This is a genomic window from Isoptericola sp. NPDC056618 (assembly GCF_042792715.1).
GTDB classification, from domain to species: domain Bacteria; phylum Actinomycetota; class Actinomycetes; order Actinomycetales; family Cellulomonadaceae; genus Isoptericola; species Isoptericola nanjingensis.
This window is the reverse complement of sequence record NZ_JBHTVZ010000016.1, coordinates 1-106573: the sequence shown is the minus strand read 5'-3', so window position 1 is coordinate 106573 and position 106573 is coordinate 1. Positions and strand designations below refer to the sequence as shown.

Below are 106573 nucleotides of genomic sequence, written 5' to 3'. Positions count from 1 at the left end.
TACAACGACGCCACCATCGGGAACGCCGTCAGCACCACAAAACCCACCAACCACGGCGACAAGAACGCGAACCCCGCACCCGCCTCACGGCGACGGGATCGGGCGCTTCGTGGGTTGCTGGCACGGGTGGGTGCGGCGGAGGGGGCCGCCGGAGCCGTCTCACCGGTCACTGTCACGTGGTCCGTCTTTCTGAGTCGTCGTCGACACAGCGTCTGCTGACACGTCATGGTCGAGCATTGGTGCAACGTTGCGATCTAACGTTGGATCACGATGAACTACCGCGGCACCTCTCGTCAAGGGGTGGCGCGCCGTTTGCGTCGGACCCGGTCCGGGACCGACGGCGAGGAGGACGAGTGGACGACGACGGCACGACGAGCACGGGGAGCCCGGCCGTCACGACGACGAAGCCGCCGGGGGTCAAGGACGTCGCGGCGGCCGCCGGGGTGTCGTGGAAGACGGTCTCGAACGTCGTGAACGGCACGGGCCGGGTCGGCGCGGCGACCCGCGGACGGGTCGAACGGGTCATCGCCGACCTCGGCTACAGGCCCAACCTCGCCGGCCGTCAGCTGCGCCAGGGGCGCACCGGGATCCTCGCGCTGGCGGTGCCGCAGATCGACTCGCCCTACTTCTCGACCCTCGCTCACGAGACGATCGAGGTGGCGGCGGCGCGGGGCTACCGGGTGCTGATCGACGAGACCCGCGGGGTCCCGGAGGCCGAGCGCCTCGTGGCGCGCGGCTTCGACGTGCGTCTCATCGACGGCATCGTGTTCAGCCCGCTCGACCTCAGCCTCGACGACGTCGACGAGCTGCGCGGCAGTACGCCGATGGTGCTGCTCGGCGAGCGGCCCTGGCACCCCGGCGGGGCGCTGACCACCGACCACGTGAGCATCGACAACGTCGCCGCCGCGCGGGAGGCCACGCGCCACCTGCTCGGGACCGGGCGTCGCCGGCTCGCCTTCCTGGGCGCGGAACCCGAGGTGCCGGAGCGGTCGGGAGCCCCCCGCCAGCGCGGGTTCGTCGAGGAGCTGCGCGCGGCCGGGCTCGAGGTGCGGCCTCCCTGGCTGCTCCCGGTGGCGGACTACAGCCGACGGTCCGGAGCGCGCGCCGTCGAGGACGTGCTGCCCCGTGCGGGCGAGATCGACGGCCTCGTGTGCGGCAACGACCTGCTCGCGCTCGGGGCGATGCACGCGCTTCGCACGAACGGCGTCCGGGTGCCGGAGGACGTCGGCGTGGTGGGCTGGGACAACACCGAGGACGGCCGCTACGCCAACCCGGGTCTCACGACGATCGCGCCGGACGTGCGAGGGGTCGCGGAGGCCGCCGTCGGCCGCCTGGTGGCGCAGGTGGAGCGCACCGGAGGGGCGCCCGAGGACGTCGTCGTGCCCCACCGGTTGCTCGTCCGTGAGAGCTCCCGTCGACAGGGCTGACGGCGCCATGTCGCAGACGCCGGTTGGTACAACGTTGCGTTTTTCGGATCACGGAGGTTGAATCAGCCCGGACCATCGACCACGCCGACCGCGACGGAGCAGCCGCCATGGCAGACCACCTCACCCACCTCGACCCGCCCTCCGCCCACCCGGGCACCGCCGTGCCGCGACCGGAGTACCCGCGCCCGCAGGTGGTGCGCGAGCGCTGGCTCAACCTCAACGGCACGTGGCAGTTCGAGCTGGACCGCGGCGACTCGGGACTGGAACGCGGTCTGCGCGACCGCGGGCTCGCCGGCACCATCACCGTGCCGTTCGCGCCCGAGTCGGAGCTGTCCGGGATCGGGGACACCGACTTTCTCGAGGCGGTCTGGTACCGCCGCGAGGTGACCGTCCCGGCCGAGTGGGCCGCCGTCGCCGGCGACGACACGCACGTGCTGCTGCACTTCGGCGCCGTCGACCACGACACCACCGTGTGGGTGGACGGCACCGAGGTGGTGCGTCACCGCGGCGGGTTCTCGCCCTTCACGGCCGACCTGCACGGCGTGGCGGCGCCCGGCGACACCGTGACCGTCGTCGTGCGGGCCCGCGACCCGCGCGAGGCCCGGCAGGCCCGCGGCAAGCAGGCCACCTGGTACGCGAACACGCACTGCCAGTACACGCGCACCACCGGCATCTGGCAGACGGTGTGGCTGGAGCCCGTGCCGGGCGCCCACCTGCGCCGTCCGCGCGTCACGCCGCACGTGGCGAGCAGCGCGTTCGACGTCGTGCTGCCGCTCACCGCGAACCGCCCCGGCCACACCGTCACCGCGACGCTCACCGACGCCGACGGTGTCGTGGCGTCCGAGACCGCGCGCGCCGACGTCGACCTCGCGCCCGCGCTGCGCGTCGTCGTCCCCGAGGGCCGCGTGCGCCTGTGGGGCCCGGGGGATCCGCACCTGTACGGCCTGCGCGTGGAGCTGCGCGACGGCGACGGCGCGCTCGTCGACGCCGTGGACTCCTACGCGGGCCTGCGGTCCGTCGCGATCGACGGCCAGGCCGTGAAGATCAACGGCCGCGCCGTCTTCCAGCGGCTGGTGCTCGACCAGGGGTACTGGCCCGAGTCGCTGATGACGGCGCCGTCGGACGCCGCGCTCGTGCGCGACATCGAGCTCGGGATGCAGGCCGGCTTCAACGGCGCGCGCCTGCACCAGAAGGTCTTCGAGGAGCGGTTCCTGTTCCACGCGGACCGGCTCGGCTACCTCGTGTGGGGCGAGTTCGGCGACTGGGGCGTGAGCGGGCAGGGCACCGTCGGTCACAACCAGCAGCCCACCGCGTCGTTCACCACCCAGTGGCTCGAGGTGCTGGAGCGGGACCACTCGCACCCGTCGATCATCGGCTGGTGCCCGCTCAACGAGACGCACCAGGACCTGCACGACCGGATGACCGTGCTCGACGACGTCACCCGCGGCATGTTCCTCGCCACCAAGCTCGCCGACCCGTCGCGCCCGGTGATCGACGCCAGCGGGTACGCGCACCGCGTGCTCGAGACCGACGTGTGGGACTCGCACAGCTACGAGCAGGACCCGGCGGCGTTCGCCCGTCAGATGGCGGGGTTGGCCGACGGCGCGCCGTACGAGAACCGGCGCGACGACGTGGCGATGTCGCTCCCGTACCGGGGCCAGCCGTACTTCGTCTCCGAGTACGGCGGCATCTGGTGGAACCCGGAGGCGGCGGCCGCCGCGGCGGGGAACGACACCGCCGAGTCGTGGGGCTACGGCCAGCGCGTCCCCGACGAGGAGGGGTTCCACGCCCGGTTCCGCGGCCTGACCGACGTGCTGCTCGGCGACCCGCTGATGTTCGGCTACTGCTACACCCAGCTCACCGACGTGTTCCAGGAGCAGAACGGCGTGTACCGCTTCGACCGCTCCGAGAAGCTCGACGTCGCCCGTGTCCGGGAGGTGCAGCAGCAGGTCGCCGCCGTCGAGGAGGCGGACCGGGCCGCGGTCTGACGCACGGGCGGACCTCCGGCGGCGGCCGGGCCTACTTGTCCCAGGCCGTCGTCGGCGGCAGCCCGCGGGCCGCGCGCTCGGCGTTGAGCAGCTCCTCGACGAGCGCGCGCTGGCCGGCGGTGTACTCCCGGCCGTCGGTGAGCTCCGCCGCCACCTAGCCCAGCGCCGACAGGCCGAAGGCGGTGGCGAAGCCGAGCACCGTGACGAGCCCGGTGACCGGGCCGCCGAACTCGGTGGCCTCGGGGATCATCGTGTCCACCAGCATGGTCAGCAGGGCGCCGGCGGCGAAGGCCTGCACGACGGCGATGGTCACCGGGTCCGCGCTGCCCAGCGCGGCGTACCCCACCCCGGCCGCGACGGCGGACACCAGGGTGGTGCCGCCCCAGAGCAGCGCCAGCCGCGCGGTGGAGGCGCCCGCCTGCCGCAGCCCGACGGTGGCGGACATCGCCTCGGGCAGGTTGGAGATGAACACGGCGGCGAGCACCGCGACGCTCACCCCGCCACCCCCGACCAGGGTCGAGCCCAGCACCACGGACTCGGGGATGCCGTCCAGCACCGTGCCCAGTGCGATCGCGCCGCCCGACCCCGCCGACTGCGCGCCCGTGGACCGCTTGCGGTCCTGGCCGCCGCGCCGGTCGATGAGCAGGTCGCCGACGAAGAACGTCAGCGCCCCGGCGGCCAGGCCCGCGAGCAGCACCCAGCCGCTCGCCGCGCGCGAGGCGTCCTCGACCAGGTCGTACGCCACCGCGCTGATGAGCACCCCCGCGCCGAACGCCATCATGAGGCCCGTGAGCCGACGGCTCGGCGTCCGCCACAGGACGAGGGCCGCACCGATCAGCAGCGACGAGCTGCCCAGCAGACCCCACCAGAACCCGGTCATGCGGACAGTGGACCAGGTGGCGCGGCCGGCCGCCCGTCGACGGCGGCCCGGCCGGGCGCGCGGGTGCGTCGTTCCCGCGCTGCTGCGAGCATCGCCGGATGGACCTGCAGGAGCTCGTGCGACCGGAGCCGACGTCGATACCTCGCCGGATCGGGAGGGTCACGCTCGGTGTGGCGCTCGCCGGTGCCGGGATCACCCACCTCACGGTCGCCCGCGAGGAGTTCCGTGCCCAGGTCCCCGCCTGGTTCCCGGTCGACGAGGACGTCACCGTCCTCGCGTCCGGGGTCGTGGAGATCGTGCTGGGCGGGTCGCTCGTCGCGCTCTCCCGGTGGAAGGTCGCGGTCGGGCTGGTCGTCGCGGCGTTCTTCGTCGTGATCTTTCCCGGGAACGTCGGCCAGTGGCTCGAACGGAAGGACGGGTTCGGCCTCGACACCGACGCCAAGCGGTTCGTCCGGCTGTTCTTCCAGCCGGCTCTCGTCGCGCTCGCGCTGTGGTCGACGGGGGCCTTCGCCGCCCTACGCCGCGCCGCCCGCCGCTGACCGGCGGCCGGTGACCACCGGGCACGTCGCGAGGTGGTCGTCCACGAGCCCGCAGGCCTGCATGGCCGCGTACGCCGTCGTCGGGCCGAAGAAGCGGAAGCCTTCCTTCTTCAGCGCCTTGGCGAGGGCCACCGACTCGGGAGTGCTGGCCGGCACGGTGTCCCAGGCGCCGAGCCGGCGCTCGCGGGGCGGGGGAGCGAACGACCAGAACAGCTCGTCGAGCGTGCGGCCGGCGTCGTGCAGGGCGAGCACGGCGCGCGCGTTGCCGATCGTGGCCTCGATCTTCTGCCGGTTGCGGATGATCCGGGCGTCGCCGAGGAGCCGCTCGACGTCGTCCTCGCCGAGGGTGGCGACGCGCTCGGGCTCGAAGTCGAGGAACACCTCCCGGAACGCGGGGCGCTTGCGCAGCACGGTGATCCACGACAGGCCGGACTGGAACCCCTCCAGCGCGATGCGCTCCAGCAGCGCGGCCTCGCCGTGCACGGGCACCGCCCACTCCGTGTCGTGGTACGCCTCGTACAGCGGGTCGCCGTCGCCGAAGCAGCGGGCGGCGACGGGCGGGGCGTCGGGCTCCTGGCCGGTGGTCGTCGTCATGCCCCCAGCCTGCCCGGTGCTCCCGACACCCGACCGCGTTTGTCCACAGGCCCCCGCGGTCCGCTCAGCCCTTGACCGACCCGGACATCAGGCCGCCCATGAAGTACCGGCCCAGCAGCACGTACACGAGCAGCGTGGGCAGCGACGCGAACAGCGCGCCCGCCATCGAGACGCCGTAGTCCTGCAGCAGCGCGCCGTTCGCCAGGTTGTTCAGCGCGAGGGTGACCGGCCCGTTCTGGCTGGAGGAGAAGAACACGGCGAACAGGAAGTCGTTCCACGCCGAGGTGAACTGCCAGATGAGCACGACGACGAAGCTCGGCACGGAGATCGGCAGCACGATCCAGGCGTACGTGCGCAGCATCCCCGCGCCGTCGACGCGCGCCGCCTCGACCAGCTCTTGCGGCACGGTCATGTAGTAGTTGCGGAAGATCAGCGTCGTGATGGGGATGCCGTAGACGACGTGCAGCAGGATCAGCGAGGGGACGCCGCTCGGCACGCCCAGCCCGAGCACCAGCTGGTTCAGCGGGATCATCACCGCCTGGTACGGGATGAACATGCCGAACAGGATCAGCGTGAACACGAGGTCCGCCCCGGGGAACCGCCACCGCGACAGCACGAACCCGTTGAGCGACCCGAGGAACGCCGAGATCAGCGCGGCCGGCACCACCATCTGCACGGTGCGCGCGATGGCGGGCGAGAGGGTGGACCACGCCGTCTCCCAGTTGGCGGTCGTCCACACCTGCGGCAGGTTCCACGCGCGGGTGGGGGCGGCGTCGCCCGGCCCCTTGAAGCTGGTCACGAGCAGCACGTACACCGGCACCAGCACCACGAGCACGAAGAGGAGCAGCACCAGGTAGCGCAGCGTGCGCCCCACGGTGAACCGGCCGCGCGGCGCGGCGCGGCGCCCGAGGTCGATGGGGCGCCCGGCCTCCTCGACGACGGCGGTCATCGCTTGTCCTGCCGATGCGTGTGGACCAGGTACGGCACGATGACGATCGCCACGATGACCAGCAGGATCGTGCCGACGGCGGCCGCGTTCGCGTAGTCGAAGGCCGACTTGAACACGTACATGTCCACGGCGGGCACCTTGGTCTGGTAGTTCGCCGGCTTGGAGATCGACATGATGAGGTCGAACGCCTTGAGCGACATGTGGCCGATGATGATGAGCGCGGACAGCGCGATCGGCGACAGCTGCGGGAACAGCACGTGCCGGTACAGCTTCCACTCGCTCGCGCCGTCCACCCGGGCGGCCTCGCGCAGCTCCACGGGGATGCCGCGGAAGCCGGCGAGGAACAGCGCCATCACGTAGCCGGAGAGCTGCCAGATCGCGGGGATCGCGATGGCGACGATCCCCACGGACACGTTGTTCCACCAGTTGTTCTGCAGCGCGTCCAGGCCGATCATCTGGAACAGCCGGTTGAGGCCGGACGCCTGCTCGTCCTGGTTGGAGTTGAGCAGCCACCGCCACACCACGCCCGACGCGATGAACGAGACCGCCATCGGGAACAGGTAGATCGACCGGAAGAACCCCTCGCCCCGCAGCGGCTTGTCGAGCAGCCAGGCCCACAGGAAGCCGATGACCATCGTGCCCACGAGGAACACCACGGTGTACAGCACGAGGTTGGTGAGCGAGTGCTGGAACTCCTCGCTGCCCAGCAGGTCGAGGTAGTTGCGCAGCCCCACGCCCGTCGTCGGTGCCTGGCCCGTCGCCTGCGCGGCCGTGTGGTTGTCGGTGGTCGACTGCCGGGCGTTCGCCACGATGAGGCCGTAGACGAACACCCCGACCAGGATCAGCGAGGGCAGCAGCAGGAGCAGGGGAGCGCCGGCGCGGCGGACCGCCCGGCGCACCCCCGCCCGCCTGCGCGTGGCGGTGGCCATCGGCGCCTCAGCCGGCGTTCGCGGCGGCCAGCTCCGACTGGAACGCCGCCAGGTCGGACGCCCCCGAGGTGAACTTGCTCGTGGCGTCCGTGATGGCCGTGAGCGTCGCCACCGGGACCGCGGCCCCGTGCGCCAGCGAGGACACGATCGTGTCGCTCTTGAAGGCCTCGGCCGCGGACTGCTGGTACTCGCCGAAGGTCGACATGTCGACGTCCGTGCGGGCCGGGATGGAGCCCTTGGCCTTGTTGAACGCCTCCTGGCCCTCGGCCGACCCGACCGTCTCGAGCCACGCCTTGGCCCCGTCGGGGTGCGGGGCGCCCACGGGCAGCGTGAACGAGTCGGCGAGGAAGTCGAAGACGCCGTCCGTGCCCGGGACGGCGAAGGCCGAGTAGTCGGTGCCGAGCTCCTGGTCCTGCTCCTCGTACGACGCCTCCGCCCAGTCGCCCATCACGGTGAACGCGGCCTTGCCGTCGATGACGAGCTGCTGCGACTCCGGCCAGTCCAGGCCGTCACGGTCGGTGTTCGTGTAGCCCATGAGGGTCTCGAAGTCCTCCAGCGCCGCCGTGACCTCCGGGCCCTTCCAGTCGGTCGACCCGTCCCACAGCCCGGAGTAGCCTTCCGCACCCAGGTCGGCCAGCAGCACCGTCTCGAGCAGCTGCACCTGCGTCCACGCCTGCGCGACGGCGAGCGGCGTGACGCCCGCCTTCTTCAGCGTGGCCAGGTCGTCCATCCACGACGAGAGGTCGGAGTACGTGGCGTCCGGGTCGAGACCGGCGTCGGTGAGCACCTGCCGGTTGGACCACACCACGTTGGCGCGGTGGATGTTCGACGGGATCGAGTAGATCTCGCCGTCGTCCGCGGTGAGCCGGTCCATGAGGTCGGGCGGGAAGACGTCGGTGAGCCCGAACTCGTCGTAGAGGTCGGAGACGGGCTCGATCTGCGCGGCGTCGATGTAGTCCTGCAGCTCCGCGCCCGCATGGGCCTGGAACGTGTCCGGCGGGTCCTGCGCCTGCAGGCGGGTCTGCAGCAGGTCCTTCGCCTGCGACCCTGCTCCGCCGGCCACGGCCCCGTTGACGAACGTCACGTCCGGGTGCTGCTCGTCGAAGACCTTGACCAGCGCGTCCAGACCGGCCTTCTCCGACCCGGCCGCCCACCAGGTGAAGACCTCCACCTCGTCCGCGCCGCCGCTGCCGCTGCTCTCCGGTTCACCGCCGTTGCCGCCGCACGCGGCCAGCGCCAACGCCGCCACCGCCGCGACCGCGGCGACAGCCGACGTCCTGGGAGCTCCTCGCATCTGCCTCACCCCTACGCCCTCGGGCCGGTGGGGGGTCGGTGCGCGCGGCGCGCGTCACCGGCCTGGCGCGTCCTTGCGCCCCGGTCTCGCTCTCATCGCACGACCGGCGCGGTCACGGTGTCAAGGCGCCCGGGGAACCTTCGCCCGAATCGTGACCGGATGTCACCCTCGTGCGACGCCGGCAACGCCGTCACGCAGGAGGTCGTGAAGGCGTTCGGTCTGCGCTGACCTGACCTGCCGACGTAGTACCCGATGATGCTTCCTGGGAAGGAAGCATCATCGGGTACTACGTCGGTGGCGTGGTCTTCATTCGCACCCGGTCCCGTCGCCGTCCCGGTCCAGGTGACCGCCGTAGCCGGGGTCGCCGGCGTGGACCGGTGCCGCGCCGGCCGCTCGCGCGGCGTCGCAGTTCTCGTAGTAGGCGGACTGCGGCTCCGGCTCGGAGGGCTGCTGCTCCTGCTCGGAACCCGGTGCAGTGTCGGACGCCTCACCCGGGGGGCCCTGCTCGCCTTCGGGTCCGGCCTTGCCGCGCGGCCCGGCCGGTCCTCGAGGGCCCGTGTCGCCCTGCGGGCCGGGCTCGCCCTGCGGCCCAGGGGGACCGGCGGGACCTGCCGGTCCCTGCTGCGTCCCGCCAGCTTCCAGCGCGGCGATCCGCGCGTCCTGTGACGCGAGGGCGGAGCCCTCGACAAGGACCAGCAGCGACAGCAGCGCGATGAGCACGATCGCGGGCCAGCTGGTCTTCCGGCGGGGCGGGGGAGGCGTCACGGGTGCCTCGATCGATGGTGCGGCCATGTCACCCTCCGCATATGAACGTGGGCGCCGCCCGGTCGTCCGGGCAGTGCCGCCGACATCGTCGTCGACGTACCGAAGAAGAGGAAGGAGATTGCAGGTCCGGAACGCCGGGGTCGGGTGCACTCCGTGACGCTAGGCTCCCGGTCCGTGACCTCAGCGCTGACGATCCACACCGCGGGCGACGCGGTCTCTCCCACGGTCGTGCTGCTGCACGGCCTGTCCGACGCGGGCGACAACTTCCCCGACCTGGTGGACCGCTGGCAGCCGGAGTGGCGCATCGTCGCGCCGAGCATGCGCGGCCACGGCACCTCGCCCCGGTTCCGCGACGACGAGCTGGGCGGCACGGCCGAGCTGATGCTCGCCGACATGCTCGCCGTCCTCGACGACCAGCCGGACCCCGTCGTGCTGCTGGGGCACTCGATGGGCGGGGCGCTCGCGCTGCGCGCGGCCGTCGCCCGCCCGTCGGCCGTGCGGGCGCTCGTCCTCGAGGACCCGCCGCGTGCCGACGGCGGTCCCAGCCCGGCGGAGCACGCCGCCGGGTTCCTCGCGTTCGTCGAGGGCACGAGCGCCCGCGTCGCACGCGGCGAGCTCGAGGCGCTCGTCACCGAGAGCGGGTGGAGCCGGTCCGAGGTCGAGGCCTGGGCCCGGTGCAAGCCGCAGGTGCAGCGGGACTACCTGCGCCACGGGCTGCACCTGGGCCCCGACAGCTGGGCCGACCTCGTGCCCCGGCTGACGGTACCGACCCTGCTGGTCCTGCCCGACCGGGACAGCGTCGGCCCGGCACCCACCGAGCCCGGACCGGAGAACCCCCTGCTGCGGACCGTCGTCGTCGCCGACGCCGGCCACTGCGTGCGTCGCGACCAGCCCGAGGCGTACGTCGAGGCCGTCGAGGACTTCCTGGCCTCCGTGCTGGTCTGACCCCCGCGCGGGCTCCGGCGCTCATCCCCGTGACAGCACCAGCGCGGCGCTGTGGCCGCCGAAGCCGAACGCGTTCACGAGCGCGTGCCGCGCCGTCGTCGTCCGGGGGGTGGTGACGACGTCGAGGTCGACCTCCGGGTCCGGGTCGTCGAGGTTGATGGTGGGCGGCACGACGCCGTCGCGCAGGGCCAGCAGCCCGACCAGCGCGCCCAGGGCGCCGGACGCGCCGAGCAGGTGCCCCGTGGACGCCTTCGTGGCGGTCACGGGGGGCGGGCTGCCGAGCGCGGCGCGCAGGGCCGCGGCCTCGTTGACGTCGCCCATCGGCGTGGACGTCGCGTGCGCGTGCACCAGCCCGACGTCGCCCGGTGCCAGGCCGGCGTCGTGCAGCGCGAGCGTGATGGTCCGGGCCTGGTTGGCCGGGTCGCCGCCGACGATGTCGAACGCGTCGGAGGTGAGGGACGTCCCGTCGACGGCGCCCAGGACCGTCGCGCCGCGGGCGCGGGCGTGCTCCTCGGCCTCGAGCACCACGAGCACGGCGCCCTCGCCCATGACGAAGCCGTCGCGGTGGACGTCGAACGGGCGCGAGGCGCGCAGCGGCTCGTCGTTGCGGGTCGACAGCGCGCGGACCCGGCCGAACCCGGTGAGGGACAGCGGCACGATGCTGGCCTCCGCCCCGCCGCACACCACGACGTCCGCGGCCCCCGAGCGGATCAGGTCGCGGCCCTGACCGATCGCCTCCACCCCCGCGGCGCAGGCGCTGACCGGGGCGCGGGCACCGGCCTTGGCACCCAGGTCGAGGGACAGGTACGCCGCCGGTCCGTTCGCCATCGCCATCGTGATGGTGTGCGGGGACACGCGACGGTAGCCGGCCGTCCCCAGGGTGTCCTGCATGGCGACCGTCGTCCCGATGCCGCCGTGCGCCGTGCCCACCGCCACCGCGAGCCGGGTGGGGTCCACGTCCGGCGATCCCGCCGACGCCCAGGCCTCCCGGCCCGCGACCAGGGTCAGCTGCTCCACCCGGTCGCGTGCGCGGCGCTCGGGCACGCTCAGCCCGTCGGCGAAGGCGTCGTCCGCCCGCGCGGCGATGCGCACCGGCAGGGTGCCGGCCCAGTCGTCCGTGATCGCGCCGGCCCCGTTCGCGCCGGCCCGGAGGGCCGCCCACGTCTCCTCGACCGTGCCCCCGACGGGCGTGACCGCCCCCGCACCCGTGACCACCGTTCGTCGCACCCGCATGCTCCTCGTCAGTCCGGTTGCCCCCTGCACCCGCACCGTGCGAGACCTTGTTGCGCGCAACTCTGCCCTGCCCTCCCGCGCGTCGCCCATGCAGGTCAGGCCTCGGCGCGGTTCCATGAGGGGACGGAGAGAACCGCCGGGCCCGCGCGACGAGGCGAGGGGCACGGACGAACCGTGCGGGAGCACGATCCGCGCGAGAGCACGATCCACGGCAGGATCCAGGAGGTCGCGATGAGCCAGACGATCGACGAGACCGGCGGCGGGACGGGCGGCGCCGCCCCCGAACCGGGCCTCAAGCGGGTGATGGGGCGCAAGCTCCTGCTGCTCTTCATCGTCGGGGACATCCTCGGCACCGGCGTCTACGCCCTCACCGGACAGGTCGCCGGCGAGGTCGGCGGCGCCGCCTGGGCGCCGTTCCTCATCGCGTTCGTGGTGGCGACGCTGACCGCGTTCTCCTACCTGGAGCTGGTCACCAAGTACCCGCAGGCCGCGGGCGCCGCGCTGTACACGCACAAGGCGTTCGGCATCCACTTCGTCACGTTCATCATCGCGTTCATGGTGATGTGCTCCGGCATCACGTCGGCGTCGACGGCGTCGAACGCGTTCGCGGGCTTCCTCAACGACGGCTTCGGCCTGGGCCTCGAGCCGGGTGGGGCGGGGCTGCTGCTGATCGCGCTGGGGTTCATGACCCTGGTGGCGCTGGTGAACTTCCGCGGCGTCGGCGAGAGCGTCAAGGCGAACGTCGTGCTCACGATCGTCGAGCTGTCCGGCCTGCTCATGGTGATCTTCGTCGGCATGTGGGGCATGACCCAGGGCCGGGCGGACTTCTCCCGCGTGGTGGTCTTCGAGAGCGCCGACGACAAGAGCGTCTTCCTGGCCGTGACGGCGGCGACGACGCTCGCCTTCTTCGCCATGGTGGGCTTCGAGGACTCCGTGAACATGGCCGAGGAGTGCCGCGACCCCGTGAAGGACTTCCCGCGCACCATGCTCACGGGCCTGTCGATCACGGGGCTCATCTACGTGCTGGTCGCGATCACGGCCGTCGCGCTGGTCCCGGTAGGCGACCTGGCCGACGACTCGAAGGGGTCCGCGCTCACCCAGGTGGTCGCCGCCGGGGCGCCGGGCCTCCCGTTCGACACGATCTTCCCGTTCATCGGCATGTTCGCCGTCGCGAACTCCGCGCTGATCAACATGCTCATGGCGTCGCGGCTGCTGTACGGCCTGGCCCACCAGGGCGTGCTGCCGCGCAGCTTCGGCAAGGTGCACCGCACCCGCAAGACGCCGTGGGTGTCGATCATCGTCACCACGCTCATCTCGTTCGGGCTCATCATCTACGTGGTCCGGGCCAGCGCCACCGAGGCGGGCTCGGACGCGATCAGCCTGCTGGGCGGGACGACGTCGCTGCTACTGCTCACCGTGTTCGCGGTGGTGAACGTGGCGCTGCTGGTGCTGCGCCGCAAGCCCGTGCACCACGAGCACTTCCGCACCAAGACGTGGATCGCGGCGCTCGGCGCCGTCACCTGCGCCTTCCTCGCGGGTCCGTGGGCGCGCAGCGAGGCGCAGCAGGAGCAGTACGTCATCGCCGGCGGGCTGCTCGCCGTCGGCCTCGTGCTGTCCTTCATCACCTGGCTGTACAACCGCACCGTGAAGCACCAGCAGATCCACTTCGAGCACGTCGAGGAGCTCGAGGAGGACAAGCCGCAGGCGGGCTACCCGAAGCGGTGACGCGACCGTCGACGCCGGACCACCCCGAACCCGCGCACGCACCGACCCCGGTCTGCCTCACCGTCAGGGGTCCCGAACCCCGGCGTCAGGCGGAGCGGTCCCAGGGCGTCCGGGTGCTGGCTCGTCGGGTGCCGGACGTTCGGGTGCCGGATGTTCGGGTGGTGCCGGATGACCGAGCGTGCCCGGGCCGGTGGGGTCTGCCGGAGGGTCGCGGTGGGTCCGCCCGGTCGGTGACGTCCAGGTGACGGCGCCGTCCGGTGCGAGCCGGCTGCGCCAGGCGGTCCCGTGCTTCATCCCGTGATGGTGGCGGCAGAGGTGGGTCAGATTGTCCGCGACGGTGCGCCCGCCGTCGGACCACGCGACCACGTGGTCGACGTCGCACCGGGCCGCCGCCCGCGTGCAGCCCGGGAACCGGCACACGCCGTCGCGCTGCTGGAGGAACGCCCGCAGCGCCGCGGGGACGGTGTAGGTGCCGGGGTCGGTGGTGAGCACCCGACCGTCGACCGGGTCGACCAGCAACCGCCGCAGCGACGGGGCCGCCGCGGTGAGCGTGGATGCCGTCATCGCGTCCATCGGCCCGTGCCCGTCGAGGTCGGCAGCTGCGTCGGAGCCGCCCACCAGCGACAGCACCGGCACCGTCACCCGGACCGTCGGCGTGATCCGTCGCGCGATCCCGGCCAGGCCGGAGACGTTCCCACCGGCAGGGTCTCGGTCGGCGGTGCCGACGTCGCAGGCCGGGTTCGTGCCCGCGAGCAGCAGGTCGGCGGCCGCGTCCGCGCGGAGCTGGGCGAGGGTCCGGTCGTCACCGGCTTCCCGGGCGTGCATCCCGGCACGGGTGAGGCGGTCGTAGGCCGCGTGGGCGACGTGCGCGGGCAGGTGGGCGGTGAGCCAGGCCATGCCGTCGGCACCGGGATCGACGTAGACGGCCCGGGCCTCCGCGGCCCGGCGATGCCGCTCGACGAACGGCTCCGGGTGGGCCACGTCCCGGGCGCGACGCAGGTGCCGGCGCAGCTGCGGCACGGTGCTGGTCGCGGCGCGGGGGAGCACGTCGGACTCGACACGGCTGCGCGACTCGGTGTCCGGGAGTGCCGCCAGCGTGTCCGCGATCGCGGTGGCGTGCGCCAGCGAGACGTCGCCGTGCCGCAGAGCGTCGAGGGTGGCGTGCCCCGCCTCCCCGACGCCGACCGCCAGCGTGCGCGCCGTGTCGAGGAGGTGGGAGGCGGCCTGCTCGGTGAGGCGCAGCGCCGTCGCGAGGTCGGCCGTGAAGGCTCGTCGGGCGAGGTCGCGGCGGCGCGCGGCGCCCGCGCGGCTCAGCGCGACGTCGTCGTGCGCCAGCAGCGCCGCCTCCGCGCGCAGCGCCGTGACCCGGGCGCGTTCCGTGGCGACCAGCTTGCGCGCCTCGAGCGCGTGGACCTGGCGTTGGAGCTCCACGACCTCGTCGATCGCCGCCGACACGTGCGCGAGCGACGGCGTCGCCGGGGGCGGGTCGGCGAGGCGGGACGTCGGCACGGTGTCGAACATGTGTTCGACCCTAGCGGTGGGTCGGAGGTGCCACAAGGGTGTGGACAACCACCTGTGGACAACTGTTCCCGCAGTTCAGGCGGCGGCGAGAGCCTGCTCGAAGGCCGCCAGCACGGGGGCGTTGAAGAGCACGAAGCGGACCTCGTCGACGGCCGCCGGGTTGGCGTCGTCCCACGACCGGACGGCCTCCAGGGCGGCACGTGCGACGTCGTCGGGCGACCAGCCGTAGACGCCCGCGCCCACGGCGGGGAACGCGACGGTCCGGGCGCGGAGGTCGGCCGCGACGTCCAGCGACCGCGAGAAGCAGGAGGCGAGCAGCGCGGGGTCGGTCTGGCCGGCGTGCCGGTTCGGCCCGACCGTGTGGATCACCCACGCGGCGGGCAGGTCGAAGCCGGGGGTCGCGACGGCGTCGCCCACCGGCAGGCCGTCGGGCAGGGTGCTGCGGCGCAGCTCGCGGCAGGCCTCCAGCAGGCGCGGACCCGCGGCGGCGTGGATGGCGCCGTCGACCCCGCCGCCGCCCAGCAGCGACGAGTTCGCGGCGTTGACGATGGCGTCCGTGGCGACGGTCGTGAGGTCGCCGCGTTCGAGGACGAGCTCCACGGTTCCTCCTGGGGGTTCGCGAGCGGGTCGAGGGCAGGGGCCCCGGGACGTCAGGCCGTCCGCAGGGCCTTGTCCTCGTCGGGCATGAGGATCCACAGCACGATGTAGGCGAGCACCTGCGGGCCGGGGATGAGGATCGACGCGACGGAGAGCACGCGGACGAGGCCACGGCTCCAGCCGAGGTAGTCGGCGAGGCCGGCGCAGACGCCGCCGAGCACGCGGCCGTGCTTCGGGCGGAACAGCTTGCGCTTCGGCGCGGGGGAGGGCTGGACGTACGGGGTCGAGGTCGGTGTGGTCATGCTTCGACGGTACGAGCGACGGGTTGCGCTCGGTATCGGGTGGTCCCCCGGTTCGACCCTGACCAGCTCGACCCTGAGGGACCCTGACCGCCCTCAGCCGGCGACGGCGGCCGCGACGCGCCGCTGGGAGGCCCGGGCGAACTCGGGCCAGCGGTCCCAGTAGTACGGCAGGGCGATGATGCCCTGCACCAGCACCCACCCGCGCCCGCGCTCCCAGGCGCCGTCGTCGAGGTCGCCGCCGGGGCCGGCGCCGGCCGCCTCGCGGAACGCGTCGCGGTCGCGGCCGGAGAAGAGCCACCACGCGGGCGGGAGGTCGGCCGCCGGGTCGCCGACGCCGAGCGCGCCCCAGTCGATGACGGCGGTGAGTCGGCCGCCGTCGGCGAGCAGGTTGCCCGGCATGAGGTCGCCGTGCAGCCAGGTGCCGGGCACCGGGTCGGTAGCGGCCTCCAGGGCACGGTCCCACGCCTTGAGGACGGCGGGGCCGTCGACGCGGTCGCCGGACTCGGCGGTGGCGCGGCGGACGTCGTCGTCCAGGCGGGCGAGCGGGACGCCGCGGCCGGTGCCGTCCTTGACCGGGCCGCCCGTCGGGTCGACGGCCCGCAGCGCGGTGACGAACGCGCCGAGGTCGGCGGCCGCGGCGACGGGGTCCAGGTTCGGGGCGGCGGCAGGGTCGAGCGGGTCCGCCGTCGCCGCGCCCGGCACCCACGGCACGACCGACCAGTGGAACGGGTACGCCTCGTCGGGCTCGCCGACGGCGAGGGGCGCGGGCACCGTCAAGGGCACGTGCGGGGCCAGCCGGGGCAGCCACCGCGCGTCCGCGAGCGCGTGCTCGCCGGCCCAGGCGACCTTCGGCATCCGGGCCACGAGCTCGTCGCCGAGCCGGAACAGCAGGTGGTCGGTGCCCGACTCCCGCACCGGCGTCACGGGCAGTGAACCCCACCGCGGGTGCTGCGCCGCGACCAGGCGGCGCACGTCGTCGGCGGTGACCTGGACCTCGTCGTCGTGCAGCGGCATGGGCCGACCGTAGGCGCGCGCCGTCCGCCCCGGCCAGGTGATACTCGGGTCATGCGACGGACGACGGCGGTGCTCACGCCGGTCTGCACAGCCGTGCTCGCGCTCACGGCGCTGGGGGCGTGCGCCCCGGGGCCGGCGTCGTCGGCGGCGTCCTCGGCCACGGCGCCCGGGACGCCGCCGGAGGTCTCGCTGCCGCCCACGAGCGGCACCTTCGACTATCAGCTCGGCCGCGCGTACGACGAGGTGGCGGGCGCGACGTCGATCGACGTCGTCGTCCGCGACGCGACGGCCGACCCGCTGCCCGGGGCGTACTCCGTCTGCTACGTCAACGGCTTCCAGACGCAGCCCGACCAGGCGGACCTGTGGGCGGACCGCGAGGAGCTGCTGCTGCACGACGCGGACGGCGACCTCGTCGTCGACCCGGACTGGCCGGACGAGCATGTGCTGGACCCGTCGACCGCCGACCAGCGCGCGGGGATCCTCGAGGTGCTCGGGCCGGTCGTGACGGGGTGCGCGGAGGACGGCTTCGACGCCGTCGAGCTCGACAACCTCGACACGTGGACGCGGTTCGACCAGATCGACGAGGCGGGCGCGTACGCGCTGGCCCGGGCGTACGTGGACCTGGCGCACGGCGCGGGGCTCGCCGTCGCGCAGAAGAACGCCGCCGAGATCACGCGGGTCGCGCACGACGAGCTCGGCTTCGACCTCGCCGTCACCGAGGAGTGCGCCGCGTGGGACGAGTGCGCCGCGTACACCGACGTCTACGGCGACCGCGTGCTGCAGGTCGAGTACCCCGACGCCCTCGACGACGCGGGCCTGACCTTCGAGGACGTCTGCGCGCGGGACGACCGAGCGCCGCTGACGATCCTGCGCGACCGGGACCTCGTCGCCGCCGACGAGGGCGGCTACGTGTACGACGCCTGCTGACGCCGTCGCGCGGGCTCAGCCCTGCGCGAGGTGCGCGACGAGCTTGCGCGTGACGCGGTCGAGGTCGGCGCGGTCGCGGCTGGTGAGGGGGGCGACGGCGTCGGCCTGGCCGGCGGCGTGCTTCGTGACGGCCTCGTCCACCAGGCGCAGGCCCTCGGGGGTGAGCTCGACGTCGAGGCTGCGCCGGTCGTGGGCGCTAGGCACCCGGACGATCCAGCCGCGCTTCTCCAGCCGGTCGAGCCGGCCCGTCATCGTGCCCGTGGTCATGAGCAGGGCCCGGGCGAGGCTGGTGGGGGACAGGCGGTACGGCTCGCCCGATCGGCGCAGGGCGAACATGACGTCGCCGTCGCCGCGGTTCACGCCGTACTCCGCCGCGACTCCTTCGGTCCGGGCGTCCACGAGCGCGGCCGCGCGGGTCAGCCGCGCGAGCAGCGCCATCGTGTCGCGGTCGATGTCGGGGCGCTGGTCGGCCCACTGCTGGACCAGGGCGTCGATGCGGTCGTTGTCGTCCACCCCGGCACTTTAGCTTGCGCGCGAGTTACTTGCGGTCTACCTTCGGGTCAAGTCACTCGTGCACAAGTAACTTGAGGAGGAGCAATGACGACGCTGACGCTCAACGGGTCCGAGTCCCTGCGGGTGCTCGATTCCACCGCCGACCGCTTCGAGGTGGAGGCCACCTACGCGCCGCGGGGCGAGCGCCCGCCGAAGCACGTGCACCCGCACCACGACGAGGAGTTCACGGTGCTCTCCGGCACCGTCCGGGTGGGGTTCGCCGACGACGAGCGCGACTACGCCGCGGGTGAGTCGTTCGTCGTCCCCCGCGGCACCGCCCACCACATGTGGAACCCGGGGGACGAGCCCGCGGTCCTGCGCTGGCTCAGCACCCCGGCCGGCCGCGTCGAGGCGTTCTTCACGGCCATGGACCGGCTGCAGCGCGAAGGGCGGGCCGGGCTCGTCCCGCTGGCCGGCGTCCTGCACCGCTATCGCGACGTCATGCGGCCGACGTCGCCCGTCACCCGTGCCGCCGTGCGCGCTCTCGGTCCGTTCTCCCGCGGGGGGCGTGCCTGATGCGCAAGCACCTCGCCACCACGCTCACCGTGCTGCTCGTCGTCGGCATCGGCTACGTGGGCGTCAGCTACCTGTTCTTCCCCGCGGCCACGGCGCCGCAGTTCGGCATGGCCGTCTGGCCGGAGGGTGACGCCGCGGCCTTCCTCGCCACCAAGGGCGCCCGGGACCTCGCGTCCGGGCTCGTGCCGCTCGCGCTCCTGCTCACGGGGCAGCGCCGCGCCCTCGGGTGGGTGCTGACGATCTGGACCCTCGTGCCCCTCAGCGACGCCGCGCTCATCCTGTCCACCGGCGGATCGACCGTCACGGCGCTGGCCGTGCACGGGCTGACCGCGCTCGCGCTGGTCGTCACCGGCGTCCTGCTGCTGACCGAGAAGTCGGCACCGGCGACCCGCACCGCTGCGCCGACCGCAGCTCCCCAGGGTGCTTCCAGCAGCCGTTGACCTGGCGCTATGCTCCCGCTCGGCGAGCGTGCGTCCTCGCCCTCGGACGCCGACGTCCGGGTGTTCCGACGAGAACTGGGAGCATGATGCACGATCGACCATGGTTGTGCGGGCACCGCTCGGAGAACCTCGGCCGAGGCCTGCGGTCGCTCGTTGTCGGAGCGGCCGGCGTCGCGCTCGTGGCGGCAGGGGCGGGGCCCGCTGCGGCAGACCCGGCCGCGGAGCTCGCGCCGCCTCGTCTGTGGGTGAACCACCAGGAGTGCGGGGCCGAACCCATCGTCGCGACGCTCTCGAGTGACGACTACCTCGGCCTGCCGGTGGAGTTCGGCTTCGAGGACCCCGAGGTGGCGACCGCCCACGTCAGGCTCGTCGGTCCGACCGGCACCGTGCATCTCGACCTTGCAGACCAGGTGGTCCGAGAAGGCCGCGGCGGTGGCGACTACGACCGGCGCCGGGCGGGCATCGTCGAGGGTGGGCCATACACCCTGAGCGTGCAGGCGGTCACCTCCGACGACGTCCGAGGCCCGGCGGCCTCCTGCACGTTCGACCTCGTGGTGGGTCCTGCACGGCCGGACGTCCTGCCGGTGCTTGGCGAGCCGGGGGTCTACCCGCCGTTCATGCCAGCCGGCGGCGTGGGCGTGGGCGGAGTGTTCGTCGTCATCCCGCGGGTGGGCGGTGACGCGGTCGCGTACGAGTACGGGATCTCCGACGACCCCGACGCCCGCCCGGCCGCGCTGAGCACGGTCGAGGTCGACCCGGACGGGAATGTCGAGATCCCCGTCGTTCCGACGAGCCCTGGCGCGCACTACCTCAGCGTGGTGGGGGTGGACGCCGCTGGCCTCCGCGGCGGATGGGTGTCTCAGCGTTTCGATGTCGCGAAGGGGGCGGCTGTGCGGCCCCGGCCGGCGACGACGGTCACGGAGTCGGTAGACGATGCTCCGGGCGACGGACGCCTCCCGGTCGACATCCACCTGTCATCCGAGCTGGCCAACCTCCACGGTGTGTTCCCGATGGGCGAGGCGATCGTCCGCTCATCGACGGGTGCGGAGCTCGGGCGCACCACCTTCGACACGATGTCGGAGCGCGTGTTGCTCGACCAGGCGGCTCTCGGGACGGGGTTCCGCGACGTGCAGGTGGAGTACCGGCAGTTCGCCGGGGCCACGCCCGTCGTGACGACGGCGCGGGTGTGCGGCGGGTCGTGCTCGTTCAGCGGCGGCAATGTCTCGGTCGGCTCGGACACCGGCAGGGTCAGCGTGACCACCGACCTGACGGCCCGGGTGTCCGGGTTCTCGCCGGCTCCGGCGTCGTACACCTACCAGTGGCTGCGCGACGGGAAGGCGCTCAAGGGAGCGACGACGAAGGACTATCTGGGCGTCCCGACCGACCAGGGCCACCGGATCGCTGTGAGGGTGACCGCGCACGGCCCGCGCATGACGCCGCGCTCCGTGACGTCGTCGTCCGTCCTGGTGGGCGACCGCGACGAGATGCACGCCGACTACGGCGTGAAGTTCACGGCGTTCGACTGGGAGCACTACTTCAGCTACCAGACCTCCCACGACGGCGAGACGGCGGGCTGGCCCGGCAGCGGGTACACCGTGGAGATGCTGTCGGCGACGCCGGGATCCCGGGCCTACACCACGAGCACCGGCCCGGTCGACGGCTCCGCGATGTGGTTCGAGATCAGCGGCTACGTCGAGGGCCAGGGGTGGTCGGGGCAGAAGGTCCAGAAGACCGACAAGGTGCCCTACGTCGGCAGCATCGGCGGGAAGCGCCGGCTCGAGGCGATCCGCATCGACACGGCCGGGCCGGTCTCGCCGTACTACGACGTGTTCTACCGCGTCTACGTGCCCGGGCGCGGCTGGCTGGGCTGGGCGACGAACGGCGGTACGTCGGGCACGATCGGCTACGGCAGCCGCATCGAGGGGGTGCAGATCAAGGTGCTGCGCCACGGGGAGACGCCCACGGCGTCCGGGACGGGCAACGCGCCCTCCTACTCGCGGTCGACGCAGAAGCAGGTGCACGTCGAGGCGTTCATGGACCCGAGCAAGGTGTGGCGCGTGCCGATGGGCGGGGGCTCGACGGCGGGACGCGCCGAGAGCATCAGCGCCCCCAGCGCCTCAACGCCGTGCGGGTGGACCTCGACGGCCGGTACTCCGGCAGCGTGCAGGTCTCCGCCAAGGTCAAGGGCGACGGATGGCGGGCGTACGTCGGCAACGACCGGACAGCCGGGTCGACGGGCCTCGGCCTGCCGACCTCGGCCTACCGCATGCGGCTCACGGGGACGATGGCGGACCACTACCGCCTCTACTACCGCACGTACGTCCAGGGCATCGGCTGGCTGGGCTGGGCGCACGACGGCGCGGCGTCCGGCACGTCGTCGTACACCGCGCGGCCGACGGCGGTGCAGGTGCTCCTGGTGCCGAAGGGCGAGGCCGCGCCGCGCAGCGGCTACGGGCGGGCCGCCTACCGGAGCTGACGCGGGGCCGGGGTCACCAGCCGTTCGGGCTGAGCACCTTGCGGATGCGCTTCTCGCTGACGGCGCCGTCCGTGCCGAGCTGCTGGGCGAACAGCGAGACGCGCAGCTCCTCGATCAGCCAGCGCACGTCGGCCAGCTCCGCCGCCCGGGCCGGGTCGGCGGGGCCGGCGGCGTACGCGGCGCGGGCCTTGTCGTAGGCCTCCGTGACGTCGTGCACGCGCCAGGCGAGCTCCGCGTCGCGCGCGGGGTTCGTCTGCGCCTTCTCCAGCCGGTACGACGCCGCGCGCAGGTAGCGCACCAGGTGCGGGACGCGGCGCGGCGGCGTCTGCGCGACGAACCCGTCGTGGACCAGCCCGGCGACGTGGTCGCGGATGTCCTGCAGCGTGTTGAGCAGCGCGAGCGACGACGACGCGCGGACCTCGCCCTCGACCGTGCGCCAGGCGGACAGCGCGGCGACGACGTGCCCGACGACCCGGTGCACCTCGTCCTCCAGGTGCCGGCGGACGAACTCGCGCGCCGCCGCGTACGCCGCGGCGTCGCGGACCTGCGCGGCGACAGGGCCCCCCGTCGGGGTGCCCGGCGCCTTCTCCGCGTCGGGGCTGGTCAGGGCGATGACGGCGGCGAGCTGCAGGTCGGCGACCAGCGCCTCGGTGTTCCGGTACGGCGCGGCCGCCAGCGTCAGCGACTGCTTCGACGTCCAGCGCGACGTGATGCGGCCCGTCTGCAGCGCCGCCTCCGCCAGCAGCAGGCGGCGCACCCCGCGCGCGTGCGCGGCGTCGCGGCCGCTCGCGTCGGCCAGCACGCGCAGCGCCACGGACGGCTTGCGCTGCGCGTCCTCCTCCTCGACGAGCGCGGGGTACCCGCGCACCACCACCCCGCCGCCGAGGTCGGTCGAGACGCTCGCGGGGAGCGCGCCGTCGGGCAGGCCCTCCGGCCAGGTCGTGAGGCCGGTCTGCTCCGGGACGACGGCGCTCGCCCCGCCGGTCGCGGACGGCGCGGGGGCGGTCCGCACGGGGCGCCCCGGCGTCGGCGCTGCCGGCGCGGACGCGGCGGTGCCCGCCGAGCGTCGCGCCTCCTCCAGAGCCAGCCCGACGGCGCCCTTCACGGCCGCGCGGACGGCGGCCTCGGCCTGCGCGGCGAGCCGCTTCTGGAGCGACAGCAGGTCCTTGGACTCGTCGAGCGGGACGGGCGCGGGACGACGGCCCTTGCCCTTCCGGCCCTTCCCCTTCGGCGCGCCCCTCGCCGTGTCCGTCGCGCCCGCGGGGGCGGCGTCCTCGACCCGGAACGTCATGCGCAGGTGCGCGGGCAGCCGCTCGAGGCGCTCGGCGTCCCAGACGTCGTCGGGGATGACGACGTCGCGCAGCGCGCGGACGGCGCGGGAGAACGCGGCGTGGAACGGCTCGGCCATGTCGCCGGCGCGGGTCATGTCCTCCCACGACGGCGTGTTCGCGCGCAGCCAGCCGGCGACGGCGCGACCGACGTCCGGCGCGGGGACGAGCTGCACGCGCACGGCCTTGGGCAGGGACTTGATGGTCGCCACGCACAGCTCGTCGAGCAGGCCCGGCACCATCCAGTCGAAGCCGTCGGGGGCGACCCGGTTGAGGATCGACAGCGGCACGTGCACGGTGACGCCGTCGGCCGCGGCGCCGGGCTGGAACTGGTACGTCAGCGGCAGCGTGACCTCGCCCTGCGTCCAGGTCTCCGGGAACTCGGACGTGTCCACGGCGTCGGCGTCGACCAGCTGGTCGAGGGTGAACGTCAGCAGGTCCGGCGTCTCGCGCTGCGCCGTGCGCCACCAGCGGTCGAAGTGGGCGGCGCTGACGACGTCGTCGGGCACGCGCTCGTCGTAGAAGGCGAACAGGTCGTCCTCGGACGCGACGAGCCCGCGCTGCCGCGAGCGCGCCTCGAGCTCCTCCGCCTCGGCGAGCAGGCGCCGGTTCTCGGCGAAGAACCTGTGGTGCGTGGTCCACTGCCCCTCGACGAGCGCGTGCCGCACGAACATCTCGCGCGCCGCCTCGGGGTCGACCTTGGCGTAGAGCACGGGCCGGTCGGCGACGATCGGCACCCCGTACAGCAGCACCTTCTCCGTGGCCATGGCCGCGCCCTGCTTGGTGGACCAGTGCGGGTCGGAGTACGTGTGCTTGGCGAGCGGGCCGGCGAGCTCCTCGGCCCACTCGGGCTTGATGCGGGCGACGTCGCGTGCCCACAGCCGGGACGTCTCGACGAGCTCGCCGGCCATGATCCACTCCGGCGGCTTCTTGCTCAGCGGCGAGCCGGGGAAGATCGCGAACCGGGCGCCGCGCGCGCCGACGTACTCGTTGCGGGCGCGCTTGGCGGCCTGGCGCAGCGCGCGGGCGCGCGCCTCTCCGCGCAGGTGCGCCACCGACGACGCCTTGATCTCGCCGGTGTCCTGCATGCCGATCTGGCTGAGCAGCCCCGCCAGCAGCGACCGGTGGATGGTGTCGTCGTCCCAGGTGAGGCGGTAATCCACCTCGGCGGCCTCGTCCTCGACCGAGGACGCCGCGCGGGGCTTGAACGACATGTCGATCCCGAGCGGCTTGGCCATCTCGCGCAGCTGCGCGACGACGTCCTGCCACTCGCGGATGCGCAGGAAGTTGAGGTACTCGGCCTTGCACATCCGGCGGAACGCGGACGAGCCCATCTCGTGCTGCTGGCCGCGCACGTACTCCCACAGGTTCAGCGCGGTGAGGAAGTCGGACGACTGGTCGGTGAACCGGGCATGCAGCTGGTCGGCCTGCGCGCGGGACTCGGACGGGCGCTCGCGCGGGTCCTGGATGGACAGCAGCGCGGCGACGATCGCGACCTCGCGCGCGACGCCGCGCTTCGAGCCCTCGATGATCATGCGGGCCAGGCGCGGGTCCATCGGCAGCTGTGCGAGCGTGCGGCCGACGTCGGTGAGGCGCGTCGCGCCGTCCGTCGTCTCCAGCGCGCCCAGCTCGGACAGCAGCTGCACGCCGTCGCGCACGGCCCGCGTGTCCGGGGGCTCGACGAACGGGAACTTCGCGACGTCGTCGGGGGTCGTCACGACGCCGACGCTGATCATCTGCAGCAGCACGGACGCGAGCGACGTGCGCAGGATCTCCGGCTCGGTGAACTCCGGACGGTTCTCGAAGTCGTCCTGCGAGTACAGCCGGATCGCGACGCCGTCGGCCACACGGCCCGAGCGGCCGGAGCGCTGGTTGGCCGACGCCTGGCTGATCGGCTCGATCGGCAGCCGCTGCACCTTGGTCGCCTTGGAGTAGCGCGAGATGCGTGCCGTGCCCGGGTCGACGACGTAGTGGATGCCCGGCACCGTCAGCGACGTCTCCGCGACGTTCGTCGACAGCACGATCCGCCGGCCGGGGTGCGACTGGAACACGCGGTGCTGCTCCGCCGCGGACAGCCGCGAGTACAGCGGCAGGATCTCGACGTGGTCGGGGCGCTTGGCGTCCCGCACGCGGTCCTTGAGGTGCCCCTCGAGCGCGTCCGCGGCGTCGTGGATCTCCCGCTCGCCGGAGAGGAAGACGAGGATGTCGCCGGAGCCCTCGCGCATCAGCTCGTCGCAGGCCTCGACGATGCCCGTGACCAGGTCCTTCTCCTCGCCCTTGGCCTTCTTGGGCTGGTCGGGGTCCGTGTCGGGGGAGAGCGGCCGCCACCGGATCTCGACCGGGTAGGTGCGGCCGGAGACCTCGACGACGGGCGCGTGGTCGGGCAGGACCTCGACGACGGCGTCGGGCGCGCCGCTGATCTCGGCCAGGTGCGACGGCGAGAAGTGCGCCGCGAACCGCTCGGAGTCGATCGTCGCGGACGTGATGACGAGCTTGAGGTCCGGGCGGCGCGGCAGCAGCCGGGACAGGTAGCCGAGCAGGAAGTCGATGTTGAGCGACCGCTCGTGCGCCTCGTCGATGACGATCGTGTCGTAGGCGAGCAGGTCCGGGTCCCGCTGGATCTGGGCCAGCAGGATGCCGTCGGTCATCACCTTGACGAGCGTCTCGACGCTCGACTCGTCGGTGAACCGCACCTGATAGCCGACGACGCCGCCCAGCGGGGTGGACAGCTCCTCCGCGACGCGCTCGGCGACGCTGCGCGCCGCGATCCGCCGCGGCTGCGTGTGCCCGATCTGGCCCTTCCGGCCGCGCCCGAGCTCCAGCAGGATCTTCGGGAGCTGCGTCGTCTTGCCGGACCCCGTCTCGCCCGCGACGACGACGACCTGGTGGTCGCGGATCGCGGCGGCGATGTCCTCCCGGCGCGCCGAGACCGGCAGCTGCTCGGGGTAGACGATCGGCGGCACCTCGACGGCGGCGCGCAGCGCGGCGGCCTTCTCGAGCTGCTCGCGGCTGACGCGGCGCGGGCCCGCCTGCCGGGGGCCGCGGCCCTGCCCGCGACCGCGCCCTCGGCCCCGCCCGCGACCCCGACCGTGCCCCCGGTCCTGGGGACGACGCGCACCGCCGTCGTCCGACGACGACTGCGGTGCGGGGCTGGGCTCGGTGCTCACGACGTCCCATTCTCTCAAGCGCCGCAAGGTGATTCGTGCCCGGCTACGCGGGGACCGCCACGCCCGTCGTCGCCCCCGCCTCCGCGTCGCCGCCGGACCGTGCGAGGTGGCGTCGCAGCGCGACGAACGCGACCGCGACGACGACCACGAGCACCACGGTGAGGTACACGCTCGCCTCGGTGCCGAACTCGCCGCCCGTGAGGGCCGCGCTCGACCCGTCCGCGGGCGACAGGCGCACGAGCGTGTTGTCCCGGGCCTCCCCGCTCACGGCGATGCCGAGCACGTTGCCCTGCACCATGTTCCAGCCCGCGTGGATCCCCATGGCCGTCCACAGGGTGCCCTGCCGCAGCACGAGCAGGCTCACGAAGATGCCGAACAGCGTGATGTTGAGCTTCGCCAGGAGGTTGCCGCCGGGGTGGATGAACGCGAACAGCGCCGCGAGGAACACGACGGCCAGCCAGGCGGGCCACGAGTACAGGTGCCGCTGCAGCAGGAAGCCGCGGAACACGATCTCCTCGCTGCTGCCCTGGATCAGCCAGATCGGCAGGGTGGCCAGGACGAGACCCACGGCGGCGGATCCCGTGAGCGTCCCCGGCCCGCCCTCGGTCACGACCAGCTGCCCGGACAGGATCGACGGCAGCGCACCGAGCGTGACGAGCGCCCCGCCGAGCAGGAGCCCCACCAGCATGCGGGCCCACCACCGGCGGTCGCGCAGGCCGAGCGACCCCGCGGGCCGCCGCTCGTAGAGCACCACCCACAGCAGGACGATGGCGATGGGCCACAGGTCGGTGACGCCCTCGATCACCTGGGACGCGAAGCTGGACAGGTCGGTGCTGTGGCCGGTCGCGAGCCGGATCCCGGCGCCGATCAGCACCTGCACCACCAGCACGGCGAGCAGGATGCCGACGACGTACGTCAGCCAGATCGGCGTCCGGCGGCGGCCCTCGTCGATCGCACGGACGAACGGCAGCTCACGGACGCGCACGGTCGGCGCCCTCCGCCTCGACGGCCGGGGGCGTGTCGGACGCCGTGCGCTCGTCGGCGCCGCGGATGACCCACGCGACGACGGCGAGCCCGAGCAGCCCGATCAGCGGGGTGGCGAGGCCGGCCACCGGGATCGTCTCGTCGTCGACGAAGTTCACCGTGAACACCGACACGTCCCACATCCCGTGCAGCACCATCGCCCAGACCAGCGAGCCGGTGACGCGGCGCAGGATGTAGAACACCGTGCCGGACCCCGCCGCGATCGCCCCCTGCAGCAGCGCCTTCTCGGGCGCCAGGCCGGAGAGCGAGTTGGCCAGGTGCATCGCGCCGAACAGCAGGGTGCTCAGCAGCCACACCCCGACCTCCCGGTAGCGCGACCGCAGGGCGACCAGCAGGACGCCGCGCGCGGCCAGCTCCTCGCAGAACCCCACGCCGACGCCGAGCAGCAGCAGCGCGATCAGGAACGACGCGTCGAAGGCGGACCACTCGGTCTGCGCGAAGCTCACCAGCGCGAGCAGCGCCATGAGGACGGGCACGACGATCGGCCACCGGCGCGCGCTGGGGCGCCGGTCGTGCAGGGCGGGCCGCCACCAGCCGAGGGCGGTCGTGACGGCGACGAGGTAGACCGCGCCGACCACGAACGACGGCACCGTGGAGCGGTAGATCGACTCCGCGCTGGTCCCGACCTCGTCGAACGGCACCCCGGCGATCGCGGCCACGACCACCACGATCACCAGGTACCCCACGAGCACCGCCACGCCGATCCATGCACGAGGTCGTACGCGCACGACACCACCCGCCTTCCGCTGGACGTTCCCGGACCGTTCACGGCCGCGCCGCCGCGCTCTTATCGTCGGGGTGGTCGGCGCGTCGCGCGACCGGGGCCTCAGGACGTCCGGCTGACGGCGACGTCCCCCGGAGGCGGCCCGGTGAGGCGCACGGGCGAGGCGACGAACAGCCCCGCCGCGAGCAGGGCGAGCACCGTCCCGGCGGCGCACCACCGCGTCACGACCGCGGCCGTCCGGGCCCGGAGGGTGCGGCGCGCGAGGGCGACGACGCCCAGACCGGCGAGGCCGCCCGCGGTGTTGACGACGACGTCGGTGACGTCCGAGCTCCCGACGGCCAGCACGTACTGCGCGACCTCGAGCAGCGCGCTGGCCCCCGCGAGCGTGCCCGCGACCCGCCACCACGGCCACGACGGCACGAGGAGCCCGAGGTAGACGCCGAAGGGCAGGAAGAGCACGAGGTTCAGCACGAGCTCGGCCGGCTCGCTGGCACCCGCGTGGGCGGTGGCCACGAACGGGACGAGCTTGACGACGCCCTGGCCTGCCTCGCCGATCCGGGGGACGTCGAGCTTCCACAGGACCGTCCAGGCGAGCAGGACGAGGTACAGCGAGAACAGCAGGGGTAGGAGCCGCGGGCGGGACGCGCGGGCGGGGAGGGTCATCGCCCCAGCCCACCCGACGCCATGTTGCGGGAGCGTATGCGGAGCTCCGCGGTCATCGCCGGGGGCGCACGCTCGACGCGCGGACGGTGAGCGTCGGGTCGAGCAGCAGGCGGTGCGTCGGGCGGCGGTCGCCCTCGGTGAGCCGGGCGACCATGGTCTCCACGGCGAGCCGCCCGACGTCGTACGTGGGGGGCCGGACGGCGGTGAGCGGCGGGTCGCCCAGCTCGGCGACCTCGTCGTCGTACGCGACGATCGCGAGGTCGTCGGGCACGCGGACGGCGTGGTCCTGGCAGTACTGCGCGAAGGTGAGCGCGAACGGGTCGGAGTGCAGCAGCAGGGCCGTGGTGCCCGTGCGCCGGATCTCCTCCAGGGTCGACGCGAGCCGGTCGGCGCGGCCCGGGCGGTCGAAGCCGTCGCTGTGCCCGACGACCTGCTCGTCGGGGTCGATCCCCAGGGTGCGCAGCGCGTCGTGCCACCCGTGGCCGAGGGCGCGCGACGTCGTCGTCCCCGCGATCGACAGCAGCCCGATGCGGCGGTGCCCCTGGGCGTGCAGGTGCCACACCGCGGTCGCCGCGCCGGACGCGTGGTCGGACACCACCCACTCCAGGCTCTTGAAGGGGCTGATCTCCGGCGGCCGGCGGTCGGCGAGCAGCACCGGCGTGCGCAGCCGGTCGAGCCAGCCCAGGAGCTCGCCGACGCGCGGCCCGTCCAGCGTGGGCGTCACGACGAGCCCGTCCACCCCCGCCTCCGCGAGCCGCCGGCACTGGTGGCGGTCCTCGTCGGGGTCGTAAGCCGTGGTGCGGATGACGAGCCGGGCCCCGGCGCGTGCCGCGGCCGCCCGCGCCCCGGCCACGACCCGGGGGAAGTAGTAGTCGAGCTGCGGCACGACGAGGCCGATCGTGAGCCGCGAGCCCCGGGCGGTGGGCTCGGGTGCGGGCGCCGGTGCGACGCCCGCGGACGGCTCCGGCAGCGCGGCGCCGCCGTGCACGCGGACGAGGAGCCCCTTCGCGGCGAGCGCGTTCACGTCGCGCCGGATCGTCATCGCGGACACGCCGAGCTGGGCGGCGAGCGCGCCGACGGCGACGGTCCCGTGGGTGCGCAGCTCCCGCATGATGTGCTCGCGCCGCGCGGTGCCGAACGGCGGGGATGCCAAGGGTGCCTCCTCGGACGCGGTCGGAACTGGCTGTTCGAGTGTGTTCATTTTTAGCGGACGGCGACGATCGGGGCCCGCCGCCGTCCAACAATCGTGCGGATCCTCGCCGACGAACAGGAGTCGAGATGCCAGTGCGAACGCACACCCAGGAACCGGTGACGGCCGAGCTCGACCGGAGCGCGCTCGACTTCACGCCCTGGCGGTTCTGGGCCGACGCCGACGACGCCCAGCGCGACCGCCAGCTCGCGCTCCAGGCGGAGCTGGGCCGCGACCGGGGGTACGAGCTCGGCGAGCGGTGCTTCGTGTCCGAGCAGGCGTCGGTGACGAACGAGGTCCTCGAGCTGGGCGACCGCACCTACGTCGCCGCGGGCGCGTACGTCAGCGGCACCCTGCGGGCGGGCCGCGACTGCAGCCTCAACCCGTACACGGTGGTGCGTGGCGACGTGCGCCTCGGCGACGCCGTCCGCATCGGCTCGCACACGTCCGTGCTGGGGTTCAACCACTCGATGGACCCGGCGACGGAGGTGCACCGCCAGCCGCTGACCTCCGCGGGGATCACGATCGGCGACGACGTGTGGATCGGCTCCCACGTCGTCGTGCTCGACGGCGTCACGGTGGGGGACAAGGCGGTGCTGGCCGCAGGGGCGGTCGTGACCAAGGACGTGCCCGCGGGCGCCGTCGTGGGCGGCAACCCGGCGCGGCTGATCCGCTGGCGGGTGCCGGAGACCGCCGCGGCGCCGGCCGCCGGCGGGCTCGCGCGAGAGGTGCGAGAGTTCGCCGACCGGGCCCGCGAGCAGGCCCGGACGTTGCTCGACCGGTGCTGGGACCCCGCGACCGGGCTGTTCGTCGACGCCCCCGGCACGGCACCCACCGTCCGCGCCCAGTGCGACGCTGTCGAGATCGCCGACCTGCTGCTCGGCGGGCCCCCGCCGCAGCTGCCCGCCGAGGAGCAGGTCGTCCGGCTGCGGTCCTGGCAGGACCCGGCCACCGGCATGGTGGGCGAGCTCGGGGCCGACCTCGCACCCGTGCCGCCCCGCCCGGGTCTGTTCGACCCCGCCGCCGGCTACCACGTCCTGTCCGTCGGGTACGCGCTCGACCTGCTCGGCAGCGCGTTCGCCCACCCGGTCTCCGTCGTGGCGGACGCGACCCCGGCCGACGTGATCGACGGCCTGGAGCGGCAGGACTGGGAGGCCGGCGCATGGTCGGCCGGCCACTGGGTCGACATCCTCGGCACCGCGATGCACGGGAACCACCGCGCCGGCGTCGCCGGGTCGCCGGGGGCGCAGGAGTCCCTGCTCGGATGGCTGCTCACCCGGGCGGACCCGCGCACGGGCATGTGGGGCACACCGGGCGGGCCCGAAGGGCTCCTGCAGGTCGTCAACGGCTACTACCGGGCGTCGCGGGGCACGTTCGCCCAGCTCGGGCTGCCCGTGCCGTTCCCGGAGCGCGTGGTCGACACCGTGCTGGAGCACGCCCGCGACCCGCGGTTCTTCCGCCCCGAGCGGCAGAACGCGTGCAACGTGCTCGACGTCGCCCACCCGCTGTGGCTCACGCGCGGCACCGGCCACCGCGGCGACGAGGTCGTCGAGCTGGCGCGAGGCCTTCTCGCGCAGGCGCTGCGCCGCTGGTCGGCCGGCGAGGGCTTCTCCTTCCAGGCCGCGCACCCGTCCACCGCAGGCACCCCGGCGACGACGCCGGGCCTGCAGGGCACGGAGATGTGGCTGGCGATCGTGTGGCTGCTCGCCGACCTCGCCGGGCTGTCCGACCAGCTCGGCTACCGGCCGCGCGGGGTGCACCGACCGGAACCCGTCGAGCGCTGACGGGTCCCGGCCGGTCGGCGCTCAGGGCACGCGGTACCCGGCGGCCCGGAACAGCTCGTACCACTCGGCTCGCGTGAGCGGGAGGTCCGAGCCCTGCGCCGCGCCGGCGACGCGCTCCGGCGTCGTCGTCCCCAGCACGACCTGCATCCCCGCCGGGTGGCGCGTGATCCACGCGACCGCGACCGCGATGGGCGGCACGTCGTACTTCGCGGCGAGGCGGTCGATCACCGCGTTGAGCTCGGGGTAGTCGTCCGAGCCGAGGAAGACGCCGGTGAAGAACCCGGCCTGGAACGGCGACCAGGCCTGCACCGTGATGTCGTGCAGGCGGCAGTAGTCGAGGATGCCGCCGCCGTCGAGGGTGAGCGACTGGTCCTCGCCGGCCATGTTGGCCGCGACGCCCTGCGCCACGATCGGCGCGTGGGTGATCGACAGCTGCAGCTGGTTGGCGACGATCGGCTGGCGCACCGACTTCTTCAGCAGCTCGATCTGGCCGGGCGTGTGGTTGGAGACGCCGAAGGCACGCACCTTGCCGGACGACTCGAGGTGGTCGAACGCGCGCGCCACCTCGTCCGGCTCCACGAGCGCGTCGGGGCGGTGCAGCAGGAGCACGTCGAGGTAGTCGGTGCCGAGCGCGGCGAGGGAGCCCTCGACGGACTCGACGAGGTGCTCGTACGAGAAGTCGAAGTACGGCCCCCCGCGCACGATGCCGGCCTTGGACTGGATGGTGAGCTGCTCGCGCTCGGACGGCGTCAGCCGCATCGCCTCGGCGAAGCGGCGCTCGCAGCCGTGCAGCTCCTCGCCGTAGACGTCGGCGTGGTCGACGAAGTCGATGCCGGCGTCGCGGGCGGTGCGCACGAGCTCGCGGACGGCGTCGTCGTCCAGCTGCTGGATGCGCATGAGGCCGAGCACGACGTTCGGGACCTGGCGGCCGGTGGTGCCCAGGGGGACGGTTCGCATGGATCCTCCTCGATCGGGGAGAGGTGGGTCGGTGGTGGTGCGGCGGGTCAGGAGCCGGAGAGCTCGGCGAGCTCCTCGGCGGTGAGGACGAGGTCGACGGCACGCGCGGAGTCCTCGACGCTCGCCGGTCGCGACGCCCCCGGGATGGGGACGACGACGGGCGCGAGCGCGAGCTCCCACGCGAGGGTGACCTGCTGCGGGCTGACGCCGCGGGCCTCGGCGACGCGGCCGAACGCGGCGTGCGCGGTGCCGACCTCGCCCGCCCGGCGGATCCCGCCGAGCGGCGACCAGGGCAGGAACGCGACGCCGAGGGACGCGCAGTGCTCGAGCTCGACCAGGCTGGAGCGGAACGCGGGCGAGAACTGGTTCTGCACGGACGCGAGCCGTCCGCCCAGCACCTCGTTCGCCTCGTCGATCTGCGCGACGCTCGCGTTCGAGATGCCGGCCTCGACGATGGTGCCCTCGTCGAGCAGCTCGACGAGCGCGCCGATCGACTCGGCGTAGGGCACGGCGGGGTCCGGGCGGTGGAACTGGTAGAGCCCGATCGCCTCGACGCCGAGGCGGCGGGCGGACTCCTTGGCGGCCTTCTTGAGGTGCTCGGGGCGGCCGTCCTGCGTCCACGACCCGTCGCCGGGGCGCAGGTGGCCGCCCTTGGTGGCGACCAGGACGCCGGACGCGTCGCCGCCCCAGGAGCGCAGCGCGCGGGCGATCAGCTCCTCGTTGTGGCCGACCTCGTCGGCGTGCAGGTGGTAGGCGTCGGCGGTGTCGATCAGGGTGATCCCGGCATCCAGCGCCGCGTGGATCGTGGCGACCGAGCGCGCCTCGTCGGGGCGCCCCTCGATGGACATCGGCATGCCGCCGAGCCCGATCGCGCTGACGGTCCGGGTTCCGATCGTGCGAGCTTTCACGGCTCTCCTCATGTCGTCGGTGGCTTGTGCCGTCGTGCCTCCGACGATAGGAAGGGCACCGTTGATGAGTCCAACAACTTGACCTGATGGGTTTCAGCACCGGGAGCGATCAATGGAGCTGCGGCAGATGGAGTACCTCGTCGCGGTGGCGGAGGAGGGCCACTTCACGCACGCGGCGGCGCTCTGCGGCGTCACGCAGTCCGGCCTGTCCGCCGCGATCCGGAACCTCGAGCGCGAGCTCGGGGCCGACCTGTTCGCGCGCACCACGCGGCAGGTCGCGCTCACGGACGCCGGGCGGGCGCTGCTGCCGTTCGCACGGCGGATGCTCGCCCAGGCCGCCGCGGGGCGCGACGCCGTCCTGCGGGCGAGCCACCAGCTCTCGGGCCGGCTGCGGCTCGGCGCCGAGCAGTGCCTCGGCGTGGTCGACGTCGCGCCGCTGCTCGAGCGGTTCCGCCTGCGCTACCCGCTCGTGGACGTCCAGTTCACCCAGGCCGGATCGCGCGAGCTCACCGCGCAGGTGCGGGCGGGCGACCTCGACGTCGCGTTCGTCGCGGCCACCGAGCACCTCGGCTCCCTGCGCCGGCTCGAGCTCGGCCGCCGCCCGATCGTGCTGCTCACGCACGCGACCGACCCGCTCGCCTCGGCCCCCGAGGTCGCGTGGGAGGACCTCGTCGACCGCGACTTCGTCGACTTCCGGGAGCAGTGGGCCATCAGGCGGATCGCCGACGACGCGTTCGGCGCCCGGCACCTCGAGCGCCGGGTGCGGATGAGCGTCGACGACGTGCACACGCTGCTCGACTTCGTGCAGCGCGGCCTCGGCATCGCCGTCGTCCCGCAGCACGTCGCGACCAAGCCGCAGGCCGCGGGCCTCGCGGTGCTGGAGCTGCCCGCGCGCGGGACGCCCGAGTGGGTGGTCGCCGCGATCGCGGCGCCGACGGCCGAACCGACCGCCGCCCGCCTGCTCGAGCTCGTCGGGGAGGCGAACCTGGCCGTGGCGCAGCCGGCCTGACGGCGGCCTGCGGCCGCGCCGTGATCTGCTCCCGCCGGTAGCGTCGGCACCGCCCGAGAGCCGGGCCGAACGAGGAGGTCATCGTGCGCGTCGCCGTCCTGGACGACTACCAGCGGGTCGCCCGCCGCTTCGCGGACTGGGCGAGCCTGGGGGCCGAGGTCGACGTCGTCGACCACCCGCTGCCCGACGACGACGCGGTGGTCGCCGCGCTCGCGGGATACGACGTCGTCGTCGCGATGCGCGAGCGCACGCCGTTCACCGCCGCGCGGCTGGCGCGGCTGCCCGACCTGCGGCTGCTGGTGACGACCGGGCGGCAGAACGCGGCGATCGACCTCGACGCGGCGCGCGAGCGCGGCGTCGTCGTGTGCGGCACGGAGTCCCCGGCGAACGCGACGCCCGAGCTCACGTGGGCGCTGATCCTCGCGGTGCTCCGGCACGTGCCCGCCGAGGACCGGGCGGTGCGCGACGGCGGGTGGCAGCACACCGTGGGCGGGGACCTGGAGGGTCGCCGGCTGGGCGTCGTCGGGCTGGGGCGGCTCGGGTCGCGGGTCGCGCGCGTCGGTCAGGCGTTCGGGATGGACGTCGTCGCGTGGAGCCAGCGCCTCGACCCGGCGACGGCCGAGGAGACCGGGGTGCGCGCCGTCGCGAAGGACGAGCTGTTCGCGACGTCGGACGTCGTCACCGTGCACTACAAGCTGAGCGACCGCAGCCGCGGCATCGTGGGCGCCGACGACCTGGCCCGCATGAAGCCCACCGCCGTCCTCGTCAACACCTCGCGCGGGCCGCTCGTGGACACGGACGCCCTGCTCGCCGCCCTGCACGACGGCCGGATCGGCGGGGCCGGGCTGGACGTGTACGACGTCGAGCCGCTGCCCGCCGACCACCCGCTGCGCTCCGCGCCGCGCACCGTGCTCACACCGCACGTCGGGTACGTCACCGAGGCGACGTACCGCACCTTCTACGGCCAGGCCGTGGAGGACGTCGCCGCCTGGGCGGCGGGGGCGCCGGTGCGGGTGCTGACGTAAGGGTCCTCAGACGGACATGCCCACGCTGTCGAACGTCGACGTCGTGGAGAAGACGGTGAGCAGGCCGCCGAACACGAACAGCATCATGAACACGACGTAGAGCACCGCGATCGACGTGAAGATGATCGACAGCCACAGGCCCCACTTGCCGAGCGGGTTGTCGACGCCGGCCTTCTTCGACTCCGAGAGCGCCATCGCGGACACGACGATGCCCGCGGGGGAGATGACGAACGCGAGGATGAAGCCGACGATGCCCATCGTGCGGCCCGGAGGCTCCGGGGCGTAGGCGGGGTACGCCGGGTACGACGCCTGGGGGTACTGGCCCTGGGGGTACTGGCCCTGCGCGGCCGGGTAGCCCTGCTGCGGGTACGCCTGCTGCGGGTAGGCCTGCTCGGAGTAGCCGGGCTGGGGCTGCTGCTGGCTCGGCTCCTGGTACGGCTGACCGGGCTGGTACGGATCGCTCACCGGCACAGTGTGACGCAGCGCGGGGCGGAGGTCGAGCACGTCGTCAGCCCGGGACGGCGCGGGCGTAGCGCGCCGCCAGCACGCGCAGGTGCTCGACCAGCTCGGGCGGTTCGGAGACGTGGAAGTCGAGGCCGAGGAGGCCGATCCAGACCGCGACGACCTCGGCGCTGTCGCCGCCGGTGACGAGCACGGACCGTCCGTCGGGCAGGGGCTGCACCGTGCCGACCGCGGGGTTGATCCGCGCCAGGACCTCCTGCGCCGGCGCGTCGACGACGACGCGAGCGTGGAACGCCCACCCCGTGCGCGCCACCTCCTGCACGACGAACGTCGTGAGGTCGCCGGGGAACTCGACCGGGGTGAACCGCCGCCCGCCGGGGGTGCGCAGGCGCAGCCAGTCGACGCGGTAGGGCGCCCAGGTGCCGGTGGACGGGTCGCGGGCCACGAGGAACCACCGGTGCTGCCAGGCGACCAGGTGGTGCGGCTCGAGCTCCAGCGGCTCGCCCTGGTAGTCGCAGCGCACGCCCCGGTGGTCGCGGATCGCCGCGGCCAGCGCGGTGAGCTCCTCCGGGTCGACCTCGGGCTCCTCGGTGTAGGGGCCGGTGTTCGCCGGCCCTGCCGTCGAGGCGGTCCGCAGCGCCGACACCCGGCGCCGCAGGCGGTCGGGCAGCACCTGCTCCAGCTTGGTGAGCGCGGACTGGCCGGACTCCTCGAAGCCGGCCGTGCCGGTCGCGGCGCGCAGCCCGACGGCGACCGCGACCGCCTCGCCGTCGTCGAGCAGGAGCGGAGGGAGCCGCGCGCCCGCGCCGAGCCGGTAGCGCCCGCCCGGGCCGCGCACGGCGTGGACGGGGTAGCCCAGCTCGCGCAGCCGCGCGACGTCGTTGCGCACGGTGCGGTCGGTGACGTCGAGGCGGTCGGCGAGCTCCGCGCCGGACCAGTCGGGGCGGGACTGGAGCAGCCCGAGCAGCGCGAGCAGACGTGCGGACGTGGAGCCCATCGAGACCTCCGGGAGGGTCGCCGGGGACGTGCTGAGAACTCGTCGAAACTCGTCCAGAATAGAGGAAAGAACCGTTCCTGAACGGTTCCTATCGTGGGGTTCAGGAGCTGGGGCACGGGCCCGGCTCACGACCTGGGAGAACGCCATGAACGCCACCACCCGCCTCGAGCTCCGCCCCTTCACCGTCGCCGTCCCGCAGGCCGACCTGGACGACCTGCAGCAGCGCCTCGAGCGCACCCGCTTCGCGCCGGCAGCCCCCGGCGACTCGTGGGAGTACGGCACCCCCGAGTCGTACCTGCGCGACATGGTCGAGCGCTGGAAGGCCTTCGACTGGCGCGCCGTGGAGGCGCGGCTCAACGCCTACCCGCAGTTCACCGCCGCGATCGACGGGCAGCCGATCCACTTCCTGCACGTGCGCTCGCCGCACCCGGGCGCGACGCCGCTGCTGCTCGCGCACACCTACCCCGGCTCGGTGCTCGACTTCCTCGACATGATCGACCCGCTCGTCGACCCCGTCGCCCACGGCGGGCGTGCCGAGGACGCGTTCGACGTCGTCGTGCCGTCCATGCCCGGCTTCGGGTTCTCGACGCCGCTGGTGGGCGAGGGGTGGACGATGGCGCGCGTCGCGCGCACGTACGACGCGCTCATGCGGGGGCTCGGCTACGACGCGTACGGCATCCACGGCAGCGACGGCGGCGCGATGGTGTCGCGCGAGCTGGCGGTGCTCGACCCGGAGGGCTTCCTCGGGGCCCACGTGCTGCAGCTGTTCTCGTTCCCGTCCGGCGCGGAGGGGGAGATGGACGGGTTCGGCGAGAAGGAGTACGCCGCCCTCGGCCACCTGCAGTGGTTCCAGTCGGTGGGGGCCTACAACGTCATGAACGCGTCGCGCCCGCAGACGATGGCGGCCGGGCTGGCCGACTCGCCCGTCGCGACGCTCGCGTACCACGAGCTCTTCGAGAGCTTCGGCAACGGGACGTCGCTGGTGAGCCCGGAGCAGGTGCTCGCCCAGGCCACGCTGTACTGGCTGACCAACACCTACGCGACGGCGGCGCGGTACCACTACGCGGAGCAGCGCTCCGGCGCCGAGCCCGTGGTGAGCACCGGGCGGATCGGCGTGGCCGTCTTCCAGGACGACTTCCAGACGATCCGTGCCTTCGCCGAGCGCGACAACGCGCGCATCGAGCACTGGTCGGAGTTCCCGCGCGGCGGCCACTACGCCGCGCTGGAGGTGCCCGACGACGTCGTCGCCGACCTGCGGGTGTTCTTCGGCTGAGCCGGCCGGACCGTCACTTCGGCAATGAGCGGATCTGTTCGGCAGGGGAGGGTGCCGAACAGATCCGCTCCGTGCCGAACTGATCGTCGTGGTGGAATCGACGGGTGTTCACGCGACCCCGCACTCGCCTCGACCTGGTCCCCCGCCGCGTGCGCGTGCACGCCGTCACCGAGCTGACCGGCACGCTGCGCCGCACCACGTTCCGCGACGTCGACGGTGCGGACCCGGGCGCCCCGACGTCGCTCGCGGCGCTGCGGGCGCCCGGCCCGGAGGACCACGTCAAGGTGTTCCTGCCCGACCCGGCCACCGGCGAGCTGCACGCCCCCACCCTGGCCGCGGACGGCGGCCTGCAGCGCCCGACCGGCGTCGTGTCCATCTCGCGGGACTACACCGTGCGGGCCGCGCGGACGGTCGACGGCGTGGCCGAGGTCGACGTCGACTGGGTGCTGCACGGCGACGAGGGGCCGGCGTCGGCCTGGGCGTCCCGGGCGTCCGTGGGCGACGAGGTCGTGCTCGCGGGGCCGCGCGGCAGCGTCGGGGTGCCGGACGGGATCGGCCGGCTGACCCTGGCCGGCGACGAGACCGGCCTGCCGGCCCTCGCCCGCTGGGTGGCCGCCGTCGGGGCGGACGTACCGGTCACGGCGGTCGTCGAGATCGGCGACGACGTCGACGAGGCGCACGTCGAGCGCGAGCTGGACGGCGCGACCGTCGAGATCCTCTACCGGACCGACGGCCCGGGGCAGCTCGCGGACGCCGTGCGCTCCCTGGGCGGGCTGGAGCCCGACGAGCTGTTCGTCGGGCTCGGCGAGGCCGACGACCTGGTCCCCGTGCGCCGCTACCTCCGGCGCGAGCTGGGGCTGCCCGCCGAGCAGGTGCACGTCTCCGGGTACTGGCGGCGCGGCACGGTCAACCTCGACCACCACCTGCCGATCGACCCGAGCGACCCGGACTGACCCGCCTTGCCGGACGCCGCGGAGTGACGTACCGCGTCAGGCGGCGGCGTTCTCCGTCTCGCCGCGCAGGGCGTCGATCTGCTCCTGCAGCGTGGACAGCAGGTCGGCCACCTGGTCGGAGCCGTTCTCCCGCGCCTCGCCCGTCACGTGCTTGACCTCGGCGGATGCCGCCTCGAGCGCCACCTGCGCGTCCTCGAGGGCGACGACCGCGCCGTCCTGGGACTTTTCGGCCCGCGCGAGCGCCTCGCGCGCCTCGTCGGTCGCGGCCTGGGCGGAGGCCATCGCGTTCGTGACGTCGGTGCGGAGCTCGTCGGGGATGCCGGTCACCTGCTCCTCGATGCGCTGCAGGTCGGAGTCGATGGCCTCGGCCTGGCTCTGCGCGTCGGCGATGAACTGTTCGACGTCGGCGGGGGCGGAACACGCGCCGAGCATCATCGCGAGGGCGAGGAGGCTCGCCGCGGCGAGACGGGTCGTCGTCTTGCCCTTCGTGGTGCTCGTCGTCGCTGACGTCATGGCCACGATTCTGCACTGCCAACCTGAACATTCCCTTATGGGGCCGTGGAGATCTTGCACACAGCGACCGTCCCGGCTGCCCAGGACGGCGACGCCCCGCGGCGGCAGGATGACGCCATGAGTGCGCTGACGACGTCCGAGCTGACGGCGATCTACACCGACCTGCACGCCCACCCGGAGCTCGGTTTCGCCGAGCACCGCACGGCCCGGGTCGTGGCCGACCGGCTCCACGGCTGGGGCTACGACGTGCACGAGGGGATCGGCGGGACGGGCGTCGCAGGCGTCCTGGCGAACGGCGCGGGGCCGCGCGTGCTGCTGCGCGCGGACATGGACGGGCTGCCGGTCACCGAGCGGACCGGGCTGCCCTACGCGTCGACGCAGGTCACGACGGCCGCCGACGGTCAGGAGACCGGCGTCATGCACGCCTGCGGCCACGACGTGCACGTCACCTGCCTGCTCGGCGCCGCGGCCGAGCTCGCGGCGCGCCGGAACACCTGGTCGGGCACGCTCCTGCTCGTCTTCCAGCCGGCGGAGGAGCTGGGCAACGGCGCGCGGGCCATGCTCGACGACGGCCTGTACGCGACCGTCGGCGGCGCGCCGGACGTCGTGCTCGGCCAGCACGTCATGCCCACGCCCGCCGGCGTGGTGAGCGTGACGCCGGGCGTCGCAATGTCGGCCACGGACTCGCTGCGGATCACCCTGCACGGGCGTGGGGGCCACGGGTCGATGCCGGAGACCACCGTGGACCCCGTGCTCATGGCCGCGGCCACCGTACAGCGGCTCCAGGGCGTCGTGTCCCGCGAGATCGCGGCGAGCGACTCGGCGGTCGTGACGGTCGGGGCGATCCACGCCGGGACCCAGCCCAACATCATCCCGGACCGCGCCGAGCTGCTCGTCAACGTGCGGACCTTCACCGAGCCGGTGCGCGAGCGCGTGCTCGGCGCGATCCGGCGCATCGTCGAGGCCGAGGCCGCCGCGTCCGGCGCCCCCGCAGCGCCCGAGGTCGAGACGATCACCACCTTCGCGGCCATGGTCAACGACCCGGCGGCGGCCGAGCGCACCCGCCCGGTGCTGGCCGCCGCGCTGGAGGGGCAGCGGGGCCTGATCGAGTCGGTCGGCGGCCGGCCCGCCGTCCTGACCCTGCCGCCGATGGCGGCGTCGGAGGACGTCGGCGAGCTCGCCACCGACGCCGGCGCGCCGCTCGTGTACTGGTTCCTGGGCGGCTTCGACCCGGCCCGGTTCGCCGGCGTCGACCTGACGGCCGGCCGGCTCCCCGAGGGCGTCGCGTCCAACCACTCGCCGTTCTTCGCTCCGGTGCCCGAGCCGACGCTGGACCTCGGCGTCGCGACGCTCGTCGCCGCCGCGCGGGAGTGGCTCGCCTGACCGGGCCGGGTCAGCGGGCGCCCAGCCGGCGGCTGATCTCGGTGGCGGCACGACCGGCCGCTGCGGCGAGCTCGTCGCGACGGGCGGCGTCGACGTCGTCGGACCAGAACGTCAGCGCCACGCCCGCCACCGGGTGGCCGGTGTGGTCGAGCGCGGCGTGCGCGACGGACGCGAGGCCGGTCGTGACCTCGCCGTCCTCGGTCGCGTGCCCGCGGCGGCGGGTGTCGCGCAGCACCTCGCGCAGGTCGCGCAGCGTGCGCGGGCCGACGCCGGTGCGGTCGGCGAGCGCCGCCGCCGACGGGAACAGCGCCCGTACCTGCGGGGCGGGCAGCAGCGCCAGCACCGCCCGGCCGCTGGCGGTGAGGTGGCTGGGGAGGCGGACGTCGACGTCGGTCACGAGGCTGGGCCGGTGCGGCGCGCGCTGCTCCACGAGGTACAGCACCTCGCGGCCGTGCAGCACGGCGAGGTGCGCGCTCTCGCCGGTCGTCTCGACGAGCCGCGCGACGACGGGGCGCGCCAGCCTGGCCAGGGGCGCCTGCCGCGCGTATGCCGAGCCGAGGGACAGCGACGCCGTCCCCAGCCCGTACCGGTGCTCCTCCGGCAGGTGCGTCACGAAGCCCTCGTCCACCAGCACGGACAGCAGGTGGTAGACGGTGGACCGCGGCAGGCCCAGGTGCTGCGCGACAGCCGCCGCCGGGACCGGGCCCGCCTGCGCGGCGAGGTACGTCAGCAGCCGGAGCGTGCTGCGCGCCGCCGGGACGTCCGCCATCGGGCCTCCTTCGCGAGCCTGCATCGTGTCTGGGATCCCAGACTGAACCTCGCTGGAACCCGTGTCCAGCAGGCCGCGGACGGTGTGTGCTGGCGGCATGACCGTCACCACCTCCCGCGCCGCCGCCGAGCACCGTGTCGTCGAGATCGGCGGCGACCTGCTGACCGTCGACGCCGTCGTCGCGGTCGCCCGCCACGGCGCGCAGGTCCACCTCACCGACCGCGCCCTGGCGGGGATGGCAGCGAGCCGCGCCGTCGTCGAGGACCTCGCCGACGACGCCCGCCCGCACTACGGCGTCTCCACCGGCTTCGGCGCCCTCGCCCGCCGCCACATCCCCACCGACAAGCGGGCGCAGCTGCAGCTCGGGCTGGTGCGCTCGCACGCCGCGGGCAGCGGCCCCGAGGTGGAGCGCGAGGTGGTGCGCGCGCTCCAGCTGCTGCGGCTCGCGACGCTCGCCACCGGCCGCACGGGCGCCCGCCCGGTGGTCGCGGAGACGTACGCGGCGATGCTCAACGCCGGCATCACGCCGGTCGTGCACGAGTACGGGTCGCTCGGCTGCTCCGGCGACCTGGCGCCGCTGGCGCACGTGGCGCTCGCCGCGCTGGGGGAGGGCCCGGTGCGGGTGGCGGCACCGTCGGGCGCCGAGGGCGACCTCGTCGACGCCGCCGACGCGCTCCGATCGGCCGGCATCGCGCCGCTGGAGCTGCGGGAGAAGGAGGGCCTGGCCCTCATCAACGGCACCGACGGCATGCTCGGGATGCTGTGCCTCGCGCTGGACGACCTGCACCGCCTGCTCGCGACGGCGGACGTCGCCGCGGCGTCGAGCGTCGAGGCGCTGCTCGGCTCGGACGCGCCGTTCGCCGAGGACCTGGTGGGCATGCGACCGCACCCGGGGCAGGCGGCGTCGGCCGCGAACCTGCGGGCGCTGCTCGCCGGGTCGCCGGTCGTGGCGAGCCACCGGACGTTCGACGCCGACGGCCGCCCCGAGTGCACCCGCGTGCAGGACGCCTACTCGCTGCGCTGCGCGCCGCAGGTGCACGGCGCAGCGCGGGACACCGTCGAGCACGCGGCGTCGGTCGCGGGGCGTGAGCTCGCGTCGGCGATCGACAACCCCGTCGTCACGGTGGACGGCCGGGTCGAGTCGAACGGCAACTTCCACGGCGCGCCCGTCGCGTACGTGCTCGACTTCCTCGCGATCGCCGTGGCCGACGTCGCGAGCATGAGCGAGCGGCGCACCGACCGGTTCCTCGACGTCGCGCGCAACGAAGGGCTGCCGGCGTTCCTCGCCGACGACCCGGGCGTCGACTCCGGCCTGATGATCGCCCAGTACACGGCCGCCGGGATCGTCTCGGAGCTCAAGCGGCTGGCCGCGCCGGCGAGCGTCGACTCCATCCCGTCGTCGGCGATGCAGGAGGACCACGTGTCCATGGGCTGGGCCGGGGCGCGCAAGCTCCGCCGCGCCGTCGACGGCCTGGGCCGCGTGCTCGCCGTAGAGCTCATGACCGCCGCCCGCGCCCTCGACCTGCGCTGCACCCCCGGGACGGGCCTGTCGCCCGCCGCCGGCACCGGCGCCGTCCACGCGCTGCTGCGCGCCGCCGTCCCCGGCCCCGGGCCCGACCGGTTCCTCGCCCCCGAGATCGACGCCGTGACGCGGCTCGTCTCAGGCGGCGAGGTCGTCGCCGCCGCGAGCGCCGCCGTCGGCCCGCTCTCCTGACCCTCCCGAACCCCCGAGCCCCTCCCGAAGGAGACGACGATGTCCCACGCCATGTCCTACGACCGGGGGACCCCCGTCCCCGTGCGCGCCCCGCGCGGCACCACGCTGACCGCCCGCAGCTGGCAGACCGAGGCGCCGCTGCGGATGCTCATGAACAACCTGGACCCGGAGGTGGCGGAGCGCCCCGACGACCTGGTCGTCTACGGCGGCACCGGCCGCGCGGCGCGCGACTGGCCGAGCTACCACGCCATCGTCCGCACCCTCACGACGCTGGCCGACGACGAGACGCTGCTGGTGCAGTCCGGCAAGCCGGTGGGGGTGCTGCGCACGCACGAGTGGGCGCCGCGGGTGCTGATCGCCAACAGCAACCTCGTGGGCGACTGGGCCACGTGGCCCGAGTTCCGCAGGCTCGAGGCGCAGGGCCTCACGATGTACGGGCAGATGACGGCCGGGTCGTGGATCTACATCGGCGCGCAGGGCATCCTCCAGGGCACGTACGAGACGCTCGCCGCGGTGGCCGCGAAGCGGTTCGGCGGCACGCTCGCGGGGACCCTCACGCTCACCGGCGGGTGCGGCGGCATGGGCGGCGCTCAGCCGCTGGCCGTCACGCTCAACGGCGGCGCGTGCCTCGTGGTCGACGTCGACCGGTCGCGCCTGGAGCGGCGGGTGCGCGAGCGCTACCTCGACGAGGTCGCGGACGACCTGGACGACGCCGTCCGGCGCGTCGAGGCGGCGAAGGCGGAGCGCCGCGCGCTGTCCGTCGGCGTCGAGGGCAACAGCGCGGAGGTCGTGCCGGAGCTCCTGCGCCGGGGCGTGGCGGTGGACGTCGTCACGGACCAGACGTCGGCGCACGACCCGCTGTCGTACCTGCCCGTCGGCGTCTCGGTGGACGAGTGGCACGACTACGCGGCCGCCAAGCCGGAGGAGTTCACCGACCGGGCGCGCGAGTCGATGGCGCGGCACGTGGAGGGCATGGTCGGCTTCCTCGACGCGGGCGCGGAGGTGTTCGACTACGGCAACTCGATCCGCGACGAGGCGCGCCGCGGCGGCTTCGACCGGGCGTTCGACTTCCCGGGCTTCGTCCCCGCCTACATCCGTCCGCTGTTCGCGCAGGGCAAGGGCCCGTTCCGCTGGGCCGCGCTGTCCGGCGACGCGCGTGACATCGCCGCCACCGACAAGGCCGTCCTCGACCTCTTCCCCGACGACGACCACCTGCACCGCTGGATCCGCGCCGCCCAGGAGCGCGTCGCGTTCCAGGGGCTGCCGGCCCGCATCTGCTGGCTCGGCCAAGGCGAGCGCGACCGCGCGGGGCTGGCGTTCAACGACCTCGTCGCGTCCGGGGAGGTGAGCGCGCCGGTCGTCATCGGCCGCGACCACCTCGACTCCGGCTCTGTCGCCTCCCCGTACCGGGAGACGGAGGGCATGGCCGACGGCTCCGACGCCATCGCCGACTGGCCGCTGCTCAACGCGCTCACCGCCGCGTCGTCCGGCGCCACCTGGGTGTCGCTGCACCACGGCGGCGGCGTCGGGATGGGGCGGTCCATCCACGCCGGGCAGGTGTCCGTCGCGGACGGCACCGACCTGGCCGCGCAGAAGCTCGCGCGCGTGCTGTCCAACGACCCGGGGCTCGGCGTCCTGCGCCACGTCGACGCCGGGTACGACGACGCCGTGGCCGCGGCGTCGCGGGGCGGGCTGCGCGTGCCGATGCGAGAGTCGTAGGCATGCGCGAGGTGGAGCACCCGGGCGGTTCGCACCCGGCCACGCTGATCCTGGGGATCGGCGAGCTCACGACGAACGCCCCGGACGCCGTGGGCGTCGACCCGGTCGACGACCCGACGGGCGTGATCCGGGACGCCGCGCTGCTGCTCGACGGCGGGCGCGTCGCCTGGGCGGGCCCCGAGAGCGCGTGCGCCGAGGGCGTCGAGGCGGCGCTGGGGCGCGCGCCGGACCGCGTCGTCGGGGTCGAGGGCCGCGCGGTGATCCCCGGCTTCGTGGACTCGCACAGCCACCTGGTGTTCGCCGGGGACCGGTCGGCGGAGTTCGAGGCACGCATGGCCGGGCGCCCGTACGCCGCGGGCGGGATCCGCACCACGGTCGCCGCCACGCGCGCGGCGTCGGACGACGCGCTGCGGGCGGTGCTGCGCCGGCACGTCGACCAGGCGCTCGCGCAGGGCACGACGACCCTCGAGACCAAGAGCGGGTACGGGCTGAGCGTCGCCGACGAGGAGCGGGCCGTGCGCCTTGCCCGGGAGGTCACCGACGAGGTGACGTTCCTCGGCGCGCACGTCGTGCCGCCCGAGCACTCCGGCGACCCGGACGGCTACGTCGACCTCGTCGTCGGCGACATGCTCGCCGCCTGCGCGCCGCACGCCCGCTGGGTCGACGTGTTCTGCGAGACCGGGGCGTTCACGCCCGAGCAGTCGCGCCGGGTGCTGGAGGCCGGCGCTGCCGCCGGGCTGGGCGTGCGCGTGCACGCGAACCAGCTCGGGCCGGGCGAGGGCGTGCGCCTCGCCGTCGACCTCGGCGCCGCCGCCGTCGACCACTGCACCTACCTGTCCGACGATGACGTCGCGGCGCTCGCGGCGTCGTGGGCGGCCTCCCCGGCGAGCTCCGGCGAGGCGCACGGCACGGTGGCGACGCTGCTGCCCGGCGTCGAGTTCTCCACCCGCCAGCCGTACCCCGACGCGCGCCGCCTGCTCGACGCGGGCGCCGTCGTCGCGCTGGCCAGCGACTGCAACCCCGGCTCGTCGTACACGAGCTCCATGCCGCTCATGGTGGCGCTCGCCGTGCGGGAGATGGGCATGACCGTCGCCGAGGCCGTCTGGGCCGCGACGGCGGGCGGCGCTCGTGCGCTGCGTCGCGACGACGTCGGGCACCTCGCGCCCGGCGCCCGCGCCGACGTCGTCGTCCTCGACGCGCCGAGCCGCACGCACCTCGCCTACCGCCCCGGCGTCCCGCTGGTGCACGCCCTCTGGAAGGACGGTCGGGCTCCTCGGCCGTGAACCCCAGACCACCCGGGTGAAATTGGGGCGTAGTGCCCACTCGAGGCCGGAATGGTGCCGAGTGTCCGATATGGTCGCGCCGCCTTGTTCTCCCGCGCATGGACCATGTGCGCCTTCGGCTGGAGCGCTCGATGTCGACCTCAGCACTGTGGCGGTTCCTCCCCTCGGCCCGGCGGGCGTGCGCGTCGCTCGTGGCGACCGGGCTCGTGCTCGGGCTGGCCACGACGACGGCCGGAGCCCTGCCCGCCCGCACGCTGCCGGGTTCGTCGAGTGCGACGGCGACCGAGGCGACGGACGCCCCCCTTCTCGACAGCGTGTTCGTGCAGGAGGGGACGCCGAGCCCCCACGGCGGGCAGGTCGTCGCCTGGGGCGACCAGGGCGGTCCCCTCGACGGCAGCTCGCCACGGGCGCTCCCGGACGGGGTGTACGCCGTCGGGCTCGCCACCGACGAGCACGAGGTCCTGGTCCTGCGGAGCGACGGGCAGGTCGACTCGTACCCCTACGACGTCTCCGGCGGACACAGCAGGCACCTGGCGCCGGCCGAGGGCGCCACGTTCACCGCCGTGTCGGTGAACGGGAACGGCGAGGCCAGGATCCTCAGGTCGGACGGCGTCGTGGTGGGCGCATCGGGCGAGCCCGTGAAGTCGCCCCCTGAGGGCCTGACGTACACCGCGATCGCAGGTGACCTCGCCCTGCGGTCGGACGGAACCCTCGACCCCGCCTCGGAACCGGGCGAGTCGTGCTCCGAGGCGCGCGACCCGGGTGCCGGGCTGCGCTACACGGCTGTCACGGCACGGCCGATGCCCGACAGCTGGGCCGCGCTCCGTAGCGACGGGGCGTACGTGCTCTGCCGGGCCGGGTGGGAGGGGGCCGCCATCGGCACGGTGGTCGAACCGCCGGCGGGTACACGGTTCGTCGGCATCGACATCGGACAGGAGGAGGTGATCGCGGCCACGGCGGACGGCCGCGTGCTGTCCTCGGGCGGAGCTCAGGTCGCTGCCGCTCCCCCCGGCCGGTCGGTCGTGTCCCTCGCCGCGATGTCCGAGGGGGCGGGTGCCGCGACGCTCGACGACGGGTCCATCCTGAGCTGGGGTCTCCGTGGCAAGGCCGCCGCCCCGCCTGTGGTCCCCGAGGGACGCGATGTCTACTCGGCCGTCGGTGGACATCACGGCCACGGCCAGCACTGGGCGATCGCCGTCGGCGATCCGATCTCCGTCAAGGTGTCCGCGCGGCCGGTGCAGGTCCCGGACCGTCCGTTGCGGGTCACGGACGTCGTCCGGCTCGACGTGACCGCCACGCTCGAGGACGGGACCCCGGTCGCCGGTCAGGCGGCGGTCGAGGCCAACGGCCCCGAGGGTCAGGTCGTGACGCTCGAGCCGCTTCCTCTCTGGTCCGGGTCTGCTGAGCTGGCCTTCCGGGCTGAGCAGCACGCACAGGTCGGGTCCCACGCCCTGACGGTGACGTTCTCCGGATCGCCCTATGCCACGACCACTGCCGCGACCTCGCTGGACTTCGCCGAACCCAGCCCGGTCGCGCTCACGACCTCGGGCCCGGCGACCTGGCGCCAGGGCTCCGAGGACACCCTGTGCCTCTCGATCGCCACGGAGGACGGATCGCCCCTCTGGTGGCCGGGGTACGGCCAGGCCACCGTCACCGTGGACGGTGATTCGGCGACGGTCCACGAGATGAGCGGCCCGCCCGGGTCGGGCGCCTCGGCCGAGACCTGCATGCGCGAGCTCCAGCTCGAACCGGGCTCCTACACGGCCCATCTCGACTACGAGGGCTGGGGCGAGGTCGACTCCGCCGCGTGGACCGGAGGCATCGTGGTCCTCCCACCAGCTCCCACCCGGGTGGAGAGCGACCTGTCGTCATCGTGGCGCTATGGCCAGATGCCCGACACGGTGGAGGTCGACGTGCGCTCCGACTCCCTCGTCCCTGTGGGGACCGCCCGTGTTCGCCACGACGGGATGCCGTTCGGGTTCGGTGCCCAGCTCGACGACAACGGTCACGGCCGACTCTGGATCGGCAGCGAGGAGGAGCTGCTTCCCGGCATCTACCCCATGGTCGTGGAGTATCCCGGCGGCTCTGGCTTCCTCCCGTCGCGCCTGGAGCGCACGGTCACCGTCCAGCCCGCTCGGTTCACCGCGGCCGTGCCGGGCATCTCCGGAACGACGAAGGTCGGCTCGACGCTGACCGCCGTCCGGGCCACGTGGTCGCCCGCGCCGACGAGCTTCCGCTACACCTGGAAGGTGGACGGCACCGCCGTCCCCGGTGCGACGTCGAAGACCTTCACCGTGCCGGCGTCCGCCAAGGGCAAGAGGATCACGGTGACGGTGGTGGGCGCCCGTGAGCACTACGAGACGACGTCGACGACGAGCGCCCGGACCGCCGCGGTCGCCCCCGGCACGTTCACGACGCCACAACCCACGGTCTCGGGCACGCGGAAGGTCGGCAAGACCCTGACGGTGCAGCGGGGAACCTGGTCGCCGGAGCCGTCGTCGGTGACGTACGTGTGGAAGGCGGACGGCGTGAAGATCGCGACGCGGTCGTCGCGCACGTTCGAGGTGCCGGCGTCGGCGAAGGGCAGGCGGCTGACGGTCACCGTGACCGGGTCGCGTCCGGGCTACTCGACAAGGTCCGTCACGAGCGCGCGCACCGCGGTGATCGCGCCGGGGACGTTCACGACGCCTCGGCCGACGATCACCGGCGTCCGGAAGGTCGGGGCGACGCTGACCGCGAGGCGTGGAACCTGGACACCGGTGGCGCCGTCGTCCGTGAGGTACGTGTGGAAGGCGGACGGCGCGAAGATCGCGACGCGGGAGAGCGCGCGGTTCGTCGTGCCGGCGCGTGCACGCGGGAAGCATCTGACGGTCACGGTGGTCGGTTCGCGGCCCGGCTACGCGACGAAGTCGGTGGCGAGCGCCCGCACGACGACCATCCGCTGACCCGCTACCTCGCAGGGCGCGTTGCCACCCCCGCCAGGACCTCCAGCACGCAGAGGGCGGCGAGGCGGACGGTGCGGCCGTCGGGGGCGTCGGCGGTCGCGTCCACCTCGGCGAGGTCGACGGAGCGGACGCGCGGGTCGGTGGCGGCGGCGCGGACCAGCGTGCGCAGCTCCCAGGCCGCCAGCCCGCCCGGCACGGACGCGGGGCAGCCGGGGGCGACGGAGCGGTCGCAGACGTCCACGTCGACGTCCAGGTGCACGGGCCCGCCCGCGGCGCCCGCGACCTCGAGCGCCTCGCGGACGACGTCGGCCCATCCGGCGGGGCCGTTCCCGCGGGCGCGCAGGTCGTCGAGCGTCACGACCGTGATGCCCAGGTCGCGGGCCCGGCGGGCGTAGGCCGCGGAGTTGGCGAAGTCCGCGATGCCGACCTGCACGACGCGTGCGGGGTCCAGGCCGGCCTCGATCAGCCGCCGCACGGGCGAGCCGTTGGAGACGCCGTCGCGCAGGTCGTAGTGCGCGTCGAAGGTGACCAGGCCGGCGGTCGCGACGTCGTCCCCCCAGGCGCCGAGGGCCACCGGGACCGTGAGCGCGTTGTCCCCGCCCAGGGCGACGACGGCACGCGCCCCCGCCAGCGCCGCCCCCACCGCGGCTCGCGCGCGGGCCTCGCCGTCCGGCCCGTCCGGCTCGTCGACGTCGCCGTGGTCGACGACGGCCAGCTCGCCCAGGTCGACGGGCGCGCCATCGGCGCCACGGATCAGCGCGGGGCTGTACCGGCGCAGCGCGTCGCGCACGGCGGCGGGCGTCGCGTGCGCGCCCGTCGTCGACAGCGACGTGCGCCAGGTGGGGACGCCGAGCAGGGCCAGGTCGGTGCGCGAGCCCGTCGGCGCAGGCCAGCCGCCCGCGCGGGGCCAGAGCGGGTCGTGGGGCAGGGGAGCGGAGGTCACCTGCCGACCGTACGACTCCCATGAGGTGCCTCACACACCCGGGGGACCCCCTGGGCATCGTGGTATCCCGCTGCTAGGGTCTGGCATTCGTGGGTTCGATACCTACGTTCGATCACGTCGATCATTCGACCGGCTGATCCCCGATCCCCCACCGAGCATGGAGTTCCCGTGGCCGTCAGCGTTCCTGTGAGGCACCCCCTCATCGCGCGCCTCGACGTCGACTTCCGTCGCGTCGCCAGCGCGCTGTGTCGCTGACCCACCGGCCCACCGTCGACGACGCCGTCGACGGCCGGAGCCCGCGCCGCCGCTGACCGGCCCGCGCGAGGTCTCCCGCTCGTCCCCGCACTCCCCCGGGCGCCGTGCGCCCACCCTCTGCTGTCCCGGTGCTGCCCGCGGCACCTCGGCGAAAGGTTCACCTGTGTCTTCCGCAACCAAGGTCCCCGGCGCGCAGCCGCGCGAACGCAAGGGCCTGCGCTTCCCGTCGTTCTCGGTCCAGATCCTGCTGGGCCTCGCGCTGGGCGTGCTGCTCGGCTGGCTCGCGCTGGCCCTCGGCCCGCAGGCCGACGGCGAGACGCCCAACGGCCTGACCACGACGCTCGACACCATCGGCTCGTCGTTCGTCACCCTGCTCAAGGCGATCGTGCCGCCGCTGATCTTCACGGCCATCGTCGCGTCGATCGCGAACCTGCGCTCCGTCACCAACGCGGCCCGCCTGGCCGGACAGACGCTGCTCTGGTTCGCCATCACCGCCGCGATCTCCGTGGCGATCGGCATCGGGCTGGGCCTCGTGTTCCAGCCGGGCCACAACACGACGCTCACCACGGCGGAGGCGGCCGAGCCGTCCAGCACCGGCACGTGGCTCGACTTCCTCAACGGCCTCATCCCGACCAACGTGCTCGGCCTGGGTGCGAAGACGTCGGTCGAGGCAGGGGCCGACGGCGCGCTGAGCGCCGAGACCGGCATCAGCTTCAACGTGCTGCAGATCCTCGTCGTCGCGCTGGTCATCGGCATCGCCGCGCTGAAGTCGGGCGCCAAGGCCGACCCGTTCCTCGCGTTCAACAAGTCCGCGCTCGCCATCGTGCAGAAGGTGCTGTGGTGGATCATCCGCCTCGCGCCGCTGGGCACGATGGGCCTCATCGGCAACGCCGTCGCCACGTACGGCTGGGAGTCGCTGCGCTCGCTCGCCTCGTTCTCCGTCGCGATCTACGTGGGCCTCGCGCTGGTCCTGTTCGTCGTCTACCCGGTGCTGCTCAAGGCCAACGGCCTCGGCGTCATCGCCTGGTTCAAGGGCGCGTGGCCGGCGATCCAGCTCGCGTTCGTCTCCCGCTCGTCGGTGGGCACGATGCCCGTCACGCAGCGCGTCACCGAGCGGAACCTCGGCGTGCCGAGCGAGTACGCGTCGTTCGCGGTGCCGCTGGGCTCGACGACGAAGATGGACGGTTGCGCCTCGATCTACCCGGCGATCTCCGCGATCTTCGTGGCGCAGATCTTCGGCATCGACCTGTCGCTGACCGACTACCTGCTCATCGCCTTCGTGTCCGTGGTGGGCTCCGCCGCCACCGCGGGCCTCACCGGCGCGATGGTGATGCTGACCCTCACGCTGTCCACGCTGGGCCTGCCGCTGGCGGGCGTGGGCCTGCTCCTCGCCGTCGACCCGATCCTCGACATGGGCCGCACCGCGGTGAACGTCGCCGGGCAGACGCTGGTCCCGACCATCGTCGCCAAGCGCGAGGGCATCCTCGACCTCGAGCAGTACCGCGCCGCGTCGTCGGAGCACCTGTTCGACGAGGACGAGGCCTCGCAGGACGGCGTGCAGGACGACGCCGCCCAGGCCGAGCCCGCGCAGGACGACGCCGGCCGCGAGCCGGTGGGCGCCGGCGCGAAGGCCTGACGGTCCGCAGCACGTGACGGAGGCCCGGTGGGGAGGACCCACCGGGCCTCCGGCGCGTCCCGGGACCGGCTACCGGGCGAGGTCGGCGGCGTCGACCAGCCCGGCGCAGGGGACGGCGAGGACGTCGCCGCGGCGGAGGTCGCGCGGCAGGAGCACGACCGGCCCGCCACGGCCCGGGGCCGGGTGCACGGTGAACGGGCGCCGAGGCTCCGCGGACGCCCGGCCCACGAGCCGCGCCCGGTCGAGCAGGACGGCGCACCCGCCGAGGTCGGCGTCGAGCCAGGCCTGCCGCACGTCGTCCCCGAGCCGCGGGACGGCGTCCTCCACGCGCGCCAGGACGACCGTCCGAACCGCGGCGTCGCCCCAGAAGCGGTCGACCCGGGTGACGTCCGCGCCCACCGGGACGTAGACGCGCGGGGTCGGGTAGTGCTCGGCCAGCCGGGCCAGGCTGGTGCGGTCCACGAGCACGTCGTCCCCGGTGAGCTCGGTGCGCTCCGGCCACCCCTCGAGCGCCGGGCGGCGGGGGCGGACCAAGGTGGTGAACAGCGTCGTGAGGCTCATGCCTCCGGTCTACTGCGGGGCGGGCCCGCGGGACCCGGACCTCACGGGACGCATACGGGGACGAGCCCGATCCTCACGACTCCCCACCGTCCGGGTCGAAGCGGTAGCCCATGCCGGACTCGGTGACGAGGTAGCGCGGGGCGGCCGGGTCGGGCTCGAGCTTCTTGCGCAGCTGCGCCACGTACAGCCGCAGGTACCCGGTGTCGGTCACGTGCTCCGACCCCCAGATCTCGGTGAGGAGCGTCTGGCGGGTGACGAGCTTGCCGGGGTTGCGCACCAGCCGCTCGAGCATCTGCCACTCGGTGGGCGTGAGGCGCACGTGCTCCGTCTGGCCGCCGCGGGCGCGCGTGACGCTGTGCGCGGAGAGGTCCACCGTGACGTCGCCGAACCGCACCACAGGGTCGGAGTCCCCGTGCGCGACGCGGCGGGTGAGGGCGCGGATCCGAGCCAGCAGCTCCTCGATGGAGAACGGCTTCGTCACGTAGTCGTCCGCTCCGGCGTCGAGCGCCTCGACCTTGTCGGCCGCGCCGGTGCGACCCGACACCACGAGGATCGGCGCGTCCGACCAGCCGCGCACGGCGTGGATGACGTCGATGCCCTCCAGCTCCGGCATGCCCAGGTCGATCATGAACACGTCGGGCCGGTGGTCGATGGCGCGGGCGATCGCCTGCGTCCCGGTGGTCGCCGTGACGATCTCGTACCCCTGCGCGGTGAGCGTGATCCGCAGGGCGCGCAGGATCTGCGGGTCGTCGTCGGCGATGAGGATCTTCATGGCGCGGTGGCCTCCGGTCGGTCGGCGGGGAGCGCGACGACCATCGTGAGGCCGCCGCCGGGGGTGTCCTCGGGGGTGAGCGTGCCGCCCATGCCCTCGACGAACCCCTTGGACAGCGCGAGGCCGAGCCCCAGGCCGGTCGTGTTGTCGGTGTCGCCGAGCCGCTGGAAGGGCACGAACACGTCCTCGCGCCGGTCGGCGGGGATGCCGGGGCCGTGGTCGACCACCCGGATCTCGACCGTGCCGGCGAACGTGCTGGTCGAGACCCGCACCCGCCGCCCCGCCGGCGAGTGCCGCAGCGCGTTGGCCAGCAGGTTCACCAGCACGCGCTGCAGGAGCACGGAGTCGGCGACGACGCTCGGCGCCGTGAGGTCGAGGTCCAGCTCCACCTCGCCGGGGCCGACGCCGAGCTCGTCGAGCGCGGGCAGCACGACGTCGGCGGTCTCGACGGGCGCGGTCGAGACGGCGAGGACGCCCGCCTCCAGGCGGCTCACGTCGAGCAGGTCGGTGATGAGGGTGGCCAGCGCGGTGAGGCTCTCGTCGGCCGTCACCAGCAGCTCGTCGCGGTCTGCCTCGCTCAGTGCGCCGCGGGCGGAGCGCAGCCCGCTCACGGCGGCGGCGGCGGAGCTCAGCGGGCGGCGCAGGTCGTGGCTCAGCGCGGACAGCAGGGCGCTGCGCACGCGGTCGGACTCGGCGAGCTGGTCCACCTCGCTCGCCACCTCGGCCAGGTCGCTGCGCTCCAGCGCGGCCTGCAGCTGGACCGCGATGACGTTCAGGAGGCGGCGCTCGGAGGCTGCGAGGTCGCCACCGGACAGCTCGAGGACGGCGCGGTCGCCGACGTCGATCGTCGTGCGCGGGCCCGCGGGGTCGGCCTCGCCGTCTGCGGCCAGCACCGTGCCGCCGGCGACGAGGCGGGCCCCGGCGAGGCCGAACGCCTCCCGCGCCCGACTCACCAGCGCCTGCACGGCGTCCTGCCCGCGCAGCACGCTGCCGGCGACCGTCGCCAGCACCTCCGACTCGGCGGCGGCCCGGTGGGCGGCGCGCGTGGTGCGGGCGGCGCGGTCCACGACGACGCTCACGAGCACGGCCGTGACGACGTAGAGGACGAGGGCGACGACGTGCAGCGGCTCGCCCACGGTGATGGTGTGGATCGGCTCCACGAAGAAGAAGTCGAGCGTGACCCCGGACAGGATCGCGGCGTAGACGGCGGGCCCCGCCCCGCCGATCAGCGCCACCACGACGACCAGGAGCTGGTACGACAGCACGTCGGAGACGATCGACTCCTCGCTGCGGACCGACACGAGCCCCCACGTCAGCAGCGGCCCGCCGAGGATCGCGAGCAGGAAGCCCGCCACGCGGCGCTTCGCCGACAGGGCGCCGCCCATGCGGGGCAGGCGGGCGCGGCCGCCCGCGGCGGCGTGGTTGACGATGTGGACGTCGATGTTGCCGGCCTCGCGCGTCACCGTCGCGCCGATGCCGGGCCCGCTGAGCGCCGCGGCGAGGCGGCCGCGGCGGGAGACGCCGATGACGAGCTGCGTCGCGTTGACGCCGCGCGCGAACTCGACGAGCGCCGTCGGGACGTCGTCGCCCACCACCTGGTGGTAGGTGCCGCCGAGCTCCTCGACGAGCAGCCGCTGCCGGGCGAGCGCGCCCGGGGTCGCGCCGCGCAGGCCGTCCTGGCTGGTGACGTGGACGGCGAGCAGGTCGCCGCCGGCCGACCGCGCCGCGATCCGCGCCCCGCGCCGCAGCAGCGTCTCGCCCTCGGGCCCGCCGGTGAGCGTCACGACCACGCGCTCGCGCGCCTCCCACGTGGAGTCGATGCCGTGCTCGGTGCGGTAGTGCTGGAGCGCCGCGTCGACCTCGTCGGCCAGCCACAGCAGGGCGAGCTCGCGCAGCGCGGTGAGGTTGCCGAGTCGGAAGTAGTTCGACAGCGCCGCGTCCACCCGTTCGGCCGGGTAGACGACGCCGGACGCCAGCCGGTCGCGCAGCGCCTGCGGGGCGAGGTCCACGACCTCGATCTGGTCGGCGGCGCGCAGCACGGCGTCGGGGATCGTCTCCTGCTGCGCCACCCCGGTGATCTTCTGGACGACGTCGTTGAGCGACTCGATGTGCTGGATGTTGACGGTCGAGAGGACGTCGATGCCGGCGTCGAGCAGGGCGTCGACGTCCTCCCACCGCTTCGCGTGCGCCAGGCCGGGGGCGTTGGTGTGCGCCAGCTCGTCGACCAGCGCGACCTCGGGCCGCCGCGCCAGGACGGCGTCGACGTCCAGGTCGGTGAGCTCGACGCCGCGGTGCTCGACGGTCGTGCGCGGCACGACCTCCAGCCCGCGGGACATCGCGGCCGTCGCGGCGCGCCCGTGCGTCTCCACGAGCGCGACCACGACGTCCTTGCCGTCGTCGCGCAGCCGCTTGCCCTCCTCGAGCATGGCGTAGGTCTTCCCCACGCCCGGCGCCGCGCCGAGGAGGACGCGCAACCTGCCGCGACCCATGCTCACCTCCCGAGCTCGTCCGTGCTCTCGTCGAGGGCCACGTTGAGCTCCAGGACGTCGACCACGGGCTCCCCGAGGTACCCCAGGGCGCGACCCTCAGTGTGCCTCGCGACGAGGTCCGAGACCTCCTTGTCGGACAGGCCGCGGGCGGCGGCGACCCGCGCGACCTGGAGCTCGGCGTACTCGGGGCTGATGTGCGGGTCCAGCCCGGACCCGGACGCGGTGACGGCGTCCGCCGGGACGTCCGCCGGGTCCACCCCCTCCAGCGCGGCCACGGCCGCGCGCCGCTCCCCGATCGCGGCGACGAGGTCGGGGTTCTCGGGGCCGAGGTTCGACCCGGACGACGCGGCACCGTCCCAGCCGTCGCCCGCGGCCGACGGTCGCGGCTGGAAGTACTGCGGCAGGGGCGCTCCTTCCGCGTCCGTGAAGCCCTGGCCGATCAGGGCCGACCCGACGACGGTGCCGTCGCCGTCGCGCACGAGCGAGCCGTCGGCCTGCGCCGGCAGCACGAGCTGCCCGACGCCGGTGATCGCCGCCGTGTAGCCGACGCCGAGCAGCAGGGTGAGGACGATCATCGCCCGGACCGCGACCCCGAGGGTCCGGCCGGTGCTGCGGGTGGTGGCGTTCATGGGTGTATTTCCTTCTTCCTGCTCTGCTCAGAACTGTGCTGTTCAGAACACCGTTCTGCTAGAACCCGGGGACGAGGCGGACGACGAGGTCGATGAGCCAGATGCCGACGAACGGCGCGACGATGCCGCCGAGGCCGAAGACCAGGAGGTTGCGCCCGAGGGTCTTCGACGCGTCCATGGGCCGGTACCGCACGCCGCGCAGGGACAGCGGGATGAGCAGCACGATGACGAGCGCGTTGAACACGATCGCCGAGACCACGGCGGACGACGGTGAGCTCAGGCCCATGATGTTGAGCGCTTCCAGGCCGGGGAACACGCCCATGAACATCGCCGGGATGATCGCGAAGTACTTGGCGACGTCGTTGGCGATCGAGAAGGTCGTCAGCGCGCCGCGGGTGATGAGCAGCTGCTTGCCGATGCGGACGACGTCGATGAGCTTGGTGGGGTCGGAGTCGAGGTCGACCATGTTGCCGGCCTCCTTCGCGGCCGACGTGCCCGAGTTCATCGCGACGCCCACGTCGGCCTGCGCGAGGGCGGGGGCGTCGTTGGTGCCGTCCCCGGTCATCGCGACGAGGCTGCCGCCCTCCTGCTCGCGCCGGATGAGCTCCAGCTTGTCCTCCGGGGTGGCCTCGGCGAGGTAGTCGTCGACCCCGGCCTCGGCGGCGATCGCCGCGGCGGTCAGCGGGTTGTCGCCCGTGACCATCACGGTGCGGATGCCCATGGCGCGCAGCTCGGCGAACCGGTCCGCGATGCCCTCCTTGACGACGTCCTTGAGGTGCACGACGCCGAGCACGCGCCCGGCCCCGCCCGGCGCCCGGACCGCCACGACCAGCGGCGTGCCGCCGGACCGGGCCACCCTCTCGACGGCGTCCTCGACCTCCGCGACGACCGGGGCGGCGGGGGTGCCGCCGTCGCCCAGCCAGGCCATGACCGCGCTGCCGGCGCCCTTGCGGATCTGCGTGCCGTCGGGCTCGTCGAGGCCCGACATGCGGGTCTGGGCCGTGAACGGCACGACCTCGCCGTGCGCGGTGTCGCCCACGTCCGCCCCGGCCCGGGCGGCGAGCGTGACGATCGACGCGCCCTCCGGCGTCGGGTCCGCGAGGGACGAGAGGGCGGCGGCGCGCACCAGGTCGCGGGCGTCGACGCCGGCCAGCGGCAGGAACTCGCTCGCCTGCCGGTTGCCGTAGGTGATGGTGCCGGTCTTGTCGAGGAGCAGCGTCGTGACGTCGCCCGCGGCCTCGACGGCGCGGCCGGACATCGCGAGCACGTTGCGCTGCACGAGGCGGTCCATCCCGGCGATGCCGATGGCGGACAGCAGAGCGCCGATCGTCGTCGGGATGAGGCAGACCAGCAGCGCGACGAGCACCGCCACGCTCACCGGGCTCGCCGCGTACGACGCGATCGGGTTCAGGGTGAGCGCGACGACCACGAACACGATCGACAGCGACGCGAGCAGGATGCTCAGCGCGATCTCGTTCGGCGTCTTCTGCCGGCTGGCGCCCTCGACGAGCGCGATCATCCGGTCGACGAACGTCTCGCCGGGCTTCGAGGTGACGCGCACGACGATCCGGTCGGACAGCACACGCGTGCCGCCGGTGACGGCGGACCGGTCGCCGCCCGACTCGCGGATCACGGGCGCGGACTCGCCGGTGATGGCGGACTCGTCCACGGACGCGATGCCGCGCACGATCTCGCCGTCGCCCGGCACGAGGTCGCCGGCGGCGACCACGACGACGTCGCCGAGGTCCAGGTCGGCCGACGACACGTCGTCGAGCGCGGCGTGCAGCGCCTCCGGGTCGGCCGCGTCGTCGTAGGTGGCGACGCGGTGCGCGACCGTGGCCGTGCGGGTCCGGCGGAGCGTGTCCGCCTGGGCCCTGCCACGGCCCTCCGCGACCGACTCGGCGAGGTTCGCGAACACGACGGTGAGCCAGAGGAACAGCGCGATCACGGCCGTGAACGAGCCGGGGACGACGGTGCCGCCCGAGGTCACGGGCCCGCCGAGGAACGGCTCGACGACGGCGAGCACCGTGGTCAGCGCGGCGCCGACCCACACGACGAACATCACGGGGTTGCGCCACATCTGGCGCGGGTCGAGCTTGCGGAACGCGCCCGGCAGGGCGGCCCGCACCTGGGCCCAGGTGAAGACCCCGCCCGGTGTGCGGGCGGCCTGCGGTGACGAGGGAGCGGGGGACGGGGTGTCGATCAGGGTGGTCATGAGTTACACGAGCCCTTCCGCCAGGGGACCCAGCGCGAGAACGGGGAAGTAGGTGAGCGCGGTGAGGACGACGACGACCCCGACGAGCAGCCCGACGAACTGCGGGCGGTGCGTGGGCAGCGTCCCCGCGGTGGCGGGCACCTTGTCCTGCCGGGCGAGCGACCCGGCGAGGGCGAGCACGAGCACGATCGGCACGAAGCGCCCGAGCAGGATCGCGACGCCGAGCGCCGTGTTCATCCAGGGGGTGTTCGCCGTGATGCCGGCGAAGGCGGAGCCGTTGTTGTTGGCCGCGGACGTGAAGGCGTACAGGACCTCGGACATGCCGTGCACACCCGGGTTCCAGATCGTCGTCTCCACGACGCTCTCGCGCACCGCCGGGATCGCGAAGCTGAGCGCGGTGCCCGCCAGCACGAGCGTCGGGGTGACGAGGATGTAGAGGCTGGCGAGCTTGATCTCGCGGGGTCCGATCTTCTTGCCCAGGTACTCGGGCGTGCGACCCACCAGCAGGCCGGCGACGAACACCGCGATGACGGCGAGGACGAGCATGCCGTAGAGGCCCGACCCGACGCCGCCGGGCGCGACCTCGCCGAGCATCATGTTGAGCATCGGGACCATCCCGCCCAGCGCGGTGAACGAGTCGTGCATCGCGTTGACGGCGCCGGTCGACGTCGTCGTGCTGGTGGTCGCGAAGAGCGTGGTCCCGACGATGCCGAACCGCGCCTCCTTGCCCTCCATGGCGCCGCCCGCGAGCTGCGGGGCGGTGCCGTTCCCGGCGGACTCGAGCGCCGTCAGCGCGGCGAACGACGCCACGAAGATCACGCCCATCGCCGCGAGGATCGCGTACCCCTGCCGCAGGTCACCCACCATCCGCCCGAACGTCCGGGGAAGGGAGAACGGGACGGCCAGCATGAGGAGCACCTCGACGACGTTCGTCCACGCCGTCGGGTTCTCGAACGGGTGGGCCGAGTTCGCGTTGAAGAACCCGCCGCCGTTGGTGCCGAGCAGCTTGACGGCCTCCTGCGACGCCACCGGCCCGCCGGGGATGCTCTGCGCGCCCCCGGCCACGGTCGTGACGTCGGTGAACCCGTCGAAGTTCTGCACGACGCCGCCGATCATCAGCACCACCGCGCCCACCGCCGAGAGCGGCAGCAGGATGCGCAGGGAGCCCCGGACCAGGTCGACCCAGAAGTTGCCGATCGTCCCCGTGCGGCGGTGCGCGAAGCCGCGCACCAGCGCCACGGCCACGGCCATGCCGACCGCCGCGGAGACGAAGTTCTGCACCGCGAGCCCGGCGAGCTGCACCGTGTAACCGACGGTCTGCTCGGGCGAGTACGACTGCCAGTTCGTGTTCCCCACGAACGACGCGGCCGTGTTGAACGACAGGTCCGGCGCGACGGCGGGCAGCCCCAGCGAGTACGGCAGCCACTGCTGCGTGCGCTGCAGGGCGTAGACGAGCAGCAGCCCGACGAGCGAGAAGGTCAGCACGCCGCGCGCGTACGCCTGCCACGTCTGTCCGGAGCGCGGGTCGACGCCCAGCAGCCGGTACAGGCTCCGCTCGACGCGCCAGTCGCGGGGCGTGGTGTACACGGCTGCCATGTAGTCGCCGAACGACCGGTGGACGACCGCGAGGACGAGCGCGACGGTCCCGAGCGCGAGGACCGCCCCGACCCAGCCCATCAGAACTTCTCCGGCTTCACGAGGGCCACCACGAGGTAGACCAGCGCGGCCACGCCGAGCGCAGCGGCGAGGAGCTCGACGACGATCACAGCTTCTCCACCGCCTTCCCGATCCCGGCGACCAGCGCGAACAGGGCGATCACGCCCAGCACGTAGACGACGTCAAGCACCAGCACGTCCCCACTTCGATTCCGACGGCCGGCCTCCGGAGAGGGTCGGGCCGGGCGCCCTTCCCGGGTGCCGACGACGATGCAACACCCGCCGGAAGCCCGTGAACCCCGTCCTCACGGGATCCATACGGCGCCGGGGTGCACCCTGACGGAAGTCCTACGGGCGTGGCCCCGCCACCTCGGAAAAGCCGGCGCGTGACGGCGGTCGGCCGTGCCAGGCTGCCCTGCATGGACTCCGTCGACGACGACACCCGGGCCGCGTGGGCCGTCGCCTCGCGCAAGTACACCGACGAGTACGACGAGCACCTCGAGCAGGCCCGCACCGCCCGGCTGCTGCCCGCGGAGGTCGCCGCGATCGGGGAGCTGGTCCGGGGCGCCGACGTCGTGCACCCGATGAGCGGCCACGGCCTCGACGACGTCGCCCTGGCGCGGCTGGGAGCGCGGTCCGTGCACGGCCTGGACTACAGCCCGGCGCCGGTGGAGAGCGCGCAGCGCCGGGCCGACGAGCTCGGCCTGCCCTGCCGGTACACCCGCGCGACGCTGCCCGACAGCGGCCTCGACGACGCGTGCGCCGACCTCGTCTACACCGGCAAGGGCGCGCTCATCTGGGTCGCGGACCTGCCCGCCTTCCTCGCCGAGGTGCGCCGCCTGCTGCGGCCGGGCGGGCGGTTCTACGTCTACGAGGCGCACCCGCTGGTGCCGCTGTGGGCATGGGACGCCGACGAGCTCCGCGTGCGCCCGGACCGGGGGTACTTCGAGGCGTCGCACGTCAACGACACGTTCCCCGGCCACGGGGCGGTGGAGCGGCAGCGCACGCTCGCCGAGACCGTCATGGACTGCCTGCGCGCCGGGTTCGAGATCGAGCACCTCGAGGAGCACCCCGACCCGTTCTGGCGCCCCGACGGCATCGACGCCGCCGCCTGGGACGGCCGGGTCCCGAACGCGTTCAGCCTGCTGGCGCGCCGGGCCTGAGCGAGACGCTCAGCGCAGGTCGTACGCCGGGACCTTGTCGTCGGTCGCGAACGTGTCCGTCAGCCACAGCATCGATCCGTACAGCCACCGGTGGGTGAAGGTCCGGTCCCGCATCCGGATGCGGGCGTCCGTCGGCGGCGCCAGGAACGGCCCCGCGTTGCCGGTGCGCGCGACCCGGGTGGGCTTGCGCATCCGCCGGTCGTAGGCCGCGAACGCGGCCTCGTGGTCGCCGCGCGCCGCCGCGAGCTCGCCGGCGAGGACGTAGGCCCCGACGAGGGACAGGCCCGTCCCGAAGCCGCCGAGGGTGTTGGCGTGCCCGGCGTCGCCGACCAGCGCGAACCGGCCGCGCGTGAACGACGTCATGCGGGTGCGCGCCAGGGCGTCGAGGTAGAGGTCGTCCGCCCGGCGGGCGGCGTCGAGCGCGGCGGGCACGCGCCAGCCGGCGCCGGCGAACGCGGCCTCGAGGAACGCCCGCTGGGACGCGGTGTCGTGGCGGTCGTAGGTCGGTGCCCCGCTGCCCGGCGCGCGGAAGACGAACAGGCTCGGCGCCTTCTGCCCACCGAGCAGCGCGAGCCGGCCGGGCTCGTTGTACCCGTAGGCGACGGCGCGGCCGTCGGAGCGGCGGGTCTCCAGTCCGTCGAGCGGCACCGCGGCGTCGGCCACCGCGTAGTAGTGCCCGAGGTGCTGCACGAGCTGCTCCTCCGGGCCGAACGCGAGCCGCCGCACCGCGGAGTGCACGCCGTCGGCGCCGACCACCAGGTCGAACCGCTCGCTCGGCCGGTGCGCGAACGCGACCTGCACGCCGTCCGTCGTCTCCGTCGCGCCCACGATCTCGTCGCCGAAGACGTACTCGGCGTCGCGGGCGGAGTGCTCGTGCAGGACGGCGGCGAGGTCGCCGCGCAGGACCTCCAGGTCGCCCCCGATGAACTCGCCCGGGATCACGGCGCGGACTCGGTCGTGGGCGTCGACCATGCGCCAGTCGGTCCGCGGGGTCTGGCGGGCGCGCACGTCGTCGAGGATCCCCGTGCGGTCCAGGACGTCGCGGTGCGTGCGGCCCTTGAAGTCGACGGCCTGGCCGCCGGGCCGGAGCGCGGGGGCCTTCTCGACGACGGTGACGTCGAAGCCGTTGCGGCCGAGCCAGCGGGCGAGCGCGGGCCCGGCGATGCTCGCGCCGGAGACGAGGACCTTCGAGGTGGACATGACCGCTCCTTCGGTGACCGACGCAATTGCGTCCGAAGGACACGGTAAACATCCGCGTACGATGGACGCAATACTTCAGGGCGCGCGAGACCGGCAGCCGCCGGGGGCAGGGGGAGCGATGGGCGCCGACCATCGGGGGGCCGGGGCGGGCGCGACGAGCACCGACGACGTCGTCGCGCTGCTGTGGCGGCGCGCGACGCCGGTCCGCCGCGGGCCCAAGCCGCGTTTCAGCGTCGACGGCATCGTGGCCGCGGCCACGGAGATCGCCGACGCCCGCGGCCTCGACGCGGTGACGATGCAGGCCGTCGCCGCGCGCCTCGGCACCACCAAGATGGCGCTGTACCGCTATGTGCCGGGCCGCGTCGAGCTGGACGCGCTCCTGCTCGACGCCGCGCTCGGGGCCGCGCCGCCCGCGCCGTCCGTGGCGTCCGGGGCGACGGGGGCGGACTGGCGGGCCGCGCTGACGGACTGGGCCGGCAGCGTCCACGCGCGGGCCCTCGCGCGGCCCTGGTCGGTCGAGCTCGCGCAGCGGCCGCACGTGCCCGGCCCCGTCGAGCTCGCCTGGTTCGAGGCCGGCCTCGCGGCGTTCGGGGATCTCCCGCTCACCGGCGCGGAGAAGCTCGACACGCTCGCCCTCCTGGTCGGTCACGTGATGTCGCTCGTGCGCCAGCAGCCGCGCGGCGCGTCGCCGGAGGGCGACCTCGCCGCCGGGCTCGGGCCCGTGCTCGCCGAGCACGCGGACGACTACCCGCTCACCGCGGCGGCCTTCTCCGACGCCGAGCCGGGCGGCCGCGACGACGCCCTGCGGTTCGGCGTCGCGCGCGTGGTCGCCGGGGTCGCGGCGCTCGCCGCCGAGCGCGCCTGACCGGGCGGGCGGCGGGTCGGCGTCAGGACGCCGCGGGCTCCGCATGGTCGGTCGGGGTGTGCACGATGTCGTAGTACACGTCGGTGTCCCCCTCCTCGGGGAACACGCGGTAGGTGAACTCCTCGTCGGTCAGCGTGACGATGTCCGAGTCGCGCTCGAACTGCACCTCGCCGGCGTCGTCCTTCGCGACGATGTGGCGGGTCGTGCCCTCCTCGTCGACCGTCCAGTCGCCCTGCATCTTCGGGCTGTCGTCGAGGTCGTACATGGTGAACGTGCCGTCGGCGTCGAAGTACGCCCAGCCGACGAAGGCGCTCACGTCCTCGTCGTCGAGCGGGACGTCGTCGCCCTCGGCGTCGGTCGCGCCGGTGGTCTCCCACGCGGTCGACGCGAGCACGTCGGACGGCGTCTGCGTCTCGTCGGCCGCCGCGGCCTCCTGCGAGGCGGCGGTCCCGGAACCGGCCGCGGCGTCGGCCTCGCCCGTGCTGCAGGCGGTGAGCGCCCCCAGCGCGATCAGGGCCGAGACGGCGATCGTGGCGGGCTTCGTCGACTTCGTGAGCTTCATGGGGCTGTCCTTCTCTCGTGACCGGGACGGCGGTGCGTGTCCCGGCGTGTCGGTGCGTCGGAGCCATCGTGGTTCCGGGCACCGGCCGTCCACATCACCTGCCGGGCTCGCCGGAGGTCAGCCGAACGGATGAGGCGCGACCGGCGAGAACCGCAGCAGCGCCCCCGGCGGCAGCTGGCCGAGCAGCCACAGGTGCGTCGACGCCACGGACGCGACCACCGGGTAGCCGCCGGTGAGCGGGTGGTCGACGCCGAACAGCACCGGCAGGCCGTCCGGCGGTACCTGCAGCGCGCCGGTCACGCAGCCCTCGCTGGGCAGCTCGCGCCCCTGCGCGTCGGCCGTCCGGGTCAGGGGCGCTCCGTCCAGCCGCAGCCCCACCCGGTCCGAGCGGTCGGTCACCCGCCACTCCTGGTCGAGCAGCGCGGCGAGGTCGGCGAACCAGTCGTCGTGCGGGCCGAGCACGACGGGGAGCGTCGTGACCTCGCCCGGTGCCGGCAGCGCCGTCGGGTCCGGAGCCCCGACGTCGTCCAGCGCCACGGCTCCGCGCCCTGCCTTCCAACAAGCGATCTCTTGCGTCATCGCCCCGTTTGCTGCGGCAGATCGCTTGTTGGAAGCCATGAGGGAGAGGCGCGCGTCCGGGGCGAGGGGGTCCGGGCCGAGGTGGGCGAGGGTGTCGGTGGCGCGGGAGCCGAGGACGGGCGGCGCGGCGACGCCGCCGCGGACGGCGACGTACGTGCGCCGGCCGCGGGCGGGGGCGCCCAGCGCGAGCTCGTCGCCGGCGCGCAGGCGGAACGCCCGCGCCAGGGGTGCGCGGCGGGCGTCGTCGGGGTCGCCGCCGCGGTGCACGACGGCGTCCGCGTCCGCCCCGGCGAGCGCGACGACGGCGTCGGTGCGGGCGCGCAGCCGCAGACCGCCGCCCACGGCCTCGACGGCGGCGGCCCCGCCCGGGTTGCCCACCGCGCGGTTCGCGGCGCGCAGGCTGCGCGCGTCGGCCGCGCCGGACGCGGACACGCCGAGGTGCGCCAGCCCCGGGCGGCCGAGGTCCTGCACGAGCGCCTGCAGCCCGGGCGTCACGACCTCCAGCACCTCCAGCCCTGTGGCCGATGTCGTCGGCGCGGCAGTCTCGGCTCGCGGCGGCAGCTCGGACTGCCGCGCCGGGCCGGAACTGCCGTCGTGAGCGAGCCCGGCGCCGCGGGCCGACGCGCGCACGGCCGTGAACCGCACCCGGTCGCCGGGGGCCCACGGGGTGGGAGGGTCGCGGTCGGCGTCCCAGGTGACGACGTCGGTCCGACCGACGAGCTGCCACCCGCCCGGGCTGGAGCGCGGGTAGACGCCCGAGTACGGTCCGGCGAGCGCCACGGACCCGGCGGGCACCCGGGTGCGCGGCGACTCGCGCCGCGGCACGACGAGCGTCTCGTCGTCCCCGGTCAGGTACGCGAACCCGGGGGCGAAGCCGACGAAGCCCACCACCCACGACGCCCCCGTGTGCCGCCGCACCACCTCCTCCGTGCTGCACGCGAGCAGGCGTCCCACGTCGCCCAGGTCCTCGCCGTCGTACACGGTGGGGATCTCGACGAGCCGCCCGCCGGCGTCCTCCCCGGTCGGTCCCACGACCGCGGCCGCCCGCGCGCGCAGCCCGTCCGCGAGGCGGGACGCGGGCAGCCGCCACGGGTCGAACGGCACCAGCAGCGTGCGCGCCCCGGGCACGGCCTGCCCGACGCCCGCGACGGGGTCGTCGCGCAGGGACGCGTGGAGCGCCAGGGCCTGTGCGAGGTCGTCGACCTCGACGAGCAGGGCGTCGTCGCGCACGGGCAGGACACGCACGGTGTGGACACGCGCGGGCGGGACCTGCTCGGGCCCGCCCACGCTCAGGCCCTCGACGACGCCGGGGCGAACGCGGCGAGGGCGACGCCCGCGTCGTCGAACGCCGCGCGCACCCGCCGGGCCATCGCGACGGCGCCGGGCGTGTCCCCGTGCACGCACACCGAGTCGGCGGGCACGCGCACCACGCTGCCGTCGACGGCCTCGACCACGCCCTCGGTGACGAGCCGCAGCATCCGCCGGGCCACGACGTCCGGGTCGTGCAGGACGGCGCCCGGCTCGCCGCGGGGCACCAGCGTGCCGGCGGGCGTGTAGGCGCGGTCGGCGAACGCCTCCGCCGCGGTGGCCAGGCCCGCGGCCTCGGCGGCGGCGAGGGAGAGGGTGCCGGGCAGCCCGAGCAGCACGAGGGACGGGTCGACGGCGGCGACGGCGGCGGCGACGTCGTCCGCCACGCGCCGGTCCACGGCCGCCCGGTTGTACAGGGCGCCGTGCGGCTTCACGTAGGTGACTCGGGTGCCCTCGGCGGCGGCCAGCGCCTGCAGCGCGCCGACCTGGTAGACGACGTCGGCCCGCAGCTCGGCCGACGGGACGTCGATGTCGCGGCGCCCGAAGCCCGCGAGGTCGCGGTATCCGACGTGCGCCCCGACAGCCACGCCGCGGGCGGCGGCCAGGCCCACCGTGCGACGGATCGACGCCGGGTCGCCGGCGTGGAAGCCGCACGCCACGTTCGCCGACGAGACGACGTCGAGCATCGCCTCGTCGTCGCCGAGGGTCCAGCGCCCGAACCCCTCACCGAGGTCGCTGTTGAGGTCGACGGTGGTCATGCGTCCAGTCTGCCGCGCCATGTCCCCGGCGGGCGGGGCGTATCAGGGCGCCGCGACGGTTGCTCCGGTCATGGTGTGCGGATGAGCGTCGCGTGAACTCTCGTCGCAGGGGTGGCAGGAGCGTGCCGCGTGCCGCACAGTGAAGGGACGGTCCTGTCGCCCGTGTCACACGACGACGCCGAGGTGTGGCAGGATCCGAGCGCCTGAGCAGTGCCGATGGGGGAGGTTCGTCGTCGTGAGGTCTCCGAGGGACACCGGACGGGGCGTGCGTGTCGGCAGGCTGCTCGCGACGGCGACGGCGACGTGCGTGGTCGCGGCGGGGTTCCTCGCGGCCCCCGTGGCAGGCCTCCCGTGGAACGACGGCCGCCTCCAGACCCTCGCCGCCGACCAGCACACCCCCGACGTCGGAGCCGGCAGCCCGGTGGGCGAGGGCGTCTCCGTGGGCGTGGTCGGGACGCCGGGGTCGACCGGCCCGGCGACGCTCCAGGAGGTGCTGGGCGTCCTCGAGCGCGCGGAGCTCGCCGGCCAGGACGCCGGCCGGAAGGTGACGCCCGCGGTGGACCAGGCCGCCGCCGAGCTCGGCATGCTGCTCAGCACGTACCTCGCGCAGCAGTCCGCCAGGTCGTCCGACCGCCCCTTCGCGGCCGCGGACGCCGAGGTGCCCTCGCCCGTGCTCCCGGCCCCCGCGACGGGGCCCGAGGCGACCGAGCCCGAGGTGACCGAGCCCGACGAGCAGACGCCCGACGTCGCGCCCTCGGCGCCCGCCGACGAGCCGCGGGCTGTGGCCGTCGCGCGCCAGGTCGCGATCGACCCCGCCGACGAGCCCGCCCCCGTGGCCACGGGGGCGCGGCCCGGCGCCGTGCAGCCCGATCCCGTGCAGCCCGATCCCGTGCAGCCGGACGCCGTGCAGCCGGACGCGCAGTCCGCGGACGAGAACGGGCACGACGGCGACGAGGTGACGTTCGACGACCTCGTCGTCGCGGCCACGCGCCTGGCGACGCTGCTGGACCCGGCGACCACGACCCTGCAGGCGGGCATCCTGCCGGCGGGTGCGGACGGGACGGTCGCGGCGCGCGCCATGCTGACGGCGAGCCTGCTCGAGGTGGTCGACCGCTACGGCCGGAGCACGGCGGGGTACGCCAACGGGCGCATCCCGGCGTCGGCCCTGTGCCCGCTCGACTTCGCGCCCGGGCACATGCTGCGCTGCGACGCCGCGGAGCAGCTCTCCGCGCTCAGCAAGGAGTACGAGAAGGAGTTCGGGGTGCCCATCCCGATGACCGACTCGTACCGCTCGCTGGAGCTGCAGATCCGCGTCAAGGCCACCAAGGGCTGGCTGGCGGCGACGCCGGGCACGTCGAACCACGGCTGGGGCCTCGCCGTCGACCTGGGCTACCCGATCTCCACCTTCACGTCCGCCGAGCACGCGTGGATGCGCGTGCACGGGCCGGACTACGGCTGGGACAACCCGTCCTGGGCGCGCTCCACCGGCTCGAAGCCCGAGCCGTGGCACTTCGAGTTCTTCGCCGCCGGCCCCATCCCCGACCGGGCGTGGAAGGCCGACGACGTCTCGGGCGGCGGCGGGCCGACGGCCCCGGCGGAGCGTGACGACAAGCGTGACGACAAGGGCGCGGGGCACGCGAAGGGGCACCAGGGCGCCACGGGCGGCCCCGCGAAGGGGAGCTCCGGCGAGAAGTCCGGCACCGGATCGGGCTCGTCGGGCACGAGCACGGGCGACAGCGGCGCGAAGCCCGGGAAGACCGCGCCGGCCAAGGTCACCGTCCCCGACCTCGCGGGCTCGACCGTCGGCGCGGCGACGAAGAAGCTGCACGCGCTGGGGCTCGAGGTCCGCACGACGACGCGGGAGAGCGACAAGCCGAAGGGGCAGGTCCTGAAGACCCGGGACGCCGGCACGAAGGTCACGAAGGGCACGAGGGTCACCCTCGTCGTCTCGAGCGGCCCGGCGAGCGACCCCGAGCCGACCCCGGAGCGGGTGGCGCTGCCGGCCGTGGCCGGCCAGGACGCCGGTGCGGCGGAGCGGGCCCTGCGGGACCTGGGGCTCGACGTCACCGTGGTGGAGGAGCACAGCACGAAGCGGCCGGCCGGCACCGCGCTCCGCACGGAGCCCGGCTCGGGCACCACGGTGGCCGTCGACTCGTCCGTGACCCTCGTCGTCTCGAGCGGCCCGGAGCAGGTGACCGTCCCCGACGTCACCGGCTGGACCGTGGCCGCCGCCCGGGCGGAGCTCAAGAACCGCGGTTTCGTGGTCGAGGCGTCGGGCGAGGTCGAGGACGACGACCTGGTCGTCGAGACCACGGACGCCGGCGCGAAGGTGGACAAGGGATCGACCGTCCTGATCACCGGGGGCGCGGCGGAGCCCGTCCCGGACGTCGCAGGCATGACCGTGGCCGCCGCCCGGGAGGAGCTCGAGGTCCAGGGATTCGTGGCCGTGACCGAGGAGGGCGTCGAGGACGACGCCGTGGTCGCGGAGACCTCCCTCGCCGCGGGCAAGCCCGCGCTGCTGGGGAGCAAGATCATCCTCGTCGTGGCGACGGGCACGGACGAGTGACGCCCACCGCGCCGCCCGCCGAGACCCCCGGCGAGCGGCGGACGCGCGAGGCGCTGGAGGCGTCGGGCGTGGCGTTCGACATCGTGCGCCACGGGCCGGTGCGCTCGCTCGCGGAGGCCGCCGCCGCGCGCGGCGTCTCGCCGGCGCAGGTGGTCAAGACGATCGTGGTGCGCCGCGGGGACGGCGACTTCCTCTTCGTGCTGGTGCCGGGCGACCGCACGATCGCGTGGCCGCGGCTGCGCTCGCTGCTGGGGGTGTCCCGGCTGTCGATGCCCGACAAGGAGGTGGCGCGCGACGTCACCGGGTACGAGCGCGGCACCATCACGCCGTTCGGCTCGCTCACGGCCTGGCCGGTGGTCGCGGACTCGCGCATCGCGGAGGCGGGGCCGGTGTCGGTCGGGGGCGGCGGGCACGGGGTCTCGGCGACGATCGACGGGGGTGACCTTGCTCGCGTCCTCGACGCCCGGGTCGCGGACGTCACCGACCTGGACCACCCTGGACCGGCGGGGCCCGCCCGCGCGACGCCGGCCGGTCCGGCGTCGACCCGCCAGGACTGACCGGATGCTGGACGAATCCGCCTGACGGGGGAACACTCGACGCGGGCCGTTCGCTGTACGGAGAGGACGCAGACAGCGTCCCCAGGCCGCACGGCCCCACGCACGGGAGCAACTCGACCACATGGACATCGACAGCAGCAGCGAACCCCTGCCGAGCTCGGGGATCGCGTCCCGGACCACCGACGAGGCGACCGTCCTCACCCTGTGGGGCGAGGTCGACGCGGCGCTGCGCGAGGCGGCGAGCGACGCGATGGCGGCGCTCGCGGCGCGAGGCACGACCCAACCCATCGTCGTGGACACCCGGGACGTCACGTTCATCGACTCCTCGGGAGTCGCGTTCATCCTGCAGGTGTACATGCTGGGCCAGGAGACGGGCACCTCCGTGAGCCTGTACCAGCCGTCCGAGGCGGTCGCGGAGGTGCTGGACATGGTCGGCATGGGCGGCCGCATCCCCCTGGCGGAGGCGGAGCCCGCCGGCCGGGCCGGCTGACCGGGTGACCGTCCAGGTCGGCGGCGTCGACGGCGGCGTCGACAGCTCACTCGTGCGGGCCGCCCGTCTCGCCGCCACGGGCCTGCGCGGGCCGCGCCTGCCCGACGCGACCGCCGTCGTCGACGCGCTCCTCGCGGTGCAGGGGCAGGAGCTGCAGCCCGCGTTGTGGGGCCTGTCCCGGCGGGTCGCGCCGTCCTCGCGCCCCGGCCGCGCCGCGCTGAACACGGCGCTCGCCGACGGCGAGCTGCTGCGCACCCACCTGCTGCGCCCCACCTGGCACCTGGTGCGGCCGCGCGACGCGCGCTGGCTGCTCGAGCTCAGCGCGCCGCGCGTCGAGAGGCTCATGGCATCCACCGAGCGGGCGTGGGACCTCGGCGACCTGGGCCCGGGCACGGAGGCCGTCGCCGCCGCCGTCGCGGACGGGCCGCGCACGCGCGCGGAGATCAAGGCCGAGCTGGTCGCACGCGGCGTGCTCGACCCCGACGCCCCCGGCCTCGCGTTCACCCAGATGCTCATGCACGCGGAGCTGCGGCGCCTCGTGATCAGCGGGCCGCCCCCGGCCGGCAAGGAGCTGCAGCACCAGTCGTACGCGACCTTCGACGACCGCGTCCCCGCGGGCTACGGGCCGCTGGGCGAGCGGTTCGACGCCCAGGCGGCCGTCGTCGAGCTGTGGCGTCGCTACCTGCCCGGGCGCGGCTTCGCGACCCTCAACGACCTGCGGCTGTGGGCCGACGTCACCGTCCGCGACCTCCGGCCCGTGCTGGCCGCCCTCACCGACGCGGGCGAGGTCGTGCAGGTCGCGGGCACGGGGGAGCTCGAGGGCCTCGTGCTCGTCGCGACGGCCGCGACGGCGGACCGCTGGCTCGGTGGCGGCGACCGCGGGGGCGATGGCGGGGGAGACGGCGTCGGCCGCGAACCCGTCGTCGACCTGCTCCAGGCGTACGACGAGCTGCTGATCTCCTACCGGGAGACGCGCCACGTCGTCCTCGACCCGGCGCTGCCGCCGCCGGACCGGTCCGGCGCGTTCGTGCACTGCGTGGCGGTGGACGGCGTGGTGGCGGGGCGCTGGCGCTGGCCGCCGGGCGCCGGGCGGGGCGGCGTCGACGTGCAGTGGCTGCGCGACCCGACCCGGGCCGAGCGCGCCGCCCTGGACGCGGCGGTCGCCGACCTCGACGTGTACCGGGGCTGAACCTGGACCGTGCCGCCGAACCTGCTCTCCGGATGGCAGGGTGGTCCCGTGCATCTCAACTGGGCCGGGAACCTCACGTACTCCGCACGCTCCGTCGTGCGCCCCGCGTCGCTGGAGGAGCTCGCCGACGTGCTCACCGCCGGCGGCCCGGTGCGCGCGCTGGGGTCGCGCCACTCGTTCAACGACGTCGCCGACACGGACGGCGTGCACGTCCAGGTGGACGGGCTCGACGACGGCCGGCCCGCGGTGGAGCCGCTGACGCCGGACGGCGGGGACGAGGGCGACGTCGTGTCCGTGAACGCCGGCCTGCGCTACGGCGAGGTGTCCCGTGCCCTGCACGCGACCGGCCGCGCGCTGGGCAACCTGGCGTCCCTGCCGCACATCTCCGTGGCGGGCGCGGTCGCCACGGCCACGCACGGCTCCGGCGACACGAACCAGAGCCTCGCGAGCGCGGTCGAGGGCCTGGAGATCATGACGCCGGGCGGCGAGCTGCGGCGCATCACCCGCGAGAGCGACCCCGACGTCTTCCCCGGCACGGTCGTGTCGCTCGGGGCGCTGGGCGTCGTGACGCGCGTCGAGCTGCGCACCGTCCCGGCGTACGTGGTGCGGCAGGACGTCGCGGCGGACGTCCCGTGGGACACGTTCGTCGCGAGCTTCGACGCGATCACCTCCGCGGCCTACTCGGTGAGCGCCTTCACCAGCTGGGACGAGCCGGCCGTGCGGCACGTGTGGTTCAAGTCCGTGGCCCGCGCCGACCGGCCCGAGGTCCGCGGGCTCGCGACCGGCCTCCTGCGCTGGTCGGACGTGCCGGTGCACCCGCTGCCGGGAGTGGACCCGTCGGCGTGCACCGAGCAGCTCGGCGTCGACGGCCCGTGGCACGAGCGGCTGAGCCACTTCCGGCTGGAGTTCACGCCCTCGAACGGTGACGAGGTGCAGTCGGAGTACCTGCTGCCGCGCCGCCACGCCGCCGCCGCGATCGAGGCGATGCGCCGCCTCGGCCCGACCGTCGCCCCGCTGCTGCAGACCAGCGAGATCCGCACCGTCGCCGCCGACGACCTGTGGCTGAGCCCCTTCGACGAGCCGTCCGTGGCGTTCCACTTCACGTGGCTCCCGCGCGAGGCGGACGTGCGGGCCGTGCTGCCCGCCGTCGAGCAGGCGCTGGTGCCCCTCGGGGCGCGGCCGCACTGGGGCAAGGTCAGCACGCTGGACGCACCGACGACGACGGCGCTGTTCCCCCGGTTCGACGACTTCCGGCGCCTGGCCGAGCGGTTCGACCCGGACGGGCGCCTGCGCGGCGGGCTGGTGGGGCGCCTGCTGGCGACCTGAACGCCGCGGCGAGGGCTGGCCGCCGACCGTGCGGTCGGGCAGCATCGGTCTGTGAGACACGTTTGACGTGACGCCCCTCACCGTGGAGGTTCGACGCCTGTGAGCACCACGACCACTGACACCTCGCCTCCCCGGGAGCAGTTCACCGGGCAGGTCGGCTTCATCCTGTCCGCGATCGGCTCCGCCGTCGGGCTCGGCAACATCTGGCGGTTCCCCGGGGTCGCGTACGAGAACGGCGGCGGCGCCTTCCTGGTGCCCTACGTGATCGCGCTGCTGACGGCGGGCATCCCGATCCTCTTCCTCGACTACGCGCTGGGGCACCGCTTCCGCGGCGGCCCGCCCACCGTGTTCCGCCGGGTGAAGAAGTGGCTCGAGACCCTGGGCTGGTTCCAGGTGATGATCTGCTTCGTCATCTCGATCTACTACGCGGCGATCATCGGCTGGGCGCTGAGCTTCTTCGTCTACTCCTTCACGCTGAAGTGGGGCGACGACACCGCAGGCTTCTTCACCGGCGACTACCTCCAGCTGTCCGACGTCGCCAACGGCGGCGCGTGGTTCACGCTCGACTTCGTGCCCGCGGTGCTGATCCCGCTGCTGCTGGTGTGGGTCGCGACGATCGTCGTCCTCGTGGGCGGTGTCGCGAAGGGCATCGAGAAGGCCAACGTCATCTTCCTGCCGCTGCTGGTCGTCGCGTTCAGCGTGCTGGTGGTGCGGGCGATCTTCCTCGACGGCGCCACCGACGGCCTCAACGCCCTGTTCACGCCCGACTGGGGCGCGCTGGGCGACATGAACGTGTGGATCGCCGCCTACGGGCAGATCTTCTTCTCGCTCTCCGTGGCCTTCGGCATCATGATCACGTACTCGTCGTACCGGAAGCGCAGGGCGAACCTTACGTCGCCGGGCCTGGTCGTCGCGTTCTCCAACTCGGGCTTCGAGATGCTGGCGGGGATCGGCGTGTTCGCCGCCCTCGGCTTCCTCGCGCACGAGCAGGGCGTCGCCGTCGCGGATCTCGAGGGCATCACCGGCCCGATCCTGTCGTTCGTGACGTTCCCCGCCGTCGTCTCGCAGATGCCGGCCGGGCCCCTGTTCGGCGCCCTGTTCTTCGGGTCGCTCGCGATGGCCGGGTTCACGTCGCTCATCTCGATCCTGCAGGTGGTCGCGGCAGGCTTCCAGGAGAAGTTCGGCCTCACCCGCCGCCAGGCGGTGCTGTGGATCGGCGGCGTGGCGGCCGTGCTGTCCGTCGTCGGGTTCTCGACGACGACGGGCCTCATCGCCCTGGACACGATCGACAACTGGTCCAACAACATCGGCATCGTGGCGTCCGCGGTGCTCATGTGCGTGTTCCTCGTCTGGCTGCTGCGCACGAGCCCCGAGCTGCGCTTCCACCTCAACGCCGTCTCGACGGTCCAGGTGGGCCGCTGGTGGTACGTCTGCGTCGGGGCGATCGTGCCCGCGGTGCTCGCGTACATGCTGGTCTCGCGCATCGTCGACCTCGTGCAGAACGGGTACGAGGGCTACGACGACACGTACCTGCTGTACGCCGGCTGGGGCACGCTCGTCGTGCTCGTCGTCGGGGCCGTCGTGCTCACCCTCCCGAGATGGCGGCGCAGCCCGGACGACTTCGTCGCCTGGCCCGTGTACCCGCCGGTCATGTCGACGACGACGACGAAGGGGGCGGCCCGATGAACGGAACCGCGATCCTGCTCATGGTGCTCTCGCTGGCCGTCGTCTGGGGCGGCCTGCTGGTGAGCATCCTCGCCCTGCGCGCCCGGCCCGAGCGGGCCGACTTCCCGCCTGGCGGGGAGGACGACCACCGCGAGGACGACGCCATCACCGAGCGCGACACCTGATCCCCGCGCCGAGGTAGTACGGGCGGGCCGCACCCACGTGCGGCCCGCCCGTACCACCTCGGCGAATCTCGTACTACCTCGGCGCTACTCGTCGCGGTTCTCGCGGACCTTCTCCACACCCTCCTTGAGCAGGAACAGCGGCAGGATGAACGCCGCGAGCATGCCCGCCAGCCACACGATCACGGGGCCGATGATCCACCCGGCGACGCCGCCGACGTCGAGCCCGTCCGTGAAGACGACCGCGACGACCAGTGCGACGAACGTCGAGAGCAGGCCGACCCCGCCGACGAGGGCGGGCGCGTTGTTGCGGGCCACCTTGGTGAGGAACGGGGAGATGATCGCCTGCGCCACGGCGAAGATGACGACGGCGAGGACGAAGCCGAGCGGCTCGGACCAGTTGATGGAGAACGTCTCGAGGTCGAAGGCGGCGAAGATCCCCGCGGCGACGAGGACGCCCACCACCGCCGCCAGCAGGAACACGGCCGTCCGGAGCAGGAACCTGATCATTCTCGGAGCATAGGGAGACGCCGATCACACGGCACCTCGGGGGTCACAGCGCGAGGAGCGTGATGCCCGCGACGACGACGAGCGACCCGACGATCTTCACCGCCGGCCGTGGCTCCTCGAACAGCCACCAGGCGAGCAGCGTGCCCACGACGATGCTCGACTCGCGGGCCGGCGCCACCAGCGCGATCGGCGCCGTCTGCATCGCGACCAGCACGAGGATGTACCCCAGCGGGGACAGCACGGCGACCAGCGCGATCTCGCGCACGTGCCGCCGGCCCATGCGGACCGCCTCCGCGCGGCGGCCGCGGTCGCGCAGGATCGGCGCCAGCGTGACCGACTGCCACACGGCGTTGCACGCGAAGTAGGCCACGGGGTCGAGCGCGAGCGTCGTGACGGCGTGCCCGTCCCACAGCGTGTACGCGGCGATGGCGGCACCGGTCGCGAGGCCCCAGCGCACCCCCGCGAGCCCGCGCGAGGGGTCGACGCCGGACGCGCCCGAGCTCGCGACCACCGCCACGCCCGCGATCACCACGAGGCCGCCCACCACATGGACGGCGTCGACGTGCTCGCCGAGGACGACCAGCGCGACGAGCATCGTCAGCAGCGGCCCCGTGCCGCGCGCGGTCGGGTAGACGATCCCCAGGTCCGCCCGCGCGTAGCCGGTGTTGAGGGCCACGCCGTACAGGTTGTGCAGCACGCCGGAGACCGCGCCCGCCAGCAGCAGCGCACCCAGGTCCGGCCAGCCCTCGCGGGCGAGGATCACCAGCCCCACCGGCACCCACAGCACAGCGGACGCCGTGGCGTACAGCCAGACGAAGACGCGCGAGTCGCCGGTGACACGCTTGGCCGCGACGTTCCAGATCGCGTGCAGCACCGCCGCCGTCAGCACGAGCGCGAGGGAGGCAGGGGTCACCGGGCGACCGTATCCCCCTCGACGGAGCGCTCGGTCGTCGTCTGCGGGCGGGACGACGACGGACCGCTACGTCGAGCTGCGTCACCAGGCGGTTTGGAGAATAATTCCTTGGGCTGCATACTCATGCATCGACCCCTCGCACGATCCTCGGAGCCCACCATGCGCACCCGCCACACCCTCGCGGCGACCGTCGTCACCTCGGCCGTCGCCGCCCTCGCCCTCACCGGCTGCACCACGGCCTCGCAGGACCTCGGCCAGACGCCGGGCGCGTCCGAGGACAGCACCTCCGCCGCCGTCGACCTCGACGCGATCCAGAAGGACGATGCCGTCGCCGCGCTCGTCCCGGACGCCGTCGCCGAGGACGGCACGCTCACCCTGGGCTCCAACCTCCAGTACGCGCCCGTGGAGTTCCTCGACGCGGACGGCACGACGCCGGTGGGCATCGACATCGACATCGCGACCGCGCTCGCCAAGACGATGGGCCTGGAGCTGAAGGTCGAGAACGCGGGCTTCGACTCGATCATCCCCGCCATCGGCAGCAAGTACGAGGCCGGCATGTCGGCGTTCTCGGTCACGCCGGAGCGCCTCGAGACGGTCAACATGGTCAGCTACTTCACCGCCGGCTCGCAGTACGCCGTGGCGAAGGGCAACCCGGAGGGCGTCTCGCCCGACGACCTGTGCGGCGTGAGCGTCGGCGTGCAGACCGGCACCATCCAGCAGGACGAGCTGGCCGAGCTGAGCAAGACCTGCACCGACGAGGGCAAGGACGCCGTCGACGTGCTGCCCTACGACTCGCAGTCCGACGTCACGACCAACCTCGCGGGCGGCAAGCTGCAGGCGATGTACGCGGACTCGCCGATCATCGCCTACGCCGTCGAGCAGACCGGCGGCTCCGTCGAGTCGCTCGGCGAGATCACCGACGCCGCGCCGTACGGCGTCGTCGTCGCCAAGGACGACGAGGAGCTCGCGAAGGCCGTGCAGGCCGGGCTGCAGAAGCTCATGGACGACGGCGTGCTCGCCCAGGTCGCCGACACCTGGGGCTCCGGGGCGGCCGTGCTCGACACGGCCGAGCTGAACCCGGCAGGCTGACCCGCATGGAAGACCGACCGTCCGGCGAGCTGCCGGAGCCCCTGCACGCCCGGCCGGTGCCCCGGCCGGGGCGGTGGGTGTCGGCCGTGGTGGTCCTCGTCCTCGTGGCGATGGCGGTCAACGCGCTCGTCACCAACCCCAACTTCCGGTGGGACACCGTCTGGCTCTACCTGCGCGACGTCGTCGTCGTGCGGGGCGTGGGCTGGACGCTCGTCCTCACGTTCGGCTCGATGGCGATCGCCATCGTGCTGGCCGTGCTGCTGGCGGTGATGCGGCGCAGCGACAACCCCGTGATGCGGTCGGTGTCGTGGTTCTGGATCTGGTTCTTCCGCGGCACCCCGATCTACACGCAGCTCGTGTTCTGGGGCCTGCTGTCCGTGCTGTACCCGCGGCTGTCCCTCGGCATCCCGTTCGGGCCGGAGTTCTGGACCTTCACCACCCAGGACGTCATCACGGCGTTCTGGGCGGCGCTGATCGGCCTGGCGTTCAACGAGTCCGCGTACCTGGCGGAGATCGTCCGCGCCGGCCTGTCCTCGGTGGACCCCGGCCAGACCGAGGCCGCGAAGGCGCTCGGCATGAAGGACGCCAAGATCCTGCGCCGCATCGTGCTGCCGCAGGCGATGCGCGTCATCGTGCCGCCCACGGGCAACGAGACCATCTCCATGCTCAAGACGACGTCGCTGGTGCTGGCGATCCCGTTCACGCTCGAGCTCACGTACGCCACCAACCAGATCGGCAGCCGCATCTTCCAGCCCATCCCGCTGCTCATCGTGGCCGCGCTCTGGTACCTGCTCATCACGTCGGTGCTGATGATCGGCCAGCACTACCTGGAGCGGTACTACGGGCGCGGGTTCGACGGCGGCCGCACCGGTCGCGGTGGGCACGGCGGTCGGGGCCCCCGGGCCGGTCGCAAGCCCCGCAAGCAGGACCTCATCGGTGCGTCCGGCACCACCAAGGACGACCCCTTCCTGGAGGTGACCCCATGACCGCGTCGGCCGAGGCCACGGGGACCGTCGAGACCATGGTCGAGGTCCGCGACGTGCACAAGGTGTTCGGCCGCGGCCACGACGCCGTGCACGTGCTCAAGGGCGTCTCCCTCGACGTCCCGCGCGGCTCCGTGACCGTGGTGCTGGGGCCGTCCGGCTCCGGCAAGTCCACGCTGCTGCGCTGCGTGAACGAGCTCGAGGAGATCACCGCCGGGTCCATCCACGTGGGCGGCGACCTCATGGGCTACCGCCGGGACGACAGGGGCGTGCTGCACCGCCTGCACCCCAAGGTGATCGCGAAGCAGCGCTCCCGCATCGGGATGGTCTTCCAGCGCTTCCACCTGTTCCCGCACAAGACGGCGCTGGAGAACGTCATGGAGGCGCCCGTGCAGGTGCGCGGGCTGTCCAAGGCGGAGGCCCGCCGCAGGGGCCTGGAGCTGCTGGACCGGGTGGGTCTCGCCGAGCGGGCGGAGTTCTACCCGGCGCAGCTGTCCGGCGGCCAGCAGCAGCGCGTCGCCATCGCGCGGGCGCTCGCCATGGACCCGGAGCTCATGCTGTTCGACGAGCCCACCTCCGCGCTCGACCCCGAGCTCGTGGGCGAGGTGCTCGCCGTCATGCAGGACCTGGCCCGCTCCGGCATGACGATGATCGTCGTGACGCACGAGATCGGCTTCGCCCGCGAGGTCGCCGACCACGTCGTCTTCATGGACGACGGCGTCATCGTCGAGGAGGGCGCGCCCGCCGACGTGCTGGACAATCCCTCCGAGCCGCGGCTGCGGGACTTCCTGGCCCACGTGCTCTGACGGCCCGCCGGTCGAGCCCGTCGAGCCCGTCGGGCCCGGCGCGCGCCGTCGGCGGGCTCACCGGGCGGACGACGCCGTCGGCGCCCCGCGCGGCGCCCGCGCGACGGCGACGAGCCAGACCGCCAGGACGGCGACCGCCGCCGCGGCCCACCCGCCGACGATCCGGCGGGCGAGGTCGCGGCACGCCTGCCGCTCCACCGGGGTGATCGCCCACTCCGTCATGTCGAGGCTGTCGTCGAGGAGGCCCGCCGCCGCGGACCCCGACATGCACGTGGTCCCGTCGACGACGACGGGGGACAGCACCAGCCACCAGCCCGCGCCCAGGACGGCGAACGCCAGCACCGTGACGGCGACGAGCCCGGCGCCGACGTGGCGCCGTCGGCGGAGGGCGAGGACGATCGTCACGACGGGGACGGCGACCAGCACCACCGTCCACACGACGAAGACCGCCACGCCCAGCCGGTCGCTCGTCATCGAGCACCCTCCGTCGTCGGCCGGTCGGTCAGAGCACGGAGCAGACGCCGCCCCAGTCGCTGTGGCCGATGGTGACCTTCTTCCAGATGTGCGCGGAGTAGCCGCCCGCCGACGTGCGCGTCTTGGAGATCGTGCGGGTGTCGCCGTTGCTCCACGTGCTGCTGGCGCCGGTCAGCCAGGTGGTGCCGGTGGGGCACCCGCTGACGCTCGACGAGACGCGGTAGATCCGCATGAACCCGCTCACCGAGCCCGACCCGCGGTACTGCCACGACGCGTAGATGCGGCCGCTGCTCTTCGACAGGCACATCGTGCCCGGGCCGGAGGTGGTCGCGCAGCGGTTGCCGGACGGCAGCGCCAGGGTGCTCGCCCCGGACGTCGAGGAGCGGGTGGCCGTGGCCGCGCCGTCGGCGACGGCGGTCGCGGCGTCACCGCAGTCCTCGAGCAGGTCGACGCGGTGCGTCGCCAGGTCGGCGGGCGCGCCCATCGCGAGGTTGTAGTCGCGGTCGACCTCGTCGGAGATCGTGACGTCCTCGAGGGTGCACCCGCGAGCCTCGGAGTCGGCCTTCCAGTCGGTGGCCTCGGCGTCGGCGCGCTCCTGCGCGGCCCACGTCTCCCACTCGCTCGCGGGGCTGCCGGGTGCGGGCACGCCGGGCAGGTTCTCCTCCGTGGTCGCCGCCTGCGACGGGGCCACCGCCGTGAGCGCCACCCCCAGCGCGAGGACGGCGGCGCCCAGGCCTGCGGCGATGTTCTTCCTGACGGTCCTGCCTCGGCTCATGTCGCTCCTCGGTCGGCCTCCGGCGCGCGATCGCGGCGTCGTCGTCGACTGCCGCGGTGACTACGGTGTAGCACTCGGGGGGTTGGCGGCAACTCCACTGGTAGGACGGAAAGGTTTCATCGTGGACGACGCCCGCGCCCGTGAGCTGCTGACGCAGATGTGGGTGGAGCAGCACGAGGTGGTCACACGATTCGTGGCGCGTCGGGTGGAGGCGGGGCTGGTGGACGACGTCGTGTCGGAGACGTTCCTGGTCGCCTGGCGCCGTCTCGGCGACGTGCCCGCCGACCCGAAGCCGTGGCTGCTGGGCGTCGCCCGCAACGTGCTCGCGACCCACCTGCGCACCCACGGCCGCTGGCGCGCCCTGGGCGTGCGGCTCGAGCGGGAGCCGGAGGCGGGCAAGGAGGGTACCGACGACCTCGCCGCCGACCGGACCGACCTGCGCCGGGCGTGGGAGATGCTCTCCGACGCGGACCGGGAGGTCATCGCCCTGGTCGCGTGGGACGGGCTCACCGCGGTCGAGGGCGCCAAGGTCCTCGGCGTCCGCCCGTCCACGTTCTCCGTCCGCCTGACCCGGGCTCGGAAGCGGCTGCTCGCCTACTCGGGCCTGAAGGCCGACACCGCCGACGTGCTGCGCAACCTCCAGGAGTCGCGATGAAGTCCCCCATGATGGCGGAGCTCGCCGACCTCGACCCCGCACGCCACCTCCGCGCGCCGGGCCGCCCCGACGACGAGGCGCTCCAGGCGATCCTCGGCACCGCGCGGCGGGCCACCCCGATCCGCCGTCGCGCGCGCCCTGCCGTCCTGGCGGGCGCGGCGGCCGCCGCCGTGGTGGCGGTGGCCGGCGTCGCCACGGTGTGGTGGCCCGGGTCGCAGGCCGCGTACGCGTCGTGGACGGCCGTCCCCACCGCCGTCCCGCCGGGCGAGGTCGGGGCCGACGCTCAGGCGTGCGGCACGGTGGCGCACCGGATCGCCGAGGGTGACGACGGCCCGCAGGTCGAGGACGTGCCGATCAGCCCGGTCCTGGCCGAGCAGCGCGGCGACTACACGTACGTGCTGCTCACGGGCGACGGCGCCACCGGCGAGTGCCTGGTCACGACGCAGGCCTCCGGCGCGACCGACGTCGTCGCGGGCGACGCGGTGCTGGGGTCGGAGCCCGCCGAGCCCGGGCCGCGCGACGTCACGACCGTCCAGGCCGGTACCGCGTCCTGGTCCGAGGGGGACACCGGCGACGGCGCGCTCACCTCCGCCTACGGGCGTGCGGGGGCGGACGTCGTGTCCTTCGCGCTCACCACCACCTCGGGCGAGCGCGTCGAGGCCACCGTCCAGGACGGCTGGTGGGCGGTCTGGGCACCGGGCGAGGCATCGCTGCGCACCACCGCGGAGCTCACCTTCTCCGACGGTGCCACCGCGGAGGTCGCGGTCGACCGGTGAGGCCCGGCGGCTACTCGCCGTCCTCGCAGGCGACGCCGTTGCCGTTGGGGTCGAGCGCACCGCGGTAGGCGGGCTGGCCGTTCTGGATGGGCGCGGCGCCGGCCTGACGGGCGGCGTTGCAGTCCCAGTAGAACCAGGCGGAGTCCTGCTGCTGTTGCTGCTGCTCGACCTGCTGCTGCTCGACCTGCTGCTGCTCCTGCGCCTGCTGGTCCTCGAAGGCCTTCTTCTGGCTCGCGAGCTCGGTCTCCTTGGCCTCGGCGGCCTGCTCGCGCTCCTTCAGCGCCTGTTCGCGCTTCTGAAGGTCGTCCTTCTGGGTGCTGAGGTCCTTCCGCTGCTGGTCCACCTCGGCCTGGGCCTGCTCGGCCGCGGCCTCCATGCGGTCGGCGTCCACGAGGGCCTGCGCGGCGTCGGAGCTGCGCACCATCGAGATGGAGACGCCGAGGATGCAGCCGAGCGCCAGGCAGGCGACGGCGACGCCGGCGATCAGCGGGCCGCCGCGCTTGCCGCGCCCGCGGGACCCGGAGCGCGTGCGACCGGACGAGGCCTCGGCCTCCTCGGCGGCCCGGTCGGAGGCCCGGCGCTCGGCGCGCCGGCCGCTGCTCGTGCGGATCCGGTCGCCGACGGTGCGGAGCGCGGCGGACACGGTCGCGACCGCTCCGCGGTCGTCCTCGGCGGCGGGGTGGCCGTACGGGGGAGCGGCGGCCGGGATCGCCGCGGGCGGCGGGGGAGGCGGGGCGGAGACGGTCGCGACGGGGGCGCCGTACGTGGCCGGGGCCGACGGCGGCAGCGGCGGCTGGGGAGGCAGCGGGGGCAGCGGGGGCATGGCCGCGACGGTGGTCGGGGCGGCGGGCGCGTACGCGACGGCGGCGCGCACGGGCGCCATGACCGTGGTCGCCTCGGCGGGGGTCTCGGGCCGGGCCGGGCGCGCGGCGTCGTCCACCCAGTACTCCCAGCCCTGGGGTGCGGGCGGCCACGCGGGGTCGGGGACCCACCCCGTGTCGGGCCGGAACCCCGGGGGTACCTGCCACCCCGGGGGCGGGTTGAATCGCACAGCCATGACACTCCTCCGTCGTCGAGCGGCACCCACTATGGCGGAAACCGCCCTCGTCGGTCCATGTGCCCGCCGTGCGTGCCCGCTCCGTGGACCGGCGCGGACGCCCCGGTCAGACCCCCGGGAGGTGCTTCCGGTAGTGCGCGACCACGACGCCCGTGGACACCGCGCCCAGCGCCACGAGGACGACGAAGAGCTGCGTCGTCGTGAACGGCGGCGTGACGGCGGCCATGACGGCCGGCGTGAGGAAGCCGGCGTACGCGACGGCGTAGAAGACGCCCGTGAGGCCGGCGAGGTGGCGCGGCCCGGCGATGCGCTGCACCTCCAGGAGCCCTGACGACAGGCCGATCCCCATGCCCGCGCCGCCGACGACGGCCGCGCCCACGCCCCACCACGGGGAGCCCGACGCGACGACGAGCCCGACGCATGCCACCGCGACCGTCAGCGCCCCGGCCGCGACCGCCAGCCCGCGGGCCGAGTCGACGGCGTCGAGCCGCTTGGCGGCGGGCTGCACGACGGCGGCCACGCCGAGCGCGACCACGGTGAGCAACGTGGCGTACGCCACGCCGAAGCCCTGCGTCTGGTCGCGCAGCAGGACGGGCGCGTACCCGTAGGTGAGCGCCGCGACGACGAAGATCCACGGCGCGACGACCGCGACCACCCGCGTGAACCGGCGGTGCCCCGCCGGGGGCACCCGCAGGCCGCGCCACCACGGCCCGGCCTCGCCGCCGAACGCGTTCGACTCCGGCGTGCGGAGCACGATCAGGAGGAACGGCGCCGTGACGACCAGGTGCACCACGAACGGCAGCACCTCGGGCCACGGCCCCCACTGCGCCAGCGCACCCGCGACGAGCGCGCCCACGCCCGACCCGAGGGTGAACGCGAGGGACGCGCGGCGCGCGCCCGAGCCGGCGTCCGCGGTCCGGTCGTACGGGACCTGCGAGAGCTCCTTGATCCAGCTCGTGCCGACCGACGTCGCCGTCCCGACCGTGATCCCGGCGAGCAGGCGGCCGACGTAGATCGGGACGGGGCCTAGCGCGCCGAACGCCAGCACCGCGCTGGCGACCATGCCGATCGCCGTGCCCGCGAGCATCACGGGGCGGCGGCCGTACCGGTCGGACAGCGTCCCGGCGACGAGCAGCGCGGGCGCGAGGCCGAGCACGTACACGCCGAGGAACGCGTTGACGGTGGCGTCGCCGTAGCCCTGCACCTCCTCGTACATGAGCAGCACGGGGGTGAACTGGTTGCCCGCCCACGACGACACGAACAGCGCGGCGAACGCGCCGAGCCAGGGCCGCCTCACAGGATGCCCCGGTGCCGGCGGACGTGGTCGTGCAGCAGGTCGCAGTACGCGTCGGCGTCGCCCTGCTCGACGGCGGCGAGCATGGTCTCGTGCTCGGCGAGCGCGGCGGAGACCTCGTCGGCCCCGACCTGCAGGTGCTGGAACATGAGCCGGAGCTGCCGGTCGCGCAGCAGCCCCATGAACTGGATCGCGGTCTGGTTGCGCGACGCCCGCACGAGCACCCCGTGGAACGCCGAGTCGGCGACGACGAACGCCTCGACGTCGTCCGCGGCGGCCGCCCGCCGCTGCGTGTCCAGGTGCGCGCGCAGCTCGTCGACGACGGCGGCCGCGGGACGCCCGTGCGCGAGCGCGCGGCGGGCGGTGGAGCGCTCGACGGCCTCGCGCATCTCGAGCACGTCGCGCGCCTCGTCGGGGGCCATCGGGACGACGGCGGCCCCGCGCCGCGGCGCGACCGCGAGCAGCCGTTCGGCGTCGAGCCGCAGGAACGCCTCGTGCACGGGGGTGCGGCTGATGCCGAGCTCCGCCGCGACGTCGCCCTCGGACAGCAGCACGCCGCCGGCCGCCTCGCCCGAGAGGATCTTCGCCTTGGTGTGCTGGTACGCGCGCTCGGCGGCGCTGAGCGACGGGGTCGGCGGGATGGGCGGGGGTGTCGGGAGGACGGTCACCCGGGGCAACCTACGCTTGCATCCAACTTGCATGCAAGGCCGAGGGCGAGCGCCCACAGCGATCGGTGAGGCGTGTCGGTCGCCGCTGGTAGACCGGGGGCATGTTCCTCCTGGACGCGGACCGCAGCACCGACGGCACCGGCGAACCCGTCGTCGTGCACTCCGCGAGCGACCTGGTCGTGGCCGCCGAGTGCGAGTTCCGGCTGCTGCGCCGCCTCGACGAGCTGCTCCGCAGGGTGCCGCGGCGCGAGCGCGAGGCCGACGTGATGCTCGAGCGGACGGCCGCGCTGGGCGACGCGCACGAGCGCCGCGTCCTGGACGAGTACGTGGCCCGCTTCGGGCGGTCGGACGGCGGTCCCGGCGGCGTCGTCGAGGTCGGGGCGCCGGCGCGGCTCACGCGGGACGGGCTGGAGGCGGCGCACGGCGCGACCCTCACGGCGATCGAGTCGGGGGCGGACGTCGTCGCGCAGGCCTCGTTCTTCGACGGCGAGTTCCACGGCCGGGCCGACTTCCTCGTGCGCGACCCGCTGGGCGACCCCGACGTCGGCCCGGGGCGCCCGGGGGAGCACGCCGCCGGCGTCCTGCCGCGCTACGCCGTCCTCGAGACCAAGCTGGCGCGGCGGGCCAAGGTGACCGCGCTCCTGCAGCTCGCGGCGTACGCCGACCAGCTCGCCGCCGCGCACGTCGACCCGACCGACGCCGTGCACCTGGTGCTCGGCACCCGCGTCACCAGCTCCCACCGGCTCGCCGAGCTGCTGCCCGTCCTCCACCAGCGGCGCGCACGGCTGCGGGAGGTCGTCGCCGCGCACCGCGCCGACGACGGGCCGCTCGCGTGGGGCGACGAGCGGTTCACCGCCTGCGGCCGGTGCCCAGCCTGCGCCGAGCAGGCGGCGGAGCACCGCGACGTCCTGCTGGTGGGCGGCGTCTACGAGCAGCAGCGCGCGCGCCTCGTCGCGGGCGGCATCACGACCATCGACGAGCTCGCGAAGGCCGAGGAGCCGCCCGCGGGCATGCCGGCCCGCAGCTTCGAGCGCGTGCGCGACCAGGCGCGGCTGCAGCTCGGCACGGGCGAGTGGGACGGCGAGGTGTCGTACGACGACCACGGCGAGCCGGCCGTCATCCGGTGGCAGCTCCCGGACACGTCCGCCGTGCGCCGGCTCCCGCCGCCCAGCCCGGGCGACGTCTTCTTCGACTTCGAGGGCGACCCGCTGTGGTCCGACCCGCAGGGCGAGCAGTGGGGGCAGCAGACCGGCCTCGACTACCTGTTCGGGCTGGTGGAGCGCCCCGCCGTCGAGGGGGAGGCGCCGCCGTTCCGCGCGTTCTGGGCCCACGACCTCGCCCAGGAGCGGCAGGCGCTCGTCGACTTCGTGGACTACCTCACCGAGCGCCGGCGGCGGTACCCGGACCTGCACGTGTACCACTACGCGTCGTACGAGCGGGTGCACCTGCTGTCCATCGCCGCCCGGCACGGCGTCTACGAGGAAGAGGTGGACCAGCTGCTGCGCGACGGCCTGCTGGTGGACCTCTACGCCGTCGTGCGGTCGTCGCTGCGGATCTCCGACCGCTCCAAGTCGATCAAGAAGCTCGAGCCGCTGTACATGGGCGACGACCTGCGGTCGGGCGACGTCACCACCGCGGCCGCGTCCATCGTCGCGTACGCCGAGTACACGGCCCTGCGCGACGCCGGCCGGCACGACGAGGCCGACGCCCTGCTGCGCGACATCGCCGACTACAACCGGTACGACTGCGTCTCCACGCTGCGCCTCTTCGACTGGCTGCGCTCCGCCGCCGACGTCGTCGACGCGCGCGAGGGCGTCCCGGTGACGGCGGCGCCCGGCGTCGTCGCCGACCGCGCCGAGGAGGCCGGCGTGCCGGCCGAGGAGACGCCCCGGCAGACGGCGACGCGCGAGGCCCGCGAGCGGCGGCTGGCCCTGGAGGCCGCGGTGCGCGACCGGGCCGGCGAGGACCGCGGCGTCCGCGACGACGAGGCGCAGGCACTCGCGATGATCGGCGCGTCGCTGGGCTACTGGCGCCGGGAGAGCAAGCCGTTCTGGCACGAGCACTACTCGCGGCTGGAGCTGCCGCCCGACGAGTGGCAGGGCCGCCGGAACACGTTTCACGTGGAACGCGCGGCGGTGGTCCAGGACTGGCTCGTCGAGGACGGGCGGCGCGCGCCGGCGCGGGTCCTGGAGCTGGTCGGCCGCCTGTCGGAGGGCTCGGAGCTCGGCGTGGGCGCCGTGCCGTTCGTGCTCTACGACGACCCGGCGCCCGACGCCGTGACGGTGCCGGCGAACGCGGTGCGCGGCTTTCACGGCGGCGCGACGATCGTCGACGCGGTGCGCCGCCGGACGGACGCGGGGGAGCGGGACGTGCTGCTGCTCCGCGAGCAGGTGCGCGTCGGGGCGGAGACCTTCGACGCGCTGCCGATGGCGCTCACCCCGTCGAGCGGCCCGCGCGCCGACCCGCAGGAGCAGGCGCTCGAGGAGGTGGTGGGGCGCGCACTGGCGGCCTGGGACGCCGACCGTGCGCTGCCCGACGGCCCGGCCGCGGACCTGCTGCGCCGCCGCCCCCCGCGCCTGGCCGGCGGCGGGCCCCTGCCCGACGTCGTCGACGGTGACTTCACGGCCGCCGTGCTGGCCGCGACACGAGAGCTCGACCGCTCGTACCTCGCGGTGCAGGGCCCGCCCGGCACCGGCAAGACGCACGTCGGCTCGCACGTGATCGCCGCGCTGGTCGCCGAGGGCTGGCGCGTCGGGGTGGTCGCGCAGTCGCACGCGGCCGTGGAGAACATGCTGCGCGCCGTGGTGGAGAAGGCGGGCGTGCCCGCCGACCGGGTGGCCAAGAAGCGGCAGGCGGACGGCTCGGGGCATGCCGCGTCGCCTACCGCCGTCTGCGTGGAGCTGTCGGGGGACGACCTTGCCGAGTTCTCCCGCCGCGGCCCCGGCGTCGTCGGTGGCACGGCCTGGGACTTCGCCCACCCCGGCCGCTGGCCGGACGACGACCTCGACCTGCTGGTCGTGGACGAGGCGGGACAGTTCTCGCTCGCGTCCACGATCGCGGTCTCCCGGTCCGCGCGACGTCTGCTGCTCCTGGGCGACCCGCAGCAGCTGCCGCAGGTCAGCCGCGGGCGCCATCCCGAGCCCGTCGACCGGTCCGCCCTCGGCTGGCTCGTCGACGGCCGCGACGTGCTGCCGCCAGGGCTCGGGTACTTCCTCTCGCGGTCGTGGCGGATGCACCCCGCGCTCTGCGAGGCCGTGTCCCAGCTGGCGTACGAGGGTCGGCTGCAGGCCCACGAGACCGCGGCCGCCCGGCGGCTCGACGGCGTGGCCCCTGGCGTGCACCACGTGCCCGTGCGGCACGAGGGCCGCGGCGTCGCGTCGCCCGAGGAGGCGCAGGAGGTCGTGCGGCAGGCGTCCGCCGTCGTCGGGCGGGCGTGGACCCCGGGCGACGGGCGGCCCGCGCGCCCGCTGGAGCCGCGCGACGTCGTCGTGCTCGCCGCCTACAACGCCCAGGTGTGGGCGGTGCGGAGCGCGCTCGACGACGCCGGGCTCGGGGGCGTGCGGGTGGGCACGGTCGACCGGTTCCAGGGCGCCGAGGCGCCGGTCGCGATCGTCACGCTCGCCGCGTCGTCGCCCCACGACGTGCCCCGCGGCACCGGGTTCCTGCTGTCCCGGCGCCGGGTCAACGTCGCCGTCTCGCGCGGGCAGTGGTGCGCGATCGTCGTGAGGTCGCCCGAGCTCACCGACTACCTGCCGCACACCCCCGAGGGCCTCGGCCGCCTCGGCGCCTTCCTCGGGCTGTGCGAGCGGGCGGTCTAGAAGCCGCCGAAGTCGCCGCCCCCGAAGTCGCCCCCGAAGTCGCCGAACCCACCCGCGTCGCCACCGGCGTCGCCGCCGTACCCGGGATCGCCGGCGGCCTCGGTGTACCCGCCGTCGCCGCCGGCGTCCGCGCCCGCGTCACCCCCGGCGTCGCCACCCTCGGCCCCCGCGTCGGAGCCTGCGTCACCGGCGAAGTCCTGCGAGGGATCGCCGAAGGCCGGGCCGAAGAGCGCGTTCGCGACGGCCGAGCCGATGACGACGCCCGCGACGGTGCCGAGCAGGCTGGAGCCGACCATCGACCCGAAGCCCGGACCGCGTGCGCCGTAGCCGCCCTGGCCGCGGAACGACTGCTCCAGCGTGCCGGGGTTCCGCATCTCGGCGCGCGTGGCCATGCGGGCGAGGGACTGCGGGTCGTCCGAGGTCGCGCGCTCGGCCGGTGGGAGGCCGGAGCCGAGCTCGTCGAGCACACGACGACGCTGCTCGGGCGTCAGGCGGGCGAAGGCCTCGGCGTGCGCCTGCTCGACCGCGTCCGGCGGCGCGGTGCGCAGCAGGTAGCGGTAGCGCTCGACGGCCACCTCGTCGGGGTCGCGTGGGGCGGCGGGGACGCCGGCACCGGGCCGCCCGGCGGGCTGCTGGCCGGGGTACGGCGCGTAGCCGTGCTTCCCCGGCGACTCGCCGGTGCGCGGCCGGGCGTCGTCGGGCCGGCCGGGAACGCCGTGGTACGAGCGCTCGTCGTGAGTTCTGCCGAGGAGTCGGTCGAGGAATCCCATGACGGTCCAACGATCGCCACGGAGCCCGCGTTCCCGGGAACTGCGACGGCCCGCACCCCGACGAGCGGGGTGCGGGCCGTGCGACTCACGCGGCCGGCGTCAGCCGGCCGGGCGGTGAGATCAGAGCGGGCGGACGTTCTCCGCCTGCGGGCCCTTCGGGCCCTGCGTGACGTCGAACTCCACGCGCTGCTCCTCGTCCAGGGACCGGTAGCCCTGGGACTGGATGGCGGAGAAGTGGACGAACACGTCGGCCGAGCCGTCCTCGGGGGCGATGAAGCCGTAGCCCTTCTCGCTGTTGAACCACTTCACGGTTCCGGTGGCCATGCTTACTCCTTCAAGAGGTGTCGACGACCTCGACCGTCGAGATCGCGCATCACGGTGAATCGTCGTCAACTCTTGAGACCAAGGTCCGCCGGGTGACCGCATCAGTCCTTCCGATGCGATCGCCGTGGCGCGGACGGAGACCGTCCGGATCGAGCGAGGCACTGCAACGGGCACAACGGTACGCGAGCGCGAGCACGCGCACCAGTGTTGCCGCACCGGCTGTCCACAGGGTGGTCACCCCGGTGGACGCGGCGTCGGCGGGGGCCGATAGAAAGGAGTCATGACCACTTCCCCCGTGCCCTCCCTCCCTCTGTCCGGCGACGTCGAGATCCCCCAGGTCGGCCTCGGCGTCTTCCAGGTGCCCGACGACGGCACCCAGGCCAACGTCGAGCAGGCGCTCGAGCTCGGCTACCGGCACGTCGACACCGCCGCCGGCTACTACAACGAGGCGGGCGTCGGCGCGGCGCTGCGCGCGTCGGGACTGCGCCGCGAGGACGTCTTCGTCACCACCAAGCTCCGTAACGGCGACCAGGGGTACGAGCAGGCGCTGCGTGCGTTCGACGACTCCCGCCGCGCGCTCGGCGTCGACCAGGTGGACCTCTACCTGATCCACTGGCCCGTCCCCGCCAAGGACCTGTACGTCGAGACGTGGCGCGCGTTCGAGAAGCTGCTCGCCGAGGGCGCCGTCCGCGCGATCGGGGTGTCCAACTTCCTGGTCGAGCACCTCGACCGGCTCGTCTCGGAGACCGACGTCGTCCCCGCCGTGAACCAGGTCGAGGTGCACCCGACGTTCCAGCAGTCCGCGGTGCAGCAGCGCTGCCACGAGCTCGGCGTCGCCGTCGAGGCGTACTCGCCGCTCGGCCGCGGCGCCGACCTGGACGCGCCGGCCGTCGTCGCCGCGGCGACGGAGCTCGGCGTCACGCCCGCGCAGGTCGTGCTGCGGTGGGCGGTGCAGCAGGGGCGGATCGTCATCCCCAAGTCGCTGTCGGCGGCGCGGCAGGCCACCAACCTGGACGTCTTCTCGTTCGAGCTGTCGGCCGACCAGGTTGCCTCGATCGACGCTCTGGAGGCCGGGGTCGAGGGGCGCACGGGGGCCGACCCGGCCACCGCGTCGTTCACGCAGTTCCGCGCCTGACGCGAGGCCCCACGAGGCCGAGTGTGACCCAGATAACAGGTTCGTCACGATCTGCAGGGAGTGACCCGCGCGACACGTCGGCGACATACAGTCTCGCTACGTTCAGCGGCACTGAATGCGGTGTTGAGCCGCGAATGTCCTACCTCCAAAAGGGGAGCAGCATGATCCGACGCACCACGGCCGCCAAGGGCATGGCCCTCGCGGCAGTCCTCAGCCTCGGCCTCGCAGCATGTGCCTCGTCCGACGGCGGGAGCGACGACAGCAGCGAGGGCGGCGGCGGCTCCGCCGAGCCGCTGAAGATCGGCACGATCCTGCCGGTCACGGGCACCCTCGCCTTCCTCGGGCCGCCGGAGATCGCCGGCGTCGGTCTCGCGATCGACGACATCAACGCCGCCGGCGGCGTCCTCGGCAACGACGTGAGCGTCGAGTGGGGCGACTCCGGCGACAGCACCGACCTCTCGGTGGCGACCAGCACCGCCACCGACCTCATCGGAAAGGGTGTCTCCGTCGTGATCGGCGCGGCGTCGTCGGCCGTGTCCCTCGGCGTGGTCGACCAGTTCGCGGAGGCGAGCGTCATGCAGATCTCGCCCGCGAACACGGCGGCGGACCTGTCGGGGTACGGCGAGTTCTTCGCCCGCACCGCCCCGCCGGACACCGTCCAGGGGCCGGCGCACGCCGACCTCATCATGGGCGACGGCCACTGCAAGGTCGGCTTCCTCGTGCAGAACGAGGCCTATGGCAACGGCCTGCGCGACTACATCCAGGAGGCGCTCGAGGCCGGTGGTTGCGAGGCGGTCTACGGCGGCAACGGCGAGGGCCACGAGTTCGCGCCGGGCGAGACCAACTTCGGCGCCCAGGTGACCGACCTGCTCGCGCAGAAGCCGGACGCCATCTCGATCGTCGCGTTCGAGGAGACCACCGCGATCGTCAACGAGCTCGTGTCGCAGGGCTGGGACTTCGACGGCACCACGTACTTCGTGGACGGCAACCTCTCCAACTACGGCGACGCCTTCGACAAGGGCACCCTCGCCGGAGTGCAGGGCACGCTGCCCGGCGCGCAGGCGGACGACGCCTTCCGTGAGCAGCTCACGACCTGGTACTCCGAGAACGAGGACGGCGAGCTCGAGGACTTCTCGTACTCCGCCGAGTCGTACGACGCGACTGTCCTCGCCGCGCTGGCCGCGGTGAAGGGCGGAGCGACGGACGGTGAGACCATCTCGAAGAACATCCGCGCGGTGTCCGGTGCCGACGGCGGCACCGAGGTGAAGACCTTCGAGGAGGGCGTCAAGGCGCTCGAGGCCGGCGACGACATCCACTACGTCGGCAAGTCCGGCATCGGGCCGCTCAACGAGTCGAACGACCCGACGTCCGCCTTCATCGGCATCTACAAGTACGGTGCCGACAACACCTACACCTACCAGCGGCAGATCGAGGGCAAGATCGAGGAGTGATCCTCGCTCGCTGACCTCAGTCACGACGACGGCCCGGGCGCTCCCGCAGAGCGGCCGGGCCGTCGTCGTGCCGGGCGACGCCGCCCCGCCGTCGAGGTAGTACCCGTGGTGCCGAGGTAGTACCGCTCCGGCCGAGGTAGTACGAGCAGTGGCGAGGTAGTGCCGCGAGCGCCGAGGCAGGACGAATCCTGGCGAGGAAGTAGGGATCTCGCCGAGGTGTACGAATCCTCGCGGGGTAGTTCCTCCTCGGCGACGGAAGGACGTCGTGGCTCACCCCGGGGCCGCGATTCTGCCCCCAGGGCGCTTCCGTCCACAGGTCTCCGGTGGGCGGTGGATCCGATGGCCAGGAGCGGCAGGGTCGACCCATGAGAGAAGTCACCCCGAGGAGGTCCGCCGCGCCGAGGCCGCGCGGCAGCGCGCGCTCGAAGACGCGGGACGGATCGTCGTCCGCGTCCGCTGGGACGACCTGGGCGACCCCGAGGCGCTCGAGCACCTCATCCGGGGCGCATACCTCGCCGCGCGACGGCGTGCCCTGCTCGGGCTGACCGCCTGACGTTTCCCGCTCGTCCGCGACGACGACGGCGGCCGCTCACCCGAGCGGCCGCCGTCGTCGTGCCTCGTGCGTACTACTTCGCCGAGCCTCGTACTACCTCGGCAGTCCCGGTACTACCTCGGCGGGCTACTTCGTGTCCTCCGCGAGGGAACCGAGGTACAGGGAGATGACCTTCGGGTCGGACTGCAGCTCGCGCCCGGTGCCGGTGTACGCGTCCTTGCCCTGGTCGAGCACGTAGCCGCGGTCGCAGATCTGCAGGCAGCGGCGGGCGTTCTGCTCCACCATGATGATCGACACGCCGGCCTTGTTGATCATCCGGGTGCGCAGGAACGTCTCGTCCTGGCGCACCGGGGAGAGGCCCGCCGACGGCTCGTCGAGCAGCAGCACGGACGGGTTCATCATGAGCGCCCGGGCCATGGCCACCATCTGGCGCTCGCCGCCGGACATGGCGCCCGCCCGCTGGGTGCGGCGCTCGTGCAGCACGGGGAACAGGTCGCGGATGAACGACCAGCGCTCGTCGAAGACCCTCGGGCGCAGGTACACCCCCATCCGCATGTTCTCCTCGACCGACAGCGACGGGAAGACGTTGTTGGTCTGCGGCACGAACCCGACGCCGCGCGCCACGAGGGCGTTGGCCTTCATGCCGGTGATGTCGTCGCCCCCGAGGGTGACGGTGCCCGAGTGGATCTTGACCAGCCCGAACAGCGCCTTGAGCAGCGTGGACTTGCCGGCGCCGTTGGGGCCGATGATCCCCACCAGCTCGCCCTTGCCCACCTCGATCGAGCAGCCGTCGAGGATGTGCACCCCGGGGATGTAGCCCGCGACGAGGTTGTCGGCCCGCAGCAGGAGCTCCTTCCCCTCGGGGACGCCGCCCTTGTGGGTCTCGGTCGTCAGGGTGTCGCTCATCGCTTCTCCTCCTCGGCCTCGAGGCGGGCCAGGATCTCGGGGTCGAGCAGGGAGTCGTCGCCCAGGTCGGTGTCGTGGTGGGCGCCCAGGTAGGCGTCGACCACGGCCTGGTCCTGCATGACCGTCGCCGGCGGCCCCTCGGCCACGATCCGGCCCTCCGCCATGACCACCACCCAGTCGGAGATGTGCCGCACGGCGTGCATGTCGTGCTCCACGAACAGGACCGTCATGCCCTCGTCGCGCAGCGCCTGCACGTGCCCCAGGAGGGACTGCACGAGGGCGGGGTTCACGCCCGCCATCGGCTCGTCGAGCATGATCATCGTCGGGTCGGTCATGAGGGCGCGCGCCATCTCGAGCAGCTTGCGCTGCCCGCCCGACAGCGACCCGGCGAAGTCGTCGGCCTTCGCGTCGAGCTTGAACCGGGCGAGGATCTCCATCGCCTTCTCGGTGGCCTCCTTCTCGTGCGCCTGCCAGGTGAACGGCAACCAGGAGAGCCAGAAGCGCTCGCCGGGGTTCTTCGGGGACGCGAGCAGCATGTTCTGCAGCACCGTGAGCCGCGACAGAGCCTTCGTGAGCTGGAACGTACGGACCATTCCCGACTGGGCGACGCGCGCCCCGCTCTTGCCGGCGAGCGACTTCCCCTCGAAGCTCCAGTGCCCGCTCTCGGGCGTGTCGAAGCCGGTGAGCAGGTTGAAGAACGTCGTCTTGCCGGCGCCGTTGGGGCCGATGAGCGCGGTGATGGCGCCGCGCTGCACCTCCAGGTGGTCGACGTCGACCGCCGTCATGCCGCCGAAGCGGCGCACGACGTCGTCGGCCACGAGGATGGCGTCCGGCTTGGGCGCCCCGACGACGGGCTCGACCTGCGCGAGGTCGTCGCGCGCCTCGGCGGCGACGGCGGAGGTGGGGGCGACGGCGGCCGCGGCCGCGGCGTCGACGACGGACTCGGGCTGTCCGGCGGCGTCGTGCGCCTGGCCGGACGTGGTCTCTTCGGACATGTCAGCGGACATTGAAGGCCAGCTCCTTCTTGTTCCCGAGGATGCCCTGCGGCCTGAAGATCACGAGGAGCATCAGCGTGATACCCACCAGCATGCCGCCGATCTGCTCCACGTTGGTGGTGCTGATGACGTCCCCCACCCCGGTGTTCTCCGACAGGGCGCGCATCCCGGTACGCATGAACATGTAGGCGCCGAAGAAGATCATCGCGCCGAGCACCGGACCGAAGACGGTGGCGGCCCCGCCGAGCAGCAGCACCGTCCACACGAAGAACGTCATCGTGCGGCCCATCGCGTCGGGGGCGATGGTGATCGGCAGCACGTAGAGGACGCCCCCGAGGGCGCCGAGCATCCCGCCCAGCACCAGCGACTGCAGCTTGTACGAGTACACGTTCTTGCCGAGTGCCCGCACGGCGTCCTCGTCCTCGCGGATGCCCTTGAGCACGCGGCCCCAGGGGCTACGGGTGACGAGCCAGACGAACAGCAGGGCCAGGGCGACGACGCCCCACGCGAAGATCCGCGTCCACCAGGAGTCGGACCCGGTGTTGATGTACTCGAGCGGCCCGATGACGGTACGGCCGTCGGGCAGGGGTGACAGCTCCTGGAAGGTGCCCTTGTAGTTGCGGCCCTGGAGGCCGGAGGCCCCGCCGGTCCACTCCTGCAGCCAGGTGGACCGCCCGATCCACCGGATGATCTCCGCGGCGGAGATGGTGACGATCGCCAGGTAGTCGCCGCGCAGCTGGAGCGTCGGGATGCCGAGCAGCAGCGCGAAGAGCAGGCCTGCGACCAGGGCGACGAGCAGCGCGAGGAAGAACGGCGCGCCCGCGATCGTCGCGATGCCGAAGCCGTAGGCGCCCAGCAGCATGAAGCCGGCCTGGCCCATGTTGAGCAGCCCGGTGTACCCGAAGTGCAGGTTGAGCCCGATGGCGGCGAGCGCGTACGCGGCCGTCGTCGGGGCGATGAGCTCGGCGAGCGACTGGGTGAGGATTCTGAGGAACTCGTCCATGGTCGGTCTCCCTTCAGCCGATCCGCTCGCGGCGGCCCAGGATGCCCTGCGGCCGGATCAGGAGCACGAGGATGAGGATCACGAGCGCCGACGCGTACCGCAGGTCGCTCTGGATCACGAGGTTGGACAGCTCGACCACGAGGCCGATGAGGATCGACCCGACGAGGGCGCCGAACGCGGTGCCGAGGCCGCCGAGCGTCACGGCGGCGAACATGAGCAGCAGGAGCTGCACGCCGAGCTGCCAGTTGAACGACCCGAACGAGATGCCCCACATCAGCCCGGCCAGCGCGGCGAACGCGGTGGCGAGGATCCACACGACGCGGACCACCTTGTCGGGGTCGATGCCGGTGGCCGAGGCCAACGCCGGGTTGTCGGACACGGCGCGGGTGGCCCGGCCCAGCCGGGTGCGGGTGAGGAAGAGCGCGAAGCCGATCAGGCACACCAGCGCCACCGCCATCGAGATCCACGACGTGGTGCTGAGCGTGATCCCCAGCAGCGTCAGGGGCCGCGGGTTGGCCGACAGGATGCGCTCCGACCCGCCGCCGATGAGGAGCTGGATCACGTACTGCAGGGTGATCGACAAGCCGATCGAGACGATCATCAGCTGCATCACCGGGGTGCCCCGGCGGCGCAGCGGCCGCCAGATGGCGGCGTCCTGCGCGACGCCCGTGAGGGCGCAGATAGCGATGGTCAGCAGGCCTCCGACCCAGATCGACATGCCCATCTGGTTGATGGCGATGAAGCCGAGCGCGGCGCCGAGGGCGAACTGCTCGCCGTGGGCGAAGTTCGACATCCCGGTGGTGCCGAAGACGAGGTTGAGGCCGATGGACGCGAGGGCGAGCAGCAGGCCGAAGCGGATGCCGGAGCCGAACTGCTGCCACACCTGGCCCCAGGAGAAGGCCCGCTCGGAGGCGTCGCCCTCCGGCGCCGTCGCGACGCCGTCACCCTCGGTGGTGGTGCCGGTCCCGGCGTCGGTGCCTTCGTCGCCGCCCGGTGCGGTCGTGGTGGCCTCCGCGCTGGGGCTCTCGGAGGCCACGGCCTCGCCCCCGACCCGGAACGCGGCCCGTCCGGTGCCGCCGGTCTGGGCGGTGACCTGGAGCTCGGTCGACGCGCCGTCCGGCAGCTGCTCGCCCGCCGGCAGGGACGCGGGATCGAGCGTGAGGGTGTAGCGGCCGACCTCGGGCACCGCCACCGACGCGGGGGCGTCCGCCGTGGTGGTGACGGTCTCGTCGAAGCCGCCCGGACCGGTGATGGTCACCTCGGCGTCGGCGATCCGGTCGCCCGCGTCGTTCATGACGACGACGGCGACGCAGGCGGTCGAGTCGTCGGGCTTGCAGTCGGTCGCGACGGCGGTCGCGGCCCTCGTGCCCGCGGTACCGGTGCTGGTGGCACCCGTACTGATGCTGGTGGGGGCGCTGCTGGTGTGCGCCGCGTCCGCTCCTGGGGCTGCCTGCGCTGGTGGCGAGGCGAGCACTGCAGGGGCGAGGGCGATCGCGAGCGCTGCCACCGTGCGGCGCAGCGCGATCGCCCTGGTCGGTCGGTCCGTCGTCATCGGCCGGGTCCTCCGTGTGTCGATGTCGTTCCCCCGGGGCGAGCCCGGGGTTCCGCCCGCTCACCCCGTCGATGCAGGGACACTAAAGGCCCCATGTATCCGCGGCGTTTCGCGAGCGTGCCGCGAGTGTAGCGAGCCAGATGTGACGCAGATGACAGATCTAGGTCACAGTCCTGCATCGCGCGGGCGGAATCCGGGCGGCGGCCGCGCGGACCTAGGCTGGCCGGGTGCCCGACGACCTGACCGCTCCCGCAGACCTCGACGCCACGCCCGACACCGACCCCGGCGTCACGCCCGACCGCGCTCCCGTCGCGGAGCGCCGCCCCACCGTCCGCCGGCACCACGGCGACGAGTTCGTCGACGACTACGAGTGGCTGCGCGACAAGTCCTCGCCCGAGGTGCTGGCGCACCTGGAGGCGGAGAACGCGTGGACCCAGGCGCAGCTGGCGCACCTGGCGCCGCTGCGGCGGGCGGTCTTCGACGAGATCAAGGCGCGCACGCTCGAGTCCGACCTGTCGGTGCCCGTGCGGATGGGCGGGTCCTGGTACTACACGCGCACCGAGGAGGGCCGGCAGTACCCGATCCACGCGCGCGTGCCCGCCGCGGGGGAGTGGGCGCCCCCGCAGGTCGAGGCAGGCTCCGTGCCGCCCGGCGAGCAGGTGCTCCTCGACCAGAACGCCGCGGCCGACGGGCACGACTTCTTCTCTCTCGGCTCGTTCGACGTGTCCGAGGACGGCGCGCGGCTCGCCTACGCCGTCGACACCCAGGGCGACGAGCGGTTCACGCTGCGCGTGCGCGACCTGACGACGGGGGCGGACCTGCCCGACGTCGTCGAGGGCACGTTCCCGGGCGCCGTGCTCACGCCCGACGGCCGGTACGTCTTCTACCCCACGGTCGACGACGCGTGGCGGCCCTACCGGATCTGGCGGCACGAGGTCGGCACGCCGGCGTCGGACGACGTGCTGGTGCTGGAGGAGCCCGACGAGCGGTTCTGGATCGGCGTCGGGCTCACGCGCTCGCGCCGCTACCTGGTGATCGAGGCCGGGTCCAAGACGACCAGCGAGGCGCGCGTCCTGGAGGCGGACGACCCCACGGGCGAGTTCCGCGTGGTCTGGGAGCGGCGGGACGACGTCGAGTACACGGTCGAGCACGCCGTGCTGGGTGACGGCGACGGCGCGGGTCGCGACGCGCTCCTCGTGCTGCACAACGACGGCGCGGAGAACTTCGAGCTGGTCGTGACGGACGTGCCGGCGCGCGCCGACGGCGCGTGTGCCCTGGACCCGGCGGCCGCGCGCGTCGTCGTGCCCCACGACCCGGACGTGCGCCTCGAGGGCGTGGACGCCTTCGCGCGCCACGTGGTGCTGAGCCTGCGGCGCGAGGCGCTGCCGCGGGTCGCGGTCGTCGACCTGGCGCGCACGACGGGGGAGCAGTCGTGGACGGCGCGGGAGATCGACGTCGACGAGCCGCTGTTCTCGGTGGCCCTCGACGCGAACCCCACGTGGGAGCAGCCGCTGCTGCGCGTGCAGCACACGTCGTTCGTCACGCCCGCCACGGTGGTGGACGTCGACCTCGCCACGGGGGAGCGGCACGTGCGCAAGCGGCAGCCCGTGCTGGGCGGTTACGACCCGGCCGACTACGCGCAGCACCGCGAGTGGGCGACCGCCGAGGACGGCACGCGCGTGCCGATCAGCCTGGTGTGGCGGCGCGACGCGGTGACGCTCGACGGCTCCGGTACGCGCGCCGAGCCCGCACCGCTGCTGCTGTACTCGTACGGCGCGTACGAGACGAGCATCGACCCGTACTTCTCCGTCCCGCGCCTCAGCCTGCTGGACCGCGGCGTCGTCTTCGCCGTCGCCCACGTGCGCGGCGGCGGCGAGCTGGGCCGGCACTGGTACGACGACGGCAAGCTCGCGGCCAAGGAGCACACCTTCACCGACCTCGTCGCGTGCGGGCGGCACCTGGTGGAGACGGGCTGGACGTCGCCGGAGCGGATGGTGGCCGACGGCGCCAGCGCGGGCGGGCTCACCGTGGGCGCGGCGCTCAACCTGGCGCCCGACCTGTTCGCCGGCGTGCTCGCGGGCGTGCCGTTCGTCGACGCGCTCACCTCGATGCTCGACCCCACCCTGCCGCTCACCGTCGTCGAGTGGGACGAGTGGGGCGACCCCCTGCACGACCCCGAGGTGTACGCCCGGATGAAGGGGTACGCGCCGTACGAGAACGTCCCCGACGACGCGTCCGCGTACCCGCGGGTGCTGGCGACGACGTCGCTGCACGACACCCGCGTGCTGTACGTGGAGCCCGCCAAGTGGGTCGCGCGGCTGCGGGCCGCCGGCGCCCCGGCGCTGCTCAAGATCGAGATGTCCGCCGGGCACGGCGGTGTCTCCGGGCGGTACGCGCGCTGGGAGGAGATCGCGTTCGAGCACGCGTGGACGCTGGACGTCCTCGGCGCGGCGTGAGTGACGTCTGCGCGACCGGTGCGTGCCGCGGGTGAACCCTGCGTGGCCGATCCCACATCGCGGGGTTGGAACGGCGGGCGCGCCCCGGACGTCGTAACGTCGCGGGGCCGGGGTCGCGCGACCCCCGCCAACTCGTCGCTGAGCCGGCTCCGTGCGCTCGCGCACGACCGGTCGTCTGGAGCTCGTGTGTCAGGAAACGCCACCACCAGGTTCGCAGGGGTCTCCCTGCTGGCCGTGACCAGCAGGATCCCGGCCGGGGTGCGGACCTCGGCCGCCGTGCAGCGGCGGCTCGCCCCCGCGCTGCGCCGACTGCGGCTCCCCACCACGCTGCTGGAGCGCGTCGCCGGCGTGCGCGAGCGGCGCGCCTGGGCCGCCGACGAGGACGTCGACGACGCGACCGTCGCCGCCGGGCGCGAGGCGCTCGCCGTCGCGGGCGTCGACCCCGCCGACGTCGGCCTGCTCATCAACACCTCCGTGACGCGCCGCCACCTCGAGCCGTCCGTCGCGGTACGGCTGCACCACGGGCTGGGGCTGCCGTCGTCGGCCGTGAACTTCGACGTCGCCAACGCCTGCCTGGGCTTCATCAACGGCATGAGCCTCGCCGCCGGGATGATCGAGTCCGGCCAGGTCCGGTACGCCGTCGTGGTGGACGGCGAGGACGCCGACGTCATCCACGACCGCACCATCGAGCGGCTCCTGCAGGAGGACCGCAGCCGCGACGACTTCATGCAGGAGTTCGCGTCGCTCACCCTCGGCTCCGGCTCCGCCGCGGCCGTGCTGGGGCGCACGGACGAGCACCCCGAGGGGCACCGCGTCCTCGGCGGCGTCACGCGCGCCGCGACGCAGTTCCACGACCTGTGCGTCGGCAGCACCGAGGGCATGTTCACCGACGCGAAGGCGCTGCTGGAGGGCGGCCTCGAGCTCGTCGTCGACGCCTGGAAGGACGCCGTCGCCGACTGGGACTGGGCACGCATGGACCGCTACGTCACCCACCAGGTGTCGCGCGTGCACACCGACGCCATCGTCGAGGCCGTCGGCCTGGACCGGGCCAAGGTGCCCACCACGTACGAGCGCTACGGGAACGTCGGGCCCGCATCCGTGCCCCTCACCCTCGTGGAGCAGCAGGACTCGCTGAGCGCCGGCGACCGCGTGCTCCTCATGGGCGTCGGGTCCGGCATCAACACGGCGATGCTGGAGCTCGCGTGGTGACGGGCGTGCCCGCCCCGACCCCCCGCCCCGCCGACACCGCGCCCCCGGGCCTGCCCGGCCTCGACCCGCGCCACAGCCACGTGCTCACCGACGCGCGCGGCGCGTCGTGGCACTACCTCGACAACGGGCCCGAGCTGGCCGCGCGCGGGCACGAGCCCGTCGGCACCGTGCTCGCCGTGCACGGCAACCCCACCTGGTCGTACCTGTGGCGGCGGCTCGTCGCCGACGCGCTGGACGCGGCCGACGCCGGCGCGCCCGCCTGGCGCGTCGTCGCCGTCGACCAGCTCGAGATGGGCCTGTCCCAGCGCACCGGCGAGCACCGGCCGCTCGCCCGCCGCGTCGCCGACCTCGGCGCGTTCACCGACGCGCTCGGCCTGACGGGGCCGGTCGTGACGCTCGGCCACGACTGGGGCGGCGTCGTCTCGCTCGGCTGGGCCGTCGACCACCCCGGCCTGCTCGCCGGCGTCGCGCTGCTCAACACCGCCGTGCACCAGCCCGACGACGCGCCGGTCCCCGCGCCGCTGCGCCTCGCCCTCGCCGGACCCGTGCACCGCCTCGGCACGCGCACCACCCGCGCGTTCCTGGAGACGACGCTGTCGCTGGCCCGCCCGCGGCTGGCCGCCGACGTCGCCGCGGCCTACCGCCTGCCCTACCTCGCCGCCGACGAGCGCGACGGCATCGAGGGCTTCGTCGCCGACATCCCCACAGGCGCCGCCCACCCCAGCGCGCCTGAGCTGGACCGCATCGCCGCCGGCGTCGCCCGCCTCACCGTGCCCGCCGTCCTGCTGTGGGGGCCGCACGACCCGGTCTTCTCCGACCGGTACCTCGACGACCTCGTGCGCCGCCTGCCGCACGCGCACGTGCACCGGTTCGCCGACGCCGGGCACCTGATCGCCGAGGACGCGGACTGGACGCCGGCCGTGCTGCGGTTCGTGTCCGAGCTCACCGGCCCCTCCGCCGCGAGCAACACCTCGCCGTCCGCTCCGGCGGACGAGTCCGCCGCGCCGTTCGTGCCGCTGTGGGCGGCGCTGGACGCGCGGGCCGACGACGACGCGCCCGCGGTGCTGGACATGACGACCCAGGGCGCGGACGCGCGGCCGTTCACGGCGAGCTGGCGTGCGCTGGACCGGCAGGTGCGGCGCATCGCGGCGGGGCTGCACGGCATCGGCGTGCGGCGGGGCGACCGGGTGTCGCTGCTGGTGGAGCCGGGCCCCACGCTGACGGCGCTCGTGTACGCGTGCCTGCGGATCGGCGCCGTCGTGGTGGTGGCCGACGCCGGGCTGGGCGTGCGCGGGCTGACGCGGGCGCAGCGGGGCGCGTGGCCGCGGTTCGTCGTCGCGCAGCGCAAGGGCCTGGCCGCGGCGCGGGCGCTGGGCTGGCCCGGCGTGCGGATCTCGGCCGAGCCGCTCGCCCCGGCGGTGCGCCGGGCGCTCGGCGTCACGCACGAGCTGGTCGACGTCGCCCGGGCGGGCGAGAGGCAGCCGCTGCCGCCCGAGCCGGGGGCGGACGACGAGGCCGCCGTGCTGTTCACGTCGGGCTCGACGGGCCCGGCGAAGGGCGTCGTCTACCGGCACGCCGAGCTGTCGGCGCTGCGCGACGCGCTCGCCGCGCACTTCGACGTCGGGCCCGGCACGGGCCTCGTCACCGGGTTCGCGCCGTTCGCCCTGCTGGGGCCGGCGCTCGGCACGCGGTCGGTGACGCCGGTGATGGACGTGTCGTCGCCCGCGACGCTCACCGCGCGCGCCGTCGCCGACGCGGTGACGGCGTCCGACGCGCGCATCGTCTTCCTCTCCCCGGCGGCGATCCTCCACGTCGTCGACACCGCCGACGCCCTGGACGACGCCGACCGGGCGGCCCTCGCCCGGGTGCGGACCTTCCTGTCGACGGGCGCGCCGATCTCGGCCGGGCTGCTGGGCTCGGCGGCGGCGCTCATGCCGTCCGCGACCCCGCACACCCCGTACGGGATGACGGAGTGCCTGCTCGTCACGGACATCACGCTCGAGGGGATCCGGGACGCGGCCACGGCGCCGGACGCCGGCGTCTGCGTGGGCCGGCCCGTCGGCGGCGGCGAGGTGCTGGTCAGCGCGCTCGACGCGGACGGCGACGCCACCGGCGCGCCGTCCGCGGATCCCGGCGTGCTGGGCGAGGTGCTGGTGCGCGCCGGGCACCTCAAGGAGCGCTACGACCGCCTCTGGCTCACCGACCTCGCCGCCGAGCGCGACACCCCGCCGGGCCGCTGGCACCGCACGGGCGACGTCGGGCACCTGGACGACCAGGGCCGCCTGTGGATCGAGGGGCGCCTCGCGCACGTGCTGCGCACCGCCGACGGGCCGCTGGCGCCCGTGGGCCCCGAGCAGCACGTGGAGCGGGTGCCCGCGGTGCGGCGCGCTGCCCTCGTCGGCGTCGGGCCCGCGGGGGTGCACCAGGCGGTCGCCGTCGTCGAGACCACCGGCACCACGCGCCGCCCCGGCCTCGCGCCGGACGACCTCGCCGCCGCCGCGCGTGCCGCGTCGCCGGTGCCGCTGGCCGCCGTGCTGGCCGTGCCGCGCATGCCCACCGACGTACGGCACAACTCCAAGATCGACCGCACCCGGCTGGCGAGGTGGGCGGACGGGGTGCTCACCGGCGGACGGGTGGGGCAGCCGTGACCGTGCTCGTGACGGGCGCGTCCGGGCTGCTCGGCGGCGCGGTGGCGCGGGCGCTCGTGGCCCGAGGGGACGACGTGCGGACCCTGCAGCGGCGCCCGTCCGGTGTCGACGGCGCGGCCGACGTGCTCGGTTCCGTCACCGACCCGGAGGTCGTCGCACGGGCCGTCGAGGGGGCCGACGCCGTCGTGCACCTCGCGGCCAAGGTGTCTCTCGCGGGGGCGGCCGCCGAGTTCCACGAGGTGAACGTGGGCGGCACGCGGACCCTGCTGGACGCCGCCGAGCGCGCGGGCGTGCGCCGGTTCGTCCAGGTGTCGTCGCCGTCGGTCGCGCACCTGGGGACGTCCCTGGTCGGCGCCCCGGCCAGCCCCGCCGACCCCGAGGGGGCGCGCGGCGACTACGCGCGGACCAAGGCCGCCGCCGAGGTGCTCGCGCTGGGGCGCGACGCCGGCGGTGCCCGGGGCGGCGGGCCGCGGGTCGTCGCCGTCCGGCCGCACATCGTCTGGGGGCCGGGGGACACGCAGCTCGTGGAGCGCGTCGTCGACCGCGCCGCCCACGGACGTCTCCCGCTGCTGGGCCACGGCGCGGCCCTGATCGACACGCTCTACGTGGACAACGCCGCGGACGGCATCCTCGCCGCCCTCGACCGCCTCGGCGACGCGCCCGACGTCGTCGGCGGGCGGGCGTACGTGCTCACCAACGGCGAGCCGCGCACCGTCGCCGACCTGCTGTCCGGCATCTGCCGGGCCGCGGGCGTCCGCCCGCCCGCGTGGCGGGTGCCCGCCGGCCTGGCACGGTCGGCCGGCGGCCTCGTCGAGGCCCTGTGGCGGGTGCGTCCCGGCGCCGACGAGCCGCCGATGACGCGCTTCCTCGCCGAGCAGCTGTCCACCGCGCACTGGTTCGACCAGCGGGCCACCCACCGCGACCTGCGCTGGGTCCCGGCGGTGAGCGTCGACGAGGGGCTGCGCCGCCTGGCGGCGCACTACGGGGCGTCCGCGCCGCCCCTGCCGTAGCTCCCCCCGGACGCCGTCCGCCACGCGCGAGCACGACACGCCGCTGCCAGATGAACAACAGGTGAACAGTCCCGGAACAGTTCACCGAACGGCCCACCGGCGGTCGAAAACGCTCAGGTCCACCCCCCACGATGGGTGCCGTGACCGAGACGCTTCTGCTCGCGCTCGTCGTCGTGACCGCACTCGCCTTCGACTTCACGAACGGGTTCCACGACACGGGCAACGCGATGGCCACCTCCATCGCCACCCGAGCCCTCAAGCCCCGGACCGCCGTCGCGCTGTCCGCCGTCCTCAACCTCGTCGGCGCCTTCCTCTCCCTCGCCGTCGCCGCCACGATCGCCAAGGGCATCGTCGACGCCGGGGTCATCACCCTGCCCGTCGTCCTCGCCGGCCTGGTCGGCGGCATCGTCTGGAACCTCATCACCTGGCTGTTCGGCATCCCGTCGAGCTCCTCGCACGCCCTCGTGGGCGGCATGGTGGGCGCCGTGCTCGCCGCCGTCGGCACGTCGGGCGTGCTGTGGGAGGGCGTGATCGCCAAGGTGCTCGTGCCCGCCCTCATCGCCCCCGTGGTCGCCATCGCGGTGGCCGGCGTCGGCACGTGGCTCGTGGCCCGGCTGACCCGCGGCGTGCCCCAGGACGTGACGAACCGCGGCTTCCGCTGGGGCCAGATCGGCTCCGCGTCGCTCGTCTCCCTGGCGCACGGCACCAACGACGCGCAGAAGTCGATGGGCATCATCCTGCTCGCGCTCATCGCGGGCGGCGCGGTGCCGGCCGACTCCGGCGTCCCGTTCTGGGTCATCCTGTCCTGCGCCCTCGCGATGGCGGTCGGCACCTACCTGGGCGGCTGGCGGGTCATCCGCACCCTCGGCAAGGGCCTCGTCGAGATCGACACCCGCCAGGGCATGGCCGCCGAGACGTCGTCCGCCGCCGTCATCCTGCTGTCCAGCCACTTCGGCTTCTCGCTCTCGACGACGCACGTCGCCACGGGCTCCGTGCTCGGCTCGGGCGTCGGCATGCCGGGCGCGAAGGTCCGGTGGAGCGTCGCGGGCCGCATGTTCGTGGCCTGGATGGTCACCCTCCCCGCGGCCGGCCTGGTCGGCGCGCTGTGCCACTGGCTGGAGTCGTCCATCGGCGGCGCCGCCGGCACGATCGCCGTCTTCGTGCTGCTGGTCGTGACGTCCGCGGCGATCTGGGTCGCCTCGCGGCGCAAGCCCGTCGACCACACCAACGTCAACGAGGCCTGGGACGAGGAGAAGGGCGCGTCCGTCGAGTCCGTCGCCGCCACCACCGGCGAGGCCGGCGGCGAGCGCGTCGGGCCCGTGCCCGCCGTGGCCACCGCCTCGTCCGTCGCGCCTGCCGTCGGTGCCGTGGGCACCGTCAGCGCCCCGTCCAACCCGAAGGTGGGAGCATGAACTTCATCGAGTGGGGCTCGCTCGGCCAGGTCCTCGTGGCCGGCCTGATCGTCGGCGCCGGCATCCCTGCGCTCTTCGCGCTCGGGCTGCGGCTGCTGGCCGGCACGACGTCGGCCGACGCGCCGGGCGGTCCGGTCGCCCGGTCGTCGTCCGACGCGAACGACGCCCCGACGTCGCGCGCCGTCGCCATCCCGCGCCCGTCGCCGGCCCGCCTCGCGGGCGCCATCGCCTGCATGGGCGTCGTGGTCGGGGCCATCGCCTTCGGGCTGGTCTTCCTGGTCTCCGGCGGCCACTGACCGACCTACCTTCGAGCACGCGATCCGTCGCGCCATCCGACCTGATGG

Annotated in this window: 92 protein-coding genes and 1 pseudogene; 44 read left to right on the top strand and 49 right to left on the bottom strand. The window is 74.2% G+C overall.

Annotation, left to right across the window (positions count from 1 at the left end):
* The first annotated feature begins 353 nt into the window (after window positions 1-353).
* Together ACFQ8T_RS17110 and ACFQ8T_RS17105 are read left to right on the top strand one after the other, a co-directional pair.
* On the top strand, window positions 354-1427 hold the full coding sequence (locus ACFQ8T_RS17110) for a LacI family DNA-binding transcriptional regulator (protein WP_430547683.1): 1074 nt from the start codon (window positions 354-356) through the stop codon (window positions 1425-1427).
* Window positions 1428-1534: 107 nt separating this feature from the next.
* On the top strand, window positions 1535-3415 hold the full coding sequence (locus tag ACFQ8T_RS17105) for a glycoside hydrolase family 2 protein (protein ID WP_430547682.1): 1881 nt from the start codon (window positions 1535-1537) through the stop codon (window positions 3413-3415).
* 31 nt (window positions 3416-3446) lie between these two features.
* Here the strand turns inward: ACFQ8T_RS17105 and ACFQ8T_RS17100 are convergent, their stop codons facing one another.
* On the bottom strand, window positions 3447-3569 hold the full coding sequence (locus tag ACFQ8T_RS17100; protein WP_430547681.1) for a hypothetical protein: 123 nt from the start codon (window positions 3567-3569) through the stop codon (window positions 3447-3449).
* Complete coding sequence (locus ACFQ8T_RS17095) at window positions 3570-4295, bottom strand: ZIP family metal transporter (RefSeq protein ID WP_430547680.1); 726 nt, start codon at window positions 4293-4295, stop codon at window positions 3570-3572. It abuts the gene before it with no gap.
* A gap of 98 nt (window positions 4296-4393) precedes the next feature.
* On the opposite strand from ACFQ8T_RS17095, the gene ACFQ8T_RS17090 reads away from it, so the two are divergent.
* A complete protein-coding gene (locus tag ACFQ8T_RS17090; protein WP_429765212.1) occupies window positions 4394-4834 on the top strand; it encodes a DoxX family protein in 441 nt (146 codons plus the stop codon).
* Here the strand turns inward: ACFQ8T_RS17090 and ACFQ8T_RS17085 are convergent.
* The 5 genes from ACFQ8T_RS17085 to ACFQ8T_RS17065 form a co-directional block, all read right to left on the bottom strand.
* Complete coding sequence (locus ACFQ8T_RS17085; protein ID WP_430547679.1) at window positions 4811-5428, bottom strand: DNA-3-methyladenine glycosylase I; 618 nt, start codon at window positions 5426-5428, stop codon at window positions 4811-4813. The two genes, ACFQ8T_RS17090 and ACFQ8T_RS17085, sit on opposite strands and share 24 nt — an antisense overlap.
* Window positions 5429-5492: 64 nt before the next feature.
* Window positions 5493-6377 (bottom strand): carbohydrate ABC transporter permease, encoded by an 885-nt coding sequence (locus ACFQ8T_RS17080; RefSeq protein ID WP_430547678.1) that lies wholly within the window; start codon window positions 6375-6377, stop codon window positions 5493-5495.
* Window positions 6374-7306, bottom strand: a complete 933-nt coding sequence (locus ACFQ8T_RS17075) for a carbohydrate ABC transporter permease (protein WP_430547677.1) — start codon at window positions 7304-7306, stop codon at window positions 6374-6376. Before ACFQ8T_RS17075 ends, ACFQ8T_RS17080 begins: the two co-directional genes overlap by 4 nt.
* 7 nt (window positions 7307-7313) lie before the next feature.
* Window positions 7314-8600: an ABC transporter substrate-binding protein gene (locus ACFQ8T_RS17070; RefSeq protein ID WP_430547676.1), complete on the bottom strand. Its 1287-nt coding sequence runs from the start codon at window positions 8598-8600 to the stop codon at window positions 7314-7316.
* A gap of 306 nt (window positions 8601-8906) precedes the next feature.
* Complete coding sequence (locus ACFQ8T_RS17065) at window positions 8907-9392, bottom strand: excalibur calcium-binding domain-containing protein (protein ID WP_430547675.1); 486 nt, start codon at window positions 9390-9392, stop codon at window positions 8907-8909.
* 147 nt (window positions 9393-9539) lie between these two features.
* Here ACFQ8T_RS17065 and ACFQ8T_RS17060 point away from each other — a divergent pair, with 147 nt between their 5' ends.
* A complete protein-coding gene (locus ACFQ8T_RS17060; protein ID WP_430547674.1) occupies window positions 9540-10310 on the top strand; it encodes an alpha/beta fold hydrolase in 771 nt (256 codons plus the stop codon).
* A 21-nt stretch (window positions 10311-10331) separates the two neighbouring features.
* Here the strand turns inward: ACFQ8T_RS17060 and ACFQ8T_RS17055 are convergent, their stop codons facing one another.
* Window positions 10332-11537 (bottom strand): beta-ketoacyl-[acyl-carrier-protein] synthase family protein, encoded by a 1206-nt coding sequence (locus ACFQ8T_RS17055; protein WP_430547673.1) that lies wholly within the window; start codon window positions 11535-11537, stop codon window positions 10332-10334.
* A gap of 237 nt (window positions 11538-11774) precedes the next feature.
* Here ACFQ8T_RS17055 and ACFQ8T_RS17050 point away from each other — a divergent pair, with 237 nt between their 5' ends.
* The gene (locus ACFQ8T_RS17050) at window positions 11775-13268 is read left to right on the top strand and encodes an APC family permease (RefSeq protein WP_430547672.1); all 1494 of its coding nucleotides are present in this window, start codon (window positions 11775-11777) and stop codon (window positions 13266-13268) included.
* Between the two features lie 63 nt (window positions 13269-13331).
* Here ACFQ8T_RS17050 and ACFQ8T_RS17045 read toward each other — a convergent pair whose 3' ends face one another.
* The 4 genes from ACFQ8T_RS17045 to ACFQ8T_RS17030 form a co-directional block, all read right to left on the bottom strand.
* Window positions 13332-14789 (bottom strand): DUF222 domain-containing protein, encoded by a 1458-nt coding sequence (locus ACFQ8T_RS17045; protein WP_430547671.1) that lies wholly within the window; start codon window positions 14787-14789, stop codon window positions 13332-13334.
* Window positions 14790-14864: 75 nt separating this feature from the next.
* On the bottom strand, window positions 14865-15389 hold the full coding sequence (locus ACFQ8T_RS17040) for an O-acetyl-ADP-ribose deacetylase (protein ID WP_430547670.1): 525 nt from the start codon (window positions 15387-15389) through the stop codon (window positions 14865-14867).
* 50 nt (window positions 15390-15439) lie between these two features.
* Entirely contained in the window at window positions 15440-15688 is a 249-nt protein-coding gene (locus ACFQ8T_RS17035) for a PspC domain-containing protein (RefSeq protein ID WP_430547669.1), read from the bottom strand.
* A 93-nt stretch (window positions 15689-15781) separates the two neighbouring features.
* The gene (locus ACFQ8T_RS17030) at window positions 15782-16702 is read right to left on the bottom strand and encodes an aminoglycoside phosphotransferase family protein (protein ID WP_430547668.1); all 921 of its coding nucleotides are present in this window, start codon (window positions 16700-16702) and stop codon (window positions 15782-15784) included.
* Window positions 16703-16753: 51 nt separating this feature from the next.
* Here ACFQ8T_RS17030 and ACFQ8T_RS17025 point away from each other — a divergent pair, with 51 nt between their 5' ends.
* Window positions 16754-17629, top strand: a complete 876-nt coding sequence (locus ACFQ8T_RS17025) for an endo alpha-1,4 polygalactosaminidase (protein ID WP_430547667.1) — start codon at window positions 16754-16756, stop codon at window positions 17627-17629.
* Window positions 17630-17644: 15 nt separating this feature from the next.
* Here the strand turns inward: ACFQ8T_RS17025 and ACFQ8T_RS17020 are convergent, their stop codons facing one another.
* The gene (locus tag ACFQ8T_RS17020; RefSeq protein ID WP_430547666.1) at window positions 17645-18142 is read right to left on the bottom strand and encodes a MarR family winged helix-turn-helix transcriptional regulator; all 498 of its coding nucleotides are present in this window, start codon (window positions 18140-18142) and stop codon (window positions 17645-17647) included.
* A gap of 84 nt (window positions 18143-18226) precedes the next feature.
* Here ACFQ8T_RS17020 and ACFQ8T_RS17015 point away from each other — a divergent pair, with 84 nt between their 5' ends.
* The 4 genes and pseudogenes from ACFQ8T_RS17015 (at window position 18227) to ACFQ8T_RS17000 (ending at window position 21613) form a co-directional block, all read left to right on the top strand.
* Entirely contained in the window at window positions 18227-18697 is a 471-nt protein-coding gene (locus tag ACFQ8T_RS17015; protein WP_430547665.1) for a cupin domain-containing protein, read from the top strand.
* A complete protein-coding gene (locus ACFQ8T_RS17010) occupies window positions 18697-19137 on the top strand; it encodes a DUF4267 domain-containing protein (protein ID WP_430547664.1) in 441 nt (146 codons plus the stop codon). Before ACFQ8T_RS17015 ends, ACFQ8T_RS17010 begins: the two co-directional genes overlap by 1 nt.
* Before the next feature lie 83 nt (window positions 19138-19220).
* Window positions 19221-21065: pseudogene (locus ACFQ8T_RS17005) on the top strand (hypothetical protein); the annotation flags it as partial.
* A 122-nt stretch (window positions 21066-21187) separates the two neighbouring features.
* A complete protein-coding gene (locus tag ACFQ8T_RS17000; protein WP_430547663.1) occupies window positions 21188-21613 on the top strand; it encodes a hypothetical protein in 426 nt (141 codons plus the stop codon).
* A gap of 13 nt (window positions 21614-21626) precedes the next feature.
* On the opposite strand, the gene hrpA is transcribed toward ACFQ8T_RS17000, so the two are convergent.
* The 5 genes from hrpA to ACFQ8T_RS16975 form a co-directional block, all read right to left on the bottom strand.
* Entirely contained in the window at window positions 21627-26108 is a 4482-nt protein-coding gene (hrpA, locus tag ACFQ8T_RS16995; protein ID WP_430547662.1) for an ATP-dependent RNA helicase HrpA, read from the bottom strand.
* Between the two features lie 43 nt (window positions 26109-26151).
* On the bottom strand, window positions 26152-27093 hold the full coding sequence (locus tag ACFQ8T_RS16990) for a CPBP family intramembrane glutamic endopeptidase (protein ID WP_430547661.1): 942 nt from the start codon (window positions 27091-27093) through the stop codon (window positions 26152-26154).
* Window positions 27080-27850, bottom strand: coding sequence for a CPBP family intramembrane glutamic endopeptidase (locus ACFQ8T_RS16985; RefSeq protein WP_430547660.1), 771 nt, complete (start codon window positions 27848-27850; stop codon window positions 27080-27082). The genes ACFQ8T_RS16990 and ACFQ8T_RS16985 overlap by 14 nt, the downstream gene beginning before the upstream one ends.
* Before the next feature lie 128 nt (window positions 27851-27978).
* Window positions 27979-28539, bottom strand: a complete 561-nt coding sequence (locus ACFQ8T_RS16980; protein WP_430547659.1) for a VanZ family protein — start codon at window positions 28537-28539, stop codon at window positions 27979-27981.
* A 52-nt stretch (window positions 28540-28591) separates the two neighbouring features.
* A complete protein-coding gene (locus ACFQ8T_RS16975) occupies window positions 28592-29692 on the bottom strand; it encodes a substrate-binding domain-containing protein (RefSeq protein ID WP_430547658.1) in 1101 nt (366 codons plus the stop codon).
* Between the two features lie 125 nt (window positions 29693-29817).
* Here ACFQ8T_RS16975 and ACFQ8T_RS16970 point away from each other — a divergent pair, with 125 nt between their 5' ends.
* Window positions 29818-31512: an acyltransferase gene (locus ACFQ8T_RS16970; RefSeq protein ID WP_430547657.1), complete on the top strand. Its 1695-nt coding sequence runs from the start codon at window positions 29818-29820 to the stop codon at window positions 31510-31512.
* A 21-nt stretch (window positions 31513-31533) separates the two neighbouring features.
* Here ACFQ8T_RS16970 and ACFQ8T_RS16965 read toward each other — a convergent pair whose 3' ends face one another.
* A complete protein-coding gene (locus tag ACFQ8T_RS16965) occupies window positions 31534-32469 on the bottom strand; it encodes an aldo/keto reductase family oxidoreductase (RefSeq protein WP_430547656.1) in 936 nt (311 codons plus the stop codon).
* A gap of 47 nt (window positions 32470-32516) precedes the next feature.
* Entirely contained in the window at window positions 32517-33377 is an 861-nt protein-coding gene (locus ACFQ8T_RS16960; RefSeq protein WP_430547655.1) for an aldo/keto reductase, read from the bottom strand.
* Between the two features lie 112 nt (window positions 33378-33489).
* On the opposite strand from ACFQ8T_RS16960, the gene ACFQ8T_RS16955 reads away from it, so the two are divergent.
* Window positions 33490-34386, top strand: coding sequence for a LysR family transcriptional regulator (locus tag ACFQ8T_RS16955; RefSeq protein ID WP_430547654.1), 897 nt, complete (start codon window positions 33490-33492; stop codon window positions 34384-34386).
* An 83-nt stretch (window positions 34387-34469) separates the two neighbouring features.
* A complete protein-coding gene (locus ACFQ8T_RS16950; RefSeq protein ID WP_430547653.1) occupies window positions 34470-35411 on the top strand; it encodes a D-2-hydroxyacid dehydrogenase family protein in 942 nt (313 codons plus the stop codon).
* Between the two features lie 6 nt (window positions 35412-35417).
* On the opposite strand, the gene ACFQ8T_RS16945 is transcribed toward ACFQ8T_RS16950, so the two are convergent.
* Window positions 35418-35876 carry a hypothetical protein gene (locus ACFQ8T_RS16945; RefSeq protein WP_430547652.1) on the bottom strand — a complete coding sequence of 153 codons (459 nt, stop codon included), beginning with the start codon at window positions 35874-35876 and terminating at the stop codon, window positions 35418-35420.
* A 43-nt stretch (window positions 35877-35919) separates the two neighbouring features.
* A complete protein-coding gene (locus tag ACFQ8T_RS16940) occupies window positions 35920-36870 on the bottom strand; it encodes a helix-turn-helix transcriptional regulator (protein WP_430547651.1) in 951 nt (316 codons plus the stop codon).
* A gap of 145 nt (window positions 36871-37015) precedes the next feature.
* On the opposite strand from ACFQ8T_RS16940, the gene ACFQ8T_RS16935 reads away from it, so the two are divergent.
* On the top strand, window positions 37016-38143 hold the full coding sequence (locus ACFQ8T_RS16935; RefSeq protein ID WP_430547650.1) for an epoxide hydrolase family protein: 1128 nt from the start codon (window positions 37016-37018) through the stop codon (window positions 38141-38143).
* A gap of 104 nt (window positions 38144-38247) precedes the next feature.
* Entirely contained in the window at window positions 38248-39096 is an 849-nt protein-coding gene (locus ACFQ8T_RS16930) for a siderophore-interacting protein (protein ID WP_430547649.1), read from the top strand.
* Window positions 39097-39132: 36 nt separating this feature from the next.
* Here the strand turns inward: ACFQ8T_RS16930 and ACFQ8T_RS16925 are convergent, their stop codons facing one another.
* Window positions 39133-39609 carry a hypothetical protein gene (locus tag ACFQ8T_RS16925; RefSeq protein ID WP_430547648.1) on the bottom strand — a complete coding sequence of 159 codons (477 nt, stop codon included), beginning with the start codon at window positions 39607-39609 and terminating at the stop codon, window positions 39133-39135.
* A gap of 117 nt (window positions 39610-39726) precedes the next feature.
* On the opposite strand from ACFQ8T_RS16925, the gene ACFQ8T_RS16920 reads away from it, so the two are divergent.
* Window positions 39727-40992, top strand: a complete 1266-nt coding sequence (locus ACFQ8T_RS16920; protein ID WP_430547647.1) for an amidohydrolase — start codon at window positions 39727-39729, stop codon at window positions 40990-40992.
* A 10-nt stretch (window positions 40993-41002) separates the two neighbouring features.
* On the opposite strand, the gene ACFQ8T_RS16915 is transcribed toward ACFQ8T_RS16920, so the two are convergent.
* Complete coding sequence (locus ACFQ8T_RS16915) at window positions 41003-41761, bottom strand: IclR family transcriptional regulator (protein WP_430547646.1); 759 nt, start codon at window positions 41759-41761, stop codon at window positions 41003-41005.
* A gap of 97 nt (window positions 41762-41858) precedes the next feature.
* Between ACFQ8T_RS16915 and hutH the strand changes: the two genes are divergently transcribed.
* The 4 genes from hutH (at window position 41859) to ACFQ8T_RS16895 (ending at window position 49422) form a co-directional block, all read left to right on the top strand.
* Window positions 41859-43475: a histidine ammonia-lyase gene (gene hutH, locus ACFQ8T_RS16910; RefSeq protein WP_430547645.1), complete on the top strand. Its 1617-nt coding sequence runs from the start codon at window positions 41859-41861 to the stop codon at window positions 43473-43475.
* A 39-nt stretch (window positions 43476-43514) separates the two neighbouring features.
* Window positions 43515-45194 (top strand): urocanate hydratase, encoded by a 1680-nt coding sequence (gene hutU, locus ACFQ8T_RS16905; protein ID WP_430547644.1) that lies wholly within the window; start codon window positions 43515-43517, stop codon window positions 45192-45194.
* Between the two features lie 2 nt (window positions 45195-45196).
* Window positions 45197-46477 (top strand): imidazolonepropionase, encoded by a 1281-nt coding sequence (gene hutI, locus ACFQ8T_RS16900; protein WP_430547643.1) that lies wholly within the window; start codon window positions 45197-45199, stop codon window positions 46475-46477.
* A 131-nt stretch (window positions 46478-46608) separates the two neighbouring features.
* Window positions 46609-49422, top strand: a complete 2814-nt coding sequence (locus tag ACFQ8T_RS16895; protein ID WP_430547642.1) for a hypothetical protein — start codon at window positions 46609-46611, stop codon at window positions 49420-49422.
* Between the two features lie 4 nt (window positions 49423-49426).
* Here ACFQ8T_RS16895 and ACFQ8T_RS16890 read toward each other — a convergent pair whose 3' ends face one another.
* Complete coding sequence (locus ACFQ8T_RS16890; protein ID WP_430547641.1) at window positions 49427-50365, bottom strand: arginase family protein; 939 nt, start codon at window positions 50363-50365, stop codon at window positions 49427-49429.
* 418 nt (window positions 50366-50783) lie between these two features.
* On the opposite strand from ACFQ8T_RS16890, the gene ACFQ8T_RS16885 reads away from it, so the two are divergent.
* Window positions 50784-52256 carry a dicarboxylate/amino acid:cation symporter gene (locus tag ACFQ8T_RS16885; RefSeq protein ID WP_430547640.1) on the top strand — a complete coding sequence of 491 codons (1473 nt, stop codon included), beginning with the start codon at window positions 50784-50786 and terminating at the stop codon, window positions 52254-52256.
* A 69-nt stretch (window positions 52257-52325) separates the two neighbouring features.
* Here the strand turns inward: ACFQ8T_RS16885 and ACFQ8T_RS16880 are convergent, their stop codons facing one another.
* From ACFQ8T_RS16880 to ACFQ8T_RS16850, 7 genes are all read right to left on the bottom strand, one after another.
* Entirely contained in the window at window positions 52326-52817 is a 492-nt protein-coding gene (locus ACFQ8T_RS16880; RefSeq protein WP_430547639.1) for a hypothetical protein, read from the bottom strand.
* Window positions 52818-52890: 73 nt separating this feature from the next.
* A complete protein-coding gene (locus ACFQ8T_RS16875; protein ID WP_430547638.1) occupies window positions 52891-53589 on the bottom strand; it encodes a response regulator in 699 nt (232 codons plus the stop codon).
* A complete protein-coding gene (locus ACFQ8T_RS16870) occupies window positions 53586-56078 on the bottom strand; it encodes an ATP-binding protein (RefSeq protein WP_430547637.1) in 2493 nt (830 codons plus the stop codon). Before ACFQ8T_RS16870 ends, ACFQ8T_RS16875 begins: the two co-directional genes overlap by 4 nt.
* 2 nt (window positions 56079-56080) lie before the next feature.
* Window positions 56081-56707 carry a K(+)-transporting ATPase subunit C gene (gene kdpC, locus ACFQ8T_RS16865; protein ID WP_430547636.1) on the bottom strand — a complete coding sequence of 209 codons (627 nt, stop codon included), beginning with the start codon at window positions 56705-56707 and terminating at the stop codon, window positions 56081-56083.
* A gap of 58 nt (window positions 56708-56765) precedes the next feature.
* Window positions 56766-58922, bottom strand: coding sequence for a potassium-transporting ATPase subunit KdpB (gene kdpB, locus ACFQ8T_RS16860; protein WP_430547635.1), 2157 nt, complete (start codon window positions 58920-58922; stop codon window positions 56766-56768).
* A 3-nt stretch (window positions 58923-58925) separates the two neighbouring features.
* Window positions 58926-60599, bottom strand: coding sequence for a potassium-transporting ATPase subunit KdpA (kdpA, locus tag ACFQ8T_RS16855; RefSeq protein ID WP_430547634.1), 1674 nt, complete (start codon window positions 60597-60599; stop codon window positions 58926-58928).
* Window positions 60599-60688, bottom strand: coding sequence for a potassium-transporting ATPase subunit F (locus tag ACFQ8T_RS16850; RefSeq protein ID WP_429734823.1), 90 nt, complete (start codon window positions 60686-60688; stop codon window positions 60599-60601). Before ACFQ8T_RS16850 ends, kdpA begins: the two co-directional genes overlap by 1 nt.
* A gap of 308 nt (window positions 60689-60996) precedes the next feature.
* Here ACFQ8T_RS16850 and ACFQ8T_RS16845 point away from each other — a divergent pair, with 308 nt between their 5' ends.
* Window positions 60997-61740 (top strand): class I SAM-dependent methyltransferase, encoded by a 744-nt coding sequence (locus ACFQ8T_RS16845; protein ID WP_430547633.1) that lies wholly within the window; start codon window positions 60997-60999, stop codon window positions 61738-61740.
* Window positions 61741-61749: 9 nt separating this feature from the next.
* Here the strand turns inward: ACFQ8T_RS16845 and ACFQ8T_RS16840 are convergent, their stop codons facing one another.
* Window positions 61750-62940: an FAD-dependent monooxygenase gene (locus ACFQ8T_RS16840; protein WP_430547632.1), complete on the bottom strand. Its 1191-nt coding sequence runs from the start codon at window positions 62938-62940 to the stop codon at window positions 61750-61752.
* Window positions 62941-63058: 118 nt separating this feature from the next.
* On the opposite strand from ACFQ8T_RS16840, the gene ACFQ8T_RS16835 reads away from it, so the two are divergent.
* Window positions 63059-63805 (top strand): TetR/AcrR family transcriptional regulator, encoded by a 747-nt coding sequence (locus ACFQ8T_RS16835; RefSeq protein ID WP_430547631.1) that lies wholly within the window; start codon window positions 63059-63061, stop codon window positions 63803-63805.
* Window positions 63806-63827: 22 nt separating this feature from the next.
* Here the strand turns inward: ACFQ8T_RS16835 and ACFQ8T_RS16830 are convergent, their stop codons facing one another.
* The 3 genes from ACFQ8T_RS16830 to ACFQ8T_RS16820 all read right to left on the bottom strand — a co-directional run bounded on the left by ACFQ8T_RS16830 (window position 63828) and on the right by ACFQ8T_RS16820 (window position 67012).
* A complete protein-coding gene (locus ACFQ8T_RS16830) occupies window positions 63828-64367 on the bottom strand; it encodes a DUF4822 domain-containing protein (protein WP_430547630.1) in 540 nt (179 codons plus the stop codon).
* Between the two features lie 117 nt (window positions 64368-64484).
* Complete coding sequence (locus ACFQ8T_RS16825) at window positions 64485-66176, bottom strand: carboxyltransferase domain-containing protein (RefSeq protein WP_430547629.1); 1692 nt, start codon at window positions 66174-66176, stop codon at window positions 64485-64487.
* Between the two features lie 59 nt (window positions 66177-66235).
* Window positions 66236-67012 carry a LamB/YcsF family protein gene (locus ACFQ8T_RS16820; RefSeq protein ID WP_430547628.1) on the bottom strand — a complete coding sequence of 259 codons (777 nt, stop codon included), beginning with the start codon at window positions 67010-67012 and terminating at the stop codon, window positions 66236-66238.
* Between the two features lie 235 nt (window positions 67013-67247).
* Between ACFQ8T_RS16820 and ACFQ8T_RS16815 the strand changes: the two genes are divergently transcribed.
* The 7 genes from ACFQ8T_RS16815 to ACFQ8T_RS16785 all read left to right on the top strand — a co-directional run bounded on the left by ACFQ8T_RS16815 (window position 67248) and on the right by ACFQ8T_RS16785 (window position 74990).
* A complete protein-coding gene (locus ACFQ8T_RS16815; protein WP_430547627.1) occupies window positions 67248-69578 on the top strand; it encodes a PASTA domain-containing protein in 2331 nt (776 codons plus the stop codon).
* The gene (locus ACFQ8T_RS16810; protein ID WP_430547626.1) at window positions 69575-70135 is read left to right on the top strand and encodes an aminoacyl-tRNA deacylase; all 561 of its coding nucleotides are present in this window, start codon (window positions 69575-69577) and stop codon (window positions 70133-70135) included. Before ACFQ8T_RS16815 ends, ACFQ8T_RS16810 begins: the two co-directional genes overlap by 4 nt.
* A gap of 121 nt (window positions 70136-70256) precedes the next feature.
* Window positions 70257-70625 (top strand): STAS domain-containing protein, encoded by a 369-nt coding sequence (locus tag ACFQ8T_RS16805; protein ID WP_429765309.1) that lies wholly within the window; start codon window positions 70257-70259, stop codon window positions 70623-70625.
* 4 nt (window positions 70626-70629) lie between these two features.
* Window positions 70630-71814, top strand: a complete 1185-nt coding sequence (locus tag ACFQ8T_RS16800) for a winged helix DNA-binding domain-containing protein (RefSeq protein ID WP_430547625.1) — start codon at window positions 70630-70632, stop codon at window positions 71812-71814.
* Window positions 71815-71862: 48 nt separating this feature from the next.
* The gene (locus ACFQ8T_RS16795) at window positions 71863-73140 is read left to right on the top strand and encodes an FAD-binding protein (protein ID WP_430547624.1); all 1278 of its coding nucleotides are present in this window, start codon (window positions 71863-71865) and stop codon (window positions 73138-73140) included.
* Between the two features lie 99 nt (window positions 73141-73239).
* Complete coding sequence (locus tag ACFQ8T_RS16790; RefSeq protein WP_430547623.1) at window positions 73240-74826, top strand: sodium-dependent transporter; 1587 nt, start codon at window positions 73240-73242, stop codon at window positions 74824-74826.
* Complete coding sequence (locus ACFQ8T_RS16785) at window positions 74823-74990, top strand: methionine/alanine import family NSS transporter small subunit (protein WP_430547622.1); 168 nt, start codon at window positions 74823-74825, stop codon at window positions 74988-74990. The genes ACFQ8T_RS16790 and ACFQ8T_RS16785 overlap by 4 nt, the downstream gene beginning before the upstream one ends.
* Before the next feature lie 84 nt (window positions 74991-75074).
* On the opposite strand, the gene ACFQ8T_RS16780 is transcribed toward ACFQ8T_RS16785, so the two are convergent.
* The gene (locus tag ACFQ8T_RS16780; RefSeq protein WP_430547621.1) at window positions 75075-75497 is read right to left on the bottom strand and encodes a hypothetical protein; all 423 of its coding nucleotides are present in this window, start codon (window positions 75495-75497) and stop codon (window positions 75075-75077) included.
* Window positions 75498-75540: 43 nt separating this feature from the next.
* A complete protein-coding gene (locus tag ACFQ8T_RS16775) occupies window positions 75541-76410 on the bottom strand; it encodes an EamA family transporter (protein WP_430547620.1) in 870 nt (289 codons plus the stop codon).
* Between the two features lie 159 nt (window positions 76411-76569).
* Here ACFQ8T_RS16775 and ACFQ8T_RS16770 point away from each other — a divergent pair, with 159 nt between their 5' ends.
* Genes ACFQ8T_RS16770 through ACFQ8T_RS16760 form a run of 3 tightly spaced genes read left to right on the top strand, consistent with a single transcriptional unit; the run spans window position 76570 to window position 79288 of the window.
* On the top strand, window positions 76570-77499 hold the full coding sequence (locus ACFQ8T_RS16770) for an ABC transporter substrate-binding protein (RefSeq protein ID WP_430547619.1): 930 nt from the start codon (window positions 76570-76572) through the stop codon (window positions 77497-77499).
* Between the two features lie 5 nt (window positions 77500-77504).
* Window positions 77505-78485, top strand: a complete 981-nt coding sequence (locus tag ACFQ8T_RS16765) for an amino acid ABC transporter permease (RefSeq protein WP_430547618.1) — start codon at window positions 77505-77507, stop codon at window positions 78483-78485.
* The gene (locus ACFQ8T_RS16760) at window positions 78482-79288 is read left to right on the top strand and encodes an amino acid ABC transporter ATP-binding protein (protein WP_430547617.1); all 807 of its coding nucleotides are present in this window, start codon (window positions 78482-78484) and stop codon (window positions 79286-79288) included. Before ACFQ8T_RS16765 ends, ACFQ8T_RS16760 begins: the two co-directional genes overlap by 4 nt.
* A 57-nt stretch (window positions 79289-79345) precedes the next feature.
* Here ACFQ8T_RS16760 and ACFQ8T_RS16755 read toward each other — a convergent pair whose 3' ends face one another.
* Window positions 79346-79762: a hypothetical protein gene (locus tag ACFQ8T_RS16755; protein ID WP_430547616.1), complete on the bottom strand. Its 417-nt coding sequence runs from the start codon at window positions 79760-79762 to the stop codon at window positions 79346-79348.
* Between the two features lie 28 nt (window positions 79763-79790).
* Window positions 79791-80537: a hypothetical protein gene (locus tag ACFQ8T_RS16750; RefSeq protein WP_430547615.1), complete on the bottom strand. Its 747-nt coding sequence runs from the start codon at window positions 80535-80537 to the stop codon at window positions 79791-79793.
* 121 nt (window positions 80538-80658) lie between these two features.
* Here ACFQ8T_RS16750 and ACFQ8T_RS16745 point away from each other — a divergent pair, with 121 nt between their 5' ends.
* Both ACFQ8T_RS16745 and ACFQ8T_RS16740 read left to right on the top strand, forming a co-directional pair.
* On the top strand, window positions 80659-81192 hold the full coding sequence (locus ACFQ8T_RS16745) for an RNA polymerase sigma factor (RefSeq protein WP_430547614.1): 534 nt from the start codon (window positions 80659-80661) through the stop codon (window positions 81190-81192).
* The gene (locus ACFQ8T_RS16740; RefSeq protein WP_430547613.1) at window positions 81189-81968 is read left to right on the top strand and encodes a hypothetical protein; all 780 of its coding nucleotides are present in this window, start codon (window positions 81189-81191) and stop codon (window positions 81966-81968) included. Before ACFQ8T_RS16745 ends, ACFQ8T_RS16740 begins: the two co-directional genes overlap by 4 nt.
* A gap of 10 nt (window positions 81969-81978) precedes the next feature.
* Here the strand turns inward: ACFQ8T_RS16740 and ACFQ8T_RS16735 are convergent, their stop codons facing one another.
* The 3 genes from ACFQ8T_RS16735 to ACFQ8T_RS16725 all read right to left on the bottom strand — a co-directional run bounded on the left by ACFQ8T_RS16735 (window position 81979) and on the right by ACFQ8T_RS16725 (window position 84987).
* On the bottom strand, window positions 81979-83025 hold the full coding sequence (locus ACFQ8T_RS16735; protein WP_430547612.1) for an excalibur calcium-binding domain-containing protein: 1047 nt from the start codon (window positions 83023-83025) through the stop codon (window positions 81979-81981).
* Between the two features lie 106 nt (window positions 83026-83131).
* Window positions 83132-84322 (bottom strand): MFS transporter, encoded by a 1191-nt coding sequence (locus ACFQ8T_RS16730; protein ID WP_430547611.1) that lies wholly within the window; start codon window positions 84320-84322, stop codon window positions 83132-83134.
* Complete coding sequence (locus tag ACFQ8T_RS16725; RefSeq protein WP_430547610.1) at window positions 84319-84987, bottom strand: GntR family transcriptional regulator; 669 nt, start codon at window positions 84985-84987, stop codon at window positions 84319-84321. Before ACFQ8T_RS16725 ends, ACFQ8T_RS16730 begins: the two co-directional genes overlap by 4 nt.
* A gap of 101 nt (window positions 84988-85088) precedes the next feature.
* On the opposite strand from ACFQ8T_RS16725, the gene ACFQ8T_RS16720 reads away from it, so the two are divergent.
* Window positions 85089-88805, top strand: coding sequence for a TM0106 family RecB-like putative nuclease (locus ACFQ8T_RS16720; RefSeq protein WP_430547609.1), 3717 nt, complete (start codon window positions 85089-85091; stop codon window positions 88803-88805).
* Here the strand turns inward: ACFQ8T_RS16720 and ACFQ8T_RS16715 are convergent.
* Window positions 88802-89575 (bottom strand): hypothetical protein, encoded by a 774-nt coding sequence (locus ACFQ8T_RS16715; RefSeq protein WP_430547608.1) that lies wholly within the window; start codon window positions 89573-89575, stop codon window positions 88802-88804. The two genes, ACFQ8T_RS16720 and ACFQ8T_RS16715, sit on opposite strands and share 4 nt — an antisense overlap.
* Before the next feature lie 120 nt (window positions 89576-89695).
* The gene (locus ACFQ8T_RS16710; protein WP_079576569.1) at window positions 89696-89899 is read right to left on the bottom strand and encodes a transcription antiterminator/RNA stability regulator CspE; all 204 of its coding nucleotides are present in this window, start codon (window positions 89897-89899) and stop codon (window positions 89696-89698) included.
* A gap of 280 nt (window positions 89900-90179) precedes the next feature.
* On the opposite strand from ACFQ8T_RS16710, the gene ACFQ8T_RS16705 reads away from it, so the two are divergent.
* Window positions 90180-91034: an aldo/keto reductase gene (locus ACFQ8T_RS16705; RefSeq protein ID WP_430547607.1), complete on the top strand. Its 855-nt coding sequence runs from the start codon at window positions 90180-90182 to the stop codon at window positions 91032-91034.
* Window positions 91035-91195: 161 nt separating this feature from the next.
* Entirely contained in the window at window positions 91196-92485 is a 1290-nt protein-coding gene (locus ACFQ8T_RS16700) for an ABC transporter substrate-binding protein (protein WP_430547606.1), read from the top strand.
* Window positions 92486-93164: 679 nt separating this feature from the next.
* Here the strand turns inward: ACFQ8T_RS16700 and ACFQ8T_RS16695 are convergent.
* The 4 genes from ACFQ8T_RS16695 to ACFQ8T_RS16680 are packed head-to-tail and all read right to left on the bottom strand — an operon-like array spanning window position 93165 to window position 97494.
* Window positions 93165-93944: an ABC transporter ATP-binding protein gene (locus ACFQ8T_RS16695; protein WP_430547605.1), complete on the bottom strand. Its 780-nt coding sequence runs from the start codon at window positions 93942-93944 to the stop codon at window positions 93165-93167.
* Window positions 93941-94939 carry an ABC transporter ATP-binding protein gene (locus tag ACFQ8T_RS16690; RefSeq protein WP_430547604.1) on the bottom strand — a complete coding sequence of 333 codons (999 nt, stop codon included), beginning with the start codon at window positions 94937-94939 and terminating at the stop codon, window positions 93941-93943. Before ACFQ8T_RS16690 ends, ACFQ8T_RS16695 begins: the two co-directional genes overlap by 4 nt.
* A gap of 1 nt (window position 94940) precedes the next feature.
* On the bottom strand, window positions 94941-95942 hold the full coding sequence (locus tag ACFQ8T_RS16685; RefSeq protein WP_430547603.1) for a branched-chain amino acid ABC transporter permease: 1002 nt from the start codon (window positions 95940-95942) through the stop codon (window positions 94941-94943).
* A gap of 13 nt (window positions 95943-95955) precedes the next feature.
* Window positions 95956-97494: a branched-chain amino acid ABC transporter permease gene (locus ACFQ8T_RS16680; RefSeq protein WP_430547602.1), complete on the bottom strand. Its 1539-nt coding sequence runs from the start codon at window positions 97492-97494 to the stop codon at window positions 95956-95958.
* Window positions 97495-97733: 239 nt separating this feature from the next.
* Between ACFQ8T_RS16680 and ACFQ8T_RS16675 the strand changes: the two genes are divergently transcribed.
* The 6 genes from ACFQ8T_RS16675 (at window position 97734) to ACFQ8T_RS16650 (ending at window position 106525) form a co-directional block, all read left to right on the top strand.
* Window positions 97734-99950: a S9 family peptidase gene (locus tag ACFQ8T_RS16675; RefSeq protein WP_430547684.1), complete on the top strand. Its 2217-nt coding sequence runs from the start codon at window positions 97734-97736 to the stop codon at window positions 99948-99950.
* Window positions 99951-100136: 186 nt separating this feature from the next.
* The gene (locus ACFQ8T_RS16670; RefSeq protein WP_430547601.1) at window positions 100137-101159 is read left to right on the top strand and encodes a 3-oxoacyl-ACP synthase III; all 1023 of its coding nucleotides are present in this window, start codon (window positions 100137-100139) and stop codon (window positions 101157-101159) included.
* A gap of 5 nt (window positions 101160-101164) precedes the next feature.
* Window positions 101165-103807 carry an alpha/beta fold hydrolase gene (locus ACFQ8T_RS16665; protein WP_430547600.1) on the top strand — a complete coding sequence of 881 codons (2643 nt, stop codon included), beginning with the start codon at window positions 101165-101167 and terminating at the stop codon, window positions 103805-103807.
* Complete coding sequence (locus tag ACFQ8T_RS16660; protein WP_430547599.1) at window positions 103804-104817, top strand: NAD-dependent epimerase/dehydratase family protein; 1014 nt, start codon at window positions 103804-103806, stop codon at window positions 104815-104817. The genes ACFQ8T_RS16665 and ACFQ8T_RS16660 overlap by 4 nt, the downstream gene beginning before the upstream one ends.
* A 131-nt stretch (window positions 104818-104948) precedes the next feature.
* Window positions 104949-106229: an anion permease gene (locus ACFQ8T_RS16655; RefSeq protein ID WP_430547598.1), complete on the top strand. Its 1281-nt coding sequence runs from the start codon at window positions 104949-104951 to the stop codon at window positions 106227-106229.
* Window positions 106226-106525, top strand: coding sequence for a hypothetical protein (locus ACFQ8T_RS16650; RefSeq protein WP_430547597.1), 300 nt, complete (start codon window positions 106226-106228; stop codon window positions 106523-106525). Before ACFQ8T_RS16655 ends, ACFQ8T_RS16650 begins: the two co-directional genes overlap by 4 nt.
* Window positions 106526-106573: the final 48 nt, after the last annotated feature.

Excerpts from the sequence above, each read along its gene's own strand:
- ACFQ8T_RS16700 (WP_430547606.1), top strand. The coding sequence starts at position 91,196 with ATGATCCGACGCACCACGGCCGCCAAGGGCATGGCCCTCGCGGCAGTC.
- ACFQ8T_RS17030 (WP_430547668.1), bottom strand. The coding sequence starts at position 16,702 with ATGCCGCTGCACGACGACGAGGTCCAGGTCACCGCCGACGACGTGCGC.
- kdpC (WP_430547636.1), bottom strand. The coding sequence starts at position 56,707 with ATGAACGCCACCACCCGCAGCACCGGCCGGACCCTCGGGGTCGCGGTC.
- ACFQ8T_RS17010 (WP_430547664.1), top strand. The coding sequence starts at position 18,697 with ATGCGCAAGCACCTCGCCACCACGCTCACCGTGCTGCTCGTCGTCGGC.
- ACFQ8T_RS17050 (WP_430547672.1), top strand. The coding sequence starts at position 11,775 with ATGAGCCAGACGATCGACGAGACCGGCGGCGGGACGGGCGGCGCCGCC.
- ACFQ8T_RS17070 (WP_430547676.1), bottom strand. The coding sequence starts at position 8,600 with ATGCGAGGAGCTCCCAGGACGTCGGCTGTCGCCGCGGTCGCGGCGGTG.
- ACFQ8T_RS16915 (WP_430547646.1), bottom strand. The coding sequence starts at position 41,761 with ATGGCGGACGTCCCGGCGGCGCGCAGCACGCTCCGGCTGCTGACGTAC.
- kdpB (WP_430547635.1), bottom strand. The coding sequence starts at position 58,922 with ATGACCACCCTGATCGACACCCCGTCCCCCGCTCCCTCGTCACCGCAG.
- ACFQ8T_RS16780 (WP_430547621.1), bottom strand. The coding sequence starts at position 75,497 with ATGATCAGGTTCCTGCTCCGGACGGCCGTGTTCCTGCTGGCGGCGGTG.
- ACFQ8T_RS16755 (WP_430547616.1), bottom strand. The coding sequence starts at position 79,762 with ATGACGAGCGACCGGCTGGGCGTGGCGGTCTTCGTCGTGTGGACGGTG.
- ACFQ8T_RS16760 (WP_430547617.1), top strand. The coding sequence starts at position 78,482 with ATGACCGCGTCGGCCGAGGCCACGGGGACCGTCGAGACCATGGTCGAG.
- ACFQ8T_RS16870 (WP_430547637.1), bottom strand. The coding sequence starts at position 56,078 with ATGGGTCGCGGCAGGTTGCGCGTCCTCCTCGGCGCGGCGCCGGGCGTG.
- ACFQ8T_RS17105 (WP_430547682.1), top strand. The coding sequence starts at position 1,535 with ATGGCAGACCACCTCACCCACCTCGACCCGCCCTCCGCCCACCCGGGC.
- ACFQ8T_RS16965 (WP_430547656.1), bottom strand. The coding sequence starts at position 32,469 with ATGCGAACCGTCCCCCTGGGCACCACCGGCCGCCAGGTCCCGAACGTC.
- ACFQ8T_RS16720 (WP_430547609.1), top strand. The coding sequence starts at position 85,089 with ATGTTCCTCCTGGACGCGGACCGCAGCACCGACGGCACCGGCGAACCC.
- ACFQ8T_RS16785 (WP_430547622.1), top strand. The coding sequence starts at position 74,823 with ATGAACGGAACCGCGATCCTGCTCATGGTGCTCTCGCTGGCCGTCGTC.
- ACFQ8T_RS16680 (WP_430547602.1), bottom strand. The coding sequence starts at position 97,494 with ATGACGACGGACCGACCGACCAGGGCGATCGCGCTGCGCCGCACGGTG.
- ACFQ8T_RS17095 (WP_430547680.1), bottom strand. The coding sequence starts at position 4,295 with ATGACCGGGTTCTGGTGGGGTCTGCTGGGCAGCTCGTCGCTGCTGATC.
- ACFQ8T_RS16715 (WP_430547608.1), bottom strand. The coding sequence starts at position 89,575 with ATGGGATTCCTCGACCGACTCCTCGGCAGAACTCACGACGAGCGCTCG.
- ACFQ8T_RS16920 (WP_430547647.1), top strand. The coding sequence starts at position 39,727 with ATGAGTGCGCTGACGACGTCCGAGCTGACGGCGATCTACACCGACCTG.
- ACFQ8T_RS16765 (WP_430547618.1), top strand. The coding sequence starts at position 77,505 with ATGGAAGACCGACCGTCCGGCGAGCTGCCGGAGCCCCTGCACGCCCGG.
- ACFQ8T_RS16695 (WP_430547605.1), bottom strand. The coding sequence starts at position 93,944 with ATGAGCGACACCCTGACGACCGAGACCCACAAGGGCGGCGTCCCCGAG.
- ACFQ8T_RS16830 (WP_430547630.1), bottom strand. The coding sequence starts at position 64,367 with ATGAAGCTCACGAAGTCGACGAAGCCCGCCACGATCGCCGTCTCGGCC.
- ACFQ8T_RS16710 (WP_079576569.1), bottom strand. The coding sequence starts at position 89,899 with ATGGCCACCGGAACCGTGAAGTGGTTCAACAGCGAGAAGGGCTACGGC.
- ACFQ8T_RS16655 (WP_430547598.1), top strand. The coding sequence starts at position 104,949 with ATGGGTGCCGTGACCGAGACGCTTCTGCTCGCGCTCGTCGTCGTGACC.
- ACFQ8T_RS16875 (WP_430547638.1), bottom strand. The coding sequence starts at position 53,589 with ATGAAGATCCTCATCGCCGACGACGACCCGCAGATCCTGCGCGCCCTG.
- ACFQ8T_RS16805 (WP_429765309.1), top strand. The coding sequence starts at position 70,257 with ATGGACATCGACAGCAGCAGCGAACCCCTGCCGAGCTCGGGGATCGCG.
- ACFQ8T_RS16940 (WP_430547651.1), bottom strand. The coding sequence starts at position 36,870 with ATGGGCTCCACGTCCGCACGTCTGCTCGCGCTGCTCGGGCTGCTCCAG.
- ACFQ8T_RS16970 (WP_430547657.1), top strand. The coding sequence starts at position 29,818 with ATGCCAGTGCGAACGCACACCCAGGAACCGGTGACGGCCGAGCTCGAC.
- ACFQ8T_RS16895 (WP_430547642.1), top strand. The coding sequence starts at position 46,609 with ATGTCGACCTCAGCACTGTGGCGGTTCCTCCCCTCGGCCCGGCGGGCG.
- ACFQ8T_RS16705 (WP_430547607.1), top strand. The coding sequence starts at position 90,180 with ATGACCACTTCCCCCGTGCCCTCCCTCCCTCTGTCCGGCGACGTCGAG.
- ACFQ8T_RS17025 (WP_430547667.1), top strand. The coding sequence starts at position 16,754 with ATGCGACGGACGACGGCGGTGCTCACGCCGGTCTGCACAGCCGTGCTC.
- ACFQ8T_RS17045 (WP_430547671.1), bottom strand. The coding sequence starts at position 14,789 with ATGTTCGACACCGTGCCGACGTCCCGCCTCGCCGACCCGCCCCCGGCG.
- ACFQ8T_RS16735 (WP_430547612.1), bottom strand. The coding sequence starts at position 83,025 with ATGGCTGTGCGATTCAACCCGCCCCCGGGGTGGCAGGTACCCCCGGGG.
- ACFQ8T_RS16955 (WP_430547654.1), top strand. The coding sequence starts at position 33,490 with ATGGAGCTGCGGCAGATGGAGTACCTCGTCGCGGTGGCGGAGGAGGGC.
- ACFQ8T_RS16770 (WP_430547619.1), top strand. The coding sequence starts at position 76,570 with ATGCGCACCCGCCACACCCTCGCGGCGACCGTCGTCACCTCGGCCGTC.
- ACFQ8T_RS17015 (WP_430547665.1), top strand. The coding sequence starts at position 18,227 with ATGACGACGCTGACGCTCAACGGGTCCGAGTCCCTGCGGGTGCTCGAT.
- hutI (WP_430547643.1), top strand. The coding sequence starts at position 45,197 with ATGCGCGAGGTGGAGCACCCGGGCGGTTCGCACCCGGCCACGCTGATC.
- ACFQ8T_RS16820 (WP_430547628.1), bottom strand. The coding sequence starts at position 67,012 with ATGACCACCGTCGACCTCAACAGCGACCTCGGTGAGGGGTTCGGGCGC.
- ACFQ8T_RS16750 (WP_430547615.1), bottom strand. The coding sequence starts at position 80,537 with ATGAGCCGAGGCAGGACCGTCAGGAAGAACATCGCCGCAGGCCTGGGC.
- ACFQ8T_RS17085 (WP_430547679.1), bottom strand. The coding sequence starts at position 5,428 with ATGACGACGACCACCGGCCAGGAGCCCGACGCCCCGCCCGTCGCCGCC.
- ACFQ8T_RS16845 (WP_430547633.1), top strand. The coding sequence starts at position 60,997 with ATGGACTCCGTCGACGACGACACCCGGGCCGCGTGGGCCGTCGCCTCG.
- ACFQ8T_RS16840 (WP_430547632.1), bottom strand. The coding sequence starts at position 62,940 with ATGTCCACCTCGAAGGTCCTCGTCTCCGGCGCGAGCATCGCCGGGCCC.
- ACFQ8T_RS16740 (WP_430547613.1), top strand. The coding sequence starts at position 81,189 with ATGAAGTCCCCCATGATGGCGGAGCTCGCCGACCTCGACCCCGCACGC.
- kdpA (WP_430547634.1), bottom strand. The coding sequence starts at position 60,599 with ATGGGCTGGGTCGGGGCGGTCCTCGCGCTCGGGACCGTCGCGCTCGTC.
- ACFQ8T_RS17080 (WP_430547678.1), bottom strand. The coding sequence starts at position 6,377 with ATGACCGCCGTCGTCGAGGAGGCCGGGCGCCCCATCGACCTCGGGCGC.
- ACFQ8T_RS17035 (WP_430547669.1), bottom strand. The coding sequence starts at position 15,688 with ATGACCACACCGACCTCGACCCCGTACGTCCAGCCCTCCCCCGCGCCG.
- ACFQ8T_RS16835 (WP_430547631.1), top strand. The coding sequence starts at position 63,059 with ATGGGCGCCGACCATCGGGGGGCCGGGGCGGGCGCGACGAGCACCGAC.
- hutH (WP_430547645.1), top strand. The coding sequence starts at position 41,859 with ATGACCGTCACCACCTCCCGCGCCGCCGCCGAGCACCGTGTCGTCGAG.
- ACFQ8T_RS16685 (WP_430547603.1), bottom strand. The coding sequence starts at position 95,942 with ATGGACGAGTTCCTCAGAATCCTCACCCAGTCGCTCGCCGAGCTCATC.
- ACFQ8T_RS16925 (WP_430547648.1), bottom strand. The coding sequence starts at position 39,609 with ATGACGTCAGCGACGACGAGCACCACGAAGGGCAAGACGACGACCCGT.
- ACFQ8T_RS16880 (WP_430547639.1), bottom strand. The coding sequence starts at position 52,817 with ATGAGCCTCACGACGCTGTTCACCACCTTGGTCCGCCCCCGCCGCCCG.
- ACFQ8T_RS17065 (WP_430547675.1), bottom strand. The coding sequence starts at position 9,392 with ATGGCCGCACCATCGATCGAGGCACCCGTGACGCCTCCCCCGCCCCGC.
- ACFQ8T_RS17075 (WP_430547677.1), bottom strand. The coding sequence starts at position 7,306 with ATGGCCACCGCCACGCGCAGGCGGGCGGGGGTGCGCCGGGCGGTCCGC.
- ACFQ8T_RS17090 (WP_429765212.1), top strand. The coding sequence starts at position 4,394 with ATGGACCTGCAGGAGCTCGTGCGACCGGAGCCGACGTCGATACCTCGC.
- ACFQ8T_RS16980 (WP_430547659.1), bottom strand. The coding sequence starts at position 28,539 with ATGACCCTCCCCGCCCGCGCGTCCCGCCCGCGGCTCCTACCCCTGCTG.
- ACFQ8T_RS16935 (WP_430547650.1), top strand. The coding sequence starts at position 37,016 with ATGAACGCCACCACCCGCCTCGAGCTCCGCCCCTTCACCGTCGCCGTC.
- ACFQ8T_RS16650 (WP_430547597.1), top strand. The coding sequence starts at position 106,226 with ATGAACTTCATCGAGTGGGGCTCGCTCGGCCAGGTCCTCGTGGCCGGC.
- ACFQ8T_RS16690 (WP_430547604.1), bottom strand. The coding sequence starts at position 94,939 with ATGTCCGAAGAGACCACGTCCGGCCAGGCGCACGACGCCGCCGGACAG.
- hutU (WP_430547644.1), top strand. The coding sequence starts at position 43,515 with ATGTCCCACGCCATGTCCTACGACCGGGGGACCCCCGTCCCCGTGCGC.